The organism is Clostridium sp. Marseille-P2415 (genome assembly GCF_900155545.1).
GTDB lineage: Bacteria > Bacillota > Clostridia > Lachnospirales > Lachnospiraceae > Lacrimispora.
The window spans coordinates 2,959,999-3,063,542 of the sequence record NZ_LT732526.1 but is presented as its reverse complement, the minus strand read 5'-3'; the positions used below and the strand labels follow the sequence as shown (position 1 = coordinate 3,063,542).

Below are 103,544 nucleotides of genomic sequence, written 5' to 3'. Positions count from 1 at the left end.
CGCCACGCTGACGCTTGGCTTGGAAAATTCCAATTCTCCGGCGATGTCGATGGAACGCACATGACCATTGCGCTGCTGCAGCATCAGGATAGCTTCCAGATAGTTTTCGGCAGATTCCTGTATCTTCGTATCAGCACCTTCTTTCAAAATTCAATATAATCTCTTCTTATTTTAACACAGATTGACAGGAATTTTCAAGTTAAGTCCTCCTTTCTATTGTTCTGGTGTTTTTTTATCATGGTCCGGAACTGGCTGACCGTGATTCCAAGGGCATTGCTTGCGGTGCGCAGCGTATATTCACGCTGTTTCCATTTTTCGTAAACCGGGTAAAATTCATCAGGAAGCGGGGAGGGAAAGCGTCCCAGATGCTTGCCCTGGGCTTTTGCGATGGCAATTCCTTCCGCCTGCCGCTGCTTGATGTTTTCCCTTTCTGCCTGCGCCACGTATGAAAGAAGCTGCAGGACAATATCGGAAATGAGTGTTCCGATCAGATCCTTATTGGTCCGGGTGTCAAGAATAGGCATGTCAATAATCACAATATCTGCTTTTTTTATTTTGACAATTTCTCTCCATTCCTTCTGGATATCCTCGTAATTCCTGCCCAGACGGTCAATGCTTTTAATGACCAGGACGTCCCCTTCCTTTAATCTTTTCTTTAATTTCTGGTACTGCGGCCGGTTAAAATCCTTACCGGATAATTTATCACAATAAATATTTTTTTCTAAAACCCCCCATTTCAGCAGTTCTACCAGTTGCCTTTCTATATTTTGATCGAGGCTTGAAACCCTAACGTAACCGTAGAAATTATTCATAATTATATAAAACCTCCTGTCGTTTATAGTATGGCAGAAAGAATAAATTTTAAAATGAGACAAGCATACCATATTGCTAAAAAGGTGTACCTTTTTAGCAATATGGTATGCTTGCCAAACGAGTAAAATAAACCATAATATATTATAATAGAAATTTCGACGGATTTCAACACAAATATGGTGGAATGATTTTCTCTGTAACCAATGTAAAAAGGTACACCTTTCTGACACGGAACGTATTAATTAATTACGTTCCCCCTATTTTCTTTTCAAAATCCATACTACATAGATTCAACTCAGGATAAAAATGGTTCGAAAGGGGAGTGGTAATATGGTCCCGAACAAAAACATGAGAAAAATTTTAATTTTTCAAACAGCCGGGAAAACGGCTGGGAAAAAATATGTGGCAGCAGATATCGATTGCCGGACCGGCGGTTACGTACATGCAGGTCCGAGACAAAGGTTAATCATTGATCGAAGGTGTAGTGGATGACAGAAAAAGATCTTTATGTTCTTCTTGAACAGATTCGAAGTATTATTTTAAATAAGCCGGCTGACAAGGAACAGGAAGAAAAAACACAAGTGGCTTTGGAATTGCTGGGAGACTTTTCAAAGGCATTTCATGAAATGGTGGTCCGGCTGGAAAAAAGAGAAAAGGAATTAAAGGATGAGGCAGAAAAAAACAAACGTTTTAATACGCTGTTAGTATCCATTATGAACAGCCTGAAAGAGTGGGTTGTGGTCACGGAAGAAGAAACCGGAGAGGTATTATTTACGAATGAACTGGCAAAAAAACGGTTTTTTGATTTTCAGAAAGGCCAGTATGCCTGTGGAGGAGAATGCCCCCTGATGTCCCGGCTTAAGTCCTATGCCGGGCTGGAACATGAATTGCGTTATGAGTTCAAGTGTTTCCGCAACAGAATATTTCAGGCGAAGTCTTATTCTTTGCTGTGGGAGGATAAAAAAGCAGTGGTACATCTTATTACGGATATTACATACCAGAGGGAAAATGAAGCATTCTTAGAAGTTATGGCCTATAAGGATGAATTAACAGGACTGGATAACCGGCGCAGCTGCCTGCGTACCATTGATGCATATATACAAAAAGAGATACCATTTACACTTTGCATGATCGATTTGGATGGGCTCAAATCCATCAATGACCGGTTTGGGCATCTAAGCGGGGACGAGTATATAAAGCTTGCGTCAGAAGCCTTGAAAGAAACTGCCGGTGACACTGATTTCACCTGCCGTTTCGGCGGCGATGAGTTCGTTGTACTGTTTCCGGATTGCGATGAGCAGACAGCAAAAAGGAAGCTTGCCATGATCGACCGGAAAATATCAGGCAGCAAAAAAGGATATCCGATGTCCGTCAGCTATGGTACGGTCTATGTCGTGAAGGGGACACATATGTCACCGAAGGCCGCTTTGGATATGGCCGATGAAGAAATGTACCGCTTTAAAAGGCACCGTAAGGAGAAAAAGAATCCGGAGGCCGGCAACAGAATTTAGAAGGTTCAACTTTTCTTGTGTTTTTTTCAATTTTACATTATAATGATATGCAGGTTAAAATGAAATGGGAGCAAGAAAAGAATGAGATTTATTGGAAGCAAGACATTGCTGCTGGACCAGATCAAACAAGTCATTGATGAAAAGGCACCAGAAGCCGAAAGCTTTTGTGATATATTTTCTGGAACCGCCGCGGTTGCCAGATATTTTAAACAGTGGTACCAGGTCTGTTCCAATGACCTGCTGTACTTTTCTTATGTGCTGCAGCGGGCTACCGTTGAAAATGACAGCATGCCTGGGTTTGCCCGCCTGCGGGAAGAAACCGGGATCAGTGACCCGGTGGACTATTTTAACGGCAGGGAGAAGAAGGATTTAGAGGAGCTGCCGGAGGAACGCCGCTTTTTCCAGAATACCTATGCTCCCATTGGCGGCCGCATGTACTTAAATGATGACAATGCTCTTCGGATTGATTTTGCCAGGTGTACCGTGGAAGACTGGAAGGCAGCCGGACTGTTGAGTGAGGACGAGTATTATTATCTGGTTGCCTGCATTGTGGAGGGAATCCCCTTTGTATCCAACACCTCGGGAACCTACGGTGCGTTTCATAAGACATGGGAGAGACGCAGCTGCAAGCGGTACGAGCTGTTCCGCCTTCCCGTGACGCACAATGGAAAACAGAATCAATGCTATAATGAAAACGGGGCAGAGCTTTTAAAACGCATTGATGGAGATATCCTTTACATCGACCCGCCCTACAATGCCCGCCAGTATCTTTCCAATTATCATGTCCTGGAAACTGCTGCCAGGTATGATTATCCTGATGTACGGGGCGTCACAGGTCAGCGGTCTGATGAAGGGCAGAAATCGGATTTCTGCATGAAGAACCGGGCGGTTCCCGCGTTTGAAGAACTGATCCGGAATGCCCGGTTCCGCCATATTATATTGAGCTACAGTACGGACGGGCTCATGACGTTGCAGGAAATTGAGGAAGCCATGAAAAAGTACGGTAAACCGGAAACCTTTCAAATCTATGAAATTCCCTACCGGAGATATAAGAGCCGGAAGGTGAAGGAAACAGAACGGTTAAAAGAGCTTCTGGTCTATATAGAAAAGCAGGTGCCGCCATGTACATAAAAAGTCCTCTTAACTATACCGGAGGAAAATACAAGATCCTGGAGCCTGTTTTTCATGCATTCCCGAAGGATATCCGCACGTTCGTGGATGTCTTTGCCGGAGGCTTTAACGTGGGGATCAATGTAAAGGCAGAACGGATTATCTGCAACGACCAGATCACTTATCTGATTGAGCTGTTTGAGATGTTCTCGTCAACGGATACGGCCAAGATCCTGGACCGGATTAAAAACCTGATCCGGAAATATGAGCTGACCCAGCAGAATAAAGAAGGCTATTATGCCCTTCGGGCACACTATAACAAAACAAAGGATTTAACAGCGCTGTTTGTGCTGGCCTGTTATGCCTTTAATCATCAGATACGCTTTAATAACAGCCATGAGTTCAACTCTCCTTTTGGGCGAAACAGAAGCTCCTTTAACAGCAGCATTGAAAAGAACTTAACGGAATTCTGCCAGGCCCTTCATGAAAAAAACATTGAATTTTCCAATGTGGATTTTATGGAACTGGATCTAACCGGCCTTGGACCGGACGATCTGGTTTACTGTGACCCGCCGTATCTGATTTCTACGGGAAATTACAACGATGGGAACCGGGGGTTCAAGGACTGGAAGGAAAAAGAGGAACGGGCGCTTTTAGATCTTTTGGACCGGTTAGACGAACAGAGAACCAGGTTCGCCCTTTCCAATGTCCTGTATCACAAGGGTTTATCCAATGATCTTTTAATTGAATGGAGCAAGCGGTACCGGATCCATTATATTGATAAGACCTATTCCAACTGCAATTACCAGTTTAAAGAAAGGGATGCGGTTACGGTTGAGGTGTTGATAACGAATTTTTAATATGTAGTGTAAAAACAGATTCTGTTGGGAGGCTCCCTGGAATCTGTTTTTTAATAGAAAAGATCTTCTTTTTTCTACGTAGCGAAAGAATAAAGTGTAAATTTTGGCACTTAACGTGTATAATTTTGGCACTTGGGTTGAAAGTTGTCTGAAGTGGGTATATGCTCAAATTGCTAGGGTGTATCTGAAAACTCATAACCCTTATACTATTTGCACGAAGTGAATATGGAAGCACAATAAACAAAAGTAAGAAAAGATATTGCCAGTTTATCATACTGAGTTGCAACTCTACGAAATCATATCACATTACAAGGTAGTGATGTTGGATAATAAATATAAAATTTCACCATTTACTACATCTAAACACACCATTCACTACAGAAGATTAAAAAGACTTTAAAATCATGGTAGAATATTTTTAAGTTATTGATTGTTTTTTCTTAAAAACAACTATATTAAGAAAGTCATCGGGTGACTTACGTAGAGATGGGGGATATGTAAAGATAGTTGAATAAATAAACTGATTTTTAATAAAACCGCTTTATCTACGGTAAAGATTGTAAATATGCATTTTCAGTGGCCGCAGTAATACAGGCGTTTACTCCTTTGAACAGACTAGAATGCCAAATGGATGGAGGGATACCAATACGGAGATAATTTTAAAACAGAAAAATGCCTTATCAGTATAGGCATTCCGTATTGATACAAAATTATAACTCATCAGACAGCTTTGTTAGCATTTCATCAGATGATTATGAGAAAGGGGGGATTCCATTGCACAATTTGTTACAGTTTGGCCTAGCGACCGAGGCAGCCATTACAGTTTGGGTTTTGACTAAAGTAACTATCGACTTCTGAATTTAGCAATATGAAAGTGAAGATAATTCAGAAAATACAAAATGTTAAGAATGAGGTGCTTTTATGAAAAGAAAGAAAAATGGTTTGATTTCGTTGCTTCTAAGTATTTGTATGTTTATTACAATGGCTTTTTCTGCTTATGCGGCCGAAGGTCAGAATGACGAACAGCTTCAGCCTGGCTGGATTAAAGTAAATGAATATCGTTATGAAAATCCGACCACCGGAGAATACTTTGTAATTCATCCTAATTTAGCTCGGGCTTCCAGCACCAGCGTAACATTTGATTTTAAAATTCAATATTCTTTTGATTGCCCAACTAAATTTAATGCATCTGGCACAAGTGCAAGTGTTAAGTCAAGTGCTCATGTAGAGGATAGTTCTGGCGCATGGATAGGTGGTACATCATATGGATATGCTATATATGTTGGTTCGAAAAAGGCATCATTCACTACCGGAAACTCTTCAGCTACGAAAAAAGTGTCTGGCTTAAGAAGCGGAAGTTCTTATACACTAAGTGCCAGTACCTTAAACAAAATGGGCAGTTATTATGTTGTAGGAAGTGCCACCGTACAGTAAATGTTCTATACAATATCACATATTAAAAAGGTGTCCCAAAAGCTAAATTTTAATTACGCCTAATACAATTATAGTACACTTGTTAAATATTGTATGTTGCATTGAGTGATAAGAATAATTGCCTTTGGGGCGCCCTCTTAATTAAATAGGTAAATAAAATGAAACATTCCACCTTCTATTTAAAGGGTTATTCTAAATTACTTATCAAATACATCCTATATGACCTGAAAATATTATCCTATATTTTATTAATTCTGGTCGCGGTCTTCTTTTATATTGGTTTATTACTTCGAAGTGAGGCTGATAAAATTTTAGAGGAGTATGGCGGTTTGAAAGAGATTAAAATGACAACTGCCATAGAGCCGAGCTATAACGGCATTCCTCAAAAGGACCTTCAAATATTATTAAAGATATTTAATGAATATAAGATTGAAAATATAAAGGAAATATGGCTTAATTTCCAGCCGCTAACGACTGTTGGGGTGCAATGTCCGGAAGACGCCCCGGCATATGACAGGAAGATTGAGGGGAGAGAGTTTACAAAAGAGGAATTAACGGATGGAGATGAAGTGATTATTTTAAATCTAGAAGATTATAAATGCTATTTTTCCGATTATCGTATCGGGGATTTCATATCACTTGGTAATGAGGATTTTCAACTGATTGGCGTTTCTTATACTGCTGAGCAGTCCGTTATACCATTTAATTGTGTATTTAACAATAATTTAAGCAATTCGTTCATTTGCGGACATCTTGTTTTAAAAACGAAATTTCCTGTAAAAAAAAGAGAGATTGTCAAAGAATATGATCGACAAACCGGGATTGAACAGTCAGATAGACCGTTTGTGATAAATCCAGTCTTTTGGAGGGTAATTGAGGATATATTTAATAAGATACGTGATTATGTTATATCAATAATTTTAATCATTGTGTTTTGCAGTTTTGCAGTTTTTCAAACATGTCATATTTTATATCATAAAAACCTCAAACATCAGCCGGCTTTTCAGTATACCGGAGGTTCAAAAGATTTTTTAAAATTAATAATAGGCGGCGAATTATTCACCATAATAACCGTATCTATTATTTTAAGCAGGATACTTTTATGGGGAGAGATGTTATGGGGGAAATAATACATTTTCTTTATTTGATATATAAAGGTTTCAAAAGGCCGTTGTATTACTGTACGGCTGTTTCTATTGCATTAGTAGTCTATTTGAATTTTTGTTTGACTCAGTACAAAAATCTGGAGCATCGGCTGAAAGTTCTGGAAGAAGTCAATTATTCAAATATTTATAAGGTAACATTTGTAAAACCAAAAGATAATGATTATGTAAAAATCATCAAGGAATTGGATTCTAAGCTGAAAGAGAATGCTGCTGTTTTAGATTTTACCAGAAATCCTCTGTATACAACAATTAAAAAAAAACACATCGTAAAAATTCGCACGGTATCAAGGGAGGAAGCTTCCTTGTTCCATATTTTTGAAAATAGGGACATAAATGGTGATGGATATTCAGCTATCATTTCAAATGATTTAAAAAGTAAATTCAAATCTGGTCAGAATTATACGATACCCGTAGGTATGTATGTCAATGGGGTGGACCAAAAAGTTAAAATAAATGTATCTGGATATAGTAATAATCTTTTGATTTTTTCAGGAGGGAATTTCTTAGAGGAACCAGATAATCAAATATTAGTATATGATCCTGATAATACATTACCGGTTCATACAACTTCGTTCTTTGAGCCTACTTTTAATGTGTTTCTCTATATAGAAAATTACGAAGAAGTGTTAAACATATTATCTGGATATGACTATATTAATATTCAGAAGATACAGGACAGCGTAGATTCCTTTTCTGATTTTAAATTGACCTTATTGCCGTCGTATTTCCGGTTTCTGATTTTAGGAATTGTCATATACATTTTGCTGTATGTCAATTTATATATTCTTTTTTATTTTAAAAAGAAAAACTACATTAAAACATTCTCTATCTGCAATCTTAACCGAAAGTTTTATATGAAATGTATCGGAACGGCCAATGTAATACAATTATTCGTTGGTTTTATTGTAGGCCAGACTATCTGGATCCTTTACTGCAAATTCGGTCAAACATTTTATACGCAAAATGGACTTTATATTTTTATTACGCTTTTTATGATTCATTTTTGCGCATTTATTATATTAAGCAGGGGGTATTCTTACATTGTACGAGCCAGTCATTGAAGTTAAAAATCTTAGTAAAACTTACAATAATAGCAAATTCTGTGTGCTGGAAAGAATCTCCTTCACTATGGGAAAGGGTGGCTTAAATGCTATTGTGGGGGAATCAGGCTCTGGAAAATCGACTTTGCTGAATATTTTATTTGGACTCACTGAATACGAAGAAGGAATATGTAAAATAAACGGAACTATTTTACAAGACCTTAATTTAAAAGATCGCCAAAAATTCAGGCATAATTTTTTAGGATATGTTCCACAGGACTATGGATTAATTGAAGAGTGGAGTGTATATGATAATATTACTCTTCCGTTCATGTTTTATAAAAACAATTTTTCGAAAACTGAATCTCATATAAAGGATATCCTGAATAGTATACATCTTGATAAATCCGATTATATTCATAGGAAAGTGTCCTTATTATCCGGTGGTGAAAAACAACGTGTTGCAATCGCCAGAGCACTGATCACAAAACCGCAAATTCTCATAGCAGATGAATTGACAAGCGCACTTGATTATAAATTGAGTATGGATATTCTGTCTTTATTACAGGAATTATGCAATGCGGGATATACAATTGTTTTTTCTACTCATGATGATAATCTATTGAAGCATTGTGATAAAGTTATATACTTGAAAAATGGAAAGATATATAATTCTTATACTTGAGTTATTCATGATAACCTACCCAATGGTGCTCAGCACCGTTAGTTACTGTATTTTCATCTTTTATTGCTCTCGCTTAAAAAGTAAAGACCAAACAATAGAAAAAGAGTTCCAACTTTATTAAGGCATGTTTGAAAACTAAGGGCTACTATTATGCGGCGAGTCTTTCATTTCTTTCCGGTTTGTCCAGTGATCATGAACAGGAATTGAGTTCCTTTAAAGAACAGCTTATGAGTTACGATCAAGGGATTCAGACGTGTCAGGACATTGTAAATGGTAATGCAGATCTACCGGATGGTGTTGCTATGGATGATATAAAAAAGTTGTTGACTGAAACACAACAGGCTCGTGAAAAATATCTAAAAGATGGATGCGAAAAATTAAACAAATGGGACCTATACAAGAGCGACTTCTTTAACCGTACCGTTAATAAAGTATTTGGAGAAAATAAATTTTCCGATTCAGATGAGGGGAATTGGAAAATTGATGCAACTGCTTCCGATATTTATGCTGAAATTGACAGGTTAGCAGAATCGACAAGAGGAATAACCCAGACTCTTAATGAAGGAATTAGCCGGATATATGATATTCTTGAAAAAAAGGGATACGGTGAGGAAAAGTATAAACTCCATCAAGCCATGTTACAGAAGAACGGAAATACATTCCCTGATAACGAAAGTGTAAATTCTTTGCAATTATTCCTGGCATCAATGAAAAGTGAAGTTATATCCTAAGGGAAAAGAATTTAAAAGGTGGATGGAACAATCAAGATGATATGACTCTTTAGATGGATGTTTATAGCATTTGTTTTATTGGGTACAGTTTGTAAATAAGAGACCATAGACAAAGCGACTCCAGGCATCCGTTCCTGGGGTCGTTTCTTCTGTGTCACAATATTATTTTTCCGATTCCTTCTCCACCCTGATCTCTCAGTGGATCAGGAAAGTAAGCGCCGCCCGCAGGACGATGATGCCGGCTACGTTTGCCTATTCTGAGTTTCTCAAAATAATAATTTTATCATTTTAAATTTATATATTAACTACATTGAAAAAGTGAAAGATAGTGTTACAAGTTATAAGTCTAAAACGTAATAGGATGACAGTACCTTTATTCATCTTTCGATAATATGAAGCAAATATTAAGTAATACACATTGAAAATGATTTTAAGGTAATTAGGATGAAATCAGGGGGAAATATGCAAATAGTTATTGTATTGGTTTTGATTACATTTATGACTCTTTTTTTGAACATAGAAAGAAATTTCAAATTAAAAGGAATAAAAAACAATAAGGCTGAGATAGCTAAGTCATTTGGTAAAAAAACTGAAAATCAATCTTTTGAAAGAGAATTGATAGAAGTATATTGGGAGGTTGAATCAGCAAAGCTAACTGAGAATGATCGGATTGATGATATTACTTGGTATGATCTGGAAATGGATCAGATTTATTGTATGATAAATAATTGCAAATCGTTTGCAGGGGACAACAGAAGAGGCTACGAGAATATTCCTAAGTGATAATAAGATAGTTTAAGTGTGAATATTGAAAGTGAGAAGAAAATATGTATTGAAATGAAGAAATTGCTTTATAATAAAACGGCAATTTTCTGGTTATCATGAATATACAATTAGTACTCAGGCGTAGGGATTGTTTAAATGATTTTAAATAGAAATAACCGTATATATTTTACTTTCGTGTGGATTTTTTCTGTTTTAACGTTATTTTTACATATGGCTGCGTTAAAACTTGTGTACAATTCAATAGATATATTGCTGAGAGCTAATCAAACAACATCGCAGGAAGTAAAAAAAGAGATGGCTTTACAAGTTGATAATTTGAAAAGGTACTCTGATTATTATACAAATGTGTTTTTTTTATTTTGCTATTTATTTATTATTTGTGCAGGAATTGTATTGGTGTTAAGAAAAGTAAATTTAAAGGTTTTTTTGCGTGGATATTTAATATTTGGAGAGGTTCAGGTTATCGGGCTTGCTTTATTCATTCAGATTTTTAATAAGTATGGTTTAACAGAGGGATTTGGCAGATTAAGAACGGTTCTTCGTCATAAATTATTTTGGACTATCGCAATACTTCTTATAATTGTTTATTTGTTGTATGGATATCTAAAGAAACATGGGGATTTGTAGTATTATGATTATAAAGGGGGGAATCATCTTTTAGATTCTGTTAAAAGGGCAATTATCTATACCAAGTTTAAAGAACGGGATGCGGTTACGGTCGAGGTGTTGATAACGAATTTTTAATATGTGATGTAAAAACAGATTCTGTTGGGAGACTCCATGGAATCTGTTTTTTGATAGAAAAGATCTTCTTTTTTCTACGTCCTCAATTGTAAAATAACTTTCCCGTCTGAAAGGGAAAGATAGGTACAAATATTTGAAAATAGCATAGAGAAATTCGTGTTACAAAAAGGCAGGGCGCAGTCCCTGCCTTTCGTGATATATTGAACTTAGCCGGTGGGGAAAGGATACACTATGGCTAAGTTTTTACCTTATGAAGACCGTTTGGAGATTAAAAGTGGACTGAAGGAGGATCTGACTTTTACCGAGATAGGCAAGAAGCTGGGGAGGGACAGAACTACTATTACAAAAGAAATCCGCAACTATGCAGTAGAGCAATGTACAGGATATTCAGTCTATCCCCATAATGTATGCAAGTATCGAAAAGGATGCAAGAGAAAAAAAGTGTGTGGAACAAATGAATGTAAGCATCCAATGGTAACCACATGCAGACAGTGTGAGCGTCTGTGTAACAGGTATTGCGAACAGTTTGAGGAAGAAGTATGTACCAGCAGATTTAAAACCCCCTATGTATGTAATGGATGCAGTGAAGTGAAGAAGTGTACACTGACGAAGACAATCTACGACGCATTGGAAGCCCATCGTCAGGCATCTGAAAAGATTGCGGAATCAAGAAGTGGGATTCTTTCCACGGAAGGAGAAATTGTCAGACTCAATGAGATCCTGGTTCCGCTGATCAAACAAGGCCAGTCCATACATCAGATATATTTAAATAATAAGGATGAGCTGACGTGCAGCGAGAATACTTTATACAATTACATAGATGGAAGTCTGTTTGATGTGAGGAACATTGATCTCCCAAGGAAAGTAAAGTATCGTCCGCGTTATAAAAAACCAGAACTGAAGGTAGACAGAGGCTGTCGTGTAAGAAGCAAAGGTGGAAAGGTTCTGCTTACGGTATTCTTTGTAGAAACGTCCTTGATGCTTGCATTCCTAAGAGATGCCAATACCTCTAAGTCAGTAATCGATATTTATGATGAACTATATCATAGGCTGGGAGGACAGGACTTTCGAAAGTTGTTTCCAATCATTTTGACAGATTATGCCGAAGAAAAAACTATGCCGAAGAATTCCTGAGAATTGCTTAGAAAATACTTTTACTGACATTTCTTCGGCATAGTAATCAGTTAATCCAACGTATACAGTGCATGGTGTACATCAGATTTTTTCCAAAGTTTCTCTGCAACAGTGGAATCCGGCGATGCTTTCTTCATAGCGTCACCCATCATTTCAAGTGTTGCGAATGCATAGAAGCCGGATGTTGTTGACATACTTTCATGACCAAGAAACTGCATAATAAATGGCAAGGGAACTCCATTCCTATATAAATCCATGGCTTTCGTTTTTCTAATCAAATGACAGTGGACATTATCAGGTACTTCGGAACAGGTTTCACGAGCAGTATCAGCAGCGGTCTTAAGAACTAGGCTAATGCTGTCTGTTGATAACCGATGAGTTTTTCCATCCAAAAGGCTGTAAAACAATGGACATTCTTTATTCTTAGGATGAAACTCTTTCAGGTAGTTTTGAAGATGTGTAACAGTTTTATTCATCAATGGTACATTTCTGCTCTTTTGACCCTTGCCGACGAGCGTTATGAATGGATTTGACGCATCTAGGTGCAGTGAAGATATATCTAATTCAGCCAATTCCTGTACCCTTGCACCAGTATCATAGAGCAGAATGAGCATCATTCGATTTCGACGATGCTTGGAGGTCTTTGTATCGGATGCAGCCAGAATGGCGGCAGTTGCTTTTGGTTGGAGATACTGTATGGGATGTTTTTCTTCCTTCAGTTTCTTTATTAAACATGCTTCTGTATATAGTGCTTTGAGCTCGAAATCCTCTTCTCCACAGTATTTCAGGAATGACCGGATTGCTGTGAGTTTGAGATTAATACTTTTAGGAGAGTAGCCACTGGATTTCATCCATTCAACAAACTCCTTGATGTTCTCCCGTGAAAAAGCTTCAAATGTGACGTTATCATCTTTTAATAACTTCTCCTTTTCAAGAAAAGACAGATAGGATTTAAGTGACTGTTTGTAAGCCTCTACGGATTTGTCTGACAGATTTCTTATTACCGGCATGTAATCATGAAGGTAAAGACGTGCCATAATCCAGAAACTTTTATCCTTCTTTCGCTTATACTTCATCGTCTTCTACCTCCGGAATAAGAGATTCCATTGATGATGTAAGAATAGAGTACTGAGGAAAGAAATCCGGTATCAAGTGTATATAGTAATAGGTGCTTTCGAGGGATGAGTGCCCCATATATCTCATAAGATAAGGGAACATCGCATGTACATCCGTTTCCTCTTTAGACCACTTCAAGATGTTAGCACATGCAAAGTGATGTCGGAAGTCATAAGCGCGTGGTTTGACTTTTCCATCTCTTTTAAGGCCGGCAGCATCCCAGATGCTTTTGAAATTCACCGTCAATGAAGTCGAAGAACACATGCCACCTTTTCCACCCGGAAAAAAGTATTCTCTTGATGGAAAACAGGCGTTTATGGCGCAGTCATATTTTTTTAGATAATCTGTAAGTTCCTCTGACAGATACAAGCGTCTGTCACAGTGAGCTTTGGATTGAAGGATATCAACAAAACCATTATCAAGATGTACGTTTTCGCAACGAAGATGTCGCGCTTCACCGCATCGTACGCCACAACAATAAAGGAAACGATACAGTGCAGGTAAAACATATGCCCTGCCCAAGTAGTTCTTTCTGAGTACGTATGAATCGCACTCCTTGAAGAAAGCCAGTATCTCAGCTTCACTCATCAGGTAGACTTCGGCGTGGTAGCTCTGGATTCTGTACTTGTCACCCAGTACATATGCATCGGGAACGCCGATACTATGTAGATATCGTCCGAATTCTCTTATAGGAGATATCCAACTCCGATTCGGTGTTGTTGATTTACAACTCTTCGCTGCAGCCCATCCTTCAACGGTTTCTTTATTCAAACTGCTTGAGTTGCCGTTTGAAAAGTTATACTCATCCAGGTTCCGTAAGTGACATGAAGCCGATTTGTACTGTATGCCAATGGAATGTTTGAATTCAAGGAAGCTTTCAAGCTGAGGTGCGAGGGCACTTATGAAATCTGTATTCATGGATTCACCTCCTTGGATATGCCTGTCATAGGCAGGACGCATTCTCTAAGGCGATATTCATCTGTAGTGATATATATATCTGTCGTATCCGGATTGACATGTCCAAGAACAGCGGCGATTGTTTCAATCGGCACAGCATTCTTTACCATAGTGGATGCTGCATTATGGCGCAAAAGGCACATCCCAAGAATACGGCTTTCCTTATCTATCCCTGCCTGGCAGAAAACCCGACGAACTACTTCGTAGCAGCTTGAATGGTCAGTGAATGGATCAAAGGGAGCCAGTTCACGTACAAACAGGAAGTCATTATTAGCTGCTGGTCTTTCTTCGTGAAGGTATCTGAAAATCGCATTTCCAACAGATGGAATGAGTGGGAGACATACAAAGTTTCCGGTTTTGCTCTGATGAAAAGATATCGTTTCACTAATCCAATCGATATCTGACAGCTTCAGCTTTATCAGGTCGCAGGCCCGTATCCCTGATGACATACCCAGAAGAACGATAGCAGCATCACGAAGAGTAACCTCCGAAGACTCAATAGCAGTGCTCAGTCGTTGATTCTCATCATCTGTCAATGTAGGAATAATTCGACGTGCCCGAGGCGAATGAATTCCAAGTATAGAGACAATCAGGTCATCTCTTCTAAGGTATTTCATTGATGATCTTAAACCGCAAAGAACTGCTCTCTGTCTGTTTGTTTTTGAAGTCTGAATGTAGGAAAAGAGTGTTTCTGGTGTAATTGTTGCAATGTCATCAATGCCAGCACTATGAAGGAACTGCAGAAAGTAATAAAACTCATACTCATAAAAATGGATAGTATTCTCATTTGTGTACTGCATATGGAGCACCTTCTGATAGCCGCCGTAAACATCCTTGTGTAGTGGATTAGTTGGCGCTACTTTTCCTCGCTTTACGATAGAAAAATCGAATTGCCCGGTACTGTAGTATGAATTCATCAATCGGATGAACCGTCCATGCAAATGGTATCGTTCTGTGCTGAATTGCCCGGTTTTGGGACTTATGACATCATCTGAATAAAGCTTTCCGAATTCCGTAGTATACACAGTTACATCCTTCTCTGAACAGAAAGCTTTGAATCTTCTAACAGCACCTTGGTAGTTAAAAATAGTGGATTTATTGTATCCTGCATCCTGTAATGCTTCGAGCAACAGCTCGCAAATGGTATTAATCTCAATCATGAGGTACCTCCTTTCTTGGTACCTCAAGTATAAAACATTATGTCGAAGAAATAGCATTAGGCACAGTATTTATAGCATTTTTGGTGGTTTTTCGGTATAGTTTTTTCTTCGGCATAATCCGTATTATACCGAATTCGGTATAACACTGACAACGGAAGTGAATTTTCTAATCCGAAGAGTATAGAGTATGGCCCAGATGGAAAAGGATTTCAAAGAACCAGAATCTATTACTGCAATCCAAGTGCACCCTATCAGAAAGCGGAAATAGAGGTAGGGCATGAATTCATAAGAAGGGTATTGCCAAAGGGAAAAAGCTTTGATGAACTGATGCAGGAGGATATCAATCGGATGATGGATCATATCAATTCCTATAGAAGAAAAAAGCTGAATGGGAAAAGTCCGTATGAAGCATTCTGTTTTTATTATGGAAAAGACCTGGCAGATAAATTAGAATGCCACGAGGTTGCTGCCAACAGCATCAACTTAACACCAGGTCTTTTAAAAAGGTAGCAAGATAATCGGAACATGAAACCACTGGCTGGAACGAAAAGACAGATACCAGCAGACGTGAATTTCGGAGTACAAAATTTGTAAGCCAAAAGTGACGTCCGGTTTTTGTGCGCCAAAATCATCCTGTTACCAAAGATTATACCATAGAAAGCAAGAGAAAAACGGGAAAGTGGGATTACATTCGACCTTATCGTTAATTATAAGGTGGGTTAAAGTGCAAATTTTGGCATTGAACGTGTATAATTTTGGCACTTGGGTTGAAATTTATCTAAATTGAGGATATGCTGGATTAAAGAGGTAAAATTGTTTGTTCAAATTGTAACTGTTACCATGTACGTAATTAAGAGGGGGATAAAAAGATGCTTTTAAGTCGGGATGAAGATCAGCGTTATTTTGTTTTTAGAATAAATAAATTGTTGTTGATGAAGTTATTTAAACCGCTTTTGTTACTGTTACTTTCAGCAACAGTAATAATGGCTGCCATAAATTATAGAGGTATCCCTTATCTGTTTGTAATAATTGCAGTAACAGCATGGTTCTCGGTATTATCTTTGAGATTTTTTCCTATATTAACCCGTCTTTATGTATTGTTGCCTTTATTATTAAATCTGACAATAGGAACCGTTGCCATTTGGCAATTAATAACTCAAGTAAATGAAATTGATAAATTGGGTGAAGGAATTGTGCGCGTGTGCGCTGTTGTAATTGGTAATTTTATATTATCGGTATTGGTAAGTAAATTTTATCGAAAAAGGAGGAAGTTAACATGGAAAGAAGAAGTAGATTTATTGTAGTATTAGTATTGGCATTATTTATGTGCTTTCATGCAGTTCCGGCTATGGCATCAGAAGCCCCGCAAGGCACTTTGGTTTCTGTTGAATATGAAAATTACCCGGATGGTACATCTTCTGTTGAAAAAACTTATGTACAGGTTCATACTGCTCCTTATGGGCTGCTTTATGCTACCCCCTATGCTGCATATGGTACAGATACCTTCACAAAAACGAAAGACTGGCATACTGGCTTAGGAGGGAATGGATCTCTTATCGTCTCAGCTCAAGTTACGGCTACCTTTGATTGGAATTCATCGACGAAAAAGGTAAAGGTTTATGATGCTGAAGGTGAAGTAACCTACTATGCTGGCGGTGATATAACCAATGAAAAGACCACCACGAGCGGTAATAATTCAAGAAAAGCTACTGGAAAGTTCAGCTTTAAGAGAACGACGGATTTAGGCTTTTCATCTAATTATTCGGTTAGTGTTTCCTGCAACTATAAAGGAACAGACAGCTGATTAATATACTTATAAACGATACTTACCTTTTCCGATACTATAACTTATATGCAAATCCATGCTGCCCCTTATAGTACTCATAATGCTTCTTATGGAATGGATATATTTACAAAAACTAAAAGCTGGTATAGTGGCTGGGCGGAAATGGATCATTAATAGCATCAGCTCAAATAAAATTTAGGAGGGAATAAATAATGGAACATAAAATTAAAATGAGAAAAATCAAAACGAAAGTCAGCGCCTTATTTTTAACTTTAGGAATTGTTGCAAGTACTTTGTTTTCACCGATCCCTGTTTTTGCAGGAACAAGCGGTAATCCGGCAACACAACTGGATGGGAAGTTAAGTACATTCCATCAGGGAAGTGCGAATGATTGCGGAGCAGTTTCTGCTATACAGGCATTAGATAATAGTAGATTTGGCAGAAATCTTTTAAGTAAAATGATTACGGTTAATAAGAATGGCAGTTATACACTTAATTTCGGTGCTGGAAAGCAAACAGTATCTGAAACTGATGTTGCAAATGCATACATAGAAGGAGATCTTGATGCCAGAGTTATAGAAGCTGGGTTACAAAAGGCCATGAATGTTTATAATGGTTGTTTTGCTTGTGATGTATTTACAACAATGACAGGGTACAAACAAAAGACTTATTGGTCATCTTCTAAAACTGATATAATGAACACTATGGCCTCAAAATGCCAATCCGGAGAGGGAATTACAGCAGCTTGTGATTTTAATATAGCGGATCCAAGTAAAGGGATTATAGGGGATGGCGGTCACTCCTATTCAATAAAGAGTGTAAACAAAGACACTGTAGTAGTAATAAATCCGTGGGATACTTCTATTTTTATAAGTATGTCTAGAAGTCAGTTTGAAAATTCTATAAGGTATATGACGTATGTAGATGAAGCAGCAAAAAAAGTCGTAGTTTATTGGGAATAAGCAAGAAGAAATCAGAAGAGTGATTTGGAAACATCAAACGAGCGTAATGGGCATTCTCTAAAAGCCACGCTCCTCCCCCAGTACCTGCTTGCTTTCATGGAAATGCTATTAAATTATTAGAATATATGGATTTTCGAAAGAAATAACAGAATAGTCCTAAGTGATAATAAGACAGTTTAAGCGCATTTACCACAGTCAAAGCGACTCCAGGCAGCCATATTCCTGGAGTCGTTTCTTATGTGTCACAATATTATTTTTCCGCTTCCTTCTCCACCTTGATCTCCCAGTGGATCAGGAAGGTCAGTGCCGCCCGCAGGACAATGATAGCGGCTACGACGGCCACTTCTGACAACTCCCGGACCACTACGGTGCGCAGGATCTCGCTGCCAAGCTTGAATTCCAGTCCAAGAGCCATGCCCTGGGCCAGATTTAAGCGGATTTCAGGATTGTGCTTGATGTAGTCGTAAATTCCGCGAAGACCTGCCAGGATAATGACGATAACGCCCATGAACTCAAAAAGCAGAATGGTCATATCGACCACCTGGCGCAGGATTAATTCCAGGTTTTCAACCATAGTTTCCTCCATCTTGTATGTGATTAATTGGATTTTACCTCTTTCCAGGCCTCGTTGTAAAGAGAATCCACCTCGTCGCCAAGGTATTGGTATACTTCACTGTTCTTTAATGTATCTGCATCCGGGAAAACAGCCTTGTTGTTCTGAAATTCCGGATCAAGTAAATCGAATGCCCCCTTGTTCGGAGTCGGATAGGTGATGTATTCGAAGTTTTTCTTGGCAATGTCAGGACGGCACAGGAAATTGATCCATTTTTCTGCATTTTCCTTGTTTGGCGCATTCGCCGGGATCACCCAGGAATCCAGCCAGAGATTGGTCCCTTCCTCGGGAATCACATATTCCAGGGAGTAGTCAAGGCCCAGATCCTTTACTTCGTTCTGGATGTAGAGCATTTCACCGGAATAGATCACGCCCACAGCAGCCTCACCGCCGATCATTTTATCCCGCACCTGATCGATGACATAAGCCTGAACCAGAGGCTTCTGCCGGATCAGCAGTTCTTTTGCTTCATTTATTTCTGCCACATTGGTGGTATTCATGGAATATCCCAGGGATTTTAAGGCCACCATAAAGGCATCCCGGACGCTGTCCTGCATCAGGATGTTGTCCTTGTATTTTTCGTCCCAGAGATCGGACCATTTGGTGGGAGCATCTTCCGGGTCCACCATGCTGGTATTATACAGGATACCCACCGTTCCCCAGCAGTACGGAACCGAGTATTTGTTTTCCGGGTCAAAGCTCTTTGACATTTCCAGATACTTGGGATCGATCTCCTTTAAGTTGGGCACATTGTCAAAATTGATCTCTGCCAGAAGATTGTTCTCTGCCATTTTCTGGATCATGTAATCGGAAGGGCATACCACGTCGTATTTGACGCCGCCTGCCTCGATGACAGGATACATTTCCTCGTTGGTTTCAAACATATCATAAATGACCTTGATCCCGGTCTCATCCTCAAACTGTTTGATCACCGATTCGTCAATGTATTCTCCCCAGTTGTATACGTAAACTTCTCCGGCGCTTCCTGCCTTGGCCGCGGACTTTCCGCAGCCGCTTAACAGGGAGGCGGAAAGAACTGCCAGAGCGCCGGCGGCCATAACCTTAAATAATCTTTTTTTCATGTGATCGTTCTCCTATTATTTTTTCCGTTTTGGTGCGAAATTGGTGATTAAAAGCAGCATCAGTACCGTGACAAAGATGATGGTTGACAGTGCGTACATGGAAGGCTTGATTCCCCGCCGCACTTCGCTGTAGATTAAAGTGGATAATGTATTGATGCCGGCTCCTCTTGTAAAGTGGGTGATGATGAAATCATCGAGCGACATGGTAAAGGCCAGCAAAAATCCGGAAAGCACGCCCGGAAGAATGTCCGGGAACACAACCCGGAAGAAAGCGGAAACCGGGGTGGCTCCTAAGTCCATGGCCGCTTCATAGGTACTTTTATCCGTCTGCTTTAACTTCGGCATGACACTTAAAATGACATAAGGAATGTTAAAGGTAATATGTGAAATTAAAATGGTCCGAAAGCCTAAGGAAATCCCAAAGGCGATAAACGCCAGCATGAGAGAGATTCCTGTTACGATATCCGCGTTCAGCATGGGGATGTTGGTGATCCCCATGAGCAGGGAACGGGGGACCCGCTTCATGCTGTTGATGGCAATGGCTGCCGCCGTACCGATGATGACCGCGATCAGAGAAGATAAAAATGCGATCAGCAGAGTATTGTAAAGTGCTGTCATAATGGTGCTGCTGGAGAACAGCTCCCCGTACCAGCGGGTGGTAAAGCCTCCCCACTGGGTGCGGGACTTGGAGCTGTTAAAGGACAGCACTGCCATGGTGGCAATGGGTGCATATAAAAATACCAGTATAAAACTTAAGTAAAAATCCTGGATAAAACGTTTGATAAAACCAGTCTTTCTGTTCATCAGAATGCCGTTCCCTCCCCGTTCTTATCATATTTGGCGATAAGCGCCATGCTGATCAGAATAAATACCATTAAGACCAGGGAAAGGCCGGAGCCTAAGTTCCAGTTGTCTCCCTTTGTAAATTCCTGCTCGATGACATTGCCTATCAACAGGATCTTGCTTCCGCCTAAAAGGTTTGAGATGACGAATGTGGTGAGGGCCGGTACGAATACCATGGTGATGCCGCTTACGATTCCGGGAATGCTCAAGGGAAGCAGGATCCGGAACAGGACCTGTATGGCATTGGCCCCTAAATCCCTGGCGGCGTTTATGACATTATCATCGATTTTTGTCAGCACGTTGTAAATGGGGAGAACCATGAAAGGCAGGAAATTGTAAACCATGCCAAGGATAATGGCTCCCGGTGTGTTGATCAGGTTCTGGTTCGGCAGACGGAGTGCGGATAAAATCCCGTTAATGACTCCGCTTTTTTCAAGCAGGGTCTGCCAGGCCAGGGTGCGCAGAAGAAAGTTCATCCACATGGGAAGGATAAAGATAAAAACGATAAAGCTTCCCTGTCCCATTCCCCTGGACCGCAGGATCAAAGCCAGAGGATAAGCGAGGATCAGGCAGAGAACCGTGCTGATAAGGGAAAGTCCCAGGGAAAGCCATAAGGCCTTTGCATGCTCTGCCGTAGCAATGGACAGGACATTGGCCAGGGTAAAAGCCCCGGAACGGTCCGTCAGCCCGTAAAATACGATTAATCCCAGTGGGATCATGATAAAGCCGATCATCCACATGATATAAGGACCGGATAATAATTTTTTACTCATTGACACCCACAGCCTCCTCATCTTCCGAAGCCGGCTTGTTCATGATCTGAATGTCGAATGGGTTCACATGGATTCCCACCTTCTGCCCGACCGGGAACATATCCGTGCTGTGTACCAGCCATTCAAAGCCATCCGGCGTGGTTACTTCCATTTCATAATGAACGCCCTTGAAAATTAAATGAGTCACAAAGCCGGTCAGTGTGCCTTCTTCAGGTTCCACCAAGTCGATGTCTTCCGGGCGGATCACCACATCAACAGGGGTGTTGGTCCCAAAGCCTTTGTCCACACAGACGAATTTCGCGTGAAAGATTTCAACCAGCTCATCCTGTATCATGGTACCCGGTACGATGTTGCTTTCTCCGATAAAGTCTGCCACAAAGGCATTTTCCGGCTCGTTGTAGATGTTTTCCGGGGAACCCATCTGCTGGATATAGCCCTGGTTCATGACAACAATGGTGTCGGACATGGTCAGTGCCTCTTCCTGGTCATGAGTGACATAAATGAAGGTGATGCCCAGCTCATTTTTCAGCCGGATCAGCTCATACTGCATGTCTTGGCGGAGCTTTAGGTCCAGAGCGCCCAAAGGCTCATCTAACAGAAGGACTCTGGGCTCATTTACGATGGCCCTGGCGATGGCAATACGCTGCTGCTGGCCGCCGCTTAAGGAATCTGCCGTGCGGTTTTCATAGCCGTCTAAGTTAACAAGCTTTAAGGCGTATTTGATCTTATCCTGAATGTAGGCCCTGGGCTTATTTTTGATCTTTAAGCCGAAGGCAATATTATCCGCTATGGACATGTGGGTAAACAGGGCGTATTTCTGGAAAACGGTGTTTAACTGCCGTTTATTGGGAGGGAGGCTTGTGATGTCCTGTCCGTCGAAAATCACCTGCCCCTGATTGGGGCTTTCAAACCCGCCGATGATACGAAGTGTTGTGGTCTTGCCGCAGCCACTGGGCCCTAACAAGGTAACAAATGTGTTCTCCTTTACGGAGAGATTCAAATCATCCAGTACCATGGTACCGTCAAAGCTTTTTGTGATATTCCTTAAATCAATTAATGGCTGTCCCATGACCTTTTATCCTCCTGTCAAAAGCTTGGCGGGGAGCTTACCCAGATGAGGATAGCGCCGGCCTTGCTGCTTAAATAATGTTTTTTATCCGATATAAAGTAAAAGGATTCCCCCTTTTTTGCTTTATATGTTTTACTTCCTATATGAATGGAAATATTTCCCTGTAAGACGTAGCCGAATTCCTCGCCTTCATGGGGATTGTCCGGATAGGTCTCTCCGCCGGCCTCCAGGGTGAGAAGGATCGGCTCCATCATGTTTTTCTGTGCATTAGGAATGATCCATTTGATTTCATTCTTAAGGTCTGTGTCATGTTTCTCAAAGTAATCGGCTTTGCCGAATACGATCTGTTCCTCCGGGCTTTCATTGAAAAATTCTCCGATGGAGGTTCCGAGGCACTGTAAAATATCCATAAGAGTCGCAATGGATGGGGAGGTCAAGTCCCTTTCCAGCTGGGATATGAACCCCTTTGACAGCTCTGCGCGGTCAGCCAGCTCTTCCTGGGTAAGCCCTTTTAAGACCCGCAGCTCTTTTAATTTTGTACCTATATCCATATGCTCCTCCTTTTTGTAATGATAAGCTGAAAGTTTACTTATACTAACTGACGATAAATATAACTAAAAAGTTTAGTAATAATAAACACGCAGCAAAATACATTATACTTGTTTTTCATTGTATGTCAATAGTTTTTAAGGAAGTTTTTCCTTAACAAATACGTGAACTTATGATATGATATTTTTAGTTTACACAAGGAAGATTCCAGGAGGAAATGTATTATGAAAGGCAAATATATGGCTTATGTAGGTTCCTATTCCTACAATGGACAGGCTAAGGGTATTACCGTTTATGATGTTGACGTGGAAAAGGGCCGTTTTATTCCCAGATGTGAGGTTGAAGTTGATAACTCTTCTTATGTGACAGCCGCTAACGATGGAAAGACTCTTTATTCCATTGCGGACGAAGGAGTTGTGTCTTTCCGCATTCATGAAAATGGCTCCATTACAAGGCTTAACTCAGCCAATATAAAGGGAATGAGAGGCTGCCATTTATCCACTGATAAAGAGGATAAATACATCTTTGTATCAGGGTACCACGATGGAAAGTCCACGATACTGCGGTTAAATGAGGACGGTTCCGTAGGCAGTATTGTGACCGGAGTATTCCACAAGGGCCTTGGCAGCGTGGCGGAGAGAAACTTCCGTCCCCATGTGAGCTGTTCCAGAAGAACGCCGGATGGAAAATTTATCATGGTGGCAGATCTGGGAATTGACCAGGTTAAGATTTACCGTTTTGACGAAAAAGATGAAGAGATGATCTTGGTCGATACCATCCGCTGCAATCTGGAATCCGCCCCCAAATGCTTCCGTTTCAGTGCCGACGGGAAGTTCTTCTATCTTCTCTATGAATTAAAGAATGTCATTGATGTATTCACCTATGAGACAGGAGAGCACCAGCCGAAGATCGAGAAGATACAGACCATCTCCACCACAGGGCCAAAGCCTCTTACCCAGCTTACAGCGGCGAGTTCCATACGGCTGTCCAATGATGAAACGCACATGTTCTGCAGCAATGCGGGAGATAATACCGTTACGGTCTATGACCGTGACCCCAGGACAGGGTTACTGGAATACTTATGCTGTCTGCCCATAAGCGGAAGCTATCCGAAGGATATCTGCGTTATGCCGGATGACAAGCATATCGCTTCGATCAATCATGAGACCGGAAGCATTACATTTTTTACGGTTGATTACACAAAGGGCCTTCTCGTCATGAACGGCAAGGAGCTCCGGGTCAATGAGCCCAACAGCTGTGTGATCGTGAAAGTCAGCGAATAAATACCTTACAGGTATCCCTTTATGCCCAAAAAGCGTGGGCAGGAAAGAGGAAGCACCTTACAGGTATCCCTTTATGCCCAAAAAGCGTGGGCAGGAAAGAGGAAACACCTTACAGGTATCCCTTTATGCCCAGAAAACATGGGCAGGAAAGAGGAAACACCTTACAGGTATCCCTTTATGCCCAAAAAGCGTGGGCAGGAAAGAGGAAAGGAGAGAGAGACATGGCAGGATCAACACTGGGGACAATATGGAAGGTAACGACCTGGGGGGAATCACACGGAAAGGCCATCGGTGTTGTGGTGGATGGATGTCCGGCAGGGCTTAAATTAGAAGAGACGGATATTCAGCAATACCTTGACCGGAGAAAACCGGGTCAGAGCAGGTTTACCACGAAGCGTAAGGAAGCTGACCAGGTGGAGATTCTGTCCGGGGTTTTTGAGGGGAAGACCACAGGGACTCCCATTTCCATGGTGATATGGAACACGGACCAGCGCTCTAAGGATTACGGCAGCATCATGGAGGTCTACCGTCCGGGCCATGCGGATTTTACCTTTGATGAAAAATTTGGGTTTCGGGATTACCGCGGGGGCGGCCGTTCCTCCGGCAGGGAGACCATCGGAAGGGTGGCGGCCGGTGCCATTGCCGCCTGCTTTTTAAAGCACCTGGGAATTACGGTAACTGCTTACACAAAATCTGTGGGTCCTTTTGAGATAAAACCGGAACAGTTTCATATGGAGGAACGGGATGAAAACCGCCTTTTCATGCCGGATAAGGAAACGGCAGCTCTTGCAGAAGAATATCTGGAGCAGATGATGGGAAAGCTGGATTCAGTGGGAGGCGTGGTGGAATGCGTCATTGACGGCGTGCCGGCCGGCATCGGTGATCCGGTGTTTGAAAAATATGATGCGGCTCTGGCAAAGGCGGTCATGTCCATCGGGGCGGTAAAAGGCTTTGAAATCGGAGATGGTTTCGCAGCCGCTCATGCTTTAGGGTCCCGGAATAACGATGGATTTTGTAAGGGTGATAAAAAAGGTGTGGAAAAGACCACCAACCATGCCGGAGGGATTCTGGGCGGGATCAGCGACGGTTCCCAGGTGGTTTTGCGGGCCGCGTTTAAACCTACGCCATCTATCGCTCAGCCCCAGAAAACCGTGACCCGCCAGGGAGAGGAAACAGAAATTGAGATCAAAGGACGGCATGACCCCATTGTTGTACCGCGTGCGGTGGTGGTCGTGGAGGCCATGGCAGCCCTTACGACTGCGGATCTTTTACTCGCCAATATGGGAGCTAGACTGGACCGGATCGTTTCCTTTTATGGCCGCCAGGCTTAACAGAAGCGGAATGAAGCGATAGAACTTGATTAAATCCGGCATTTATGGTATGTTTATGCCGAATCTATTTTAAACGGACAGCGAGCCGGGGGAGCATGCCTGTATGTTCCATTGGCGGCTGGAGCGATAACAGGAGAAAAATGATGAAGATTGCAATGGGAAATGACCATACGGCCATAGAAATGAAGAATGCTGTTAAGGAATTTGTAGAGAGCAAAGGTTATGAAGTCATTGATTTTGGAACCAATGCCACAGAAAGCTGTGATTATCCGGAATACGGTGAAAAGGTAGGACGCGCAGTTGCGGACAAAGAAGCGGATCTGGGCATCGCGATCTGCGGAACCGGTGTCGGTATCTCACTTGCCTGCAATAAGGTTAAGGGAATCCGTGCCTGTGTCTGCAGCGAACCGTATACGGCAAAGCTTTCCAGAATGCACAATGATTCTAATGTGCTTTGCTTCGGAGCACGGGTGATCGGCATAGAAATGGCAAAGATGATTACGGAAGAATGGCTGGATGCCAAATACGAGGGCGGAAGACATCAGCGCCGCGTAGATATGGTAATGGACATCGAAAACAGATAGGGAAACGGTAAAGGAGGAAGCTTATGGGTGAGGAGCTGGAATCCTGTAAAAAGAAACCTCTGGCTGAACAGGTTGCGGAACATATCATGAACAATATCCTTGAAAAAGGCCTGGAGGTGGGAGCGAAGATCCCCAATGAGTTCGAACTGGCAGAGGCCATTGGAGTGGGCCGGGGAACCATAAGGGAAGCCATTAAGATTCTGGTTTCCAGGCAGATCCTGGAGATACGGCGGGGAGCCGGGACGTTTGTATCGGCGCGCCAGGGAATCGTAGATGATCCGCTGGGGCTCGCTTTTTTAAAGGACAAGACTCACCTGGCTCTGGATCTCTTAAGCGTCCGCCTGATGCTGGAGCCGGAGATTGCCGCCATGGCGGCAAGGAACGCTTCTCCGGAACAGGTAGAGGAACTTAAGAAGCAAAGAGACCGGGTAGAGGATTTTATTAACCGGGGAGAGAGCCATACGGAGGCGGATATCCTCTTCCACAAACAGATTGCTGCCTGCAGCGGCAATGCGGTGGTGGAAAAGCTGGTTCCTGTCATCAATTCATCCATAGCTCTGTTTGTGGACATCACAAGCTCCAGGCTTGGCAAAGAAACTATTGACACACACAGGGAAATTGTGGACTGCATTGAGCAGGGAGATCCCGAGGGAGCCAGATGTGCCATGAACATGCATTTGACTTATAACAGGAGATTGATAAAATCGCTGGAACGGAATTCTTAAGGTGCTTATTTTATAAACGAAGGCAACGGATTCAGTATGTAAGGAAATAATATTATGAAACAGACTTCGTATGTCTGTTGTTCCGGCAGGAACCATGATGACAGGAAAGGCCATCATGGTTCCTTTTTTTGATAGCATTTGCAGCTATATACATCCAATGTATTTATGGGGAAAATATAGAAAAACAGCATTTTATGTTTACATAATATTACAAACAAGACGAATTACTTGACTTCAAATTACAAAAGTGATATTTTATAATCAAATAGACATCATACGTATTATGACTGTAGTCAGGAAAGGATATATTATGGAATTAAAGAGCCAGCAAGTGCGGGCGATTGCGCCTGAAATGGACCCGTTAAAAATTGGCATGGGCTGGTCCGTGGAGGACCTTAAAAAGCCTCAGATTATGATTGAAAGTACTTTTGGAGAAAGCCATCCGGGAAGTGCCCATCTTCTGGGGCTGGTAAACCAGTCCATGGAAGGAATCGCGGAGTCAGGAGGGAAAGGTGCCCGGTATTTTGCTACCGATACCTGCGATGGCATGAGCCAGGGCCATGACGGCGGAAACTATTCTCTGGTCTCCAGGGATATGATCTGCAATATGATCGAGATACATAACAATGCCACACCTTACGATGCAGGGGTTTTTATAGCCAGCTGTGATAAGGCGGTGCCGGCCCATCTGATGGGCATCGGAAGGATCAATATCCCATCAATCGTCATCACAGGGGGAGTAATGGATGCAGGTCCCGGTCTTCTGACCCTGGAACAGATCGGCATGTACAGTGCCATGTATGAGAGAGGGGAGATTTCGGAGGAAAAGCTGACCTGGTATAAACACCACGCCTGCCCCTCCTGCGGTGCCTGTTCTTTTATGGGAACTGCCTCCACCATGCAGGTAATGGCGGAAGCCCTGGGGCTCATGCTTCCCGGAAGCGCCCTGATGCCGGCCACATCCGGCGACTTAAAGAAAGCGGCGAAACAAGCAGGGGAACAGGCGGTCTGGCTGGCTGAAAATGGCTTAAAGCCAAAAGACATGATAACCATGGATTCCTTTGAAAATGCCATTATGGTCCACGCTGCCATATCCGGTTCCACCAATTCCCTGCTCCATATTCCGGCCATTGCCCATGAGCTGGGACTTAAAATTGATGGGGATACCTTCGACCGGCTTCATAAGAACGCCCATTACCTTCTGGATATCCGTCCTGCCGGAAAGTGGCCTGCCCAGTATTTCTACTACGCAGGCGGCGTTCCGCGGATTATGGAAGAGATTAAAAAAATGCTCCATTTAGACTGTATGACCGTAACCGGTAAGACTTTAGGTGAAAATCTGGAGGATTTAAAGAAAAACGGGTTTTATGAGACGTGTAACGACTATTTAAAAAAGATAGGCTTAAAACGGACTGATATAATCAGAACCTTTGAAAAGCCCATCGGTAAAAACGGGACTGTTGCCATTTTGAAAGGCAATCTGGCTCCGGAAGGGGCGGTAGTCAAGCACAGCGCCGTTGCAAAGGAGATGCACAAGGCTGTTTTGAAGGCAAGGCCTTTTGACTGTGAGGAGGAAGCCATTTATGCGGTCCTGCACGGAAAGATCCACCCCGGAGAGGCTGTCATCATCCGCTACGAAGGGCCAAAGGGCAGTGGGATGCCTGAGATGTTCTATACCACGGAAGCCATTTCTTCTGACCCGGTGCTTTCAAAATCCATCGCACTTTTGACGGACGGCAGGTTTTCCGGTGCCTCAAAAGGACCGGCCATCGGTCATATTTCACCGGAAGCGGCAGAAGGAGGTCCCATTGCGCTGGTGGAGGAGGAAGATTTGATTGAGATTGATATCCCCGAGCGGATTCTCCGCGTGATCGGTGTAAGGGGAGAACAGAAAAGCCCGGAAGAGATTGAAGAGATCCTGGCGGAGAGGAAGAAATCCTGGAAGCCAAGGGAACCCAAATATGAGTCCGGCGTTATAAAAATTTTCTCAGAACATGCCGTATCGCCGATGAAGGGCGGTTATATGGAATAGCTCTGATCAATTATTACGAATGGTGATGAGATACATAAAAACGCAGGCCGGCAAGAACACCGGACCTGCGTTTTTTTTCCTTATTCAATTTTCTTGATCGAGGGGAAATACCGGAACAGGACTTTTGCGATGATTTTGTTCTTTTCCACGTATTTATTTTTCCATCTTCTGGCATCTGCGGAGAAATTCCGGTTGTCGCCAAGCATGAAGTAACAATTCTCCGGCACCTCATAATGGGCATCGGGCTCCGGTTCCATGGCTTCCGGAAGATAAGGCTCGTCCAGGGGCGTATCGGAGTTATTTAAGTAAACCTTTCCATCCCGGATATCGATGATATCGCCCGGAAGGCCGATGACCCGTTTTACATAATAGGTCTTCCCCGTAGGATCATCGGGAAAATGAAAGATGACCACATCTCCCCGCTGCGGATCACCGAAATAATAGGACAGCCTGGAGCCGATGACCCGGTCTCCTGTCATGATGGTCTGCTCCATGGAGCCGCTTGGTACCCTGCTGTTTGCTATGATGAAATTGTTCAGCAAAAATGCGATAACAGCAGCTGCAATAATGATTTTGATCCAGCTGATGATTTCTTCTTTCCAGCTGAACGGTTCCCGTTCCTTTGGCATGTTTTCGTCTCTTTTCATATGATTTCTCTTCTTTTCCTTACTGGTGGTTCCAAACATGAGTTTAAATGAGATTGATTTATAACGCAAGGGGTTTCACAAAATGGTAAGAAAATATTCACAAACACATCATGGATTGTCCACAAAATTATGTTACCATAAATTCAAATAAAAAGTCGTCCATAAAACAGAATATGAAATTTTACACCAGGGGGAGCCGTAGTATGGGAGAAAGAGGGCAAAATGGAGATAAGAAGCTTATTACAGCTTCTGCGGCAATGTTTACACTTTCTTTGATGTTTCAGATTCTTGCAAGGAAGCTTCCGGGATTTGGAGACTGGTATGCCAAACGGGTTTATCCGGTTATTGTGGGAAGTGTCGGCAGGCTGTCGGGAGTATTTCCTTTTGCATTGGCGGAGGTCTGTGCCTATCTGCTTATTGTTTACAGCGTCTGCTATACGGTGCGTTATTTCCGGGAAGGGAGAGGAATACTTATAAGAGCCGTGTTTCTTGTCACCGGCCTGTTTTTTTTATTCACCTTTCACTGCGGGATCAACTATTACCGGAAACCGTTTTCCGCCAGTTCGGGACTGGAGGTGAGAATGTCTTCCACAGAGGAGCTTAAAAGCCTCTGCCAGCAGCTTACGGATACCTTGAACCGGATGTGTGAGGAAGGTATTACGGAAACAGCGGACATGGAAAGCTGCAGGAACGAAAGTGTGAAAGCCATGAAGAAGCTGGGAGAAGCCTATCCGGAGCTGGCTGGCTTTTATCCCTCTCCCAAGCCCCTGATATGGTCTTACTTCTTCTCAGTCCAGCAGCTTTGCGGCCAGTACGCTCCATTTACGGTGGAGGCTGTCTATAACCGTTCCATGCCGGATTATAACATTCCGCACACGATCTGTCATGAGCTGTCCCATCTGCGGGGGTTTATGAGGGAAGATGAGGCTAACTTTATCGGGTATCTGGCCTGCATCGGCTCCGGTAACGATGCCTTCCGCTACAGCGGATATTTGACCGGCTGGGTCTATGCCACCAATGCGCTGGCAAAGGCGGACTGGAAGGCATATGCAGATATCTGCGGGCAGCTGGATGAGCGGGCCTGGGCTGATTTGAGGCATAACAATGAATTCTGGGGGAAGTATGAGGGAAGGACTGCCGAGGTTTCCCGCCAGTTAAATGACACCTATTTAAAGATAAACAGCCAGGCCGACGGGGTAAACAGTTATGGAAGGATGGTGGACTTGATGCTGGCTTATGAAAGAGCCAGATAGACTCCGATTGCTGGTTGGCTATTGAAAATTACAGTCCTGAATGATATAATAACTGGAATGAAAAAGACCGGAAAACCAAAACAGGGAGGAGATTTGAAACAATGACGTTCTATACCATTGCCAGCGCAATGCCGGAGGAGTCCCTTGCTGCGTTACAGCAGGAAGTACAGGAAAATTTAGATCAGCTGAAACCCAATGTCATTTTGGAAACCTTGAAAGGATGGGTTCCCGGACTGATCGCCTTTGGAATAAAGCTTCTGATCGCTTTGGTGATATTTTTTATAGGGTCCAGAATCATTAAAATCATTTATCATACGCTGGACCGTTCCTTTAAGAGAGTGGACATGGAAGTCAGCTTAAGGAAATTTTTGCTTTCTGTTTTCAATGCGTCTCTTTACTGCCTGCTTGCATTTATCATAGCCGGACAGATCGGAGTCAATTCGGCATCCATCGTAGCTTTGCTGGGCTCCGCAAGTATTGCCATCGGCCTGGCGGTCCAGGGAAGTCTGGCTAATTTTGCAGGCGGAGTACTGATCCTTCTCATGAAACCGTTCCGGGTCGGAGATTATATTGTTTCCAAGGATGGAGAAGGTACGGTCCGTACCATCGGGCTGGTATACACGGTCCTCACCACCATGGACAATAAGCAGGTGGTCATCCCCAATGGAACGCTTTCCAATTCTGCACTGACCAATGTGACTGCCATGGATAAACGCAGGGTGGATATTCTGGTAGGAATCGGATATGACTCGGATTTAAGGAGAGCAAAAGAAATTGTGGAGGCCATTTTTCACAGCCATGCAGCCATTATGAAAGAAGAACCCATAGAAGTTTTCGTCAGTGATCTGGCACAAAGCTCCGTCACCATTGGAGGCAGGGGCTGGACGACCACTGGGGATTATTGGGCAGCCAGATGTGAGATCATGGAGCAGATCAAGCTTGCATTTGATGAAGCAGGGATTAAGATTCCATATAACCAGCTGGAGGTTCATGTAAATGAGCATCGTTCCTGACACGGCAGAGGCGGCAGCACGGGAATCATCGTGATGCCGCCCCTTTTTACTTCTCTGCTATTTTATTTTATACGTTACGGTAATCTGCGCTTCTACGTTGATCTGTCCGGGCTCCACAACCATGGATTTGGCATCCGTCTGCGGAGCGGTTCCGGTTGAGGAGTAACCGGTGTATCTCTCATTGGAGTAAGTGTTGAGCTCTTCAATATTAGCGATCTCGCCCAGGGTACAGCCGCTGGCAGCAGCGATGGCCTCTGCCTTTACCTTGGCGGCTTCTATGGCCTTTTTAAGGGCTTCCTGATAGCTGGCATCGTATTTGCTGGAAAGATAACTTACACTGTCGATGTTGTTAATGCCTGCTTCGATGCAGGATGAAAGCAGGGTTCCCACCTGGTCGATGGGCTGATCGGATAAGATGATGCTTGTGCGCATCTGATACCCTGTGATCGTCTGCCCGGAACTCCAGTCATACATGGGCTCAAGACCGTAGTTGGAAGTCTGGATTGATTTTTCATCAATGCCGGAGCTTTTTAAAAATGTTATGACCTTATTTAAATCTTCGCTGTTCTTCTCCTGGCATGCTTTCGGATCGGCAGTCTGGGTGGATACTGCAAAACTGATCTCAGCCATATCAGGAACCACCTTTACTTCCTCGGTGCTTTGTACCTGTATGGTGCTGCCTGCCTTATTGTCAACAGTTGTGATATTGGCCCCCGGGATGGAAGCAGTTCCTGTCTGGGCACATGCGGTAACGCTGAGTGCGGTGGCCGCAATGAGTGCAGCGGTCAGTGGCTTATTCATTTTTCTCATAGATATTTCCTCCTTTTCATATTTTATATTGTATAGGAAAATTGAGGAATAAGTATTTCTTTTCTCTTAACATTCCAGGTCAAAATTCATAGTTTTATTTACGAAAATCTGACTAAATAAAGAGAGAACCTGTGGTACTAAAACGATAATGAAAGCGCATTTGAAACGGAATGTATTGTGAAATGTAAACAAAAAAATCAAGAAAAATGTAAAATGTTAACAAAAAATTGAAAGCAAAGCTAAAATGGTTGCATTTCTTTGTGCACTGTGCTATTGTAAAACCATGAGGCTGTTGGAAACGTTACCGATACCGTTACCGAAAATGGTTCCCAAAGCGGAGTCTCCAATGGTCAGGGAATAAGTCATGGCCTGTAACAAAACAGGCACGGAAGGAGGATATTATGAAACTTAGAAAACTGGCGGCACTTACTTTGGCGGCAGCGGTGGCGGCCGGGACACTGATCGGCTGTTCTTCGGAAAAAGCCACAGAGACCACGGGAGCGGAACAAAAAGCACAGGCAGGGGAAACCGGTTCCGGGAAGACCGGCGGTACGGCAGAAGCCAAAGGACAGATTTATTATCTGAATTTTAAGCCGGAGGTGGCGGACATCTGGGTGGAGCTTGCAGAAAAGTATACGGCAGAAACAGGCGTACCGATGAAAGTACAGACGGCGGCGGCAGGTACATACGAGCAGACGTTAAAATCGGAGGCGGCAAAGAAGGAACCGCCTACCCTGTTTCAGATTAACGGTCCCATCGGCTATAAGTCCTGGGCAAAATACTGCAAAGATTTAAAGGATACAGCCATCTACGGCCATCTGATCGACAAGGATATGGCTGTGAAGGATGGGGACGGCGTTTATGGCATTCCGTACGTGGTGGAAGGCTACGGCATTATTTACAATGATGCGGTCATGAAGAAGTACTTTGCTCTCGACGGCGCAAAGGCCAAGTCCATGGATGAGATCAAAAATTTTGATTCCCTGAAAGCAGTTGTGGAAGATATGCAGGCAAGAAAATCAGATCTTGGAATAGAAGGGGTGTTTGCTTCCACTTCTTTTGCACCCGGTGAGGACTGGAGATGGCAGACTCATCTGGCAAATCTTCCGATCTATTATGAATATAAGGATGACAACGTATCCGATAAGGATGCCATTGACTTTAAGTATGCCGGCAACTTTAAAAACATTTTTGATTTATACATTCACAATTCCTGCACAGATCCCAAGATGGCAGGGGCTAAGACCGTTGAGGATTCCATGGCAGAGTTTGCTTTGGGTAAGGCTGCCATGGTACAGAACGGAAACTGGGGCTGGGGACAGGTGTCCGGCGTTGACGGCAATACGGTAAAGGAAGAGGATGTGAAATTCCTTCCGATCTATACAGGAATGAGCGGCGAGGAAAAACAGGGGCTTTGCATTGGCACGGAGAATTTCTTCTCCATCAACAGCCAGGCAAAGGAAGAGGACCAGAAAGCCTCCATTGATTTTATGGAATGGCTCTTTACTTCTGATACCGGAAAGGATTATGTGACCAACAAGCTGGACTTCATCGCTCCATTTGATACCTTTTCGGCTGATGAAAAGCCGGCCGATCCTCTGGCTAAGGAGATTGACCGGTATATGAACGACGGCGATTTATATTCCGTTACCTGGAACTTTACGTCATTCCCAAGCCAGACCTTTAAAGATAATTTCGGGGCCTCCCTTTTGCAGTACGCGCAGGGAGGCAAGGACTGGACAGCAGTGGTAGACGACATGAAGGCTGATTGGGCCAATGAAAAAGCCATGACGAAATAGCATATTCGAAATTGGGAGATGGGTGAGCGCGGGGGAGATGCCTCACCCATTTTCCTGTGAGGAAGCATGATTCGCTTTTGGCTCATCGAATGGCATTATGCCAGAACAGAGAAAGACATTTAGAAGGAGGCATTACATGCAGAAGTCAATGAAACGGTATTTTCCAATTTTTGTTCTGCCGACACTGGCTGCATTTATCATTGCATTCCTGTACCCTTTTATCACAGGCATTTATTTGTCCTTTACGGAATTTACCACGGTAAAGGATGCGGACTGGGTGGGAATATCAAACTATAAAAAGATTTTTATGGATCAGAATTTTGTAAATGCGCTGGTATTTACGGTGAAGTTTACCATTGTTTCGGTAGTGACCATCAATGCGCTGGGGTTTCTGCTTGCCTACATACTCACAAGAGGGATCCGGGGAACCAATCTTTTCCGCACCGTATTTTTTATGCCGAACTTGATCGGCGGCATTGTGCTGGGCTATATCTGGCAGCTCTTATTAAACGGAGTTCTGGCAAAGTTCGGTGTTACCCTTTCCTTTGATGCAAAATACGGCTTTTGGGGGCTGGTGCTTTTGATGAACTGGCAGCTGATCGGGTATATGATGATTATTTATATCGCAGGACTCCAGAATGTTCCCGGAGATTTGATCGAGGCCGCAAAGATCGACGGTGCCTCCGGATTCCAGATATTAAAGCGCATCATGATTCCCATGGTCATGCCCTCCTTTACCATCTGTCTGTTTCTGACCCTGACAAACTCCTTTAAGCTGTTTGACCAGAACCTGGCATTGACGGCCGGAGGACCGGGAAGGCAGACCAGCATGCTGGCTCTGGATATTTATAATACCTTTTACGGAAGAGTTGGCTGGGAAGGGGTAGGCCAGGCAAAGGCAACGGTATTTTTTCTTATGGTAGCAGTCATTTCCCTGACCCAGCTTTTCTTAACAAGACGTAAGGAGGTGGAAAGCTGATGAACAGAAAGGTAAAGAATTCTGAAATTGCACAAATGGAAGTCGGTCATGCGGCGGGAACGGTTCTTACAGTCGTTTTAACGGTACTTTCTCTGGCATTTTTATTCCCCATTGCGCTGGTTTTGATGAACTCGTTTAAGAGTAAGCTGTTTATCAGCGATGTGCCGTTCCAGTTCCCAAAGGCCGGTACTTATGTGGGGCTTTCCAATTACCTGGAGGGCGTCCGCAAAACAGGATTCTTCCCTGCTTTCGGCCGTTCCCTTTTTATCACGGTTGCTTCTGTTGCGGTCATTGTCTTGTTCACATCCATGACTGCCTGGTTCCTTACCAGAGTAAAATCGACATTCACCAGCTTTTTGTACTATATCTTCGTGTTTGCCATGATCGTTCCGTTTCAGATGGTCATGTTCACCATGTCCAAGACGGCCAATGACTTATACTTAAACTCCATGTACGGCCTGGTGTTCCTTTACCTGGGCTTTGGTGCGGGGCAGGCGGTATTTTTATTCTGCGGCTTTGTAAAGGCCATCCCGCTTGAGATCGAGGAAGCAGCCATGATTGACGGCTGTTCCCCCGTTCAGACGTATTTTCATGTGGTATTCCCAATGCTTAGGCCCACGGCTGTGACGGTTGCAATCTTAAATGCCATGTGGATCTGGAATGATTATCTTCTTCCCAGCTTGATTCTTCCGCAGGAAAAAGGTACAATACCAATGGTTATCCAGAACCTAAAGGGGGGTTACGGCTCCATCGATATGGGAGCCATGATGGCAATGTTAGTTCTGGCAATCTTTCCAATTATTGTATTTTATTTAAGCTGCCAGAAATATATCATAAAGGGTGTGGCTGCAGGTGCGGTGAAAGGCTAGAAAACAAACAGAAAAAGGAGACTGTATATGCGGGAATGTGGTATATTGCTTCCGGTTGCAAGCCTGCCGTCGAAGTACGGGATCGGAGCATTTTCGAAAGAGGCATATGAATTCATTGATCTATTAAAAAAAGCAGGGCAGCATTACTGGCAGATACTCCCCCTGGGGCCTACCGGTTATGGGGACTCCCCTTACCAGTCGTTCTCCGCATTTTCGGGAAATCCGTACTTTATTGATCTGGATGAACTGGTGAAGGAAGGCTTGCTTACCAAAACAGAATGTGAAGCGGTTGATTTTGGGAAAGATCCAAGGGATATTGATTATGAAAAAATGTACTTTAACCGTTTCCCCTTACTAAGGAAGGCTTACATGCGGTGGAAGGAGCAGGGCCATACATCGGAAGAACCGAAAGGGGTTTTAGGCGGGGAAACGGCCCTGTATTGTTTCTATATGGCGGTTAAAAACCATTTTGACGGGAAGAGCTGGATCCTATGGGATGAGGATATCCGGCTCAGAAGGCCGGAGGCTGTCGCCCGTTATGAAAAGGAACTGGCCGATGAGACTGGATTTTATGGCTTTCTTCAAATGGAATTCGAAAAGCAGTGGAGCCGGTTAAAGGCTTATGCCAATGAACGCGGCATACGGATTATCGGTGATATGCCCATATATGTGGCCTTTGACAGTTCGGATTCCTGGTTCCACCCGGAATTATTCCAGTTTGATGAAAACTGTGAGCCCATTGCGGTGGCAGGCTGTCCGCCGGATGGATTTTCTGCTGCCGGACAATTGTGGGGAAATCCGCTTTACCGGTGGGAATATCACAGGGAAACGGATTATGAATGGTGGATGAAGCGCATGGAATACAGCTTCCGCCTGTATGATGTGGTGCGGGTGGATCATTTCCGGGGCTTTGATGCGTATTATTCCATACCTGCAGGAAGTGAGAATGCGGTTTTCGGCACCTGGGAAAAGGGACCGGGCATAGATATTTTCAACCGGATGAGGGAGAAATTCGGAAAACTGGACATTATAGCGGAAGATCTTGGCTTTTTGACGGCTTCTGTGCTGAAGCTGGTAAAGGATACGGGATTTCCAGGTATGAAGGTGCTTGAGTTCGCTTTTGATTCCAGGGAGGAGAGCGACTATCTTCCTCACAATTATACGCCGAACTGTGTGGTATATACCGGAACCCATGACAATAATACCATAAGAGGCTGGTATGAGGATTTATCGCCTGAGGACCGGCAGCTTGCAGTTGATTATTTGAATAACGCCGGGACTTTGGAGGAAGAAATCCACTGGGATTTTATCCGCCTGGCCCTGGCAAGCGTGGCTAAGTTAGCGGTTATCCCGGTTCAGGATTATCTGGGCCTGGGAGGAGAGGCCAGAATCAATGAACCTTCCACCCTGGGGAAAAACTGGAGGTGGCGCATGCTTTCCGGAGAGATTACAGAGGAGCTTGCAGAGAAATGCAGAAAGATCGCAAAGCTTTACGGCAGGGTATGACGAAAGGAGATGAGTATTTCTGATGGAGTCTATAAACATTAAAGACATAGCGAGGATATGCGGAGTCGGTGTCAGCACCGTATCCCGGGCCATTAACAATCATCCGGATATCAATCAGGAGACAAAGAACAGGATCATGCAGGTGATCAAGGAAAATAATTACATTCCCAATAACAGTGCACGGAATTTAAAACGTACCGATTCCAGGGCCATTGTAGTTTTGATCAAGGGGATCGGGAACCCCTTTTTCGGCAAGATGATCCGTATTTTTGAGGAGGAGATTCAGAAAAAGAAATACTCATTTATCATGCAGCGGGTGGATGAGAAAGAGGATGAGGTAGATGTAGCCCTGGAACTGATAAAGGAGAAGAAACCGAGAGGAATCGTATTTCTGGGCGGATATTTTTCCCACAGCAAGGAAGAACTGGCACAGCTTACCGTTCCCTATGTGCTGAGTACCGTCGGCATGACGGAATATTTAGGCGAATCACCTGCTTTTTCCTGTGTATCCGTAGACGACTTTGCAGAAAGCTATAAGATGGTGGATTATTTATGTAAACTTGGCCATAAGAGAATCCTGATCTTGGCAGCCGATCCGGATGATGAGAGCATTGGGCGCCTTCGGCTTGAGGGCTATAAAAAAGCTCTTACAGACAACGGGATATCTCCGGATCCGTCACTGATCAGATTCTCGGATGAATGTGAGGAGTGTTATTCCATGGCCAACGGACACCGTATGATGACCCGGGTTTTGAAAGAGGACCTGGAATTTACCGCTGTGTATGCGATTTCAGACAGCATCGCCATCGGTGCCTGTAAAGCGGTATTTGAGAATGGAAAACGGATACCGGAGGACTATTCCATCGCCGGCTTTGACGGACTGGATATTGCCCATTTTTACAACCCGGCCATCACCACCATACGCCAGCCCGTAGAAGAAATGGCCGAAGCCACGATCGGTATATTATTCGATGTTATCAAGAATCAGGCAGAGCACCAGAAGAAGGTATTTAAGGCTGAACTGGTGGAAGGACAATCCACCAGAAGTTTATAATGAATTCATAAAAAGGAGACCGGCGTTTGAAGTGCTCTTCACTTCAACCTAGTCTCTTTTTACTTGATAACAGCATCACGATGTTCATGCCATCTTCAAGCCAATGGGAGGCTTTGGTATGGTGGAACTCATGAATTCTGATTTGTTTTGTGCCGCTCCTGGAGCAGGCCGTTTCATTTCTCCATAAAGCAGTGCTTTGGTTGAGGGGAATATACGGCTGTCAGCGTCTGGATCATATACTTGTTTTATGTAGCTTTCTATTATCCCAATAAGTTGCTTAAGTAACTTATTTCCAATCTCCAATCCATTTAACTTTTGTATAGTTATATTGCCGTTTATATAACTTCCCATTTTCTGTTTTGTATCGCCATTCAATTATATCGGATTGTGGCCAAACGGATGGTTCTTCTACTGAATTGGGTACAGGAGTATATGTATATGCATATACCTGTGTTTTAATGCCTCCTGAAATAACAGCAACCAAAAGTGAAACATAGAAAATTTTAGACAGCTTTTTCATGCCTATATACCTCCTTTAATTATTAGTTAAGTATTTGAGAAATTCTATAATACTTAAATTTAATAAGTTTTTAAGTAAACAAAATGTTTATCTTAAAACTTTCCACTAAATTAACTACAGACATATATAATAGTCTCTTATCTGCTATCACTCATTAATAATTCAATCAAAACGGCGAAAACCAAAAACTTTATAAAAAAATTTTAGATGTCCATGTTATACGGATTTTTAATTTGACATTTACTTAGCAAGCATTAAAGGTTAATGAAAATCTCTGTATATCTAAAAATCATCTTACTTAATATATGGATAATCCAGAAAACTCTTCAGGAATACTTGAGAAATTCACCACGTATTTGTCATTTATGTATAAGTCATAGGACTTATCTTTCTGTAATACTAAATAATCAGTTTTAGAATTGACAGAAAATGTTCCCTCGACCTCCGTAGGATTTACTTCATATGATTCAAATGTATAAATAAATGAAAAAAGCAGAGCCACGATGGATAAAAGTAACAGTCCAGCATAAAATATAAAGCTTTTTCTATTATTTAAAAAATTATTAGACTTTAAAGCAGTCTTAATGCGATATTCTATCATGCTATTTTTCATGGAAAATGGTAAAGCTAGATTATTAATTTGGTTTTTATCAATTTGCCTAGACATTTTAACCAAAGTTTCCAAATAAGAAAAACTAACTGAACTTGATAGACTTTTCATTACGTTTGCATCTGCCTGTAATTCCAAAGAGTAAATAATTTCTCTGCGTAGGATCCAGATAATAGGATTCCACCAATAAATAATTGAAATTATTTCAATACATGCCCTAATTAAAATATGGTGATGCAATAAATGTTCCAATTCATGGTGGATTATGAAATTAGCTTCGTCATTTGAAATTTGAATAGGCAAAACTATAATTGGCTTTAGAAAACCTGTGACAAACGGTCCTGTATTCAAATCCAATTGAATAATCCGAGGTATATTGCTGATTTTTTTTAAAATGCAGAGTTTTTTTAGTATATGAATGATCCCTTGGTTAGTAGTTAATGGGACTAAAAGAAGTACTCTCATCAATTTTGGTGATTTATAGTTACTTGAGTTAACATCAATATCATGACAGAAAACCATATCCAGGAAAATATAGTTCCAATGGTTATATTTTTTATTAAATTAAAGTGAGTTATTCTGTAAATAACAGGCAAAATATTTTTAGATGCCAAAGTATGCGTGAATGAATATTCATGCGGAATAAGTAATTTGAAAAAAATTAAAATTATGATTACAAAAATAGGAATCCCCTTTTTATAAGTTAAAGAATTAGGGCACCTTAAAATAGGAACTAATATTAACGCTGCAAAACCACAGAATAGACAATTTGTTAATATTAGAGAGAACGACATTTTTAATCACCTCGTTTTTCCTTATTGAGCCTTATTATATCTTCCAATTTATCTAGGATATCTGGTTCACTATCTTTCAAAAAGTGATCGATAAAATTAACTGTTGAAAAATTTAATGTATTCAATCGCATAGAGTGTAGTTGATCAGCAGCGTATTCTTCGGCACTTATAATGGGTTCATAACATCTGGTTAATACTGTGCCACTATAAACAATATCAGCGATTTTAATATATTGTTTTTTTAATAAGTTGCGCATAGATGCTTGCACAGTATTGATATTTAGTCCATTTCCCTTTTGAGTAATCTCAGATGCAGTTAAGGGATCTTTAGAACACCATAAAACTGACATAATATCTTTTTCTTTTTCACTAATTTTGGGTAATTTGCTTTTCATATTAATGTCACCAACCTTCGGATTATACTACTATATTATCAGGAAATATCTTTGACTTCAATAATAATTTAATTAAAATGTAATTAAATATTATTACAATAAAAATTTATAGACACTTGACATTTTGATAAAATTATATTAATATTGAGTCAGTAAAAAAATACATTATTAAAACCACAGGCATTTTAAATTTAAAAAGTTTGAAAAAATGCTTCAAAATTACGAAAGAAGGTGATACCATTGTTATTAGAAGATTTATTACTTGATTAAGAAAAATGTTGTTTTGAGAAAGGAGAACAGAAAATGTTGAAATTAAAAAAAATTGTTGTTGTTCTGCTATCACTTGCAATGTTATTTAGCACAAGTATTTCTGCTTTTGCAGCTGGAACTCCCGACACTCTTAGCCCTTATCCTCCTACATACTCTGGAATTGTATTAGATGGAGCCAATCCCCCTTCAAGTGGTGCGGATATACACAATTTGTCAGTATCTTCATATAGTTATCAGGCAAAAGATTTTGGTTACAGAATTTATACGAGCAAGTGGCTAACAGGTTCTAAAACAATGAATGTAACAGTGAAAGATTGGAAACTCATTAAGGAGTATGGTGGAACAAAGGATGAGCTTACCATCCGTATATTTAATTCATCTAAAAAAGAAGTTAAATCCCAAACAATTACTATATCCGGTGATGTGGGATCTGCTTCATTTTCTGGGTTGAGCGCTTCTGCAAAATACTATGTTTGCTTTGAAGTTCCAACAAACTCTAACCGTTATTCATTCAATGGTTCAATATCACAATAAAAGAACCTTGTTTTAAATAAGAGCCATATCAAGAAACGATATTGTCGAATTATTGATATGGCTCTGTTTCATTATTATAGGAGTGTATAAAATGAATAACAAGAAAATCACTTATCTTTGGTATGTATATTTATTATTACTTTTTATAGTTATAGTCATAAAATTTAATGGCTCTATTAATGAGTTATTTGATAGAATGAATTCTATAAATACGAACAAATCAAAGGGGAATTGGAATGTAAATTTAGTTCCTTTTAATTCTATAGAGGTTCAATTAGAGTACCGTTATCAGTGGTGGGCTGTAAAAAGTATTTTAGGTAATCTGATTGCTTTCATACCATTAGGTTTTTTGCTACCAATTACACATAAAAAATGTAATAATTTTTTTAAGACTTTTTTGGTATCGCTAATGCTAATTCTAGCAATTGAAGTGTTTCAGCTAATAACATCGTTAGGATATTTTGATGTCGACGATATAATTATGAACATGATTGGTTCCATAATAGGCTTTTGTCTATATTCTGTTTTAAAAAAAGTTTATAAAGGGAAAAATGGTTTTTAATTCAATAATTATTTACAGAAATACATCAATAATATATTTAATTTATCTTCTGGTGCGGTAATGTAGTTATTTTGAAGATACTAAGTATGAAAGTATTGGTGTATTTTTCTGTGAGATATGTCAAGTATAATTCTCATAAATAGTGTAAATAGCTATATTCACTGTTCTTTTGTATAAATAAATAAAGTAAAGTATGCCTTTTTTCAAATATGCTGACTTTGAGGGAGGGTATAGAAAAATATGTACATGGAATAGTGTAAGGATGGAGTTCACATATGGTTGCTATTTTTATTAAGATAGCGTTGTATGTACATGCTTTACTATAAAAATATTATATGTAAAAAAGACAGCATCTTGCTTTGATAAGCAATGTGCTGTCTTTTGTGCGCCTAGTAGGCGCATACTCTAACGAGTGCAAGTCTCAAATCCGCCTGGTAGAGGGAAGGATATAGCCGAACACCAAAGGCGTTGTGGGTAACTGCAAGAAAACAGCTTCAAAAATACACTTAAGCCTCCGCCGTCTATTGCCCGGAAGTCCGGGAGGTTTTTGCTTCGGACGATTCTAAGGATCCTTCTTCTGCCTCTTCACTTTCCATTTCTGCCTCTTCTATGTTCTCGCCCTTTGGATTAAAAGTAACATGAAGTTCATTTCCGGTTTTATCTCTGGCTTTAATGGTCATATTTTCCTTTTTCATTTCAAACGTTATAAGACCTGTACTCCGGTCAATGGAGAGAGGAAGAATCTCAGGGTTGTCATCATCGCATGCGGAAATGGACGAGAAGTCCACGCCGGACTGGGTGTCCTCCAAACGGAAGGAAAGGATTCCGTCTTCAAACAGATTGTCCTTTACAGCAGGCGGCGTATCATCTAAAACATTGACCTGTTCATCTAAAATGGTCTTCATTTTGTTGAAAGACGTGAGCTTTATCTTAAGCATGCCATTGTTTTTAAGGGTTGCTGTGTAGGTCTTTGAACCTGTCTTCACGGCTTCAATGGGAGTTCCGTCTAAAGCCAGTTCCACGTTTTTAATGGGAAGCAGGGATTTGATTTTTAATTCCATAGTTGTAGAAATATAATCGCTGCTTTCATTGATCGTGACCTCACCCTCCGGTTTGGCTGTTACTAGAAAGAAGATCAGGCCATTGACAACGATGAAAGGAAGCACATAAAACAGAAGGACCGTCAGGAAACCGCTTCGTCCGGTATCGTGCTGGTAACCGGAGTTTGTTTTCCTGCGGTTGGGTCTGGATTGATTATTATACTGGTTCATACTGAATTAACTTTCCTCCTGATAGTTTTTACGTTTCTAAGCATATCAGAAAATGAAGCTTCTTACAAGATTATCTGTTAAATCGTAATAAATTTAATTTATTCTTACGAAATGCCGTGTTTATGAGTGTTTGAAGGCTCTTACCTTATCATCTGACTGCATTTTGACTGCATTGTAATAATCTTCAAGTTTGTATTTGCGCTTATTTTGGTAATTTCTATATTGTAAATACTCATCTTGGCGTGTACCAAATGATTTTGTAATAACATCTGCAACAGCTTCTTTGATATGTTCTTCCAAATCCAACATAGCAGCCATTACAGCAATACGCAAGTTTTTATCTAACGCATATAGTGAACATAATTGTTCAAAAGTAATATTTGATCGAAACGTTTTTCCTTGGTCTGAGTTAGCGGTGGCTGGCTGGAGAGGGCATCTGGCGGATAGATTCAGCCGGGTGAATTAAAATATTTTGTACATTGATAACTTAATATTGATAGTTAGCGAGCTGGATGATACTCTATTAGTGAAGACTATATAAATACATGAGGAGAAAAATGAAATGGGAAGCTATACAATTGTGTTGATGTGTGTTGTCGGACTTTTGACATATAATGAAATTTCTACATTAAAAAAGGTGATTCAAGATCAAGAAAAGCGACTGAATCAATTAGCAAAACTGACAGGTCATGAGGATTTATCTTCTTATTGGGTTTCTGATGAACTAAAAGAGCAAGCTATTCAGTTAAAACGGGATGGGAAAAAGGTCGAAGCTATTAAAAAAATCAGGGAACAAACCAAAATGGATTTACTTGAAGCAAAACAATATGTTGATCAATTGTAGAATATGAGCATTATGCGAAGGTAATAAAATTTAATATATAAAGAAAATTACTAACTATCAGTATTGAGCTGGTAGTTTTTTTATTGCCGGAAAGAGAGAGGAGTTAACAAAGTAAAATCATTATTACATGATCCAGGCAGCAAACGCCGGATCGCATCCTGGATCATCGGAAATATGCCAGAACATCACAGCTATCTGAATCCTTCCTGATTTTGACTGCTTTAAGGTGGTAATAGATGGTGATACAAAAAGTATCTAAAACCACGGTTTTAAGCCGAAAACTACGATTTCTTAAGCTATTTTACAACACGGTCTGTTAAATCGTAATAAATTGTGTTAATATATAGGAAAGAAACAAAAGGAGATGCAGTATGGTCGAGAAAGCCGTTGCGTTTGCAGCCAGATCCCATGAGGGAACCTTTCGAAAAGGGACGAAGGTACCCTATATCGTCCATCCGCTGGAGACTGCTGTGATCGTTGCATTGATGGTAACGGATGAGGAACTTATCTGTGCCGCCCTTCTTCATGATGTGGCGGAGGATGCCGGGGTTACGGAAGATGAGCTTAGGTCAGAATTCGGAAACCGGGTGGCCGGACTTGTAATGGAAGAAACAGAAGATAAGACGAAAAGCTGGAAAGAACGCAAAAGTGCGACACTTGACCATCTGGAGACCGCTTCGAGAGAAAGTAAGATTCTTGTTTTGGCGGACAAGCTGAGCAATTTACGGACTACGGCGAGAGATTTGCTTTTGATCGGGGACGATCTCTGGCAGCGTTTTAACGAAAAGGATAAATCAGAACATGCCTGGTATTATAAAGGAATCGCGAAACGCTTATCCGGGCTTGAAGATTTTCCTGCCTATCAGGAATATATAAAGCTGTGTGAACGGGTTTTCGGTTAAGGGTTTAGGGAAAGGAAAAGAGGCAGGGTCCTGCCTCTTTCCTGATATCTTTTAATAAAAATTAAATGTATGACAAAAAGCTGTAATCCTACAGGTTTTTTGCACGGTCCGCGATGTTTTTATTAAAATTGATGATCTGATGCTCATAGGTGTTATCCATAAGCGGGGAAGTGATGATAAAATCAGCGGTTGCCCTGGTGTTGGCAATGGGAATGTCATAAACCTGGGCGATGCGCAGGAGCGCCTTAACATCCGGATCATGGGGCTGGGCTGTCAGAGGATCGGAGAAAAAGATCACCAGATCGATCCTCCCTTCCACAATCTTTGCACCTATTTGCTGGTCCCCTCCCAAGGGGCCGCTGTTATAGCCTTTTACGGGAAGGCCTGTCTGCTCTGTAATCATGCGGGCTGTTGTTCCGGTTCCGCAAAGGGTGTGTTTTTCCAGTGTACCCTTGTGCTCCTTGCACCAGTCTATCAGAGCGTGCTTTTCATTGTCATGAGCGATGAGTGCGATGTTCTTTTTCTTTTCAAGCGTGAGTGTAACATAGTCATCCTGTAACATCATGTTCCTCCTGTAGGTATGTTTTTATGTATGGCATTGTTCTGGTAAGAAGCATTGCTGGGCATAATGCTCTGCAGCGAATAGGTAATGGAAAGGTCTTTTCTCGAGTATTCCTTTTTGAAATTCTGGATAATTCGTTTTAAAACCATTTCCCCGTTTTCATAAGTCGCAGTGGGCAGAAGCATGAGATACTGGCTTACGCTGTACCGGCTGAAAATGTCGCCCCGGCGTAAGGAGTTGCGGATGGATTCACCCAGCTCATCCATGGCCCGGGTCTGAACAGCCGGTTTTAAAAGCTCTCCCTTTAAATTACTGATGGTCAGAAGGCATAAAAAGATCGAGTCTCCGGTACGTTCGATCGCTCTTGCTTCCAGCTGATAGATGTCCCGGAACACGGAGGGCTCACAGCAAAAGGCGCCCTTGCTTGTACTTCCTTCTAATAGGATTTCCTGTATGGTGCTTAAATCCATGGTGATTCCGTGTTTTTTATCGCTGATCAGTTTGTAAAGCTCTTTAAAACGAATGGAAGGGGTGATGGCAAATTCATTGTAGAACATATCGTTTACCCGTTGATAATGTTCCATGGCCATCATCTGGTTGCCGCTCTGGTACAGGGCGTAGATCAGATAATAATGGGCATCCTCCCCATAAGGATCAATTGCAATGGCCTGCTGGCAAACATCGATGATAGTAGGGTAATCCTTTCTGTCATCCAACAGGAGCAGAGTTTTGCGGATCAGCTTTTGGTAAAGGGTGTGATAATAGGTATGGATCGGCACGACCCAGGATTCCCACTCGGACTTGGGAAGGAAATTCCCTTTATACAGGGAAAATGCCTCCATACAAATGGATAAGCGTGCGTCTTCCGAAAGATCGGCGGCTTCCGATTGCAGGCACAGATCTTCAAAGCGGTCCGTATCGCAGACCGTAATAAGGTCTTTGGTCCAGCCATAGGCCTTCCGGTTCTGGAAAATAAGTTCCTGTGTGGGATATCCAAGCGGCTCCAAAAGCTTCCGGACCCGGAACATTAAGGTTTTCAGCGCCCCGGCCGGATTGTTGCTGGCCTCATCCTTCCAGAATAAATCAATGAGCTCCTCCACCGGTATGTCCCGGCCCCGAAAGGTAATCAGATATTCCAAAAGGCTCCATGGCTTTTTAGCTTGATTGTTCTGGTCTACAATCGCCTTATCTCCGATCGATATGGAGAATCCTCCCAGCATATTCACATAAATGGTTGATTCTAGATTTTTCATAAACATCTCCATAATTGCATTTTCTAACATAAGTATATAGAAAAATAGTCGAAAAGTCTAGGGCTGCTTGTAAAAGATTGTGATTTTTATAAAAATAAAGTATACTTAGGGGGACTTAAAAACGAAGAGAAGGCGGGAGTAAAGCATGAAGAAAAAAAATTTGGCCCTTGGTGTTCTTATACTGGCCGCTGTTTTTTTGGCCATCGGCGCAGGGATGCTCTATTCTGATTTCCGGACAGAAGACCGTACGGAACGTCAATACGAAAGCCTGGCGGAACTGGCAAGAGAGGATACAGCCGGGGTGACGAAAGAAACTGTCCCGGAAACAGATAAAAGCAGTACTTATGTTTCGCCCATCCGGTTTGAGGAACTTCGGAAAATCAACCCGGACATCGTAGGCTGGATCAAGATCGGGGGTACGGAGATTGACTACCCCATTGTACAGACGGATAACAATGATACCTATCTGGATACGGATTTCGAAGGCAATAAAAGCGCGGCCGGAGCCATTTTTCTTGATTTCGAGAGCGAACCTGACTTTTCCGGAAGGCATAACATAATATATGGGCACCATATGAAAAACGGAGCCATGTTTAAAGACCTTGTAAAATACAAGGACGAGACCTTTTTTAAGGAGCACCAGGATATTACGGTATACACGCCTGAGAGGGAATTCCGCTTAAGGCCCATAACCGCTTTTTACACGGATTCGGCTCCGGTCCGGCGGAAAACCGCGTTTGAGACAGAGGAGAGCTTTCAGGCATACGTCGGAGAGATGATAAAGGGAGGCCCGTTTCTGCAGAAGCCCGAGGAGCCCGTCGGGCGGCTCTGGTCCTTTGTGACCTGCAGCTATGAGTTTCAGGATGCACGGACCATTCTATACGCCTGTGAAGTGCCCCAGGTTGAAAAATAGGGGCTTTTATGGTATATTACATATGATTCTGTGAAAACTGCAGACTGGAAAAAGGAGATATTATATGGGAAAGTATTTTGGAACCGACGGTTTCCGCGGAGAAGCCAATGTTACGCTGACAGTGGAGGATGCCTATCGGGTAGGCCGCTTTTTAGGCTGGTACTATGGACAGAAGGACCCGGATGAAGTATGCAGAATTGTAATAGGAAAAGATACCAGACGCAGCAGCTATATGTTTGAATACTCCCTGGTTGCGGGGCTTACTGCTTCCGGAGCCGATGCTTACCTGCTTCACGTTACCACGACCCCGAGTGTATCCTATGTGGTGCGCACCGAAGGCTTTGCATGCGGAATCATGATATCCGCCAGCCATAATCCGTATTATGACAATGGGATTAAGGTTATCAATGAAAAGGGCGAGAAGCTGGAAGAGGACGTAATCACAGAGATTGAAAAGTATCTGGATGGGGAGATGGGAGAGCTGCCTCTTTCAAAACGCGATAAAATCGGCCGTACTGTAGATTTCGCGGCCGGAAGAAACCGTTACATCGGCTATCTGATTTCCATAGCCACCAGATCCTTTAAGAACAAAAAGGTGGCTTTGGACTGCGCAAACGGCAGCGCCTCTGCCATAGCCAAGAATGTATTTGATGCCCTGGGAGCAGAGACCCATGTCATAAGCAATGAGCCCAACGGTTTAAATATCAATACAGGCTGTGGTTCCACCCATATTGAACAGCTGCAGAAGTTCGTAAAAGAAGTGAGGGCTGATGTGGGTTTTGCCTACGATGGAGATGCGGACCGGTGTATCGCAGTGGATGAAAACGGACAGGTGGTGGATGGAGATGCCATCATGTACATTTGCGGCAAATACATGAAAGAACAGGGAATCCTTAAGAATAATAAGGTTGTAACTACCGTTATGTCCAATTTCGGATTGTACAAAGCCCTGGAACGGGAAGGAATTGAATATGATAAAACGGCAGTGGGCGATAAATATGTTTATGAAAATATGGTAACATATGGAAACTGTCTGGGCGGGGAGCAGTCCGGCCATATCATTTTCAGTAAACATGCTACCACAGGAGACGGCATTCTGACCTCCTTAAAGGTGATGGAGGTCATTCTGGAAAAGAAGGAAAGCCTTGCCAAGCTGGTTTCTGAACTCAAGATTTATCCTCAGGTGCTTAAAAACGTCCGTGTTCACGATAAGGGTGCGGCTCAGGCGGATGAGGCAGTGAAAGCCGAAGTGGAAAAGGTGGCAGAGAGCCTGGGGGACAGCGGAAGGATCCTGCTGCGCCAGTCCGGGACTGAGCCGGTGGTACGCGTTATGGTGGAAGCAGCTGATTTGAAAACATGTGAAGCATATGTGGAACAGGTCATTGAAGTGATGAAACAGAGAGGACATCTGCTTCCCTAGCGGATGGTAAAATAAAACAGGAAGTGATCGGAAAAACGGCCGGGCTGCCGGTTTCCGGTTACTTCCTGCTTTTTTATATGTGAGGAATATGTAACGGCCCTTTTTGTTTTAATTGTAAATCAGGACAATTCATGGTATGATAAAAGCTGCACAAAGTTTGATTTTGGGAGACCAAGGCATATGGATAATAAAGAATTTTCAAATTTAGGAGATCAGATCCGGGATTCGGTGCAGAACGCCATCGATTCCATGGATTTCAGACAACTGAACAGAACCATATCCGATACGGTTAATTTTGCTCTGGATGAAGCCAGAAACCAACTGATAAAAAGCACCAGATATGAAAGAACTTCGAAATATGAAAGAACTTCAAAATATGAAAGAGCTTCGAGATATGAAAGAGCTTCGAAATATGAAAGAACCGCAGCAGGACATGGGCAGCAAAATGGGAAAAAGGAAAGCTCCGGACGGGGCGGAAAATCATTAAACCGGGCTGAGAACCCGGATGGGCCGGGCTACCGGGCGTTCCAGACGAGCCAAGATGACCGGCAAAGGACAAGCCGTGACAACGCTCCTTTTACCCGTGGGGATATGATATCGTTAAACCAGCAGGGCCGGATAGCGGGAATCCTTTATACGGTTTTCGGCAGCATTGGCTTAGGGCTTATGTTTCTGCTGCTTTTGTGCATATGGATCATTGCGCTTGTGGTGAAGCCTGTCATATGGGCGGTGGCCGGTGCATCCGTCTTTTTACTGGCATTGGGAGGTATGTTTGGATTCATGCTTCGCTCCGGCATATCCATGAGGGACCGTTTAAAAAGGGCAGGGATTTATTTAAAGCAGTCCGGAAAGCGGATGTATTGCAGCATAGAGGAACTGGCAGGCAATATCGGACGGTCCCGTGATTATGTGGTAAAAGATGTGCAGAAAATGATTGAACTGGGAATTTTCCGGGAAGCTTATTTAGATGAACAAAAGACATGCCTGATCCTCGGTGAAGCTACCTATAAGCAGTATCTGGAATGCCAGAAGGCACGAAAGGAAAGAGAAAGGGAGCAGGCCCTGGAGGAGAAAGCAAAGGAAGAAGCAGCCCGGGAGGGATCCGGCAGAAAACCGGAGGAACTGGAGCAGATGATGGCTGCGGGCCGCAATTATTTGAGAATTTTACGGGAGGCCAACGATGCCATTCCGGGAGAGGTTATTTCCCAAAAAATTTCCCGGCTGGAAGACGTGATCCGGCGGATTTTTGAAACGGTTTCAAAGCACCCGGAGCAATTGGAAGAGATGGAACGTTTTATGGAATATTACCTTCCCACAACGGTGAAGCTGGTAACCACATACCGGGATTTTGACAGCGTTGGAACCGGAGGGACCAATATAGCTTCTGCCAAGGAAGAGATAGAAGGAACTCTGGATACCATTAATCAGGCCTTTGAGCGGCTGCTTGATGACCTTTACCAGGATGCCGCCCTGGATATAACGACAGATGCATCCGTTCTCCAGACTATGTTAAAAAAGGATGGCTGGGCAGAAAGTGATTTCACAGGAGGAACGAAGAATGAGTAAGGATATTGAAGAGATGTTAAAAGAAGCTCCGGAACTGACATTGACTCCCCTTCCGGACACCGCTTTCGACAGCCGGAAGGAAGGAAACGAACTGCTTTACAGGCCGGGCGTTCCGGAAGAGGCGAAGGCAGAATTGGAAGCTGATTTAACACCGGAGGAAGAAAAACAGGTGGCTGATTTTGCGGCAAGGATCGATTTAAAGGATTCCAATCTCGTCCTTCAATATGGTGCCGGAGCCCAGAAAAAGATTGCTGATTTCTCCGAAGCTGCCCTTGACAATGTAAAGTCCAAGGATCTGGGGGAGGTCGGACAGATGTTGTCAGGAGTGGTGACCGAGCTTAAGAGCTTTGAAGCAGAAGAAGAGGAAAAAGGCTTTTTCGGCTTTTTCAAGAAGAGTGTAAACCGGCTGGAGGGCATGAAGGCCAAATATGCCAGGGCGGAAACCAATGTGAACCAGATCTGCAAGGTTCTTTCAAACCATCAGATCCAGCTGTTAAAGGATATCGCTCTTCTGGACAAGATGTATGATTTGAATACAGCTTATTTTAAAGAGCTGACCATGTATATACTGGCAGGAAAGAGGAAGCTTTCCAGGGTGCAGCAGGAGGAACTTCCGGCTTTGATGGACCGGGCGGCTAAGAGCGGCCTTCCGGAGGATGCCCAGGCAGCCAATGACTTATCAGCCATGTGCAACCGTTTTGAGAAGAAGCTTCATGACTTAGAGCTCACCCGTATGATATCCATTCAGATGGCTCCTCAGATCCGTCTGGTCCAGAACAATGATACCTTGATGACTGAGAAGATCCAGTCCACTTTGGTCAACACCGTACCGCTGTGGAAGAGCCAGATGGTTCTTGCCATCGGCATCAGCCATTCCGAGCAGGCCGCAAAAGCCCAGAAGGAAGTATCGGATATGACAAATGATCTGCTGCGGAAAAATGCGGAAGTATTAAAGACTGCCACCATCCAGACGGCCAGGGAATCGGAGCGGGGAATTGTGGATATGGAAACCCTTAAGAAAACCAATGAATCCCTCATAACGACTCTGGATGAAGTGGTCCGGATCCAGGAAGAGGGCAGAGCCAAACGCCGGGAAGCGGAGACGGAATTAAGCCGGATGGAAGGCGAGTTAAAATCCAAGCTTTTGCAGCTGAGTAAATAAAGCATGTTAGAATAATGGCTTACAGCAGAAATTTTATTTTCCTGTTGTAAGTCATTTTTAGTCGTGCTATAATAACATAACACTTTACCGTGGCATACTGTCAGAGTCGCGGCATGTGATTCTAATGCAAAGGAATGATGAAAGATGGGGTTAGACCTTTAAAAACCACGTTGTTCATTGTCAAGAAATACAGCGTGATTTATCGACTCCAAAGCCTGTGACGCTTGTTAAGAGACAGAACAGACGACTGATTGATTATGGAGGAGATAAGACATGTTGAATTATCAGAGATATAAAAGAGTGCCGGTGGTAAGCTACCCGGAGAGACAATGGCCGTGCAAAGAGATTAAGAAAGCACCGATCTGGTGCAGTGTTGACTTGAGAGACGGGAACCAGGCTTTGATTGAGCCCATGGTTGTGGAAGAGAAGATTGAGATGTTCAACCTTTTGATCAAACTGGGCTTCAAAGAGATTGAGGTTGGTTTTCCGGCTGCGTCCCAGATTGAATATGATTTCTTAAGGCAGCTTGTGGAAAGAAAGTTAATTCCTGATGATGTGGTGGTTCAGGTTCTGGTCCAGTGCCGGGAGCATTTGATTAAAAGGACCTTTGAGGCTCTTAAGGGAATTAAAAAAGCGATTGTGCATATCTACAATTCCACTTCCACCTTGCAGCGGGATGTGGTCTTCCATAAAGATATGGATGAGATCAAGGAGATCGCCGTACAGGGTACGGAGTGGGTAAAGCAGTATATGCAGGGCTTTGACGGAGAAGTGGTTCTCGAATATTCTCCGGAGAGCTTTACCGGAACAGAACTGGAATTTGCCCTTGATATCTGCACCGCGGTACAGGATTCCTGGGGAGCCGCACCGGATAAGAAGATCATTTTTAATCTTCCGTCTACGGTGGAGATGACGACTCCCAATGTTTATGCGGATCAGATCGAATGGATGAACACTCATTTCAAAAACCGTGACAGCATCATTTTAAGCGTTCACCCCCACAATGACAGGGGAACCGGTATTGCAGCCACAGAGCTTGCTTTGCTGGCCGGAGCTGAGAGAGTGGAAGGTACGCTTTTAGGAAATGGGGAACGTACCGGAAATGTGGATGTATTAACCGTTGCTTATAACATGTTTTCCCAGGGGATCAATCCGGAGCTTAATCTTGAGAATATCCGTGAGACCGTAGATGTGTATGAACGCTGTACCAAGATGGAGGTGGAGCCCAGACATCCGTATGCGGGCAAGCTTGTCTTCACTGCCTTTTCCGGTTCTCACCAGGATGCCATCAACAAGGGCATGCAGGCCATGCATGAGCGAAACAATACTTATTGGGAGGTTCCATATCTGCCCATCGATCCATCGGATATCGGCAGGCAGTATGAGCCTGTCGTTCGGATCAACAGCCAGTCCGGCAAGGGCGGCGTAGCTTTTGTTATGGATACCTTCTATGGCTTCAAGCTTCCGAAGGGCATGCACAAGGAATTTGCAGATGTGATTCAGGCAATTTCCGAGAAGCAGGGTGAGGTTGCTCCTGAACAGATCATGGATGAGTTTCGGAATAACTACACAGATAAGAAAGAACCCATTCACTTCCTCAAGTGTCAGATCACAGAGGCAGAGGACGATGTGGAGTTCTCCACACTTGCCAAGGTCCGTTATACGGACCACGGCGTAGAGAAGACCTTCGAGGGAGTCGGAAACGGGCCCATCGATGCGATACAGAAAGGTCTGGAAAAAGAACTTGGTATCGAGATCCGGGTTCTGGACTACTACGAGCATGCGCTTACCTCCGGTTCCGGAGCAGAGGCAGCTTCCTACATCCATTTGCTGGATGTGAAAACAGGCCGGGCTACCTATGGGGTAGGCATCAGTTCCAACATTACGAGAGCGTCTATTCGGGGTATCTTCAGCGCGGTTAACCGGTTATTCTATTAATTAAAATATAAGGGTGGGATCAGCCTTTTCATGACAGGGCTGATCCCATCCTTTCTATTTAACCGTAATGGGGAAGAATACAGAGAATTAACAATATCAGACCTCCATTTTTATAGAGAGTTTACAATTCATTTCGGTTCTAGTATAATGGAACACAGTTTATAACAAAGACAGGAGATTGAAAATGATGAAAAAGTATGATTATGTCCTGGTCGGCAGCGGGCTTTATTCCGGTGTTTTTGCATATCTGGCCAGACAAAAAGGAAAAAAGTGCCTTGTAATAGAAAAAAGGGATCATATTGGAGGCAACATTTATTGTGAAGAGACGGAAGGGATTCATGTACACCGTTACGGAGCCCACATCTTTCATACCAGTAACAGAAAGGTATGGAAGTTTGTAAATGAATTGGCAGAGTTTAACCGGTATACCAACAGTCCCGTGGCGAACTACAAAGGCGAGATGTATAATATGCCCTTTAATATGAACACCTTCAGTAAGATGTGGGGCGTGTCTACCCCGGCAGAAGCAAAAGCAAAGATCGAAGAACAGAAGGCTTATGTCAAAGGGGAACCGGGGAATCTGGAGGAACAGGCGATCAGTCTTGTGGGGACGGATATTTACGAAAAGCTGGTGAAAGGCTATACGGAAAAGCAATGGGGAAGGGACTGTAAGGACCTGCCTGCTTTTATCATAAAGCGCCTTCCCGTACGTTTTACCTATGATAACAATTATTTCAATGATTTGTATCAGGGAATTCCGATCGGCGGATACAATGTGATAATTGAAAAGCTGTTTGAAGGCTGTGATATTGAAACAGGTACGGATTATCTTGAAAACAAAAAATATTATGATGGATTGGGAGATAAAGTTGTATACACGGGCACCATTGATGCTTACTATGGCTATCAGTTCGGCAAGCTGGAGTATCGGAGCTTAAAGTTTGAAACGGAAGTGGCGGATACTGATAATTACCAGGGAGTAGCGGTTGTGAATTACACAGACAGGGAGACTCCTTATACCAGGATCATCGAACACAAGCATTTTGAATTCGGGACACAGCCGAAGTCCGTCATAACCCGGGAATATCCGGTAACCTGGAGCGAAGGCATGGAACCTTACTATCCGGTCAATGATGAGAAAAACCAGGAGTTATTCCGGAAATATGCCACGCTGGCGGAGAAAGAAGAAAAGGTGATTTTTGGCGGGCGGCTAGGCGAATATAAGTATTATGACATGGACAAAGTGATTGAATCCGCCATGAAGGTTGCGGAAACAGAATTTTTATAAGAGCCTTATAAGATACGGAATTGGAGGAATCTATGAACGTTGTATACGCTTCCAACGATAATTATGCCAGACATCTGGCAGTATCACTCGATTCCCTTTTGGAGCATAACAGGGAGGTTCCGGATATCCATGTATATATATTGTCCATGGGCTTATCCGGACAGACCAGAGAGCGCCTTAAGACAGTAGCAGATGCATTCGGGCGGAAGTTAACGGTCATAGAACTGGGGGATTTAAAGGAGCGGTTCTCCTATAAAGTGGATACGGGCGGTTTTGATTTGAGCATCATGGCCCGGCTGTTCTTAGGAGAGGTCCTTCCGGAGGAAACAGACCGGGTGCTGTATCTGGACTGCGATACCGTGGTGCTTACGTCCTTAAAAAGCCTGTGGGAAAAGGATTTGGGTACCTTTATGCTGGGCGCGGTGATGGAACCTACCATATACCCGTCTGTTAAGGAAGAAATCGGTCTTTTGCCGGAGGCTCCTTATTTTAATTCCGGCGTTCTTTTGATCGATTTAAAGCGCTGGAGGGAGGAAAACGCCCAGAAGCAGCTTCTGGATTTTTACTGCTCCATGGGCGGGAAGCTCTTTGCCGGCGACCAGGATACCATTAACGGAGCCTTAAAGGGGAGAATCAAACCATTATCTCCCCGGTATAATTTTTTCACCAATTACCGGTATTTCCGGTACGGCCATTTGGTAAGGTTATCCCCTGTTTATGGAAACCTCACGAAAAAAGGTTTTCTGCAGGCCAAAAAGCATCCTTCCATCCTGCATTTCATGGGAGATGAAAGGCCATGGAAGCAGGGAAACCGAAACCACTACCGAAGGGTTTATGAATATTATCTCTCCCGTACCCCGTGGGCCGGGACGCCGAAGGAAAAGGGAAGCCGTCTTTATATGGCTTTCTATCACCTGATGGATTATGCCACTTTTTTATGTCCATCCTTGCGGGATTTTGTAAGCCGCCGGTTTGGGATGCAGGTGATCAATTCCAGAAAAGGTTCTTAAAAAGGAGCGGGTATGAATATTAGCTGTATCATTCTCAATTATAATGACGCGGAAACCACCACAGGTCTGGTAAAATCCATATCGGGTTACGAAACGCTGGATTCCATTGTCATTGTGGACAATCATTCCACCGATGATTCTGCTGCGAAGCTAAAGGAGCTAGCCGGAGGAAAGGTCCATTTTATCCGCTCTGAAAGGAATGGAGGCTATGGCTATGGCAATAACCAGGGGATCCGGTATGCTTACCGGATGCTTCATGCCACCCATGTACTGATCGCCAATCCGGATGTAAAGGTTTCAGAGGAATGCATACGGGCCATGAAGGAATCCTTTTTCCGGGTAAACCGCCTGGCAGTGGCGGCAGCAGTTACCACAGACGGAACAGGAGCCATTGCTTTGTCAAGCTGGCGGCTTAACGGTCTGCTTGGGGATCTGCTTGATACCGGACTTATTACCAGACGGCTTTTGAAGCGCTGGCTGAATGACAGGCCGGAATTAAAAGCTGATCCTGGAAGGGCACAAAGCGGGAAGGAACGGTACGCTTATGTGGACGCTGTAGCAGGCTCTCTTTTCATGGCGGACTTAGAAGCCCTTATGGAATGCGGCCTTTATGATGAGGATGTTTTCCTATATTATGAAGAAAAGATCCTGGGGTTTACGCTTAAGAAAAAGGGATACCGGACAATACTTCTTTTAAACCGGTCCTATGTACACCTCCATTCTGTGTCGATCAATAAGAATGTGGGATCCATTTTAAAGAAACAGGCGCTTCTTCATAAGAGTAAGCTCCATTACTATAAAAATTATCTGGGAATCAACCGGTTTCAGGAATGCCTGGTAAGAGCTTTCCTGGAATTTCTCATGGCAGAGATCTGGTTTTTAACTGAAATTTTGGGACTGTCCTGGTAGAAAGTCCCTTTCTTTGCCCGGAAGGAGGAATGACGTGTGGTATCGGTGCTTCTGGCATCCTATAACGGAGAAAAATACATTGGAAAGCAGATTGAATCTGTTTTGAACCAGTCTTTTACGGATTTGACCATCGTGATCTCCGATGACCTTTCGGAAGACAGAACCCCTGCCATAATCCGGGAATATGAGGAACGGTATCCGGACCGGGTAAAAAGCCTTGAAAATAACGAAAGGTCCGGCAGTGCCCAGAATAATTTTTTCCGCCTTCTGGCAGCTGTAACGGATGAGTATGTCATGCTTTGTGATCAGGATGATGTATGGCTTCCGGATAAGGTGGAGGCTACGTTACGGGAAATGAAGAGAATGGAAGCGGATTACGGAACGGACATTCCGCTGCTGGTTCATAGTGATCTGTCGGTTACGGATGAGGAGGGGCGCATTCTTCACGAATCCATGGCAGCATACCAGAAAATAGCAGTTCATGATAACCGGCTCAGCCATTATCTGGTTGAGAATAACATCACCGGGAATACGGTGATGATCAATAAAGCTTTCCTTCGATTCCTGATACATTTTCCGGATGAATGTGTCATGCACGACTGGTGGCTTGGGCTTCTTGCAAGCTGCTTTGGAAGGATCGCCTACGTTGACCGGCCCCTGGTCCTTTACCGGCAGCACGGAGGCAATCAGGTCGGTTCCCGAAGCGGTTTGGAACAGTATAAAAAGCGGTTTGAAAACAGGGACCGGGTCCGGGAAAATTACCGGAAAATGTTTCGGCAGGCGGAGCTTTTTTTGAACTGTTATGAAGAGAAGCTGTCCCGGGAACAGAGAGAGGTCCTGGAACAATTCGTAAGGCTTCCGCAGAAAAGCCGGGTGGGAAAGATATGCACTATTTGGAAATACAAATTTTTGAAAAGTACCTGCATCAGGACATTGGGACAGATGTTTTCCATCTGACCGGCGGGAAAGAAAGAGGAAACATAGGAAATCGGAGGATAATGGCATTATGTTACCGGAAGAGAAAGAAATATTAGTAACGAGGGCTTCCATGCCTTCTTATGAAGAATTTATAGAAGAGATCAAGCCGATTTGGGAAACTGCCTGGATGACCAATATGGGGGAATTTCACGACCGGTTAAAGGAACAGTTAAAGGAGTATTTAAAGGTGCGGAATCTTTTGCTGTTCGTCAACGGACACATGGCTCTTGAAATGGCTCTGCAGGCTATGAATCTGACCGGAGAGGTGATCACGACCCCGTTTTCCTTTGCGTCCACCACACATGCCATTGTAAGGAATAATTTAACCCCGGTGTTCTGCGATATCCGGGAAGATGATTATACCATAGATGCAGATAAGATCGAGGAGCTGATCACGGAAAAGACCTCCGCTATTTTACCGGTCCATGTTTATGGCAACGTCTGTGATGTGGACAAGATCGAAAGAATTGCCGCAAAGTATAATCTGAAAGTGATATACGATGCCGCTCATGCGTTTGGCGTGGAAGTAAATGGAAGAGGGATCGGAACTTACGGAGATGCTTCCATGTTCAGCTTCCATGCCACAAAAGTCTACAATACCATAGAGGGAGGTGCGGTGGCCTTTCATGATCCGTCTTTGGAAATTCTGTTCAATTATTTGAAAAATTTTGGAATAACCGGCAAGGAATCTGTGGAGTATATAGGCGGCAATGCGAAAATGAATGAGTTTCAGGCAGCCATGGGGATCTGTAATCTCCGCCATGTGGACGACAACATCGAAAAGCGCAGGCTGGTGTCAGAGCGTTACCGGGAGCGTTTATCAGGAATCCCCGGCATCCGCCTGACCGGGCCGAAGGAAGGAATCCGTCCGAATTATGCATATTTTCCTGTGGTATTTGACGGCTTTCCATTAACCAGGAATGAGGTATATGACTTACTGGCATCCCACCATATTTTTGCCAGAAAATATTTTTACCCGCTGATCACGGACTTTGACTGCTACCGGGAACGGTTTAAAGGAGTGAGCCTTCCTAAGGCAAAAAAGGCGGCGGACAGCGTACTGACCCTGCCCCTTTACGCCGAACTTTCTCTTGATCAGGTCGACCGTATCTGCGATATAATAATAAATGCCGGATAGGCTGGTATCAGGCACTCGATGTATGTCTGAATCATTAGGAGGCAAACCATGAATACAGCATTGGTGACCGCAATCGGTTCATTTTCAGCGGATATTGTAATTAAAAACTTAAAAAAAAGTGGAATCCGGGTGATCGGGTGCGATATTTACCCGAGGGAATGGATTGCTGACTCCGGCAGCGTTGCTTCCTTTTATCAGGTTCCCTGTGCGGCTGAGGAACAAAGGTATACAGGCCGCATAATGGAAATCTGCAGGGAAGAGGGGGCGGAGGCGCTCATCGTCCTGACCGATGTGGAGGCAGATGTATTAAACCGGCGCCGCAGGGAGTTTTTAGAATCAGGAGTTACGTTATGCCTGCCGTCGGAGGAAACTCTAAGCATATGCAGGGACAAAAGAAGGTTTTACCGTTTTTTAAAAGAAAAAGGCTTAGGAAACCCCATTCCTACCATGGACTTATGTGAGGCTGACCCGGATACTATAACCTATCCTGCAGTCGTTAAGCCATTTAATGGAAGAAGCAGCCAGGGCCTTCATTATATTCATTCAGGCGTGGAACTGAAAGGCCTTTTGGGCTGCAGCAATCCGGAGGATTTTGTGGTGCAGCCATTTTATAAAGGGAGCGTCATAACCGCGGATATCGTAAGGAAGGCAGAAACAGGGGAGACTGCGGTTATCTGCAGGAAGGAGCTTTTGCGGACGCAAAACGGTGCGGGGACCTCGGTTCTGGTGTTTTCAGACAGCCAATTAGAAGCGGTGTGCAGGGATATTGCAAATGGTCTTCAAATCAATGGCTGCGTAAATTTTGAATTCATTGAGACGGAAGATGGTGAGTTTCACATATTAGAGTGCAATCCCCGTTTTTCCGGAGGGGTGGAATTTTCCTGCATGGCAGGATATGACTGTGTTACCAACCATTTAAGATGCTTTACGGCCGAGGCGATGGAGCCGTGCGGGGAAATTACGGGAATGTATATTGCCAGGAAATATGAGGAATATATCACTAAAATTAACGTGGAGAAAGGAAGGGAAGGATGAGCGGTTATTCCGATTCCAAAATCATGGCCAGCATAAACTGTGTTACGTTTAACCACGCAGCTTATATCAGACAGGCCTTAGACAGCTTTCTCATGCAGAAAACAGATTTTGAATATGAGATCCTGGTCCATGATGATGCATCTACCGACGGAACCGGGGATATTTTAAGAGAATATGCAGAAAAGTACCCGGATAAGGTGAAGCCTCTGATCCAGACGGAAAACCAGTATTCCCAGGGAATTGATAATATCAGCGGAGCGTTTAATTTCCCCCGGGCCAGGGGTAAGTATATCTTCATGTGCGACGGGGATGATTACTGGGTCTCACCGGTTAAGCTGCAAAAGCAGGTGGATTATCTGGAGGCTCATCCGAAATGCACCCTCTGCATACACAGCGCAAAGATCGAACTGGTAGGGAAGGCCCTGACGGAACGCCGGATGCGTCCTTACCGTGGAAACCGGCTTCTTTCCCCGGAAGAGATCATAGACAAGTCTTCCGGTTATGCCATGTCGTCCATGGCGTTTCCTTCCCGTCTGGTGAGAGAGCTTCCGGATTATTATGTGGATTGTCCGGTGGGAGATACGCCTCTGCAGATGATGGCGGCTGCAAAAGGGTACGGTTATTACATGGATGAGCCTATGAGCGCTTACCGGGTGGGCGTTGCCGGTTCCTGGACAACCGAAGGAAAGAGCGGGAATTATGCCAGAAAACAGCATGCTTACTATGAGCGCATGAAAAAGGTATATGAGGAATTTGACGCTGCCACAGACGGGCGTTTCAGGGAAGCGTCAAAGAGCGCCTTAAAACGGACCTATTATCATACCATGGTCAATACCAGACAATTTGAGGAGATCATGAACCCGGAATTCCGAAGATATTATAAGGAACTGACACCGAGAACCAGGTTTTTTATCCAGGTCCAGTACCGGATTCCAGGGGGCTATGAGGTGCTTAGAAGAATATTTCTTGGACGGAAGGGTTAGGCCCGGAAGCTTCAACAAAAGAATAGAACCTGCAGTCAGAAGATTCATGAAGAATATCTGGCTGCAGGTTTTATTTATTCTAAAATCTGCTTAAGAAATATACCTGCGATCAAAGGCATTTTCAGCTCTATTTAGCAAGATATATTGCTTCCGGAGTCCATTGGATGCTGACGATCTGGTAAAAGCCGGAGTCAGCTACCCCGTCCTGTACATAGCATGCGGGGAATACGGCAGCTACAGGGAACAACAAAGCATTTTTATTTACAAGTGATACGGAAGCCTCTTTTAACAGGGCTTTTTTCTCATCCAGGGTAGTTGCGGCCAATGCACCGAATAATGCATCTTCATAATCCTTTGGATGGGCCATCATATTTAAATAATTGACACCTTTTGATGAATAGAGTCTTATGTAGTTATTTGTGAAATCCATTTTTGAAGCGCCTGCTCCGGTAATTAAACCGCCGTCATAAATCCCTTCTGCTTTCTGAGAATTAAAGTCAGCCGTTTCCACTGTTTTGATATCGGCGGTGATCCCGATTTCGGCCAGAGATGCCTGAAGCAGAACTGCAATGCTATTGTTGCTGGCAATGGTAGTAATGGTTGTGTGAAAGCCGTTTGGATAGCCTGCATCGGATAACATTTTCTTAGCAAGGTCCGTATCAAACGTTACAAAATCACAATCCTCGTCGTAAGACCAGGCGCCTGGAACGCCAAACTGCGTTACGGCACTGCCTCTGCCGCCGGTGAGAGAGTAGGCATAACCCTCCCAGTCAATGGCATGCATGACTGCAAGCCGTACATTGGTATCATAGAACGGAGAGGATTTATCGCCGCTGCAGAACATGACATATTTGATCTGTCCTAAATCCGGGGCTTCCTGGGCGATGTTGGTATATTTTCCGTCCAGCTGTGAAATAACCGTTGAATCATTTGTAGCCAGAAGATCGATCTCACCATTCATGAACGCGGATAACTGAGCCGTTGAATCTGAAATATAGGAAATAGTCAATTCATCCAGATAAGGCTGGCCTTCGATCCAATAGTTTTCATTTTTTACATACTTTACATAAGAACCTTTTACATATTCTGAAATGACAAACGGGCCTGTTCCCACAGGGTTGATCGCTGCCCAATCTTCTCCATGCTCTTCAAACGCAGAAGGACAGTACACAAATACTTCACCGAGAACGGTATCCCAGTTGTTTTGCCAGGAATCATAGGTAAGAACCACGGTATAATCATCCGTTGCTTCATAGGAGACCGGATTGCCCAGTTCGGATGCCTTGCCTCCTTCTGTCATCTTATCAAAATTCCAGATCAGAGCCTCTGCATTTAAGTCTGTTCCGTCGCTGAACTTGATATCCTTTTTTAAGGTTACGGTACAGGTCAAATGCTCGGGATCAGATTTGATCGTTTCCGCTAACCAGCTGGAAGTATTGCCTTCTGCATCAAGGCGTCCCAGTGATTCGACGGCAGGTGCGGCAGATGCCCTGTCACCGGTGGAAGCGGAAAATGGAAGAAAGAATGTGGTCGGTGCATCCGGATAGCAGATTGTCACACTTCCTCCATACTTGTCTTCTTTCGAGGCATCAGCAACATTGCCTGCTGTGGAAGTCTCTGCACTGGTGCTGGCAGCAGGAGCGCTGCTGCTGTCGGTTGAAGCGGAATTACGGCTGCCGCAGCCGGTTACACTGCCGAGCAACAGCAGAGTAATCAATGGAAACGCAAAAATTTTTTTCATTTTATTTCCTCCTTAAATGCATTGATTCTACAAAAGGGTGGTTATGTAGAACAAAATTAAATATTGTAACCTTAATTTACCCGAAACAGAGGGGATTTACATTATATCAGCAATACAATAATAGTGAATTTCATTGTTTTATTAACACACCTCCCATGGCCGGTCAAGAGATTTGTTCGATTTGCTGTTATAAATGGTTGGCTTTTTTCTATTTTTGTGTTATTTAACAATTAAATCTTTAGATAAATGATAAACTGTGTTATGATAGAGCGAAAATGGCTGAAAACGGCATCTGACAGGAGGTTTACAAATGATAAATGTAGAACTTGCGCGTGATTATGTGGCAAAAATTCATCGTCAGCTGGGGGTCAATATCAATATCATGAATGAAAAGGGAATTGTCATTGCCAGCGGTACGCCTTCCCGCGTCGGTGATTTTCACCTGGTTGCATATGAGCTTATTAAAAACAAGAATTTCGTAAAGATAATCGACACGGCCACGGATGATCTGATGGGAGTTACGGAAGGCGTTAACCTTCTTTTGCTGCACCGTATGGAGCCCATCGGTGCGGTAGGTGTCTCAGGAGACAGTGAAGACATCATGCCCATAGCCAAAATGGCCAAGCTGACCATTGAATCCTTCTTTTTTAATAATCAGACCAATCAGGCGGATTTAATTGAATCCCAGAATATCAGCAGGCTTCGGGATGCCCTGTTATTTGAGCAGCCCATTAATCCCTCCCGCATTTTTCAGCTGGCTACGGAAGTGGGAATCCGGGATAATGTGTACCGCGCGGCTATTATGATTCATTCCACAGGTGACAACGCAAAGGAGGCAATACAATATTTATATCAGAGCTATGGCTCCGCAAAAAAACAGCCCCAGGATATCCTCCTGCCCATCGACGGGCAGCATCTGGTACTGATCAAATCCTACCGGAAATTTGAGCCGGCGTTTTTTCGTGACAGCATGACAGAATTAAGCGAATATTTTATGAGTTTACTGGCTGAAAAACGTTTTTTTGAGGATTCAGTCAAACTTAAATTATATTACACGATACCGACCGACTCCCTGATCCACTATAGAAATTCATACAGCTGCTTAAAATGGCTGGAGGATTATGTCCATTTCAGAATGGAGACCCTCTATTTTATCAATGATTATTTAATTGAATACATGACCGGCTGCATCAGTCCGGACCTTTTGAGCCCGCTTTTTGAAAGCTACCGGAATGTAATTGACAATTATCTGGACAAGGAACTGTTTCATACCACAGCAGCAGCACTGGCATCTACCAACATGAGTCCGGCTGAGGCAGCCAAGGAGCTTTTTGTCCATAAAAATACGGTTCTTGCACGTACCAAGAAGTTTAAAGAGGTACTGGGGCTGCAGCCTCTCAGCAACTCCAAGGATGCGATTCTTCTGCTGGCCATTGACAGTTACCTGGCAAAATGACCGCCGGGTGTTTTCTGAAAACAATAAATCTGACACTTTGTGTGTTCCCAGCATAATGCACAGGCGCAGGAAATTTTATATAATTCCTGCATACGGGTTAAAAAAAATTATTTATATGATTTGGAAAGGGGGGAAATACAATGGGCAGATATATACTGAAAAGACTGGGACAGACAGTGATTGTACTGATCATTCTATCATTTATTGTTTTCATGCTGATATCCATGCTGCCGGGTGATCCGGTTTATGCAATGCTTGGCGGAGAAATTTCTGATGAGACATATAACCGCTGGTACCAGGCGCTTAATCTGGACAAACCGGTCATCGTCCGGTATTTTCTGTGGCTGTGGGATGCGGTCCGCTTAAATTTTGGAACATCAGCCAGTTATCATAAGTCTGTGGCCGGCGTTTTGGCCGAACATGTACCGGTAACTTTATACTTTTCACTGTTATCATTTTTTATCAGCATTCCGTTAGGGATTATTACCGGAATATTAAGTGCGGTGTACAGGGGCAAAAAGATAGATACGGTTGTTACCATGGCAGCAAATGTGACCTGCTGTCTTCCGCAGTTCTGGCTGAGTGTCTTATTTTTATATATTTTTTCCATGAAGCTGGGCTGGCTGCCGTCCTTTGGGTTTACGTCACCGTTTGTAGATTTGTCAAAAAGTATCCGGCAGACCATATTGTCCTTGACCTGTCTTACCTTAGGCGGCATTGCATCCATTACCAGACAGACCAGGTCCAGCATGTTGGAGGTCATCCGGCAGGATTATGTGCGGACTGCCAGATCAAAGGGACTGGCAGAGCGGAAGGTGATCTATATCCATGCGCTGAAAAACGCAATGATTCCCGTAATAACACTTATGGGGTTAAGGCTTGGCATGCTGATCGGAGGTTCCATGTTTGTGGAATCCGTTTTTAACATACCGGGTGTGGGAACCTTGTTCGTAACATCCATTCAGGCTCAGGATATCCCGTTGATTCAGGCCTGTGTTTTGATGATTGCCCTGGTATCAAGCGTTGTTAATGTCATAACCGATATTGTATATGCAGTCGTAGATCCAAGAATCCGCTTGGATTAGAAGGAGGTGTCGAGGTGGAAGGTAATTCGGCAGCAATAACAGACAGGCAGTTGACCGGAGGTCGGAAAAAGAATAAGTGGAAAAAATTTGTAAAAGTATTATTTGGCAGAAAGATTGTCTTGGTTAGCTTTGCAGGAGTCTTGATATTCCTGTTCATTGCGATATTCGCTCCATGGCTGGCACCCCATGATCCAAACCGGACCAATTTAATGGACAGCTTAAAAAAGCCGTGTGCGGAATATTTACTTGGTACGGATAATTCAGGCAGGGATGTGCTCAGCCGCGTTCTGTATGGAACCCGTATTTCCCTGGTTGTGGGCGTTCTGGCAGTTATGATCGCCTGTGCCATCGGAACTTTTTTTGGAATGACGGCAGGATTTTTCGGCGGAGCGGTGGATGATATCATCAACCGTGTAAGCGAAGCGATCCGGTCCATACCGCAGATCGTTTTTGCCATGGCTCTGTGTGCGGTGCTTGGAGGAGGAATCATCAATTTATCGATCGTTCTAGGAATATCGAATATGGCAATTTACATCCGTATGATGAGAGGACAGGTTCTTTCCATAAAAGAAACGGATTACATAATGGCAGGGAAATTGCAGGGCAACGGGAGCTTTGCCCTGATGTTTCGGCATGTACTGCCAAATAGTATATCGCCCATTATAGTCACGATGACGCAGCAGGTGGGCCAGACGATTCTTGCGGAGGCCGGGCTCAGCTTTCTTGGGCTTGGAATCAGCCAGCCTACCGCATCCTGGGGCAGCATTGTCAGTGACGGAAGAAATTTTCTTCTGCAGAACCCGACATTTTCCATAGCACCCGGTATCTGCATCGCCTTGCTGGTAATATTTTTAAATACGCTTGGTGACGGTGTCCGGGATGCATTGGATCCAAGACTCAGAGGAGAAATCTGACAGGGGGTATGGAACAGATGAGCCATCTATTAGAAGTAAAGAATATACAGACGTGTTTTTTGACCGACGGTTCCAAGGTACGGGCGGTTGACGGCGTATCGCTCTGTCTGGACAGAGGAGAGATCATAGGGATCGTAGGCGAATCCGGAAGCGGAAAGTCCGTAACCATGATGAGCGTGCTTCAGCTGATCGGGGCGCCGGGCAAGATCGAAGGCGGAGAAGCCCTGTTAGAAGGCATGGAGAAAAATCTGCTGGATTATGAGGCGGACAGTACACAGATGAGAGATGTACGGGGCGGCCGGATCAGCATGATATTTCAGGAACCCATGACTTCTTTGAACCCCGTGCTGACCATTGGGTATCAGATTCAGGAAAATATCATGCTTCATTTAAAACTGGATAAAGAGGAAGCCAGAAAACGCACCATTGAAATGCTTAAAATGGTCAAGATCCCTGACGCAGAGCAGAGATTTGGATACTATCCCCAGCAGTTTTCCGGTGGTATGAGGCAGAGGATCATGATCGCCATGGCCATGTCCTCGAAACCGGATATCCTGATTGCGGATGAGGCCACTACGGCCCTTGACGTGACCACCCAGGCACAGCTTTTGGAGATGATCCGGGAGATTGCAAAGGAGACCAACACTGCGGTCATTATCGTCACCCATAATCTGGGGATCGTAGCGAGGTTTTCGGAACGGATCTATGTAATGTATTCCGGGAATGTTATGGAAACCGCAGATACCGTGAATATTTTTAAAGATCCCCGGCATCCCTATACCAGAAGTCTGCTGCGGGCGATTCCGAGACTGGATGATTCGAAGGAACGTGTTTTAATTCCCATTGACGGGCTGCCGCCAAACCCCGCCTTGCGGCCGGATTACTGTCCGTTTTATGACCGCTGCGAGTACCACATGGAGAAATGCAGGAAGAGCAGTAAACCGGAATTGAAAGAAACACAGAAAGGGCACTGGGCTGCCTGCTGTCTGACGGGAGAGGAGCTGGAGGCGAAAGAGGAGGAGATCCGCAATAAGCCTCAAAAGGAGGCTCCCGTCCGCAAGCTGAGTGAGGAACGCTGCCTTGAAGTCCGTAATGTGAGAAAGTATTTTCCTATTTATAAGGGAATGATGAGAAAAAAGGCCGGGGAAGTAAAGGCGATTGAGGAAATCACCTTCCATGTGAGAAAAGGGGAGACCCTGGGCATTGTAGGGGAGTCCGGATGCGGAAAAACCACTATGGCCAGATGCATCATGAGAGTCTATAAGCCGGAAGAAGGGGAGATCCTGTTTGACGGGACCGATCTTGTGCCTTTGAGTGACAAACAGTTAAAGCCTTACCGGTCAAGGATCGCCATGATATTCCAGGATCCATTTTCATCCCTGGATCCCAGGCAGACAGCCGGGGCCATTGTAGGAGAGTCCTTAAAGCTTTCCAAAAAGTATAAAGACCGGAAGCAGTATGAGGAACGGGTAAATGAGCTTTTCCGGATCGTCGGTCTGGATCCGTCCTTAAAGGACAGGGTGCCTCACGAATTTTCGGGAGGACAGAGGCAGAGAATCGGCATAGCCAGAGCCTTATCCTCGGAACCGGATTTAATCATATGCGATGAACCGATCTCGGCTCTGGATGTATCCATACAGGCCCAGATCATCAATCTGCTGGAAGAACTTCAGGCAAAGCTGGGTGTCAGCTATCTGTTTATTGCCCATGACCTGGCGGTGGTCAAGCATATCAGTGACCGGATTCTGGTCATGTACCTGGGACGGGTCGTGGAGATCGCAGAATGTGAGGAATTATATAATAACACCCTGCATCCCTATACAAAAGCTTTGCTGTCGGCAGTTCCCGTGGCAGACCCTGTGGTAGAAGCGGGGAGAGACAGGGTACCGATTCAGGGAGAGGTTCCGAGCATTGTAAACCGTCCCAGGGGCTGCCCGTTCCATGACCGATGCAATGATGCAACAGAACGTTGCAGAAATGAAATACCGAAATTAAAAGAAGCCGGAAACGGACATGAAGTGGCCTGCTTCTTATATGAAGAGTGAATGTGCAGACCAGGAGGTTAAAATAATGAATAATAAAATTAAAGTACAGATTCCCATTGTTTCTGATTATACAGATGACCAGCTTCTTTTTGCAAAGCAGATGGGACTCAAAAATGTGTTTGTCATGTTTAAGGATGAACACAGTAATTATGACTCTGTTATGAGATTCATGGAGCGCTGTGCCAAATTTGATTTAACAGTAAATGATGCAGGAAACTCCAACATGTATAAGCATCCCTCCATACATCTGGGATTGCCGGACCGGGATGAGTGGATTAATCAATACAATGCCTTTAACCGGGCGCTGGGGAAAGCAGGTATCCGGGTGGGGTATGTGACCTGGGACCAGGGGCGCGTGTCAACCACCAGATTTGCAGTTGGAGAACATACCAGGGGCGCTGTCGGAAGGCTGGTTGATATGGAGGAGTTAAACAGCCATCCTTTCTGCTTTGACCGCGAGTATCAGAAGGAAGAGATGTGGAATAACTTCAAGTATTTTATGGACCGGGTGCTTCCTGTATGTGAAGAAGCGGATATACGTCTGGCACTGCATCCCAACGATCCGCCGGTGCCTTCCCTGGAAGGCGTATGCAATCTGATCCATTCGGCAGAGGATTACAAGAGAGCTTTTGAAATGGTAAACAACAATCCGTATCTTGGAATGAAATTCTGCGTCGGCTGCTGGCTGGAGGGAGGAAAAGAATTCGGCAATATTATGGAAGACATTAAATATTTTGTAGAAAACAAAAAAGTATTTATTGTACATTTCCGAAATGTGAGCAGTACGCTTCCTTATTTTGAAGAGACATTGCTGGAAGACGGTTATATGGATATGTATCAGGTCATGAAGCAGTTTGTGGCCTGCGGTTACGACGGAGCAATGCATTGTGACCACGTTCCGGAATTTGTGGAAGCCTGCGGAGGGAAAGATTCTTCCTTTGCTTATTCAACCGGTTATATGAAAGCTCTGATCCACTGCGCTGTTTCAGAACTTAAATAAAATAAAGGTGGAAATTATTGGATTTTTATTGCAGAATATAGTATAGTTATATCATTTATTCTGCGGAGGTGTCGTTATGGAGAGCCAACAATATAATAAGGCTTCATTTCAGGGGATCATAAGAAGTAATAACAGCGTTGGTACAAGGAATTATATTGGGGTCATTGCAACGGAAAATGAATCGGCAACCGTTGCCAGGCAGATAGCGGACTATTTTACTTACGAACGGCTGGCCGGCTACAAAAATATTGATGGTGTAATTCCTTTTATAACGACACTTGGCGGCGCCCTGGATATGAAAGGGCAGATTCTGGACCTACTGCGCAGAACCATGAGGGGGTATATTGACAATCCGAATATGGGAGGAATGCTGGTAGTATCCCTTCATTCAAGGGGAAACAGCGCGGAAGGCTTTTTTGAGGCGAAGCATCTGGAAGAAGGCCCATTTTTAAAAAAATTAATCGTCTGCAACGAAGGCGGCAGCCGGAACAGTGTGGAAAAAGGCATTGATATCGTCTACAGCATGCTGCAGAAGGCAAATGCCATAAAAAGAACGGCTGTTTCCGCCAGACATTTGACCGTCGGCCTGAAATGCGGAGGAACCAATTCCTTATTGGGACTGTCTGCAAATCCGGCCCTTGGCGTTGCAACAGACTTACTGGTTCAAAACGGAGCGGCCGTCATATTAAGTGAAACAATGGAATTATATGGGGTACAGGATGAACTGCTGAAACGGGGAATCAATGACGGGGTTCGGGAAAAACTGCTGAACCGCTTAAACTGGTGGATACGTGCAATTCAGTTAAAGGAGCTTTTAGTATATGATAAAAGCCTTCCAAAAGAATACTGGGATGTTAACAGCTATATAGCGGATCAGGCTTATAAAGGAATAGGGATAAAAAAATCAGGAACCTCCCCTCTTATGGAAGTATACCAGTATGCGCAGAGGGTGAAGGAAAAAGGGCTGGTTTTTATGGATACTCCGGGATACGATGCGGTTGCCGTAACCGGGCAGATCGCAGGAGGAGCGACACTAATCGCCTATACCACCGGAAACGGCTCCTGTTTTGGAGCCTACCCTTCACCGGTAATGAAGATGGCGGCTTCCGACTCCATATATGGACAAATGCTGTCGGATCTGGATATGAATTGCGGCGGTGTTTTAAATGGTGAGATATGTGTGGAGGACATGGGGAAACTCATATTTGAAAAATTATTACGAGTCGCATCAGGAGAAAAAACAAAGGCAGAGTTGAATGGCGTTGGCAGAAATGAATATTCGCCATGGCAGATCGGGTCAATAGGATAACAAAGAAGCAAAAGGAAGTGCCTCATAACGACTGATTTCCAGTCATTATGGGGCACTGAAATTTCCGGAATAGAGAAAACGGCGTTAAACATTCGGATCGGTCGGATCCCAGGTCTGGGTATCCGGTATGATCTGTTCAATGGCAGGGCGCTCATAAGGACCGGAAACCGGCGATTCGTAAATCGTAACGGTAGTTCCCAGGGCACAGTGGTCATATACCCACTTTGCATCACCCGATAACAGGCGGACACATCCGGCAGACTGTGCAATGCTCAAATAGTTATAAGTAGTCGGATCCAGCGTCATCTTATTGGGGCTGCTGTACAGGATGGAATGGATCAGAAATCCTTTCCAGATGCGGGTTGCATACTGGGTGAAGATTCCGTGATTCATGTCACGCCAGCGGTATTTTTCCGGAGTCTGGAATGTTCCCAGAGGGGTATCCGGTCCGGTCGAGGTCAGGAAGGACTTTACCGGAATAATAAAACCGTTATTCCCATCCTTGGCAAAAATGGTCATGCAGTTCATCTCTTTGTTAATGCTTATGAGGAACGGTCCCTTTGCACCGATAACCGGCTCTAAGTCCGGAAGCATTCTGCCGGATCCATCGAAGTAGTACTTGTAACCGTCGATGTACTGCCAGCCGGTCACAGGATAGGTGTCCTGGAAATAATAACGCTCATTGCCGGACCATGCCCAGCCGGTAAACGGGGTTCCGTCTCCGTTAAAGCAGCGGAGAGCACCGTCAATCTGCTGCATACCGTCCACACCGGCAGCAACCAGGGGCTTACTTGTGGAATAGGGGAATGCGGCGTTCTTGGTATAGAAGGCCATACGCAGACCTGTTATGTAATGACCGGTTCCCATGGTTCCGGTGGTCGTTCCGTTTTTGGCCCAGTCCATGGTGGTTCCATCCTCCAGCTGTGCCGTATAGTAGATATCAAACTGGTTGTTCACATAACCGGAAAAGCGCATCTGTACCGCTTCAATGTTTATATCATTGGCGTAATTGGTGGTCTGCTGTCCATTCATAGCCCATGGGGACCAGCCGGTGCTGGATGTGTAAGTGCGGTAAAGCACATTTCCCACGATGTTGGTTAAGAAGGTAGATAATCCATGAAAGCCTTCTCCGTTGTTTGTAATCCACGCATCATTTACAAAAGGCTGTGACCAGTTGCTGTCACCTATCATAACGGTGGTCTGGAGACGTGGGAAATTCGCTTTTAAAGCTTCCTGGGCCGCCCTGTCAGCTTCGTCTACGACACCATCTTCGCCGCCTCCTTCCGCCTCTTTACCGATATCCACTCCGGCGCTTGCCAAAGCGGTTTCTGCTTCTTTAGTTGTTATGCCTCCCAAGGTCCCGGCCTGATCTTTGTTTCCGGTCTGGCTGCCATCCTGACTGATGGATACGCCATTCTTAAAACCCGGGCCATATGCTTCTTCCGCCCATGCAAAGGAAGCCTGTCCGGAAACAAGGGCAGCCGTCAGACAGAATGCCGCCAGGCCGCGTGTCAGTTTACGCATAATCAAAAACCTCCTGAATTCTTGAAATAAAAAATGTATATTCCATAATACTTTAACACAATCAAGTCCAAAATGCTATAGACGATTTACATTTATTGGGGAATATAGTACAATAAGGCGGAACTGTCAATTGGTAAAACGAGGTTAAAAGTCAGTATGTACCAGGAAAATATGAAAAAAAAGGTTCTTTCCGGTTTGTTCTGGAAAGTGATGGAAAACGGGGGGACCCAGGGAATTCAGTTCCTTGTATCGGTTCTTCTTGCCAGGATGCTGACACCGGCAGAGTCCGGAGAAGTCATGCTCATCATGATATTCATTACCATTGGAAATGTATTTGTCCAGAGCGGTTTTAATACATCCCTGATTCAAAAATATGAGGTGGATGAGGCGGATTATTCCTCAGCTTTTTACATCAGTGCGGCCATTGCTGTAATTCTTTATGTGATTCTGTTTATATCAGCCCCGTCCATTGCGTCATTTTATGGACAGCCTGTTTTTTGCCCGGTGCTTCGGGTACTTTCCGTGACTCTGTTTTTTGGTGCCGTCACATCCGTACAGTCTGCTGCGGTCGCCAGGAATATGGAGTTCCGGAAAATGTGTCTGGCAAGCCTTTCCGCCGCCTTTGGTTCCGGTGTGATCGGCGTATTCATGGCAGCCAGGGGATTGGGGCTCTGGGCGCTGGTCATGCAGCAGTTCTTCTACAGCTTTTTTCTGATGGTGGTCCTGACCTTTCTGGTGAAGTGGCGTCCCAGGCTGCTGTTTTCCGTAAAAAAAGCCGGTGAGCTGTTTTCCTATGGCTGGAAAATCCTCTGCTCCGGCCTCATTGACACCGTATTCAGCAATATATACGGACTTGTGATCGGTAAACTATATAATTCTGATATGATGGGGCAATACTCAAGAGGAAACCAGTTTCCGTCCCTGATCGCCAATAATCTGGGAGCTGCCATCCAGTCGGTCATGCTGCCGGCCTTTTCCGCCTGCCAGAATGAACGGGAAAGGCTGAAAAGCATGGTGAGACGGTCCATTGTCACCAGCTCTTATCTGGTATTTCCCATGATGGCCGGCCTGATCGCCGTGGCAGAACCCATGGTCAAGCTGCTTCTGACGGACCAATACTTACCCTGCGTCCCCCTGCTGCGGCTGCTGTGTGTGGCATATGCCACCTGGCCCCTTCACGTGGCCAACTTACAGGCCATCAATGCCATGGGCAGAAGTGAAATATTTTTAAAGCTGGAAATCGCGAAGAAGGGGGTCAGCGTCATCGCCCTTCTTATCAGCATCCCCTTTGGCATCACCGCCATGGTGGCCCTGAGGGCGGTCACTGATTTTATTTGCACCTTTATCAACGCTTATCCCAACAAAAAGCTGTTGAACTACAGCTTTTCCCAGCAGTGGAGGGATGTATTCCCGTCTCTTCTTCTGTCTGCGGTGATGTGCGTTATCGTGTACGGAGTACAATATGTAATAGAAGGAACTCTTCTCACCCTTACGGTTCAGATCCTTGTGGGAGTACTGGTATATGTCGGGCTTTCCTGGCTGTTCCGGCTTGAAAGCTTTCTGTATCTGTGCCGTGCCGCGGGATTCATGAAACCTTAGGAAAGTTGGTTTTGAGTTTACTTTTTAAGTCTGATATTGTAGAATAAAGGGAACATCGTCAGGAAATATCCTGCGGGTATACCTTTGTCCAAACAGCGTGGGCAATGAAGAGGAAACACCCTACGGGTATACCTTAATGCCCAAATAGCGTGGGCAATGAAGAGGAAACACCCTACGGGTATACCTTTATGCCCAAACAGCGTGGGCAATGAAGAGGAAACACCCTGCGGGTATACCTTAATGCCCAAATAGCGTGGGCAATGAAGAGGAAATCAGAGGAAAATTAATGGAACGAAAAAATGTGGCCTGGAACATGATCGGAAGCCTGGTTTATGCGGGCTCCAGCATGGTTCTCACAGCCCTTGTCAATCATCTGGTGGGGACAGACCGGGGAGGGATCTTTGGCTTTGCCTTCAGCACGTTCGGGCAGCAGATGTTTCTGGTGGCCTATTTTGGCATGAGACCGCTGCAGAGCACGGACGTGGGCCGGAGCTATACATTTGGAGAATACCGTCTGGCCCGTGCCATTACCTGCCTGGCGGCCATTCTGTTCGGGATCTTCTATATCATTTGGAATACGGTGATACGGGCAGAGGGTTATCCCGGAGAAAAGGCGCTGGTGGTATTTCTGATGGTGCTTTACAAGGTATTGGACGGATTTGCCGACGTGTATGAATCGGAATTTCAGAGGAATGGCCGTTTGTATTTGACCGGACAGGCAATGGCTTTCCGGACCGTGCTTTCCGTCTGCTGCTTTTTAGGAGCCCTGGCTGTGACAAAGGATCTGGTATTTTCCAGTATGGTGGCAGTGGCATCCCAGGGAGCCGGGATCCTGTTATTCGACAGAAGGGCGGCAAAGCACGTTCCGGGAATGGCGTTTGACAGAACCGCACGGAAACAGTGGAAGCTTTTGCAGGATAGTTTTTTGCTGTTTTTATCCGTTTTTTTAGACGGATTGATTTTTGCCATGGCGAAATATGCCGTAGATGCCCGGATGACTTCGACGGATTCTGCGGTCTTTGTAGCTATTTTTATGCCGACCTCAGTCATTAATCTTGCGGCCAATTTTGTGATCCGTCCCTATTTAACCAAAATGTCATACCAATGGGAAGAAGGTCAATTCCGGGAGTTTGTATCGGATTTAAAGAAACTGGCGGGAATCATCCTGGTTCTTACGGTGGCAGCCCTGGCCGGAGCCTGGGCCCTCGGCGTACCTGTATTAGGGGCTATCTCCAATGTGGAGCTGAAACCTTACCGGTCCGGGCTGCTCTTTATAATTTTGGGCGGCGGTTTCTTTGCGGTCATGAACCTGTTTTATTATGTGCTTGTTATCATGAAGCAGCAGAAACGGATCTTTTTCGGTTATGTGCCGGTCTGCATCCTGTCCCTTTTTCTTTCCTTCTGGCTTGTAGGGGAGGGAGGGATCAATGGAGGCGCTTTTTCCTACATGCTGGAAATGCTGCTTCTCATGCTTTGCTTTATGGGACAGGCGGTCCGGGTATTCATCACAGAGGAAAAAGGGAGGGAGGAACGCAGAAAATGATGGATAAAGTACTGGTTGTGATACCTGCATACAATGAGGCTCTCAATATTGAGCGCGTGGTGGGTGAAGTGATCCGGAATTACCCAATGTTTGATTATGTAATCATCAATGACGGTTCCACCGATCAGACGGCAGATATCTGCCGGAGGCATGGCTGGAAGATCATAGATCTGCCCATAAATCTGGGACTGGCCGGAGCATTCCAGACCGGGCTTAAATATGCTCACCGTCATGGATACCATTATGCAATTCAGTTTGACGGAGACGGGCAGCACCGGCCGGAATACATTTTTCCTATGAAGGAGAAGATGGATGAGGGATATGATATTGTGATCGGGTCCAGGTTCGTGACGGAAAAAAAGCCCCATTCCATGCGGATGCTCGGAAGCAGGCTGTTGAGCGGGGCCATCCGGCTCACCACAGGGGTAACGGTGAAGGATCCTACCTCAGGGATGCGCATGTTCAGCCAAAAGATGATCAAGGAATTTGCCGATGGTCTGAACTACGGTCCGGAACCGGATACCATTTCCTACTTAATCAGGCAGGGAGCCAGAGTCTCGGAGATTCCGGTCACTATGGATGAACGGATCATGGGAGAGAGTTACTTAAATCCTGTCAATGCAGCCCGGTATATGGGAAAAATGCTGTTTTCCATTTTGCTGGTACAGAGCTTCCGCATTCGGGACCGGAGATAAAAGAAGGGAGAACGTAACATGACGGTTGTACTTCGCAGTGTGCTGATATGCGTTTCCATGGTGCTTACATTTTATGTGCTAAGAAAAATACGCCATTCCAAGATGAAGATTGAGGATTCCATCTTCTGGGTGATGTTCGCTCTGCTTTTGGTGATTTTCAGTGTATTTCCTCGGCTGGCGGATTTTATATCCAGGCTGGTGGGGACGTATTCCACTGCCAATTTTATCTTTGCCTTCATGATCTTTATTCTGCTGGTAAAGGTTTTTTTCCAGTCCATTAAGATATCCCAGCTGGAGCGGAGAGTGACCGAACTCATTCAGATGCTGGCTCTGGACCGGGAAGAGGCAAAGGAGAAGGAGGAACGGAAGCATGAAGCACATTCGGATTAAAAAAGGACTGCTGCTTACGGCGGGAAGCATCCTGCTTATCGCCTTTCTGTTTATTAACGAATATCCGGACACCATTATAGGGATCCCTTCGCCGCAATATGAGGCGGTCCGGCGTTTTTACTGGTGGCTGATCGTGTTTGGCTGTGGATTTCTTGGGCTTCTGGGGGCTGCTTTGTGGATCAGCCGGAAAATTTACTGGTGGCTGTTCCCGGCTGCCCTGGTGATTCTTGGCCTGTTTTATATGCTGGTCCTCACACCTTTTTCTACACCGGATGAGGCGGCTCATTTTGTCAGCGCCTACCGTCTTTCCAGCCAGCTGATGGGGAAACAGGCGGTGGCGGATGAAACATTCCTGGCCCATGCAAAGGAAGAAGAGCGGGAGAGGGTCGGCCGGGGGGCAAATGTTCTGGTGCGGAGCGGTGATGACGCGCCGGGCCTTTATACAAGCGTGGGACAGGTCTCATACAATCTGGTTCTTACCCAAATGTTCTCATTGGATGACAGCCAGGGAGTGACTGTCCGGTATGAGGCACCGGTAAACACCACACCGGTGGTTTATCTTCCTCAGGCGTTTGGAATCAGCCTTGCCAGAATTCTGCATTTGGGATATATTCCGCTGGTATATCTGGGCAGGCTGTTCAATCTTCTGGCTTTTGCGGGCATGGCTGCGCTGGCCGTCCGGATCATGCCGTTTAAAAAGGAACTTCTCATGGCGGTGTCCTGCCTGCCCATGACCCTTCATCTGGCGGCATCCTTATCGTATGATGCGGCATTTATCGGACTCTCCATGCTGTTTCTGGCCTGGTGTTTTTATCTGGCATATGAAAAAAAGGAAGTGACCGTAAAAGATACGGTTATTCTGGCTCTTTTACTGATTCTTTTAGAACCGGGCAAAATCGTATATCTGCCGGTGGCAGGAATCTGTTTACTTATCCCGGCTTCCAAATTTAAGACAAAAAAACGTTACTGGCTATCCGTTATCTGTGTCATGGCAGCGGTGGTGCTGGCAGTGTTTTTCGTAAACCGCATCGTCCTTTCTGTATGGGCGAGCTCGACGGAAAGCTATGTAGGCTGGAGCGAGGCAGCGGGTTATACGCTTCAGGATGTGCTTCACCAGCCGTATGATATTTTTCTCGTTTATTATGAGACCCTGGTCACTCAGTTTGATTATTATCTGGTTACCATGCTCGGCGGATTTCTGGGAAACTTAGACCCAAACCTGACGGTACCGCCCTTTTGCCTGGCCATATTGTGGTATGTACTGTTTGTGAGCGTGATAAGGCGGGAAGGGGAAGAGGCCCTTATAACAGGCGGACAGAAGCTGTGGATCCTGCTGCTGGTGTTTTTAAGCGCCTGCCTGGTCCTGGCCTCTATGCTTTTGGGCTGGACTCCAAGAAATTTAACCTATATTACCGGGGTTCAGGGGCGGTATTTTATTCCCCTGCTGCCACTTGTGCTGTTGACCGTATTTGACAGGCATCTGGTCATCAGCCTGGACTTAAGAAAAAGTGCCTGGTATCTGGAATGCTTTGTAAGCATCTATGCCCTGATACGCATCTGCTCCACAGCGTGTCTGCGTAATTGATCGGAAGGTAGAGGAAAGTGTGATGGAAGAGAAGAGACAGGAAAGCCGGACCGTGGATGTGATCATTCCGGTGTACAAGCCGGATGAGACGTTAAAGCGTCTGTTAAAGCGTCTGGGAGAACAGTCCTATCCCATACGGCGGATCATCGTCATGAATACGGAACGGTCCTATTGGAAGGAAGAGGATTATACCTGGGTTCGTGATCTGGAGGTCCACCATGTGGCAAAAAAGGAATTTGACCATGGCGGCACCAGGAATCAGGGGGCCGGCCATTCAGAAGCGGATATTATGGTATTCATGACCGATGACGCAGTTCCGGCGGATAAAAATTTAATTGGAGCTCTGGTAAAGGGGCTTCATCAGACCGGAAAGGATGGCGAAAAAGTGGTAATGGCCTACGCAAGACAGCTCCCCAATCCGGACTGTGCTCTTGCAGAGCAGTATACCCGTTCCTTTAATTACCCGGAGCAGAGCCGGGTTAAGACAAAGGCGGACTTACCGAAGCTGGGGATCAAGACTTTTTTCGCTTCCAATGTCTGCTGTGCTTATGACCGGGAGGCCTTTTTAGAGGCTGGAGGATTTATAAACCGGACCATTTTTAATGAGGACATGGTTTATGCAGGAAATGCGGTGCGCCGGCAGGGGCAGGCGGTTGCATATGCGGCAGATGCCCGGGTATTTCATTCCCATAATTATGGGTGTATTGCCCAGTTCAAACGAAATTTTGACCTTGCGGTATCCCAGGCGGACCACCCGGAGGTATTCGGGGGGATCCGTTCGGAAAGTGAGGGGATCCGTCTCGTGAAAAAGACCTGCGCCTGGCTTGTAAAACAGAAAAAGCCATGGCTGGTTCCCGGTGTGATCGTGAAAAGCGGATTTAAATACATGGGGTATCTTATGGGGAAACGGTACCGGATTTTGCCGGAGTGGCTGATTTTACGGTGTACCATGAACCAGGGGTATTGGAAGAAGGGGGAGGACTGAGCCATTAGCGGATGGTTTAGTCCTTTTCTGATACTTATGCCTATACCCCATAGTTCAGAAAAGCTGGTATAATTTTTCAAATTGGAAAGCACGATATCCCGGGGATTGGTAGAGCCATTTTTTATAACAACGTCTTAATATGATGACAGAGTATAAAAATGGATAATAAAATACTATAGTATAAAATGAGTATATTATATACATGAAAATCTTGACAAATGCGCATAATATACGTATAGTGTAATTGTAACGGATCATTACCCATTTTAAAGGAGTATGAATGAAGAGGAGAGATTTAGTTAAGCTTCTCGAGGAAAATGGCTGGTTTAGGGCTTTAATCCCGGCATCTTAATGGCTTCATTATACTTAAAATGGTTTTTAATATTTGAAGGAGGATTACTATGTTGAAGAAAGGAGCGTATCCGATTATATTAAAACAATCAGAGGAAGGATATTATGTATATATTCCTGATTTTGATATCGGAACACAAGGGAAATCAATTGCTGATGCTATGGAGATGGCAAGGGATGCAATTGGATTAATGGGTATTGATATGGAAGATGAGAAGAAAGAACTTCCTCAACCCTATTCAAGCCAATTAAAAGCAGAAAGGGATGATATTGTCACTTTAGTAGATGTTAATTTTACTGAATACAGGAGGAAGCTGGATAATAGGGCAGTTAAGAAAAATTGTACGATTCCTTATTGGATGAGCGTTGAAGCTGATAAGGCTGGAGTAAATTATTCCCGATTGCTTCAAGATGCTATTACCAATGTATTAGAGATTCGTAATCGAAAAGTTAACTAAATTATTTATTTTGTGGAAAGGGACGCTAAGTGTCTCTTTTCTTTTTATGTTAAATGATAAAAGTTTTTTTTATTGATGAGTAAAATTAGAATTTTCCTTTGTACACAAAGCGGATCAGGAACAATACCTTCAAGAAACAGACTGCGACAGCTGCATATCCTTCCAGTGGATCCGGCCACAATATTGCAAACGTTGCGGGAAAGAGTTTTTGGAGTAGAAAGAAAATCTATATTGCAAAAATTGCAGGGACGCCCGAAAGAAACAGTATCTTAAGACAATGGCAGTACTTGATAGATAAAAGTATCTCATAAAAGGGAGGAAGCCGGCAAGATCAGCGATAATCCTGACGGCCGTTATGAAAAAGATTTATATGTAAAAGGCTATTGGCCCCTTTGTGAGTGTAAATATAACGGGGAATTGTGATAGATTTTTGATGGAATTGCGAAGAGTTTAAGAATAAGGAGCTATTAAATACACAGGGCATAGTAACGATTAATTTGAAAAGAGTTTGTCGGTATTGTGGGTTCCATATTTCTCATCGTTTAAGCGTTCTTTTACAGGAATCCATTTTTCGAGATCAATATTATATAGGTTAGCTATGGCAAGAGTATAGTACAGGACATCATAGAGTTCTTCTTCGATACTACCCTTAAAAAAAGTATCACTAGCAGGAGTTGTATTCTTACGTATTGCTTTTGCAAGTTCTCCAACCTCTTCTGATAACTTTAGAAAATAATCTTTTTTGAGGTCTGGGTGATGATCTTTTTCCTTGATGTACTTTTGTAATTCTGATATTGAAATACTTTTCATTATGGACCTCCGTTAAGCCTGGTTTTTAAATTCATTATTGCATAAACATCGTGAAATAACAAGTAAAAAAGGAGATAGTTTATGAAATCATTATTACATTATCCCGGAAGCAAGCGCCGGATCGCCCCGTGGATAGACGGGAATATGTCAGAACATCACAGCTATCTGAATCCTTACATATATGATGATATAAAGAAAAATGCCCCAAAAGTAAATTTTGGGACATCTTTCAAACTAAGAAGTTTAAGCTGTTAACAATACTTCGCTAACAGCTAACTGTTATTTCCGCATTGCTATCCATAGCTTGACACCTCCGTTTATAATGATGTGTTATTGAACACAACATTATTATGGGCATAATCTAAAAAAATATTATGGGAATATATAGAATTAGGATTTAACGAATTACTGTATGTTGGAAACTTAATATTGATAGTTAGTAAAATATAATGTATTTTAAAGTAGAGATTATCTATAGAAAGGGAGGCATTGAGAGATGCGAGAGTATTTTATAAAAACAAAACGGATTGGATTCTCAAATTGGAATGCTGCTGATTTGGATTTAGCTGCTCAGCTATGGGGAGAAAAAGAAGTTACCCGGTTTATTTGCGCTACTGGAAAGTTTACACAACAGGATATAATTCACCGCTTGGATACAGAAATTCATAATGATGAGGTGTTTCATATACAGTACTGGCCTATTTTTGAGCTTGTGACAGGTGAACTGATTGGTTGTTGCGGAATCCGGCCTTTTAAAGCTGAAACACATTCCTATGAGCTTGGTTTTCATCTGCGAAAAAAATACTGGGGTATGGGGTATGCCTCCGAGGCTGCAAAAGTCGTCATAGATTACAGTTTCACTATTTTAGGAGCTGATAAACTGTATGCAGGACATCATCCCAAAAACAAGGCATCGGAAAAGCTGCTTTTGAAACTGGGGTTTCAATATATTGGCAAGAACTTTTATGAACCGACAGGATTGTATCATCCGTCATATGAATTAGTGAATAGATGTGAGGAGGAGTAATATCAGAAAAAGAAAGTTTTCTGGAACGTTACATATTCCTGATTTTGATATCGGAACGCAAGGGAAATCAATTACTGATGCTATGGAAATGGCTATGGTATTGAGATGGAAGATGTATTTTAGATACAAGCAAATGGTAATTTATGAAGGAGAACAAAAATGGTTTTATTAGTTGTTGATGCACAAAAATTAATAACAAACGAAAAATTATATGAATTTGATATTTTTGTATCTAATGTTAAAGAAATACTACATGAAGCCAGGGCAAATAATATAGAAGTAATATATGTACGTCATGATGATGGAATAGGAAATGAATTAACAAAAGGAACTGACGGTTTTGAAATATATGAAAATTTCCAACCGATGAATGGTGAAAAAATATTTGATAAAAAGGTTAATAGTGCCTTTAAAGGGACAGGATTATCAGAATATTTAATCAATAAGGGAGAAAAGGATCTAATTATTGTAGGGCTTCAAACCGATTATTGTATTGATGCTACTATAAAATGCGGATTTGAACGTGGATTTAATATTATAGTTCCAGCATATGCAAATACAACAGTTAATAATAAATTTATGTCAGCAGAACAAAGCTATAAATATTACAATGAATTTATGTGGAATGGGAGATATGCAGAATGTATTTCATTGGATGAAACAATTAAAAGAATGAAATAGCTAAAATCTTATTAAAAAAACATAGATGATTTTCGCAATCGGCTGATGTATTTAGAGAGTATTTTAAAAACGGTACATGGGGGTTGAGACATGAAGAATTTATATATGGTTGGTGGAACCATGGGGGTTGGAAAAACTACCACCTGCCGGATAATGATGCGGAAGTTAAATAGCAGCGTATTTCTCGACGGAGATTGGTGCTGGGATATGCATCCTTTTCAGATAACGGAAGAAACAAAGCAAATGGTCATAGAAAACATATGCTTTATTCTGAATAATTTCATCAAGTGCTCAGTTTATGAGAACATTGTATTTTGCTGGGTGATGCACCAACAAGCTATTATTGATGATATTCTTTCACGTCTTGAAACCGCAAATTGTAATGTTCACGCAATCTCCTTGATATGCAGCGAAGAGGCATTACAAGACCGTTTAAGAAAAGATGTCGTTGCTGGTATCCGGGCAGAAGATGTGATTCGTAGAAGTATAGAACGCATTCCTCTTTATGAAAAATTGAATACACATAAAATAGATGTATCGAAAATTTTTCCGGAACAAGCGGCCGACTTCATTATTCGGAACTGGTAAATTCCTAAATAAATAGATTACTGCTTTCATTACCAACTTTCAATATTCCATAATTGGTTTTTTATTGTCATAAATCAGGTAAGAGAGGGTTTTCTATAGGTATTTCTTTAGGCATGGATTAAGTGTTTGAGTTATCAAATGGTCTGCTGGAATAAGTTATTTTCCCATTCCTATCAACCCTAAAAAGGACTTGGTCAATCAGTTTTTTATTTCCTTGAAGCTTTTTGGCGTCCTCTTTACTGATTTGAAAAGCTGCTTGTTTTTTCTTCATAATATCCGACTCCTAAATGGATTTAGTTGTATTTTATCATTTAAAGAGTAAAATTGAAACCATATTATAAATTAAAATGAAAAGGGAGACCTATATACAGATGTTGTAAAAAAGTGACTTATAAAAAAGGTTGGGCAGCAATCCATTGTGCTCCTTATGTGGTAAATACAGTACATCAGGGCGGCAGAACTAAAAGTTTATGAGGATTTATTATCACAAAATTAAAATATAATGTATTACTGTATATTGAAAGTTTAATGTTGATAATTAGTAGCTTTTGAAATAATATGGTATTAGTGAAAATAGGAAGGAAGGATTAATAATGATCACGATATTCACCCGCAAAGAATTGATAAGTACTTACGATATGAAAAGGCAGGCGGAAATACGAGATTTACTGGCTCAAAATGATATTCCTTATACTATTAAGGTGATCAACAGAAAAAGCCCATCTCCTTTTGATGCGGGATCCAGAGCAAGGACAGGGACGCTAGGGGAGAATTTACAGATGGAATATGAATATATTATTTATGTGAAAAAGACGGATTATGAAAAAGCAGATGCGATTGTAAATGGAAAAATCAATTAATAAATATCAGATTACCAGCCGGGGGTTCCATTTACGGCCATATCATTACAATTTAGCATTATAGTTGATAAAAGGAGTTGATCACATGATATACTTTACCTCAGATACACATTTTTATTATTCAAAAGGCCAATGCAGGGTAGGAACCCGGACTTTTAACACATCTGCGGAAAAGAATGAATTTTTAGTTGAGCGCTGGAATCAGACAGTCCAGCTTGAGGATGAAGTTTATTTGCTGGGGGATGTTTCAGATGGAGATGGATATCAGACGAGTGAGATTTTAAGAAAGCTCAATGGTAAAAAGTACCTTGTGATTGGAAATAATGATCATTATCTTGAAGATCCGGCATTTGATAAGAGTATTTTTGAGTGGTGCCACCAATATTATGAACTGCATACGATGGATACAAAATTTGTATTATTTCATTTCCCAGTAGAAGTATGGTCCGGCTACAGGAACAACCGCATCCATCTGCATGGGCACCTGCACCGGATGCAGCCGGTTTACGAACCGATCCGCCGTTATGAGGCAGGGGTCGATGCCCATGATGGGAGTCCGGTTTCGATTGAAAAAATATGGGAAACCATAAAGGACTTAAACAATGAAAATCGGAACATAGCGGGATTGTGATAAATTTAAAAGGTATGGGATATTGCAATTTCATAAAACATTGATGTGTATAACTACTAACTGTCAGTTTTTGAAGTTAGTAGTTTTTTCTATATAGAACTGAAAGTTCATGCGGCTTTCATAGAATGGCGCCATCAAGACCATGTACATCAATTGACAAAAAAATGCTATCTCCCCGCAATTTTCTCCTGCTTACGTTTTCCCCTCCAATTTAGTATAATAATTTTATTACAATATTAATAAAGAGGGCAACCACCATGGACAATAGAAAGAAAAGCCTGCTTCTGCTGGTGTTTAGCGGTTTGTTCGGTATCGTGTTCCTCACACTGCTGACCTCATCCTTTTATGGGTACGTTCTAAAAAAAATCGGTGTGGAGCATGCGGAAAATACCAATACCTACCGGTATCATTACGTCATGATCATAAATAATCTGGATTCCCAGTTCTGGAATGATGTGTACGAAAGCGTCCGGGAGGAAGCGGCCCTGCACGATGCTTATGTAGAACTGAAAGGAAAAAACCAGTCGTCAGAATATACCACCGTAGACTTTATGGATATGAGCATAGCGGCCAGGGTGGATGGGATCCTTTTGGAATTTACCGGAGAAGCCCGGTTGGAGGAACGGATCAATGAAGCAACTGCCAGGGGAATTCCTGTGGTCACCATATTGAACGATGCTCCCACCACGGACCGCAAAAGCTATGTGGGGATCAATTCCTATCAGCTTGGACAGGAATATGGAAACCAGATTTTAAATATGCTCCCGAAAAATTCAAAGAAAACCAGGGCAATGATGCTCTTGCACGATAATTCCATTGACAGCAACCAGTCCCAGATATTGAGCCAGATCAATAACCGGATCATCACATCAAGCGAGACCGGGAACCGGATCAAAATCGAAGAAATCAAAATCCCGTCCGGCAGGGCCTTTGAATCCGAGGAAATCGTGCGGAGCTTATTTCAAAACAGCCAGGGTCCCCCGGATATCATTATCTGCATGGACGAGGTGGATACGGAAGCTGTATATCAGGCGGTTATTGATTATAACTGCGTCGGTGAGACCCAGGTGATCGGTTATTATAAATCAAAGGCCACCTTAGATGCGGTCCGTAAGGGGACCATGGCCATGACACTCTGCATTGACACCAGACAGATGGGAAAATACAGTGTGCAGGCTCTTACGGAGTCCATACACGACGGAAGGACCAATTCCTTTTACAGCGTGGATTTACAGTTTGTAACAAAGGAAAATGCCTCGGATTTTATCAGTAATCAGTGGAGCGGCTATGAAAAATAATTGGAAACATCTGTGGGAAAACCTTCCCATTACGCGCAAGCTTTTTTTGGAAATTGCTGTGACGGCAGTTGTGCTCTTTGCCAGCAATCTGTTCATTTATGCCCAGATCAACCAGATGGTGGAGCGGATGAATTCCGTATATATGAGCAATGTCAATTTAAACGAGCTCTCCGACGCACTCACCGGTGTTCAGAATTACATGTATAAATACCTGCAGGTAAAGGATTCCGAGTCCTTAAACGACTATTACCGGGCCGAACAGGATTACAGGAAGCTGTTAGAGGGGTTAAGCGTTGCGGTAACGGACAACCAGATCCAGATTCTTGAAAAAAATATCCATAATATGTCGGACAGCTACTTAAGGCTGACTGATGAGACCGTACAGGCAAAACGCGGCCAGAACGTGGAAAAGTATAAAAGCTCCTATGAAGCAGCCTTAAAGCTTTACCAGTTCATCAACCATGACATTTCGGTCTTAAACAGCCAGCAGTTTAAGAACAATTCCGCCAGTTATCAGACCCTGCAGGCAGCCCTTCAGTATCTGGAAGTCATAAGCTCCGTTATTCTGGTCATTGTTATGATCATCAGCATAACGGTCATGATGATGATGACAAAAGACATTGTTACTCCCCTTACCGATCTGGCCCATACGGCCAAATTGGTGGGCCAGGGAAATTTCCATGTTAAGGTGCCGCCTATCCGTGCAGGAGATGAACTGGGGATCGTAACCGGTACATTTAATCAGATGGTGGACAGTCTGGACGAGTACGTGAATAAAATTAAGGAGAGCGCGGAGAAGGAACAGGAGATGAAGGAGCGGGAGCTCTTAATGGAAAATCATTTAAAAGAAGCTCAGTTAAAATACTTACAGTTTCAGATCAATCCTCATTTTCTTTTTAACTGCTTAAATGCAGGGGTTCAGCTTGCCATGATGGAGGATGCGGAAAAAACCTCGGTATTTATGGAAAAAATGGCGGATTTTTTCCGCTATAATGTGAAAAAAGGTTCGGAAGATGCCACGATCCGTGAAGAGGTCGAAACCGTGGAGAATTACATCTATATATTGAATGTCCGTTTCGCAGGAGACATCCGGTACGATTCCCGGATCGATGAGGGGGCAATGGATATTTCCATTCCAAGCATGATCCTGCAGCCTCTGGTTGAGAATGCGGTGAACCACGGAATCCGGAACATTGACTGGCCGGGAAAAATTCACCTGACCGTAAAGAACTGCCCGGAAGAGATCGAAATCCGCATTGAGGATAATGGGAAAGGCATGGAAAAGGAAAAGCTTGAAAGGATCCGTGCCGGCGGACAGACGGCAGAAGAAGCGGATTCCACCGGAATAGGTCTTCACAATGTCATATCCCGTTTGAGCCTTTATTACAAGGATGACGGGATTTTCCATATCTTCAGTGAGGGGGAAGACAAAGGAACTGCGGTGGTTTTACGGATACCAAAGAGAGGGGGAAATGTACATGTTTCGGATACTGGTAGCTGATGATGAAGGGATCATGCTGGAATCCATAAGAAATATCATACAGTCAAATTTCGGGAGTGATTGTGAAATAGTCTGCGTTAAGACCGGGAGAGCGGTCATCGAGCAGGCCGGCTCCTTCCGTCCCGACATTGCCTTTGTGGATATCCAGATGCCCGGATTAAGCGGGATCCAGGCGATTAAAGAGGTCCGTAAATTCAATCCCTCCATCGTGTTCATCATCATAACGGCCTTTGATAAATTTTCCTATGCCCAGGAAGCGGTGAACTTAGGGGTCATGGAGTTCATCATGAAGCCGGTCAACAAAAAGAAGATTCTGGATACCTGTATAAAGGCCATGCACCAGGTGGAGGAAGCCAGGCAGAAATTAAGCGATGATCTAAAGATCCGGGAGAAGCTGGAAATCGTGATTCCCATGATCGAGAGCGGTTTTATCTACAATATTCTTCAGGATGATTCGGATCCTGCCAGGAGCGGATATATTGAAATGCTGGATATACAAAAACCCTATGGTTTTATGATCGTGCTGGAATTCGGAGACAGCATGGAAGGCGGAACCATGACCAATGCCATAGGTGTCGGTGTCCGGGTGAACAAGTACTATTCCATGGTGAGGGAGATCGTAAAAGACTATTTTGACTGTGTCATCGGGCCGGCCATGGGGAACCGGCTGGTCTTGTTCCTTTCCTTTGAACAGGAAAAGGTGCGGTATGAGGAACGGGTGGAAATCATTACAAGGACCAGGAATATGATCCATAAGCTGGAAAACAGCATGGACGTCAAATGCAGAGGAGGCATCGGGTCGGTAAAGCCCTTGTCCGGGATCCGCGGTTCCTATAAGGAAGCCATAAAATCCTTAAGAGAAGGCGACAGCCATGTGGTACATATTACGGATATTCCCGCTGTGTCGGACTATGACGGGGAATATCCGCTGGACCTTGAAAACCGGTATCTGGAAAGAGGAATAAAGGCGGACCGGGATGGAGCCTTATCCTGTGCCAATGAATTTTTTGACTGGATGCTGATGCATGACGGGGATGTCCGGGCCAATATTGAAGTCAAGATACTGGAGCTGGTCATGAGGCTTGAGAGAAGGGCATTTGAAGCAGGAAATATGCGCTATGGCTTCCGCTACCGGGAGAATTATTTAAGGGAACTCCGGGATGCGGCCGATGCAGAGGGGCTCAGACGCTGGTTTCTTAATAAGACAAGGGAAATATGCGAAAACATCAGTACATCCAGGGAAAAGGAGTATGAAAATGTAGCTTCCAGAGTCAGGGGATACATTGATGAAAATTATGCGAAGGACATTTCCTTAGATGACGTTTCCAGAATGGTGGATATCAGCCCTTATTATTTCAGCAAATTGTTCAAACAGGAGGTGGGAGAAAACTTTATAGAATATGTAACCAGAACCAGGATCAAACATGCAAGGCGCTTTCTGGAGGATTCCAGATACAGCATCAAGGAAATATGCGTCATGTCCGGTTACAGTGACCCCAATTATTTCAGCAGGATTTTCAAGAAGTATGAAGGGATGACGCCCAGTGAATATAGGGAGAGGTAAGTGTTATGAAAATGTGGAGAGGGAGATTGTTACTTGTGGTTATGCTCTGCTGTACCCTGGCAGCAGGCTGCGGGAAAGCCGAGGCAGGAACAGAGGCCGACGTCCAGGCCTGGGAAAAGGAAAGGCCCCTGCAGATCGGCTTAAGCATTGACTCATTTGTGATCGAACGCTGGATCAGGGACCGGGATATTTTTGTATCCACTGCAAAAGAGCACGGTGCCGAAGTCAATGTACAGAATGCAAACGGAGATGTAAACGAACAGATCGAGCAGATAAAATATTTCATCAAAAAGCAGATGGATGTCATTGTGGTGGTAGCAGGAGATTGCGAGGCTCTTTCCGATGTGATGAAAAAGGCAAAGGATGCGGGAATTAAGACAATGAGCTATGACCGGCTGGTGCAGAATGCGGACTGCGATATGTACATATCCTTTGATAATAAAGAGGTGGGGAGGCTGATGGCGGAAAGCCTGGTCAGAGACATTCCGGAAGGAGGAAAGATTTTCATGATCCAGGGGCCGGAGACGGACCATAATGTGGAAATGGTCCGGGAAGGCTTTGATTCGGTAATAGAAGGAAAAAATCTGGAAGTCGTATATGAAAGCAACTGCGAGGGCTGGCTTGCGGAGCATGCCTTTGATTATGCAAAGGAAGCGCTTGAGAAATACCCGGATGTAAGAGGGATCATGTGCGGCAACGATGATCTGGCAACCCAGGTCTTCCGGGCGCTGGCAGAAGACCGGATGGCTGGAAAGGTCTGCCTGGTGGGTCAGGATGGGGATCTGATGGCGTGCCAGCGGATCATGGAAGGGACCCAGAACATGACGGCCTTTAAGTCCATTGAGGAAGAGGCCAGACTGGCTGCGGAATACGCGGTAATGCTGGGGAGAGGGGAACCCTTAAAGGGGGGTGACAAGACTATTCATGACGGAACCTATGATGTCCCCTTTTTGGAGTTAAAACCGGTGGCAGTCACCAAAGAAAATATGGATGATGTCATCATTCAGGGGGGATTCCATGCCCGTGAGGATGTATATCTCAATGTAAAACAGCAGTAGCATTATTTTGCCGCGAAAAAGTCCTGGGCCGTCAGGGCTTTTTTTCATGTGGATCAATACGTGCTAACGGTTCGCAAACAAGTCCTGTTCTGTTCGTGATAGGATAGGATCATCAAAAAACAAGTATTGGAGGAGGAACAAAAAACCATGAAAAAGAAATTTTTAGCAGCTGCAATGACCCTTGCCCTGACAGCCGGGATGCTGGCCGGATGCGGAAGCCAGACAAACTCCGCACCGGAAAACAAAGAGACGCAGACAACTGCCGCCGCCGGCGAGTCAGCCCAGGCTTCTGAGAGCAAGACGGAGGAGACCAAGGCGGCTAAAGGAGAAGGAACCCTGATCGGCGTTGCCATGCCCACCAAGGATCTGCAGAGATGGAACCAGGATGGGTCAAACATGAAGAAGGAGCTGGAATCCGCCGGATACAAGGTAGACTTACAGTATGCCAGCAATGATGTCCAGACCCAGGTATCCCAGGTTGAAAACATGATTTCCAATGGCTGCCAGATGTTAGTGATCGCATCCATCGACGGAAGTTCCCTGGGTGAGCCGTTAAGCCAGGCGAAAGCCATGGGAATTCCGGTCATCTCCTATGACCGTCTGATCATGAACTCCGATGCAGTTACCTATTATGCAACCTTTGACAACTATAAAGTCGGACAGAAACAGGGCGAATACCTGGTAGAGGCTCTGGGCCTTGAATCAGCCACGGAACCGAAGAACATCGAACTGTTTACCGGCGACCCGGCCGATAACAACTGTAATTTCTTTTTTGGAGGGGCCATGGATGTCCTTCAGAAATACATTGACAGCGGCAAGCTGAAAGTAAAATCCGGCCAGACTGCTTTTGAGCAGGCAGCCACCGCCAACTGGGATTCCGAAAAGGCCCAGAACCGTATGGATACCATCATTGCAGGCAACTATTCCGACGGAACCGTACTGGATGCAGTCCTCTGCTCCAACGATTCCACTGCCCTGGGAGTTGAGAACGCCCTGGCGTCTTCCTATACCGGGAAGTATCCGATCGTCACCGGTCAGGACTGTGACATTGCCAATGTAAAGAACATGCTGCAGGGAAAACAGGCAATGAGCATCTTTAAGGATACCCGTACCCTTGCTTCCCAGGTCGTAAAGATGGTGGATTCCGTTATGCAGGGCGGGGAAGCGGAGATCAACGATACCAAGTCCTATGACAACGGAACCGGAATCATCCCAACCTACTTATGTGATCCGGTGGTTGTAACGACTGACAACTACAAAGACCTGTTAATTACTTCCGGTTATTATACGGAGGACCAGTTAAAGTAACCGAAATGATTTCCTAATGGGGACGGCTTCTTAAAGGCGTGGATGCCGTCCTTAAGAAATGACGGCAAGGGAGGGGCAATCTTGGCAAAAATACTTTTGGAAATGAAGAACATAACCAAGACATTTCCGGGCGTCAAGGCTCTGGATGATGTAAACCTTCAGGTAGAGGAGGGCGGGATCCATGCCCTGGTGGGCGAAAATGGAGCGGGCAAGTCTACCCTGATGAACGTGCTCAGCGGCATTTATCCCTATGGGACCTATGAGGGAGATATTATTTACAATGGGGAAATCTGCAAATTTAACCGTATCAGCGACAGCGAACAGAAAGGAATCGTCATCATTCATCAGGAGCTGGCTCTTGTACCCTATATGACGATTGCCGAAAACATGTATCTGGGAAATGAAAAGGGAAGAAAGTATGCGATCAATTGGAGCGAAACGTATGGGGAGGCGGATGAATATTTAAAAACGGTGGGACTTACGGAAACTTCCCATACATTGATCAAGGATATCAGTGTGGGAAAGCAGCAGCTGGTGGAAATCGCAAAGGCACTTGCAAAGCGTGCCCGGCTGCTGATTCTGGATGAACCGACTGCATCATTAAATGAAGATGATTCAAAAGCTCTTCTGGAGCTTTTATTAAAATTTAAATCAGAGGGAATGACCTCCATCATCATTTCTCATAAACTGAATGAAATTGCCTATGTGGCGGATAAGATCACTGTCATCCGCGACGGCCGGACCATAGAAACCCTGGACCGGAAAAAGGATACCATAACGGAAGACCGCATTATAAAGGGCATGGTGGGAAGGGAACTGGTGGACCGTTTCCCAGGCCGCTGTGACGTGAAAATCGGCGGCAAAGCCATGGAAGTGGAACACTGGAATGCATATCATCCCTTATATTCGGACCGGAAGGTTGTCAGTGATGTTTCTTTTTATGTCAGAAAAGGGGAAGTTGTGGGGATCTGCGGCCTGATGGGAGCCGGGAGAACAGAGCTTGCCATGAGCATATTCGGAAAGAGTTACGGCGTTAACATTTCCGGAACGGTGCGCATCAATGGGGAAGAGGTAACCTTGCATTCGGTCCGGGATGCCATACGCCACAGGCTGGCTTATGTGACGGAAGACCGGAAAGGCAATGGCCTGATATTAGGCAATCCCATAAGGATCAATACGACCCTGGCCAATTTGCAGGCCGTCAGCCGCCATACCGTTATTGACAAGGATAAGGAATATGCGGTGGCTGAGGATTACCGGGAAAAGCTTAAGACAAAATGCCCCAGTGTGGAACAGAACGTAGGCAACTTAAGCGGCGGGAACCAGCAGAAGGTGCTTCTTTCAAAATGGATGTTTGCCGAGCCGGATATTCTGATCTTAGATGAACCCACCAGAGGAATCGATGTGGGCGCAAAATACGAAATTTACTGCATCATCAACCGCCTGGCTGCGGAAGGAAAATCTGTCATCATGATCTCCTCCGAGCTTCCGGAGGTACTGGGGATGTCGGACCGCATCTATATTATGAACGAAGGCAGGATGGTGGGAGAGGTCAGTGCGGACGAGGCGACCCAGGAGAAAATCATGGCCTGTATCTTAAAATCAGATAAACACCCTGAGGGGATACCTGTATGCCGGAAAGAACGGGTAAATTAGAGGAAAGGTGAGTAGAACATGGAGAATAAGATGAAATTATCTGAGGGATTAAAAAAATATACAATGGTAATTGTTCTTGCTGTTGTAATCATTCTTTTCACAGTCAATACAGGCGGGAAAATGCTTCTGCCCCAGAATGTAAATAACTTAATTGCGCAGAACGCCTACGTGTTTATTCTGGCTACCGGCATGCTCTTTTGCATCCTCACCGGAGGCAACATCGACTTATCCGTAGGCTCTGTGGTGTGTTTTGTAGGAGCTGTCGGCGGAAGCATGATGATCACCATGGGAATCAATCCCTATCTGACCCTGTTGTCAATGCTGATCATCGGCATTCTGGCAGGTGCATGGCAGGGCTTCTGGATCGCCTATGTACGGATCCCTCCCTTTATCGTGACTCTGGCCGGCATGCTCATGTTCCGCGGTTTATCCAATGTGGTCCTGCAGGGCATGACCTTGTCCCCCATTCCGGATCCGTTTTTAAACCTGTTTAATACCTATGTTCCGGACCTGTTCGGGATACAGGGCTTTAACCTGACCTGCTTTCTGGCGGGAATCCTTGCCTGCCTGATCTTTATCGTTCTGGAACTTTTGAACCGCAGAAAAAAGCTTCAAAAAGGGTACCGGGTGGATCCGATTGGAGGCATGGCAATCAAGATGAGTCTGATCAGTGCCGTTGTCTTATTCTTTATGTATAAGCTGGCCAGATATAAGGGAATTCCCAATGCACTCATCTGGGTAACTGTGATCATCGGAATTTATAGTTATATTTCTTCCAAAACCACCACAGGACGTTATTTCTACGCGGTGGGCGGGAATGAGAAAGCAACGAGACTCTCCGGTATCGACACCAATAAGGTATATTTCCTTGCTTACTTAAATATGGGACTGTTAGCCGCAGTGGCGGGCATGGTAACTGTGGCCCGTTTGAACTCCGCAAACCCGACAGCCGGAAATAACTATGAAATGGATGCCATCGGCGCCTGTTTCATCGGAGGTGCTTCCGCATACGGAGGTACCGGAACCGTACCGGGAGTGATTGTCGGTGCGGCCCTGATGGGGGTTTTAAATCTTGGCATGAGTATCATGGGAGTGGATCAGAACCTGCAGAAGGTGGTAAAGGGGGCGGTTCTTCTGGCAGCGGTAATTTTTGATGTGGTGAGTAAGAGAAAATCGTTTATTGTGAAACAATAGAAGAAAGCAGCTTATCCCTGCTGCTGTTTGTAAGAGCTGTTTGTAAGAAATGTGATATATGTTGTAACTCTGCGTTAGATGGGATATAATATATAAACAAACCACAGAAGGGAGGCTTCTGGTGAATATGGCAGTAGATAACGCGGCAAAGGATAAAGCGATGAGCCATCTGTATGAACTACTGGATTTACAAAAGGAAGTGGAAAGCCAGTTTGGTGAAACGGGATATAATGTTTTCGTGTTTGGCAGTTATTTGACAACGCAGTATGTAGAAGGAGTGAGTGATATTGATATTGCAATTTATGCAGAAGACTTCGACTTGTACAAAAAATTGTCTCTGTATTTGGAAGAACATTTTGATAAAAAGGGTATAAAAAGTGATATATTTTTTATTGATCTTATGATTGAAGCACCTATTTACTGTGCCCCATTGAAATCCAGGGTTCAGTTTACAGATTATTTCCCTAAAGAGCTGGAGGCGTTTGAAAAGAAATGCCGGCTTAAACTGGAAGAGGCTAAGGCGAGGATTGCCGTATGAAATTTAACGAAGATATTTTAAAAGAGTTTAACCTCGAGCCGCCTGTTGAAAAAGAACCGGTCAATGTAATGCAAATAAGTGAAATGCTTCAATTTTTTAAAGAATGTGCAGTTAGAATGATACAGAAAAGTGAATTATACGAAAAGACAGATAATGTTGATATCCAAATGGACTGCATTGATATTGTAACTGCAAAATTAAATGATTTTACGCAGGTGTTTAAGGATCTGGTTAAATTTATGAGGAAAGAAGAAGGAATAATAAAAAATGCTGCTTCTCTTCGTTATTGCGTTACTAGTTTTGATTTTTTTGCGTTCCGGCAGACAGAAGCAGAAAAATTATTCCTTCGAGAACTATTGATACGCAATGAGATAACGCATGATTACTTTAATCGTGAAATGCATCAGCAGAAATTAATTTGGATTATGCAACATTGTATAGAAGGGGCTCTTGATGTGTATAACCATATTAATGGTTATTGTACTGAAAAAAATCTATTGAACAGATATGCGGATAAAAATTCATAGATAGTTTTTAAATGCTGTTTTCTTATACTGATGTATGAGGAGCAGCATTTTTATATTTATAGCAAATTCCTATGTATGCTAGTCATAAATTGGTACATGGAAAAGAAAGCGGTCAACTGGCAGGTAAAACTCCACCAGTCACCGCTTTCTTTTTAGATCGCTCCGATTGCAGATAGGATTGGAGCAGTAAAAACCGAAGTTGTGATCAAGCAGTTTTTGCTATAGCAGATAAAAATACTTTTCTTTTTTGTCTTTTTATGCCAATGAAACATGGGAGAACTATAACTATAATGCAAATAAACACAATAAATTACCGGTATTTATTAAAAAGAATGAGCATAATGCGAAAAAGGAGGAACCAGAATGGGCAAAAATATGGAGCTTATTATTAGAAACGGAATCGTTGTATTTCCAGATAAAATTGAAAAAGCAGATATTGGTGTAAGTAACGGGAAAATAGCGGAAATAGCCGAAGAAATATCTCAGGATGCGAAAGAAGTAATTGATGTGTCAGGGAAATACGTATTTCCGGCAACAACAGATGGACATGTGCACTTCGATGATCCGGGAAGAACGGAATGGGAAACAATAAAAAACGGAAGTCAATCTCTGGCAGCAGGAGGCGGAGCAGTATTTTTTGATATGCCGCTGAACAGTTCTCCGTGTACACTTGATAAAGAAAATTTTGAAAAGAAACTGGAAATTGCAAGAAGAGATTCTGTATGTGATTTCGGTCTGTGGGGAGGATTATGTCCGACAAACTTAGACAAACTGGAAGAGCTCGCCGAGTGCGGGGTTGTCGGGTTTAAAGCTTTCTCCTGCTTTAGCGGAATCGATGAATTTCCTGGAATTGATGATTATACGGCTTACAAAGGTATGCAGAAGTTGAAAGAACTGAATCTTCCGCTTATGGTTCATTGTGAAAATGACGGAATTACAAGGAAAATGACAGACTTAAAAAATGTACAGAACAAAACGGGTATTATGGATTATTTTGAAGCCCACGCGCCGATTACTGAAATCGAAAGTATTTCCAGAATGATCACGTTTGCAGAAGAAACGGGATGTAAACTTATTATTGCCCATGTGAGCACGGCAAAAGGCGTGGAATTGGTTACGGAGGCGAGAAAACGGGGCGTAGATGTGTCCTGCGAAACAATCGGCCATTATTTGATTTTGACTGACGAAGACGTAGAAAGACTTGGCACTCTGGGCAAATGTTCTCCTCCTATCCGCGACGCAGGGAACCGGCAGAAGATGTGGGGAAAATTGTTTAGCGGTGAAATAACATTTATTTCATCGGATCATTCTCCCAGCGATCCGAAATTAAAAGAGAAAGAATTTATGAAAGCATGGGGAGGTATATCCGGATGCCAGAGTACGCTTTCTGCAGTTCTTACCCATGGCTATCATGATAGAAAACTTATGCTTACAAAGGTTGCAGCACTGACCGCATCCAATGTAAATGAGGTGTTTCATATTGAAGGAAAAGGCAAAATCCGGACAGGCTACGATGCAGATTTTGCAATTGTGGATTTGGATAAAGAATATGTGTTGGATGCAGAGTCCTTATTCTATTTACATAAAGTGAGTCCTTATGTGGGAATGAAATTTAAAGGAAAAGTTGCACAGACGATTGTACGTGGCAGAACAATTTTCAAAGACGGTAAAATCACAGCAGTTTCAGGAGGAAAATTGATCACGCCCGCCAGAGTGTCACAAAGACAAGACCATATATAAGGAGAAGAATATGGAAGAAAGTGAACTGAAAACAGAAGGAAAAGCAGTGGATGCAGCCAATAAACGGGATGGGATGGTGCCTGTTCCTATGAGTAAGAGAACTATGAAGGCATCTTCCTACTGGCTTGTATGGCTTGGAGGATGTGTTTCTACCGCAAACTTAACACTTGGTTCTGACCTGGTTTCAGGAGGATTGAATCTTGTTCAGGCAATCATTGCAATTGCATTTGGATCAGCCCTGTGCGTGATATGCATGGTGTTAAATGACAAGCTATGTTACACTACCGGAATTCCATATGTAGTGCAGTTAAGAGGTGCATTTGGCTTTAAAGGAACCGTGATCCCCGCACTGTGCAGAGGAATTCCGGCAATTGTATGGTATGGCTTTCAGAGCTGGGTGGGCGCATCGGCAATCAATGAAATCAGTAAAATACTGATTGGTTTTGACAGTATTGTCGTGTGGTTCATTATTTTCCAGGCCCTGCAGATCGGACTTTCTGCATTGGGGTTTCAGGGAATCAAAGTCATCAATAATATTGGCGGAGCTATTGTTATGATAGCGCTGATTTACATGCTGATCACGATTCTGAACATGCATGGAGATGTAGTAACAGAAGTTGTGAACCAGGAAGGATCATGGGGGCTTCCGTTCTTTGGAGCGGTTACATCCTTCATTGGTGTAAACTGTGCGCTTTTGGTAAATATCGGTGATTCCGTAAGACAGTTAAGACCTGGATGCGGCCCGGTAAAGCGGGGATCAGCATATGCTTTTGCTATGATTCCGGCTGTTGTATTCATGGGAGTGATTGGCCTGCTTGTTACAAGCGTAACCGGAATTGCCAATCCGATTGTAGGTTTTGCATATATTATGCCGAATAAAGCGATTGTCGTAGTTACATTATTGTGTATCGTATGCGGAACGCTTACCACAAATATGCTGAATAATGCGCTGCCTCCGATTTATGTGCTGGTAGATCTTCTGAAGCTTTCGCTGAAGAAATGCGCGGTTATTGTCGGACTGCTCGCGTATGTTACTTTTCCCTGGGAACTTGTGAAAGAGTCTTCCGCGGCTGGATTAAATCTTTTTGTTCTGATTTCTTCTGCGGTCCTGGGACCGGTTTTCGCGATCCTGGTTGTGGACTACTATATGATTAAAAAGCAGAATGTAAACTTAAGTGACTATTATGATCCGGAAGGATCATTTAAAGGAATGAATCCGGCGGCAATCGGGGCTATGATAGCAGGCGTGACGGTAGGGCTTGTTTTCATTGATGTATCATGGCTGGCAAGCATTTTGCCTGCAGGAATCGTTTACTATGTTCTGACAAAATATTTAAAAAAACGCGGCGAAAAGGATTGAAATATGATAAGAAGTTTTCTGTGATAGAAACTGTCACGGAAGACTTCTTTTTTGATGGGAACGTAGCCCACTACGCCCCACAAATTGCTTCTTGCCTCCCACAAAGTGGAACATTCAGCCCGGCACAAGCAGTTTTCAAACACGCCCCAGAGAGAGAGCATAATATATTCCGCAGAGAGAATCGATACCGGAGGAATGGCCCACTGCTTCAAATGAAGCGAGGATTTCTCCGGGAGAAGAAGGAGGGATCAGATCCTTGATCGGTTTGCTGAAGTGAGAGGAAAGTGCACAGCAGATAAATGTCCGGCTGATATCATTTGTGTTATGAAGATTCGCTGTTATTTTTTCTCTGAGAATTGATGCAAAAGGATGGTCCCAATTTCCTGAAAGTGTCAGGCCAGCCAGTACGCCGCACAAAAAATCATCACCGCTTGGGGTAAGTCCGATGCCTAATCCGATTAAATGAATCAATTCGTCAGCGGCTCTGTCATAATCCGGAACATGCATAAAAGTATGGCAGGCTGAAAGACGCTGCCTTGCGGCGGCAGTTACAAGAGCCTGATCCATTTCATTGTTGCCGGATTCAGTACAAGAGGGGACAAAAATAGTACGGAAGCCTCCGGCGGAGGACCGTTCCAGCACAGACTTCAGTAAATCCCGTGATAGTGAGGAAGATCCGGAGGATAGTTCTGAGTCAAATATATGAGCTTTTGAAAAACAAAAGTGAAAAACAGTGTCGGAACCGTATATCGATATTCTGCCGGGACTTATTTTAACCCGCTGATTACGAAGAACAGGAAGTGCTTCCATGGATTGTGCATCCAGTTCGGTAATGAGGCTGACAGGGGATATGGGAGAAGAGGCTGCCTGTAATGCCAGCAGACAGGTCCCGATTTGAAGATTTATTGTTTTCCGGTATACGGAGTGTACATGGCCCTCTGTGACGGAAGTTAATATTTTTAAAGAATATGATGCAATGGATGAAATGTAGAAGAGCATAGCAGATCCCTTTTTCTTTCTGTTTTATATTATGTATTCTAGCAAAAGGCTGAGAAAAACACAAACATAATGACATAAATTGTACATGTTGGACAAAAGTTTAAGCGAAATTTCACTTCTTTTTGCATTGTTTTTAGAAGCGTTATTAACTAAAATGATGAAAAATGTTTGACCAGCCAGTAATCAACCAAAATCGGGATTGGAGGAAAAAATATGTATGATTTATTAGTGAAAAATGGGAAGATTGTAACGACAGATTGTGTTTTTCAGGGAAATATCGCGGTGAAAGGAGGTAAAATTGCAGCAATTCTTATTGCAGGAGAAGAACCGGAAGCTGAGAAAGTAATTGATGCAAAAGGAAACTATGTATTCCCCGGTGCAATTGATACGCATGCACATTTGAATGATCCGGGATATGAATGGCGTGAAGATTACGGGCATGGAACTGCCGCTGCTGCTGTAGGCGGATATACAACCGTGATTGATATGCCGCTGCAGAACGAACCCGCTATGACCAATGCGGAAATATTTAATAAAAAGTTTGAAAAGGTATCTCCGAATGCATATGTGGATTACTGCTTCTGGGGAGGTCTGATTCCGGATAATTTCCGGGATCTGGAAGGGCTGGACGAGAAAGGATGTGTAGCGTTTAAATCCTTTATCGGACCGGTGTCACCCGATTACAGTTCATTGAATTATGGACAGGTATACGAAGCAATGCAGATTATCCGGGGGTTTGACGGACGTGCCGGTTTCCATTGCGAGGACTTTGCAACAATTAAATGGCAGGAACAAAGAATGAAAAAAGAGTGCAGACTTGACTGGCAGGGCTTTCTGGATTCCAGACCGGTTATTGCAGAAATGATTGCTACCGTTGATGTCATTGAACTTGCGAAAGCAACAGGCTGTAAAACTCATATCTGCCATGTGAGCAGTCCGGATGTTGCGCAGAAAATCAAAGAAGCGCAGCAGGAAGGATACGATATCACAGCAGAAACCTGTTCTCACTATTTAAGTATGACAGATGAAAATGTGCTGAAAAACGGACCTTTATTTAAATGTGCGCCGCCTCTGCGTTCAAAGGAAGAAGTCGAAAGATTATGGACCTATGTAGAAGACGGTACATTCAGCGGAATTGCAAGTGACCATTCCCCATGTGCTTATGATGAGAAATACAATGAGATTTTGGGGAATAAAATCGAGAATGTGTTTGATGTATGGGGCGGAATCAGCGGAATCCAGAGCGGTTTCCAGGTAAGCTTCTATGAAGGCTGCGTGAAACGTAACATTTCACCGTCTGTTCTGGCAAATGCAATGGCAAAAAAACCGGCGGAAGCTTTTGGAATTTACGGCAGAAAAGGAGATATCAGAGCAGGATTCGATGCAGATCTTCTCATTATTGATGCAAATAAGGAATGGGAGATTACAAAAGAATCTCTTCTATATGTGAACAAGATTTCCGCTTTTGTAGGAATGAAAGGAAAAGGACTGCCGGTCTGCACAATTGTACGCGGCAATGTTATCGCTGAAGATGGAAAGCTTGTTGGGAAAAAGGGGTATGGAACACTGATCAGAAAAATCAAATAAGATGAATTTCTAAAAAATGTACAGTTGCCTTGAGAAGCTGAACGGTAAGAGAATCCGTTTCATCTCTGTCAAAATCGTGCATTGCTCTTGAAACAATAAATTTCTCTGCCCGATACTTGCCGCATAGCTCGAGAAACTCCGAATATGGAACATCCGTATCATTGATACTGTGCGCACAGAATAAGGGAGCCGGAAGTTTATCACAGGCCCGGAGCGAATAATCCAGAAAGAAACATTTGTCCCGTCCATCGTAAAAAAGAGATTTCCATGTGCCTGTCTGCCTGGCATAAACATAAATGCTGTAGTGCGTATCCAAATCTCCTTCCGTATGAACCCGGTCTGAAACAGCAAGGAGGCAGGATTCAGGAACTGCCGGCAAAGTACAATAATATTTGCTGGGAGTACTGAACCAGCTGTCGCACAGGAAGCCGTAGCCATAATAGGAAAGGATTCCGTTTGGAGGCAGGAGAAGGCGGCCGCTGGCAGAAGCAAGCAGGCATAAATATGCTCCGGCAGAACGGCCCCAGAGAAAATAGGGAAGTTCCCGGGCAGCATAACGCATCGGATGTTTAACATAGTGATTGATGGAATCAACAACATTATTTATGATAAAGTCGATTTTTACGGCGGGAGCAAGAGGATAATCATAGGAAATGATCACGCATCCGGCGTCTGTAAGGCTGTTTAAGTGCAATTCAGGCAGATCTAAGCGTGATCCGTACAGGAGTCCGCCGCCATGAAAGTATAAAACGCATGCCCGGGGAACGATGTCTGTATTCTGGTATATGGTGGCTTTTACCGGATAAGATGTTTCATTCAACGTAATTTCTTTTTGAGTAATCATACTGGAATTCCTTCCTGCTGTTAAGAGATCGTTCATATTGTTACAAGAAGATTATAGCATAAAAATAAATGTTAAAAAATAAACAAACGGGGGAAAAGTGGATAAAAAAAAGGAGGGCTTTTATCGCATCTTACAATTGAAATAATATAGAATACCTGCAATAATGAACATATAGATATTGGCTGCCTGCCAGGAACAGACCAAAAGAAAAGTGAGGAGATTAATTATGAGCTATTTAAACGGGCAAACGGGTTACCGTGATGATTTATTGGCTACCAGATCCGTTGTAAAAAAAGAAAATTATGTTTTAATTGAACCGGACGGGATTGTAAAAAACGCGATTCCGGGATATGAAAAATGTGATGTTACGATTCTCGGATCTCCTGCAATGGGTGCTTCTTTTGCGGACTACCTTGTAACGGTCCATGAAGGGGGAAATAACCCCGCATTCGGTGGAGAAGGACTGGAAACATTTATTTATGTAATCGAAGGTTCCGTTAAAGTGAAAAACGCAGACAAAGAAGAGACTCTTACAGAAGGCGGGTATATTTATTCACCGGTAAGCAAGACGGTATCTTTTGCAAATGCGGGAAAAGAAGACGCGAAGCTGTTTGCCTATAAACGCAGATATGAAGCGCTGGAAGGACACAGCGCTCATACAGTAGCCGGAAATGCAGATAACCTTCCGTGGACTCCTTATGAAGGTATGGAAAACTGCTTTATCCGGGATTTCCTTCCTGCAGCGGAGGATTTTGGATTTGATATGAATATGCATATTCTGAGATTCCATTTAGGGGCTTCTCACGGATATATAGAGACTCATGTTCAGGAGCATGGAATGTACTTCCTTTCCGGAAGCGCAATGTACAGACTGGATAACGACTGGGTTCCGGTAAAGAAAGGCGATTATGTATTTATGGACGCATACTGCCCCCAGGCATGTTATGCAGTCGGACGTGAAGAAGAGCTTACATATATATATTCCAAAGATTGCAACAGAGATGTGAAGCTTTAAAAGATTGGCTGCAAAAATTAATATATCCGTGAAAACCGGCTTATCGGTATCTGACATATACCGATAAGCCGGTTTTTCCATGCCTAAATATGATAAAAGAAATCACAATATCACAAAAGTGGATAAAAATCAAAAGTACATTTATCTAGTTATTTGATTGAAAAGGGAAGGAAAAATAGTGATAATAGATAAATAAAAACTGGTTGGTCATAATTTGCTGTAACATATTAACCGTTAATTATGAAAGTGAGGAAATAGAAATGAAGCTTTTAAGAGCTGAACTAAAAGATTTAATGAAAAAAAAATTGATGAAATCCGGATTGAAAGAAGATCATGCTGATATCACAGCAGAAATCCTGACATGGTCGGATGAGAGAGGATACCATTCTCATGGGGCTGTCAGAGTAGAGTA

General features: G+C 43.6%; 100 protein-coding genes and 3 pseudogenes (1 of these 103 running past the window's edge). 77 read left to right on the top strand and 26 right to left on the bottom strand.

From position 1 onward, the window contains the following. Nucleotides 1–84, bottom strand: a pseudogene (locus BQ9856_RS25800) (metal-dependent transcriptional regulator); the annotation flags it as partial. Between the two features lie 110 nt (nucleotides 85–194). Continuing rightward, nucleotides 195–812 carry a recombinase family protein gene (locus BQ9856_RS18895; protein ID WP_077612411.1) on the bottom strand — a complete coding sequence of 206 codons (618 nt, stop codon included), beginning with the start codon at nucleotides 810–812 and terminating at the stop codon, nucleotides 195–197. Nucleotides 813–1,301: 489 nt separating this feature from the next. Between BQ9856_RS18895 and BQ9856_RS18890 the strand changes: the two genes are divergently transcribed. The 11 genes from BQ9856_RS18890 to BQ9856_RS18840 all read left to right on the top strand — a co-directional run bounded on the left by BQ9856_RS18890 (nucleotide 1,302) and on the right by BQ9856_RS18840 (nucleotide 12,014). Continuing rightward, nucleotides 1,302–2,324 (top strand): GGDEF domain-containing protein, encoded by a 1,023-nt coding sequence (locus BQ9856_RS18890; protein WP_077612410.1) that lies wholly within the window; start codon nucleotides 1,302–1,304, stop codon nucleotides 2,322–2,324. 81 nt (nucleotides 2,325–2,405) lie between these two features. Then, nucleotides 2,406–3,455: a DNA adenine methylase gene (locus BQ9856_RS18885; protein ID WP_077612409.1), complete on the top strand. Its 1,050-nt coding sequence runs from the start codon at nucleotides 2,406–2,408 to the stop codon at nucleotides 3,453–3,455. Then, nucleotides 3,446–4,294 carry a DNA adenine methylase gene (locus tag BQ9856_RS18880; RefSeq protein WP_077612408.1) on the top strand — a complete coding sequence of 283 codons (849 nt, stop codon included), beginning with the start codon at nucleotides 3,446–3,448 and terminating at the stop codon, nucleotides 4,292–4,294. Before BQ9856_RS18885 ends, BQ9856_RS18880 begins: the two co-directional genes overlap by 10 nt. A 921-nt stretch (nucleotides 4,295–5,215) precedes the next feature. After that, nucleotides 5,216–5,728: a hypothetical protein gene (locus BQ9856_RS18875; RefSeq protein ID WP_077612407.1), complete on the top strand. Its 513-nt coding sequence runs from the start codon at nucleotides 5,216–5,218 to the stop codon at nucleotides 5,726–5,728. Between the two features lie 329 nt (nucleotides 5,729–6,057). Further along, complete coding sequence (locus BQ9856_RS18870; RefSeq protein ID WP_139348733.1) at nucleotides 6,058–6,858, top strand: ABC transporter permease; 801 nt, start codon at nucleotides 6,058–6,060, stop codon at nucleotides 6,856–6,858. Beyond that, the gene (locus tag BQ9856_RS18865; RefSeq protein WP_139348732.1) at nucleotides 6,831–7,955 is read left to right on the top strand and encodes a hypothetical protein; all 1,125 of its coding nucleotides are present in this window, start codon (nucleotides 6,831–6,833) and stop codon (nucleotides 7,953–7,955) included. Before BQ9856_RS18870 ends, BQ9856_RS18865 begins: the two co-directional genes overlap by 28 nt. Next, nucleotides 7,936–8,619, top strand: a complete 684-nt coding sequence (locus BQ9856_RS18860) for an ABC transporter ATP-binding protein (RefSeq protein ID WP_077612404.1) — start codon at nucleotides 7,936–7,938, stop codon at nucleotides 8,617–8,619. Before BQ9856_RS18865 ends, BQ9856_RS18860 begins: the two co-directional genes overlap by 20 nt. A gap of 227 nt (nucleotides 8,620–8,846) precedes the next feature. Then, nucleotides 8,847–9,350 (top strand): hypothetical protein, encoded by a 504-nt coding sequence (locus BQ9856_RS18855; protein WP_139348731.1) that lies wholly within the window; start codon nucleotides 8,847–8,849, stop codon nucleotides 9,348–9,350. Between the two features lie 462 nt (nucleotides 9,351–9,812). Next, a complete protein-coding gene (locus tag BQ9856_RS18850) occupies nucleotides 9,813–10,133 on the top strand; it encodes a hypothetical protein (RefSeq protein ID WP_077612402.1) in 321 nt (106 codons plus the stop codon). A gap of 138 nt (nucleotides 10,134–10,271) precedes the next feature. Then, nucleotides 10,272–10,763, top strand: a complete 492-nt coding sequence (locus tag BQ9856_RS18845) for a hypothetical protein (protein WP_159442037.1) — start codon at nucleotides 10,272–10,274, stop codon at nucleotides 10,761–10,763. 348 nt (nucleotides 10,764–11,111) lie between these two features. Then, complete coding sequence (locus BQ9856_RS18840) at nucleotides 11,112–12,014, top strand: helix-turn-helix domain-containing protein (RefSeq protein ID WP_235839251.1); 903 nt, start codon at nucleotides 11,112–11,114, stop codon at nucleotides 12,012–12,014. Between the two features lie 50 nt (nucleotides 12,015–12,064). Here BQ9856_RS18840 and BQ9856_RS18835 read toward each other — a convergent pair whose 3' ends face one another. Genes BQ9856_RS18835 through BQ9856_RS18825 form a run of 3 tightly spaced genes read right to left on the bottom strand, consistent with a single transcriptional unit; the run spans nucleotide 12,065 to nucleotide 15,247 of the window. After that, nucleotides 12,065–13,090, bottom strand: a complete 1,026-nt coding sequence (locus tag BQ9856_RS18835; RefSeq protein WP_077609171.1) for a tyrosine-type recombinase/integrase — start codon at nucleotides 13,088–13,090, stop codon at nucleotides 12,065–12,067. Continuing rightward, nucleotides 13,080–14,048 carry a tyrosine-type recombinase/integrase gene (locus BQ9856_RS18830; protein WP_159441906.1) on the bottom strand — a complete coding sequence of 323 codons (969 nt, stop codon included), beginning with the start codon at nucleotides 14,046–14,048 and terminating at the stop codon, nucleotides 13,080–13,082. The genes BQ9856_RS18835 and BQ9856_RS18830 overlap by 11 nt, the downstream gene beginning before the upstream one ends. Beyond that, nucleotides 14,045–15,247: a tyrosine-type recombinase/integrase gene (locus tag BQ9856_RS18825; RefSeq protein ID WP_159441907.1), complete on the bottom strand. Its 1,203-nt coding sequence runs from the start codon at nucleotides 15,245–15,247 to the stop codon at nucleotides 14,045–14,047. The genes BQ9856_RS18830 and BQ9856_RS18825 overlap by 4 nt, the downstream gene beginning before the upstream one ends. A gap of 144 nt (nucleotides 15,248–15,391) precedes the next feature. Between BQ9856_RS18825 and BQ9856_RS18820 the strand changes: the two are divergent. The 4 genes and pseudogenes from BQ9856_RS18820 to BQ9856_RS18805 all read left to right on the top strand — a co-directional run. After that, nucleotides 15,392–15,757: pseudogene (locus BQ9856_RS18820) on the top strand (transposase); the annotation flags it as partial. A gap of 359 nt (nucleotides 15,758–16,116) precedes the next feature. Then, on the top strand, nucleotides 16,117–16,551 hold the full coding sequence (locus BQ9856_RS18815) for a hypothetical protein (RefSeq protein ID WP_077612399.1): 435 nt from the start codon (nucleotides 16,117–16,119) through the stop codon (nucleotides 16,549–16,551). Further along, a complete protein-coding gene (locus BQ9856_RS18810) occupies nucleotides 16,524–17,051 on the top strand; it encodes a hypothetical protein (RefSeq protein ID WP_077612398.1) in 528 nt (175 codons plus the stop codon). Before BQ9856_RS18815 ends, BQ9856_RS18810 begins: the two co-directional genes overlap by 28 nt. A 194-nt stretch (nucleotides 17,052–17,245) precedes the next feature. Beyond that, nucleotides 17,246–17,995, top strand: coding sequence for a hypothetical protein (locus tag BQ9856_RS18805; RefSeq protein ID WP_235839250.1), 750 nt, complete (start codon nucleotides 17,246–17,248; stop codon nucleotides 17,993–17,995). Nucleotides 17,996–18,245: 250 nt separating this feature from the next. Here BQ9856_RS18805 and BQ9856_RS18800 read toward each other — a convergent pair whose 3' ends face one another. Genes BQ9856_RS18800 through BQ9856_RS18775 form a run of 6 tightly spaced genes read right to left on the bottom strand, consistent with a single transcriptional unit; the run spans nucleotide 18,246 to nucleotide 22,926 of the window. After that, complete coding sequence (locus BQ9856_RS18800) at nucleotides 18,246–18,569, bottom strand: DUF1622 domain-containing protein (RefSeq protein ID WP_077612397.1); 324 nt, start codon at nucleotides 18,567–18,569, stop codon at nucleotides 18,246–18,248. A gap of 23 nt (nucleotides 18,570–18,592) precedes the next feature. Beyond that, nucleotides 18,593–19,690 carry an ABC transporter substrate-binding protein gene (locus tag BQ9856_RS18795; RefSeq protein WP_077612396.1) on the bottom strand — a complete coding sequence of 366 codons (1,098 nt, stop codon included), beginning with the start codon at nucleotides 19,688–19,690 and terminating at the stop codon, nucleotides 18,593–18,595. Nucleotides 19,691–19,705: 15 nt separating this feature from the next. Next, nucleotides 19,706–20,494: an ABC transporter permease gene (locus BQ9856_RS18790; RefSeq protein ID WP_077612395.1), complete on the bottom strand. Its 789-nt coding sequence runs from the start codon at nucleotides 20,492–20,494 to the stop codon at nucleotides 19,706–19,708. Then, on the bottom strand, nucleotides 20,494–21,306 hold the full coding sequence (locus tag BQ9856_RS18785) for an ABC transporter permease (RefSeq protein WP_077612394.1): 813 nt from the start codon (nucleotides 21,304–21,306) through the stop codon (nucleotides 20,494–20,496). The genes BQ9856_RS18790 and BQ9856_RS18785 overlap by 1 nt, the downstream gene beginning before the upstream one ends. Then, on the bottom strand, nucleotides 21,299–22,375 hold the full coding sequence (gene potA / locus BQ9856_RS18780) for a spermidine/putrescine ABC transporter ATP-binding protein (RefSeq protein ID WP_077612393.1): 1,077 nt from the start codon (nucleotides 22,373–22,375) through the stop codon (nucleotides 21,299–21,301). Before potA ends, BQ9856_RS18785 begins: the two co-directional genes overlap by 8 nt. A 17-nt stretch (nucleotides 22,376–22,392) precedes the next feature. After that, nucleotides 22,393–22,926: a helix-turn-helix domain-containing protein gene (locus BQ9856_RS18775; RefSeq protein ID WP_077612392.1), complete on the bottom strand. Its 534-nt coding sequence runs from the start codon at nucleotides 22,924–22,926 to the stop codon at nucleotides 22,393–22,395. A gap of 222 nt (nucleotides 22,927–23,148) precedes the next feature. On the opposite strand from BQ9856_RS18775, the gene BQ9856_RS18770 reads away from it, so the two are divergent. From BQ9856_RS18770 to ilvD, 5 genes are all read left to right on the top strand, one after another. Further along, nucleotides 23,149–24,207, top strand: a complete 1,059-nt coding sequence (locus BQ9856_RS18770) for a lactonase family protein (RefSeq protein ID WP_077612391.1) — start codon at nucleotides 23,149–23,151, stop codon at nucleotides 24,205–24,207. A 221-nt stretch (nucleotides 24,208–24,428) separates the two neighbouring features. Next, nucleotides 24,429–25,538, top strand: coding sequence for a chorismate synthase (aroC, locus tag BQ9856_RS18760; RefSeq protein ID WP_077612390.1), 1,110 nt, complete (start codon nucleotides 24,429–24,431; stop codon nucleotides 25,536–25,538). 143 nt (nucleotides 25,539–25,681) lie between these two features. Beyond that, complete coding sequence (gene rpiB / locus BQ9856_RS18755; RefSeq protein WP_077612389.1) at nucleotides 25,682–26,122, top strand: ribose 5-phosphate isomerase B; 441 nt, start codon at nucleotides 25,682–25,684, stop codon at nucleotides 26,120–26,122. 23 nt (nucleotides 26,123–26,145) lie between these two features. After that, on the top strand, nucleotides 26,146–26,847 hold the full coding sequence (locus BQ9856_RS18750) for a FadR/GntR family transcriptional regulator (RefSeq protein WP_077612388.1): 702 nt from the start codon (nucleotides 26,146–26,148) through the stop codon (nucleotides 26,845–26,847). A 310-nt stretch (nucleotides 26,848–27,157) separates the two neighbouring features. Next, nucleotides 27,158–28,879, top strand: a complete 1,722-nt coding sequence (gene ilvD / locus BQ9856_RS18745; RefSeq protein ID WP_077612387.1) for a dihydroxy-acid dehydratase — start codon at nucleotides 27,158–27,160, stop codon at nucleotides 28,877–28,879. A gap of 80 nt (nucleotides 28,880–28,959) precedes the next feature. Here the strand turns inward: ilvD and lepB are convergent, their stop codons facing one another. Further along, the gene (lepB, locus tag BQ9856_RS18740) at nucleotides 28,960–29,526 is read right to left on the bottom strand and encodes a signal peptidase I (protein WP_139348729.1); all 567 of its coding nucleotides are present in this window, start codon (nucleotides 29,524–29,526) and stop codon (nucleotides 28,960–28,962) included. 203 nt (nucleotides 29,527–29,729) lie between these two features. Here lepB and BQ9856_RS18735 point away from each other — a divergent pair, with 203 nt between their 5' ends. Together BQ9856_RS18735 and BQ9856_RS18730 are read left to right on the top strand one after the other, a co-directional pair. Then, a complete protein-coding gene (locus BQ9856_RS18735) occupies nucleotides 29,730–30,779 on the top strand; it encodes a DUF3810 domain-containing protein (RefSeq protein ID WP_077612385.1) in 1,050 nt (349 codons plus the stop codon). A 101-nt stretch (nucleotides 30,780–30,880) separates the two neighbouring features. Next, nucleotides 30,881–31,792 (top strand): mechanosensitive ion channel family protein, encoded by a 912-nt coding sequence (locus BQ9856_RS18730; RefSeq protein ID WP_077612384.1) that lies wholly within the window; start codon nucleotides 30,881–30,883, stop codon nucleotides 31,790–31,792. Nucleotides 31,793–31,849: 57 nt separating this feature from the next. Here the strand turns inward: BQ9856_RS18730 and BQ9856_RS18725 are convergent, their stop codons facing one another. Then, nucleotides 31,850–32,602, bottom strand: a complete 753-nt coding sequence (locus BQ9856_RS18725) for an SIMPL domain-containing protein (RefSeq protein ID WP_077612383.1) — start codon at nucleotides 32,600–32,602, stop codon at nucleotides 31,850–31,852. Between the two features lie 401 nt (nucleotides 32,603–33,003). Between BQ9856_RS18725 and BQ9856_RS18720 the strand changes: the two genes are divergently transcribed. The 5 genes from BQ9856_RS18720 (at nucleotide 33,004) to BQ9856_RS18700 (ending at nucleotide 38,809) form a co-directional block, all read left to right on the top strand. Beyond that, a complete protein-coding gene (locus BQ9856_RS18720; protein WP_077612382.1) occupies nucleotides 33,004–34,401 on the top strand; it encodes an ABC transporter substrate-binding protein in 1,398 nt (465 codons plus the stop codon). 136 nt (nucleotides 34,402–34,537) lie between these two features. Continuing rightward, nucleotides 34,538–35,380, top strand: coding sequence for a carbohydrate ABC transporter permease (locus BQ9856_RS18715; protein ID WP_077612381.1), 843 nt, complete (start codon nucleotides 34,538–34,540; stop codon nucleotides 35,378–35,380). 35 nt (nucleotides 35,381–35,415) lie between these two features. After that, nucleotides 35,416–36,249 (top strand): carbohydrate ABC transporter permease, encoded by an 834-nt coding sequence (locus BQ9856_RS18710; RefSeq protein ID WP_442855597.1) that lies wholly within the window; start codon nucleotides 35,416–35,418, stop codon nucleotides 36,247–36,249. 27 nt (nucleotides 36,250–36,276) lie between these two features. Beyond that, entirely contained in the window at nucleotides 36,277–37,755 is a 1,479-nt protein-coding gene (malQ, locus tag BQ9856_RS18705) for a 4-alpha-glucanotransferase (protein WP_077612379.1), read from the top strand. Between the two features lie 22 nt (nucleotides 37,756–37,777). After that, nucleotides 37,778–38,809 carry a LacI family DNA-binding transcriptional regulator gene (locus BQ9856_RS18700; RefSeq protein ID WP_077612378.1) on the top strand — a complete coding sequence of 344 codons (1,032 nt, stop codon included), beginning with the start codon at nucleotides 37,778–37,780 and terminating at the stop codon, nucleotides 38,807–38,809. Between the two features lie 286 nt (nucleotides 38,810–39,095). On the opposite strand, the gene BQ9856_RS18695 is transcribed toward BQ9856_RS18700, so the two are convergent. The 3 genes from BQ9856_RS18695 to BQ9856_RS18685 form a co-directional block, all read right to left on the bottom strand. After that, nucleotides 39,096–39,329: a hypothetical protein gene (locus BQ9856_RS18695; protein WP_077612377.1), complete on the bottom strand. Its 234-nt coding sequence runs from the start codon at nucleotides 39,327–39,329 to the stop codon at nucleotides 39,096–39,098. 298 nt (nucleotides 39,330–39,627) lie between these two features. Beyond that, on the bottom strand, nucleotides 39,628–40,404 hold the full coding sequence (locus BQ9856_RS18690) for a M56 family metallopeptidase (RefSeq protein WP_268875618.1): 777 nt from the start codon (nucleotides 40,402–40,404) through the stop codon (nucleotides 39,628–39,630). A gap of 331 nt (nucleotides 40,405–40,735) precedes the next feature. Continuing rightward, nucleotides 40,736–41,128, bottom strand: coding sequence for a BlaI/MecI/CopY family transcriptional regulator (locus BQ9856_RS18685; protein WP_077612375.1), 393 nt, complete (start codon nucleotides 41,126–41,128; stop codon nucleotides 40,736–40,738). A 303-nt stretch (nucleotides 41,129–41,431) separates the two neighbouring features. Here BQ9856_RS18685 and BQ9856_RS18680 point away from each other — a divergent pair, with 303 nt between their 5' ends. Further along, complete coding sequence (locus BQ9856_RS18680; protein ID WP_077612374.1) at nucleotides 41,432–41,932, top strand: hypothetical protein; 501 nt, start codon at nucleotides 41,432–41,434, stop codon at nucleotides 41,930–41,932. A 91-nt stretch (nucleotides 41,933–42,023) separates the two neighbouring features. Beyond that, entirely contained in the window at nucleotides 42,024–42,494 is a 471-nt protein-coding gene (locus tag BQ9856_RS18675; protein ID WP_077612373.1) for a VanZ family protein, read from the top strand. A gap of 521 nt (nucleotides 42,495–43,015) precedes the next feature. On the opposite strand, the gene BQ9856_RS18670 is transcribed toward BQ9856_RS18675, so the two are convergent. Both BQ9856_RS18670 and BQ9856_RS18665 read right to left on the bottom strand, forming a co-directional pair. Then, a complete protein-coding gene (locus BQ9856_RS18670) occupies nucleotides 43,016–43,765 on the bottom strand; it encodes a hypothetical protein (RefSeq protein ID WP_077612372.1) in 750 nt (249 codons plus the stop codon). A gap of 120 nt (nucleotides 43,766–43,885) precedes the next feature. Beyond that, on the bottom strand, nucleotides 43,886–44,218 hold the full coding sequence (locus tag BQ9856_RS18665; RefSeq protein ID WP_077612371.1) for an Abi family protein: 333 nt from the start codon (nucleotides 44,216–44,218) through the stop codon (nucleotides 43,886–43,888). A gap of 109 nt (nucleotides 44,219–44,327) precedes the next feature. Between BQ9856_RS18665 and BQ9856_RS18660 the strand changes: the two genes are divergently transcribed. Next, entirely contained in the window at nucleotides 44,328–44,609 is a 282-nt protein-coding gene (locus tag BQ9856_RS18660) for a 50S ribosomal protein L7/L12 (protein WP_077612370.1), read from the top strand. Between the two features lie 371 nt (nucleotides 44,610–44,980). Next, nucleotides 44,981–45,511: an HD domain-containing protein gene (locus BQ9856_RS18655; protein ID WP_077612369.1), complete on the top strand. Its 531-nt coding sequence runs from the start codon at nucleotides 44,981–44,983 to the stop codon at nucleotides 45,509–45,511. An 88-nt stretch (nucleotides 45,512–45,599) separates the two neighbouring features. Here the strand turns inward: BQ9856_RS18655 and BQ9856_RS18650 are convergent, their stop codons facing one another. Together BQ9856_RS18650 and BQ9856_RS18645 are read right to left on the bottom strand one after the other, a co-directional pair. Further along, nucleotides 45,600–46,073, bottom strand: a complete 474-nt coding sequence (locus BQ9856_RS18650) for a methylglyoxal synthase (protein ID WP_077612368.1) — start codon at nucleotides 46,071–46,073, stop codon at nucleotides 45,600–45,602. Beyond that, nucleotides 46,073–47,326, bottom strand: coding sequence for a BTAD domain-containing putative transcriptional regulator (locus BQ9856_RS18645; protein ID WP_077612367.1), 1,254 nt, complete (start codon nucleotides 47,324–47,326; stop codon nucleotides 46,073–46,075). Before BQ9856_RS18645 ends, BQ9856_RS18650 begins: the two co-directional genes overlap by 1 nt. Before the next feature lie 145 nt (nucleotides 47,327–47,471). Here BQ9856_RS18645 and srtB point away from each other — a divergent pair, with 145 nt between their 5' ends. The 12 genes from srtB (at nucleotide 47,472) to BQ9856_RS18585 (ending at nucleotide 61,666) form a co-directional block, all read left to right on the top strand. Beyond that, nucleotides 47,472–48,239, top strand: coding sequence for a class B sortase (gene srtB, locus BQ9856_RS18640; RefSeq protein ID WP_077612366.1), 768 nt, complete (start codon nucleotides 47,472–47,474; stop codon nucleotides 48,237–48,239). A gap of 64 nt (nucleotides 48,240–48,303) precedes the next feature. Then, nucleotides 48,304–49,659: a phosphoglucosamine mutase gene (gene glmM, locus BQ9856_RS18635; protein WP_077612365.1), complete on the top strand. Its 1,356-nt coding sequence runs from the start codon at nucleotides 48,304–48,306 to the stop codon at nucleotides 49,657–49,659. A gap of 180 nt (nucleotides 49,660–49,839) precedes the next feature. Beyond that, nucleotides 49,840–51,225, top strand: a complete 1,386-nt coding sequence (locus BQ9856_RS18630) for a 5-bromo-4-chloroindolyl phosphate hydrolysis family protein (protein ID WP_077612364.1) — start codon at nucleotides 49,840–49,842, stop codon at nucleotides 51,223–51,225. Next, the gene (locus BQ9856_RS18625) at nucleotides 51,218–52,387 is read left to right on the top strand and encodes a toxic anion resistance protein (RefSeq protein ID WP_077612363.1); all 1,170 of its coding nucleotides are present in this window, start codon (nucleotides 51,218–51,220) and stop codon (nucleotides 52,385–52,387) included. Before BQ9856_RS18630 ends, BQ9856_RS18625 begins: the two co-directional genes overlap by 8 nt. Before the next feature lie 273 nt (nucleotides 52,388–52,660). Continuing rightward, on the top strand, nucleotides 52,661–54,325 hold the full coding sequence (gene leuA, locus BQ9856_RS18620; protein ID WP_077612362.1) for a 2-isopropylmalate synthase: 1,665 nt from the start codon (nucleotides 52,661–52,663) through the stop codon (nucleotides 54,323–54,325). Nucleotides 54,326–54,512: 187 nt separating this feature from the next. Then, a complete protein-coding gene (glf, locus tag BQ9856_RS18615) occupies nucleotides 54,513–55,613 on the top strand; it encodes a UDP-galactopyranose mutase (RefSeq protein WP_077613446.1) in 1,101 nt (366 codons plus the stop codon). A 32-nt stretch (nucleotides 55,614–55,645) separates the two neighbouring features. Beyond that, the gene (locus BQ9856_RS18610; RefSeq protein ID WP_139348728.1) at nucleotides 55,646–56,623 is read left to right on the top strand and encodes a glycosyltransferase family 8 protein; all 978 of its coding nucleotides are present in this window, start codon (nucleotides 55,646–55,648) and stop codon (nucleotides 56,621–56,623) included. Nucleotides 56,624–56,635: 12 nt separating this feature from the next. Beyond that, nucleotides 56,636–57,532 (top strand): glycosyltransferase family 2 protein, encoded by an 897-nt coding sequence (locus BQ9856_RS18605; RefSeq protein WP_077612360.1) that lies wholly within the window; start codon nucleotides 56,636–56,638, stop codon nucleotides 57,530–57,532. Nucleotides 57,533–57,568: 36 nt separating this feature from the next. After that, nucleotides 57,569–58,489: a glycosyltransferase family 2 protein gene (locus tag BQ9856_RS18600; protein WP_077612359.1), complete on the top strand. Its 921-nt coding sequence runs from the start codon at nucleotides 57,569–57,571 to the stop codon at nucleotides 58,487–58,489. Between the two features lie 49 nt (nucleotides 58,490–58,538). After that, nucleotides 58,539–59,648, top strand: coding sequence for a DegT/DnrJ/EryC1/StrS family aminotransferase (locus BQ9856_RS18595; RefSeq protein WP_077612358.1), 1,110 nt, complete (start codon nucleotides 58,539–58,541; stop codon nucleotides 59,646–59,648). Nucleotides 59,649–59,696: 48 nt separating this feature from the next. Beyond that, complete coding sequence (locus BQ9856_RS18590; protein WP_077612357.1) at nucleotides 59,697–60,683, top strand: ATP-grasp domain-containing protein; 987 nt, start codon at nucleotides 59,697–59,699, stop codon at nucleotides 60,681–60,683. After that, nucleotides 60,680–61,666 carry a glycosyltransferase family 2 protein gene (locus BQ9856_RS18585; protein ID WP_077612356.1) on the top strand — a complete coding sequence of 329 codons (987 nt, stop codon included), beginning with the start codon at nucleotides 60,680–60,682 and terminating at the stop codon, nucleotides 61,664–61,666. The genes BQ9856_RS18590 and BQ9856_RS18585 overlap by 4 nt, the downstream gene beginning before the upstream one ends. Nucleotides 61,667–61,793: 127 nt before the next feature. Here BQ9856_RS18585 and BQ9856_RS18580 read toward each other — a convergent pair whose 3' ends face one another. Next, the gene (locus BQ9856_RS18580) at nucleotides 61,794–63,407 is read right to left on the bottom strand and encodes an ABC transporter substrate-binding protein (RefSeq protein ID WP_077612355.1); all 1,614 of its coding nucleotides are present in this window, start codon (nucleotides 63,405–63,407) and stop codon (nucleotides 61,794–61,796) included. A gap of 310 nt (nucleotides 63,408–63,717) precedes the next feature. On the opposite strand from BQ9856_RS18580, the gene BQ9856_RS18575 reads away from it, so the two are divergent. From BQ9856_RS18575 to BQ9856_RS18550, 7 genes and pseudogenes are all read left to right on the top strand, one after another. Further along, nucleotides 63,718–64,863, top strand: a complete 1,146-nt coding sequence (locus BQ9856_RS18575; RefSeq protein ID WP_077612354.1) for a CdaR family transcriptional regulator — start codon at nucleotides 63,718–63,720, stop codon at nucleotides 64,861–64,863. A 140-nt stretch (nucleotides 64,864–65,003) separates the two neighbouring features. Beyond that, nucleotides 65,004–65,948: an ABC transporter permease gene (locus BQ9856_RS18570; protein ID WP_077612353.1), complete on the top strand. Its 945-nt coding sequence runs from the start codon at nucleotides 65,004–65,006 to the stop codon at nucleotides 65,946–65,948. A gap of 14 nt (nucleotides 65,949–65,962) precedes the next feature. Beyond that, nucleotides 65,963–66,862, top strand: coding sequence for an ABC transporter permease (locus BQ9856_RS18565; RefSeq protein ID WP_235839248.1), 900 nt, complete (start codon nucleotides 65,963–65,965; stop codon nucleotides 66,860–66,862). An 8-nt stretch (nucleotides 66,863–66,870) separates the two neighbouring features. Further along, nucleotides 66,871–67,848: pseudogene (locus BQ9856_RS25795) on the top strand (ABC transporter ATP-binding protein); the annotation flags it as partial. A gap of 75 nt (nucleotides 67,849–67,923) precedes the next feature. Beyond that, the gene (locus BQ9856_RS25790; protein ID WP_442855596.1) at nucleotides 67,924–68,907 is read left to right on the top strand and encodes an ABC transporter ATP-binding protein; all 984 of its coding nucleotides are present in this window, start codon (nucleotides 67,924–67,926) and stop codon (nucleotides 68,905–68,907) included. Between the two features lie 25 nt (nucleotides 68,908–68,932). After that, nucleotides 68,933–69,907, top strand: coding sequence for a mannonate dehydratase (locus BQ9856_RS18555; RefSeq protein WP_159442035.1), 975 nt, complete (start codon nucleotides 68,933–68,935; stop codon nucleotides 69,905–69,907). A 76-nt stretch (nucleotides 69,908–69,983) separates the two neighbouring features. Further along, entirely contained in the window at nucleotides 69,984–71,216 is a 1,233-nt protein-coding gene (locus BQ9856_RS18550) for a UxaA family hydrolase (RefSeq protein WP_077612351.1), read from the top strand. An 84-nt stretch (nucleotides 71,217–71,300) separates the two neighbouring features. On the opposite strand, the gene BQ9856_RS18545 is transcribed toward BQ9856_RS18550, so the two are convergent. After that, nucleotides 71,301–72,740 carry a L,D-transpeptidase gene (locus BQ9856_RS18545; protein ID WP_077612350.1) on the bottom strand — a complete coding sequence of 480 codons (1,440 nt, stop codon included), beginning with the start codon at nucleotides 72,738–72,740 and terminating at the stop codon, nucleotides 71,301–71,303. A gap of 156 nt (nucleotides 72,741–72,896) precedes the next feature. On the opposite strand from BQ9856_RS18545, the gene BQ9856_RS18540 reads away from it, so the two are divergent. The 7 genes from BQ9856_RS18540 (at nucleotide 72,897) to BQ9856_RS18510 (ending at nucleotide 80,346) form a co-directional block, all read left to right on the top strand. Further along, nucleotides 72,897–74,339 (top strand): lipopolysaccharide biosynthesis protein, encoded by a 1,443-nt coding sequence (locus tag BQ9856_RS18540; protein WP_077612349.1) that lies wholly within the window; start codon nucleotides 72,897–72,899, stop codon nucleotides 74,337–74,339. Between the two features lie 286 nt (nucleotides 74,340–74,625). Continuing rightward, nucleotides 74,626–75,882: a lipopolysaccharide biosynthesis protein gene (locus BQ9856_RS18535; RefSeq protein ID WP_077613443.1), complete on the top strand. Its 1,257-nt coding sequence runs from the start codon at nucleotides 74,626–74,628 to the stop codon at nucleotides 75,880–75,882. Then, nucleotides 75,879–76,577, top strand: a complete 699-nt coding sequence (locus BQ9856_RS18530; RefSeq protein ID WP_442855547.1) for a glycosyltransferase family 2 protein — start codon at nucleotides 75,879–75,881, stop codon at nucleotides 76,575–76,577. The genes BQ9856_RS18535 and BQ9856_RS18530 overlap by 4 nt, the downstream gene beginning before the upstream one ends. A gap of 18 nt (nucleotides 76,578–76,595) precedes the next feature. Next, nucleotides 76,596–76,967 carry a DUF2304 domain-containing protein gene (locus BQ9856_RS18525; RefSeq protein WP_077612348.1) on the top strand — a complete coding sequence of 124 codons (372 nt, stop codon included), beginning with the start codon at nucleotides 76,596–76,598 and terminating at the stop codon, nucleotides 76,965–76,967. Beyond that, complete coding sequence (locus tag BQ9856_RS18520) at nucleotides 76,948–78,552, top strand: DUF2142 domain-containing protein (protein ID WP_077612347.1); 1,605 nt, start codon at nucleotides 76,948–76,950, stop codon at nucleotides 78,550–78,552. The genes BQ9856_RS18525 and BQ9856_RS18520 overlap by 20 nt, the downstream gene beginning before the upstream one ends. 22 nt (nucleotides 78,553–78,574) lie before the next feature. Then, nucleotides 78,575–79,537, top strand: coding sequence for a glycosyltransferase family 2 protein (locus BQ9856_RS18515; RefSeq protein ID WP_077612346.1), 963 nt, complete (start codon nucleotides 78,575–78,577; stop codon nucleotides 79,535–79,537). A gap of 401 nt (nucleotides 79,538–79,938) precedes the next feature. Continuing rightward, entirely contained in the window at nucleotides 79,939–80,346 is a 408-nt protein-coding gene (locus tag BQ9856_RS18510) for a type II toxin-antitoxin system HicB family antitoxin (protein WP_077612345.1), read from the top strand. Between the two features lie 492 nt (nucleotides 80,347–80,838). On the opposite strand, the gene BQ9856_RS18505 is transcribed toward BQ9856_RS18510, so the two are convergent. Then, nucleotides 80,839–81,156, bottom strand: a complete 318-nt coding sequence (locus BQ9856_RS18505) for a MazG nucleotide pyrophosphohydrolase domain-containing protein (RefSeq protein ID WP_200801324.1) — start codon at nucleotides 81,154–81,156, stop codon at nucleotides 80,839–80,841. Between the two features lie 81 nt (nucleotides 81,157–81,237). Between BQ9856_RS18505 and BQ9856_RS24620 the strand changes: the two genes are divergently transcribed. The 4 genes from BQ9856_RS24620 (at nucleotide 81,238) to BQ9856_RS18490 (ending at nucleotide 83,452) form a co-directional block, all read left to right on the top strand. Further along, a complete protein-coding gene (locus BQ9856_RS24620) occupies nucleotides 81,238–81,411 on the top strand; it encodes a hypothetical protein (RefSeq protein ID WP_159442034.1) in 174 nt (57 codons plus the stop codon). A 241-nt stretch (nucleotides 81,412–81,652) separates the two neighbouring features. After that, the gene (locus tag BQ9856_RS18500; RefSeq protein WP_077612344.1) at nucleotides 81,653–82,183 is read left to right on the top strand and encodes a GNAT family N-acetyltransferase; all 531 of its coding nucleotides are present in this window, start codon (nucleotides 81,653–81,655) and stop codon (nucleotides 82,181–82,183) included. Nucleotides 82,184–82,342: 159 nt separating this feature from the next. After that, on the top strand, nucleotides 82,343–82,864 hold the full coding sequence (locus BQ9856_RS18495; RefSeq protein ID WP_077612343.1) for a cysteine hydrolase family protein: 522 nt from the start codon (nucleotides 82,343–82,345) through the stop codon (nucleotides 82,862–82,864). A 90-nt stretch (nucleotides 82,865–82,954) separates the two neighbouring features. Further along, nucleotides 82,955–83,452, top strand: a complete 498-nt coding sequence (locus BQ9856_RS18490; RefSeq protein WP_077612342.1) for an AAA family ATPase — start codon at nucleotides 82,955–82,957, stop codon at nucleotides 83,450–83,452. Nucleotides 83,453–83,570: 118 nt separating this feature from the next. Here the strand turns inward: BQ9856_RS18490 and BQ9856_RS24615 are convergent, their stop codons facing one another. Next, nucleotides 83,571–83,723, bottom strand: a complete 153-nt coding sequence (locus BQ9856_RS24615; RefSeq protein ID WP_159442033.1) for a hypothetical protein — start codon at nucleotides 83,721–83,723, stop codon at nucleotides 83,571–83,573. A 322-nt stretch (nucleotides 83,724–84,045) separates the two neighbouring features. On the opposite strand from BQ9856_RS24615, the gene BQ9856_RS18485 reads away from it, so the two are divergent. The 13 genes from BQ9856_RS18485 (at nucleotide 84,046) to BQ9856_RS18425 (ending at nucleotide 98,687) form a co-directional block, all read left to right on the top strand. Further along, entirely contained in the window at nucleotides 84,046–84,312 is a 267-nt protein-coding gene (locus BQ9856_RS18485) for a hypothetical protein (RefSeq protein ID WP_077612341.1), read from the top strand. Between the two features lie 85 nt (nucleotides 84,313–84,397). Next, the gene (locus tag BQ9856_RS18480) at nucleotides 84,398–84,943 is read left to right on the top strand and encodes a metallophosphoesterase family protein (RefSeq protein ID WP_077612340.1); all 546 of its coding nucleotides are present in this window, start codon (nucleotides 84,398–84,400) and stop codon (nucleotides 84,941–84,943) included. Nucleotides 84,944–85,200: 257 nt separating this feature from the next. Continuing rightward, nucleotides 85,201–86,241: a substrate-binding domain-containing protein gene (locus BQ9856_RS18475; RefSeq protein WP_077612339.1), complete on the top strand. Its 1,041-nt coding sequence runs from the start codon at nucleotides 85,201–85,203 to the stop codon at nucleotides 86,239–86,241. Further along, the gene (locus tag BQ9856_RS18470) at nucleotides 86,231–87,742 is read left to right on the top strand and encodes a sensor histidine kinase (protein ID WP_077612338.1); all 1,512 of its coding nucleotides are present in this window, start codon (nucleotides 86,231–86,233) and stop codon (nucleotides 87,740–87,742) included. The genes BQ9856_RS18475 and BQ9856_RS18470 overlap by 11 nt, the downstream gene beginning before the upstream one ends. Beyond that, nucleotides 87,720–89,306 (top strand): helix-turn-helix domain-containing protein, encoded by a 1,587-nt coding sequence (locus BQ9856_RS18465; RefSeq protein ID WP_077612337.1) that lies wholly within the window; start codon nucleotides 87,720–87,722, stop codon nucleotides 89,304–89,306. Before BQ9856_RS18470 ends, BQ9856_RS18465 begins: the two co-directional genes overlap by 23 nt. A 5-nt stretch (nucleotides 89,307–89,311) precedes the next feature. Continuing rightward, nucleotides 89,312–90,364, top strand: a complete 1,053-nt coding sequence (locus BQ9856_RS18460; RefSeq protein WP_077612336.1) for a substrate-binding domain-containing protein — start codon at nucleotides 89,312–89,314, stop codon at nucleotides 90,362–90,364. Nucleotides 90,365–90,511: 147 nt separating this feature from the next. Next, on the top strand, nucleotides 90,512–91,672 hold the full coding sequence (gene chvE, locus BQ9856_RS18455; protein ID WP_077612335.1) for a multiple monosaccharide ABC transporter substrate-binding protein: 1,161 nt from the start codon (nucleotides 90,512–90,514) through the stop codon (nucleotides 91,670–91,672). A gap of 81 nt (nucleotides 91,673–91,753) precedes the next feature. Then, on the top strand, nucleotides 91,754–93,328 hold the full coding sequence (gene mmsA / locus BQ9856_RS18450) for a multiple monosaccharide ABC transporter ATP-binding protein (RefSeq protein ID WP_077612334.1): 1,575 nt from the start codon (nucleotides 91,754–91,756) through the stop codon (nucleotides 93,326–93,328). A gap of 18 nt (nucleotides 93,329–93,346) precedes the next feature. Continuing rightward, the gene (gene mmsB, locus BQ9856_RS18445) at nucleotides 93,347–94,522 is read left to right on the top strand and encodes a multiple monosaccharide ABC transporter permease (RefSeq protein WP_077612333.1); all 1,176 of its coding nucleotides are present in this window, start codon (nucleotides 93,347–93,349) and stop codon (nucleotides 94,520–94,522) included. A 127-nt stretch (nucleotides 94,523–94,649) separates the two neighbouring features. Next, on the top strand, nucleotides 94,650–95,060 hold the full coding sequence (locus BQ9856_RS18440; RefSeq protein WP_077612332.1) for a nucleotidyltransferase domain-containing protein: 411 nt from the start codon (nucleotides 94,650–94,652) through the stop codon (nucleotides 95,058–95,060). Further along, entirely contained in the window at nucleotides 95,057–95,587 is a 531-nt protein-coding gene (locus BQ9856_RS18435; RefSeq protein WP_077612331.1) for a hypothetical protein, read from the top strand. The genes BQ9856_RS18440 and BQ9856_RS18435 overlap by 4 nt, the downstream gene beginning before the upstream one ends. 363 nt (nucleotides 95,588–95,950) lie before the next feature. After that, on the top strand, nucleotides 95,951–97,327 hold the full coding sequence (gene allB / locus BQ9856_RS18430) for an allantoinase AllB (protein ID WP_077612330.1): 1,377 nt from the start codon (nucleotides 95,951–95,953) through the stop codon (nucleotides 97,325–97,327). A 10-nt stretch (nucleotides 97,328–97,337) separates the two neighbouring features. Further along, a complete protein-coding gene (locus tag BQ9856_RS18425) occupies nucleotides 97,338–98,687 on the top strand; it encodes an NCS1 family transporter (protein ID WP_077612329.1) in 1,350 nt (449 codons plus the stop codon). Nucleotides 98,688–98,822: 135 nt separating this feature from the next. On the opposite strand, the gene BQ9856_RS24610 is transcribed toward BQ9856_RS18425, so the two are convergent. Next, nucleotides 98,823–99,254 carry a DUF2877 domain-containing protein gene (locus tag BQ9856_RS24610; protein WP_207663105.1) on the bottom strand — a complete coding sequence of 144 codons (432 nt, stop codon included), beginning with the start codon at nucleotides 99,252–99,254 and terminating at the stop codon, nucleotides 98,823–98,825. 645 nt (nucleotides 99,255–99,899) lie between these two features. Here BQ9856_RS24610 and allB (BQ9856_RS18415) point away from each other — a divergent pair. Next, on the top strand, nucleotides 99,900–101,273 hold the full coding sequence (gene allB, locus BQ9856_RS18415) for an allantoinase AllB (RefSeq protein ID WP_077612327.1): 1,374 nt from the start codon (nucleotides 99,900–99,902) through the stop codon (nucleotides 101,271–101,273). On the opposite strand, the gene BQ9856_RS18410 is transcribed toward allB (BQ9856_RS18415), so the two are convergent. After that, nucleotides 101,266–102,117, bottom strand: coding sequence for an alpha/beta hydrolase (locus BQ9856_RS18410; RefSeq protein ID WP_077612326.1), 852 nt, complete (start codon nucleotides 102,115–102,117; stop codon nucleotides 101,266–101,268). The genes allB (BQ9856_RS18415) and BQ9856_RS18410 overlap by 8 nt on opposite strands. Before the next feature lie 226 nt (nucleotides 102,118–102,343). Here BQ9856_RS18410 and allE point away from each other — a divergent pair, with 226 nt between their 5' ends. Then, nucleotides 102,344–103,132: a (S)-ureidoglycine aminohydrolase gene (gene allE, locus BQ9856_RS18405; protein ID WP_077612325.1), complete on the top strand. Its 789-nt coding sequence runs from the start codon at nucleotides 102,344–102,346 to the stop codon at nucleotides 103,130–103,132. A 260-nt stretch (nucleotides 103,133–103,392) separates the two neighbouring features. Then, nucleotides 103,393–103,544: the start of an ureidoglycolate dehydrogenase gene (gene allD, locus BQ9856_RS18400; RefSeq protein ID WP_077612324.1), read on the top strand. Its footprint extends 901 nt past the window's final position; 152 of the gene's 1,053 nt are visible here — the first part of the coding sequence; its start codon is at nucleotides 103,393–103,395; the stop codon falls past the right edge of the window.

What these genes read in the sequence shown, in the direction of transcription:
- BQ9856_RS18525 (WP_077612348.1), top strand. Translation starts at nt 76,596, where the DNA reads ATGACGGTTGTACTTCGCAGTGTGCTGATATGCGTTTCCATGGTGCTT.
- BQ9856_RS18850 (WP_077612402.1), top strand. Translation starts at nt 9,813, where the DNA reads ATGCAAATAGTTATTGTATTGGTTTTGATTACATTTATGACTCTTTTT.
- BQ9856_RS18580 (WP_077612355.1), bottom strand. Translation starts at nt 63,407, where the DNA reads ATGAAAAAAATTTTTGCGTTTCCATTGATTACTCTGCTGTTGCTCGGC.
- BQ9856_RS18700 (WP_077612378.1), top strand. Translation starts at nt 37,778, where the DNA reads ATGGAGTCTATAAACATTAAAGACATAGCGAGGATATGCGGAGTCGGT.
- BQ9856_RS18825 (WP_159441907.1), bottom strand. Translation starts at nt 15,247, where the DNA reads ATGATTGAGATTAATACCATTTGCGAGCTGTTGCTCGAAGCATTACAG.
- BQ9856_RS18775 (WP_077612392.1), bottom strand. Translation starts at nt 22,926, where the DNA reads ATGGATATAGGTACAAAATTAAAAGAGCTGCGGGTCTTAAAAGGGCTT.
- BQ9856_RS24615 (WP_159442033.1), bottom strand. Translation starts at nt 83,723, where the DNA reads ATGAAGAAAAAACAAGCAGCTTTTCAAATCAGTAAAGAGGACGCCAAA.
- BQ9856_RS18695 (WP_077612377.1), bottom strand. Translation starts at nt 39,329, where the DNA reads ATGAAAAAGCTGTCTAAAATTTTCTATGTTTCACTTTTGGTTGCTGTT.
- BQ9856_RS18590 (WP_077612357.1), top strand. Translation starts at nt 59,697, where the DNA reads ATGAATACAGCATTGGTGACCGCAATCGGTTCATTTTCAGCGGATATT.
- BQ9856_RS18785 (WP_077612394.1), bottom strand. Translation starts at nt 21,306, where the DNA reads ATGAGTAAAAAATTATTATCCGGTCCTTATATCATGTGGATGATCGGC.
- BQ9856_RS18670 (WP_077612372.1), bottom strand. Translation starts at nt 43,765, where the DNA reads ATGAACCAGTATAATAATCAATCCAGACCCAACCGCAGGAAAACAAAC.
- allE (WP_077612325.1), top strand. Translation starts at nt 102,344, where the DNA reads ATGAGCTATTTAAACGGGCAAACGGGTTACCGTGATGATTTATTGGCT.
- BQ9856_RS18895 (WP_077612411.1), bottom strand. Translation starts at nt 812, where the DNA reads ATGAATAATTTCTACGGTTACGTTAGGGTTTCAAGCCTCGATCAAAAT.
- ilvD (WP_077612387.1), top strand. Translation starts at nt 27,158, where the DNA reads ATGGAATTAAAGAGCCAGCAAGTGCGGGCGATTGCGCCTGAAATGGAC.
- BQ9856_RS24610 (WP_207663105.1), bottom strand. Translation starts at nt 99,254, where the DNA reads ATGGATCAGGCTCTTGTAACTGCCGCCGCAAGGCAGCGTCTTTCAGCC.
- leuA (WP_077612362.1), top strand. Translation starts at nt 52,661, where the DNA reads ATGTTGAATTATCAGAGATATAAAAGAGTGCCGGTGGTAAGCTACCCG.
- BQ9856_RS18865 (WP_139348732.1), top strand. Translation starts at nt 6,831, where the DNA reads ATGGGGAGAGATGTTATGGGGGAAATAATACATTTTCTTTATTTGATA.
- srtB (WP_077612366.1), top strand. Translation starts at nt 47,472, where the DNA reads ATGAAGAAAAAAAATTTGGCCCTTGGTGTTCTTATACTGGCCGCTGTT.
- BQ9856_RS18650 (WP_077612368.1), bottom strand. Translation starts at nt 46,073, where the DNA reads ATGTTACAGGATGACTATGTTACACTCACGCTTGAAAAGAAAAAGAAC.
- BQ9856_RS18875 (WP_077612407.1), top strand. Translation starts at nt 5,216, where the DNA reads ATGAAAAGAAAGAAAAATGGTTTGATTTCGTTGCTTCTAAGTATTTGT.
- BQ9856_RS18530 (WP_442855547.1), top strand. Translation starts at nt 75,879, where the DNA reads ATGATGGATAAAGTACTGGTTGTGATACCTGCATACAATGAGGCTCTC.
- BQ9856_RS18715 (WP_077612381.1), top strand. Translation starts at nt 34,538, where the DNA reads ATGCAGAAGTCAATGAAACGGTATTTTCCAATTTTTGTTCTGCCGACA.
- BQ9856_RS18840 (WP_235839251.1), top strand. Translation starts at nt 11,112, where the DNA reads ATGGCTAAGTTTTTACCTTATGAAGACCGTTTGGAGATTAAAAGTGGA.
- BQ9856_RS24620 (WP_159442034.1), top strand. Translation starts at nt 81,238, where the DNA reads ATGAAATCATTATTACATTATCCCGGAAGCAAGCGCCGGATCGCCCCG.
- BQ9856_RS18545 (WP_077612350.1), bottom strand. Translation starts at nt 72,740, where the DNA reads ATGCGTAAACTGACACGCGGCCTGGCGGCATTCTGTCTGACGGCTGCC.
- BQ9856_RS18475 (WP_077612339.1), top strand. Translation starts at nt 85,201, where the DNA reads ATGGACAATAGAAAGAAAAGCCTGCTTCTGCTGGTGTTTAGCGGTTTG.
- BQ9856_RS18440 (WP_077612332.1), top strand. Translation starts at nt 94,650, where the DNA reads ATGGCAGTAGATAACGCGGCAAAGGATAAAGCGATGAGCCATCTGTAT.
- allB (WP_077612327.1), top strand. Translation starts at nt 99,900, where the DNA reads ATGTATGATTTATTAGTGAAAAATGGGAAGATTGTAACGACAGATTGT.
- BQ9856_RS18685 (WP_077612375.1), bottom strand. Translation starts at nt 41,128, where the DNA reads ATGAAAAGCAAATTACCCAAAATTAGTGAAAAAGAAAAAGATATTATG.
- glmM (WP_077612365.1), top strand. Translation starts at nt 48,304, where the DNA reads ATGGGAAAGTATTTTGGAACCGACGGTTTCCGCGGAGAAGCCAATGTT.
- BQ9856_RS18570 (WP_077612353.1), top strand. Translation starts at nt 65,004, where the DNA reads ATGGGCAGATATATACTGAAAAGACTGGGACAGACAGTGATTGTACTG.
- BQ9856_RS18495 (WP_077612343.1), top strand. Translation starts at nt 82,343, where the DNA reads ATGGTTTTATTAGTTGTTGATGCACAAAAATTAATAACAAACGAAAAA.
- glf (WP_077613446.1), top strand. Translation starts at nt 54,513, where the DNA reads ATGAAAAAGTATGATTATGTCCTGGTCGGCAGCGGGCTTTATTCCGGT.
- BQ9856_RS18555 (WP_159442035.1), top strand. Translation starts at nt 68,933, where the DNA reads ATGAATAATAAAATTAAAGTACAGATTCCCATTGTTTCTGATTATACA.
- BQ9856_RS18550 (WP_077612351.1), top strand. Translation starts at nt 69,984, where the DNA reads ATGGAGAGCCAACAATATAATAAGGCTTCATTTCAGGGGATCATAAGA.
- BQ9856_RS18595 (WP_077612358.1), top strand. Translation starts at nt 58,539, where the DNA reads ATGTTACCGGAAGAGAAAGAAATATTAGTAACGAGGGCTTCCATGCCT.
- BQ9856_RS18425 (WP_077612329.1), top strand. Translation starts at nt 97,338, where the DNA reads ATGGAAGAAAGTGAACTGAAAACAGAAGGAAAAGCAGTGGATGCAGCC.
- BQ9856_RS18845 (WP_159442037.1), top strand. Translation starts at nt 10,272, where the DNA reads ATGATTTTAAATAGAAATAACCGTATATATTTTACTTTCGTGTGGATT.
- BQ9856_RS18535 (WP_077613443.1), top strand. Translation starts at nt 74,626, where the DNA reads ATGGAACGAAAAAATGTGGCCTGGAACATGATCGGAAGCCTGGTTTAT.
- BQ9856_RS18485 (WP_077612341.1), top strand. Translation starts at nt 84,046, where the DNA reads ATGATCACGATATTCACCCGCAAAGAATTGATAAGTACTTACGATATG.
- malQ (WP_077612379.1), top strand. Translation starts at nt 36,277, where the DNA reads ATGCGGGAATGTGGTATATTGCTTCCGGTTGCAAGCCTGCCGTCGAAG.
- BQ9856_RS18610 (WP_139348728.1), top strand. Translation starts at nt 55,646, where the DNA reads ATGAACGTTGTATACGCTTCCAACGATAATTATGCCAGACATCTGGCA.
- BQ9856_RS18690 (WP_268875618.1), bottom strand. Translation starts at nt 40,404, where the DNA reads ATGAGAGTACTTCTTTTAGTCCCATTAACTACTAACCAAGGGATCATT.
- BQ9856_RS18735 (WP_077612385.1), top strand. Translation starts at nt 29,730, where the DNA reads ATGGGAGAAAGAGGGCAAAATGGAGATAAGAAGCTTATTACAGCTTCT.
- BQ9856_RS18730 (WP_077612384.1), top strand. Translation starts at nt 30,881, where the DNA reads ATGACGTTCTATACCATTGCCAGCGCAATGCCGGAGGAGTCCCTTGCT.
- BQ9856_RS18460 (WP_077612336.1), top strand. Translation starts at nt 89,312, where the DNA reads ATGAAAATGTGGAGAGGGAGATTGTTACTTGTGGTTATGCTCTGCTGT.
- BQ9856_RS18800 (WP_077612397.1), bottom strand. Translation starts at nt 18,569, where the DNA reads ATGGTTGAAAACCTGGAATTAATCCTGCGCCAGGTGGTCGATATGACC.
- BQ9856_RS18810 (WP_077612398.1), top strand. Translation starts at nt 16,524, where the DNA reads ATGGAAAGAAGAAGTAGATTTATTGTAGTATTAGTATTGGCATTATTT.
- BQ9856_RS18410 (WP_077612326.1), bottom strand. Translation starts at nt 102,117, where the DNA reads ATGATTACTCAAAAAGAAATTACGTTGAATGAAACATCTTATCCGGTA.
- BQ9856_RS18750 (WP_077612388.1), top strand. Translation starts at nt 26,146, where the DNA reads ATGGGTGAGGAGCTGGAATCCTGTAAAAAGAAACCTCTGGCTGAACAG.
- BQ9856_RS18880 (WP_077612408.1), top strand. Translation starts at nt 3,446, where the DNA reads ATGTACATAAAAAGTCCTCTTAACTATACCGGAGGAAAATACAAGATC.
- allB (WP_077612330.1), top strand. Translation starts at nt 95,951, where the DNA reads ATGGGCAAAAATATGGAGCTTATTATTAGAAACGGAATCGTTGTATTT.
- BQ9856_RS18655 (WP_077612369.1), top strand. Translation starts at nt 44,981, where the DNA reads ATGGTCGAGAAAGCCGTTGCGTTTGCAGCCAGATCCCATGAGGGAACC.
- BQ9856_RS18770 (WP_077612391.1), top strand. Translation starts at nt 23,149, where the DNA reads ATGAAAGGCAAATATATGGCTTATGTAGGTTCCTATTCCTACAATGGA.
- BQ9856_RS18855 (WP_139348731.1), top strand. Translation starts at nt 8,847, where the DNA reads ATGAGTTACGATCAAGGGATTCAGACGTGTCAGGACATTGTAAATGGT.
- BQ9856_RS18675 (WP_077612373.1), top strand. Translation starts at nt 42,024, where the DNA reads ATGAATAACAAGAAAATCACTTATCTTTGGTATGTATATTTATTATTA.
- BQ9856_RS18710 (WP_442855597.1), top strand. Translation starts at nt 35,416, where the DNA reads ATGGAAGTCGGTCATGCGGCGGGAACGGTTCTTACAGTCGTTTTAACG.
- aroC (WP_077612390.1), top strand. Translation starts at nt 24,429, where the DNA reads ATGGCAGGATCAACACTGGGGACAATATGGAAGGTAACGACCTGGGGG.
- BQ9856_RS18540 (WP_077612349.1), top strand. Translation starts at nt 72,897, where the DNA reads ATGTACCAGGAAAATATGAAAAAAAAGGTTCTTTCCGGTTTGTTCTGG.
- BQ9856_RS18510 (WP_077612345.1), top strand. Translation starts at nt 79,939, where the DNA reads ATGTTGAAGAAAGGAGCGTATCCGATTATATTAAAACAATCAGAGGAA.
- BQ9856_RS18515 (WP_077612346.1), top strand. Translation starts at nt 78,575, where the DNA reads ATGGAAGAGAAGAGACAGGAAAGCCGGACCGTGGATGTGATCATTCCG.
- BQ9856_RS18625 (WP_077612363.1), top strand. Translation starts at nt 51,218, where the DNA reads ATGAGTAAGGATATTGAAGAGATGTTAAAAGAAGCTCCGGAACTGACA.
- BQ9856_RS18490 (WP_077612342.1), top strand. Translation starts at nt 82,955, where the DNA reads ATGAAGAATTTATATATGGTTGGTGGAACCATGGGGGTTGGAAAAACT.
- chvE (WP_077612335.1), top strand. Translation starts at nt 90,512, where the DNA reads ATGAAAAAGAAATTTTTAGCAGCTGCAATGACCCTTGCCCTGACAGCC.
- BQ9856_RS18500 (WP_077612344.1), top strand. Translation starts at nt 81,653, where the DNA reads ATGCGAGAGTATTTTATAAAAACAAAACGGATTGGATTCTCAAATTGG.
- BQ9856_RS18575 (WP_077612354.1), top strand. Translation starts at nt 63,718, where the DNA reads ATGATAAATGTAGAACTTGCGCGTGATTATGTGGCAAAAATTCATCGT.
- BQ9856_RS18830 (WP_159441906.1), bottom strand. Translation starts at nt 14,048, where the DNA reads ATGAATACAGATTTCATAAGTGCCCTCGCACCTCAGCTTGAAAGCTTC.
- BQ9856_RS18660 (WP_077612370.1), top strand. Translation starts at nt 44,328, where the DNA reads ATGGGAAGCTATACAATTGTGTTGATGTGTGTTGTCGGACTTTTGACA.
- BQ9856_RS18795 (WP_077612396.1), bottom strand. Translation starts at nt 19,690, where the DNA reads ATGAAAAAAAGATTATTTAAGGTTATGGCCGCCGGCGCTCTGGCAGTT.
- BQ9856_RS18585 (WP_077612356.1), top strand. Translation starts at nt 60,680, where the DNA reads ATGAGCGGTTATTCCGATTCCAAAATCATGGCCAGCATAAACTGTGTT.
- BQ9856_RS18885 (WP_077612409.1), top strand. Translation starts at nt 2,406, where the DNA reads ATGAGATTTATTGGAAGCAAGACATTGCTGCTGGACCAGATCAAACAA.
- BQ9856_RS18835 (WP_077609171.1), bottom strand. Translation starts at nt 13,090, where the DNA reads ATGAAGTATAAGCGAAAGAAGGATAAAAGTTTCTGGATTATGGCACGT.
- BQ9856_RS18790 (WP_077612395.1), bottom strand. Translation starts at nt 20,494, where the DNA reads ATGAACAGAAAGACTGGTTTTATCAAACGTTTTATCCAGGATTTTTAC.
- potA (WP_077612393.1), bottom strand. Translation starts at nt 22,375, where the DNA reads ATGGGACAGCCATTAATTGATTTAAGGAATATCACAAAAAGCTTTGAC.
- BQ9856_RS18720 (WP_077612382.1), top strand. Translation starts at nt 33,004, where the DNA reads ATGAAACTTAGAAAACTGGCGGCACTTACTTTGGCGGCAGCGGTGGCG.
- BQ9856_RS18505 (WP_200801324.1), bottom strand. Translation starts at nt 81,156, where the DNA reads ATGAAAAGTATTTCAATATCAGAATTACAAAAGTACATCAAGGAAAAA.
- BQ9856_RS18805 (WP_235839250.1), top strand. Translation starts at nt 17,246, where the DNA reads ATGGAACATAAAATTAAAATGAGAAAAATCAAAACGAAAGTCAGCGCC.
- BQ9856_RS18605 (WP_077612360.1), top strand. Translation starts at nt 56,636, where the DNA reads ATGAATATTAGCTGTATCATTCTCAATTATAATGACGCGGAAACCACC.
- mmsB (WP_077612333.1), top strand. Translation starts at nt 93,347, where the DNA reads ATGGAGAATAAGATGAAATTATCTGAGGGATTAAAAAAATATACAATG.
- BQ9856_RS18890 (WP_077612410.1), top strand. Translation starts at nt 1,302, where the DNA reads ATGACAGAAAAAGATCTTTATGTTCTTCTTGAACAGATTCGAAGTATT.
- BQ9856_RS18435 (WP_077612331.1), top strand. Translation starts at nt 95,057, where the DNA reads ATGAAATTTAACGAAGATATTTTAAAAGAGTTTAACCTCGAGCCGCCT.
- lepB (WP_139348729.1), bottom strand. Translation starts at nt 29,526, where the DNA reads ATGAAAAGAGACGAAAACATGCCAAAGGAACGGGAACCGTTCAGCTGG.
- BQ9856_RS18680 (WP_077612374.1), top strand. Translation starts at nt 41,432, where the DNA reads ATGTTGAAATTAAAAAAAATTGTTGTTGTTCTGCTATCACTTGCAATG.
- BQ9856_RS18465 (WP_077612337.1), top strand. Translation starts at nt 87,720, where the DNA reads ATGTTTCGGATACTGGTAGCTGATGATGAAGGGATCATGCTGGAATCC.
- BQ9856_RS18645 (WP_077612367.1), bottom strand. Translation starts at nt 47,326, where the DNA reads ATGAAAAATCTAGAATCAACCATTTATGTGAATATGCTGGGAGGATTC.
- rpiB (WP_077612389.1), top strand. Translation starts at nt 25,682, where the DNA reads ATGAAGATTGCAATGGGAAATGACCATACGGCCATAGAAATGAAGAAT.
- BQ9856_RS18815 (WP_077612399.1), top strand. Translation starts at nt 16,117, where the DNA reads ATGCTTTTAAGTCGGGATGAAGATCAGCGTTATTTTGTTTTTAGAATA.
- BQ9856_RS18480 (WP_077612340.1), top strand. Translation starts at nt 84,398, where the DNA reads ATGATATACTTTACCTCAGATACACATTTTTATTATTCAAAAGGCCAA.
- BQ9856_RS18630 (WP_077612364.1), top strand. Translation starts at nt 49,840, where the DNA reads ATGGATAATAAAGAATTTTCAAATTTAGGAGATCAGATCCGGGATTCG.
- BQ9856_RS18725 (WP_077612383.1), bottom strand. Translation starts at nt 32,602, where the DNA reads ATGAGAAAAATGAATAAGCCACTGACCGCTGCACTCATTGCGGCCACC.
- BQ9856_RS18470 (WP_077612338.1), top strand. Translation starts at nt 86,231, where the DNA reads ATGAAAAATAATTGGAAACATCTGTGGGAAAACCTTCCCATTACGCGC.
- BQ9856_RS18520 (WP_077612347.1), top strand. Translation starts at nt 76,948, where the DNA reads ATGAAGCACATTCGGATTAAAAAAGGACTGCTGCTTACGGCGGGAAGC.